Source organism: Pseudomonas sp. R4-39-08, from assembly GCF_003852275.1.
GTDB lineage: Bacteria > Pseudomonadota > Gammaproteobacteria > Pseudomonadales > Pseudomonadaceae > Aquipseudomonas.
Window position 1 is genome coordinate 3028168 of the sequence record NZ_CP027733.1, and the last position, 114510, is coordinate 3142677.

Below are 114510 nucleotides of genomic sequence, written 5' to 3' on the forward strand. Positions count from 1 at the left end.
ACGTGCGTTCGACCCCGAAGCCATGCAGGAGACCCAGCGCATCTATGGCGACGACCCACGACTGATGCTGATGGGCACGCCGGAGTCCACCCTGGGCGGCGCCGATGCGCTGATCGTCTGCACCGAGTGGCAGCAATTCAAGGCGCCGGATTTCGACCTGATCCACCAGCGCCTGAAAACCCCGGTGATCTTCGACGGTCGCAACCTGTACGACGGCGAGCGCCTGACGCGCAAAGGTTTCAAATACTTCCCGATTGGCCGTGGTGACTCGTGCGAGTTGCCGATCCCCCAGCAAAACTGGGTGCCACAGGCCAAGGCAGGCTGATCAGTGCACAAGGCTCAGCCGCCCCTGCTCACGCCAACGCTCCGCCGACAGTCACTGGGTTTGGGGCTGTTGGCGCTGCTGCTGTTCATCGCGGGCAGCTGGCACCAGGCGATTATCGGCTTCGACTCGCGCTTCGTGGTGTTTGCCCAGGAGATGCTGCGCCATGGGCCAAGCTTCTTTCCCACCACTTACGGCCAGCCGTATGCTGACTACCTGGCCACCTCGACCCTGCTGACCTGGTTGTTGTCCCTGCCTATCGGCCAGGTCACCAGCTTCACGGCCTGGCTGCCCAGCGCTGTGGCTTCGGCGTCCATCGTGGTGCTGGTCTATCGGCTCACCGCGCCGTATTCCGTGCGCTGGGGCCTGCTGAGCATTGCAATGTTGCTGCTCAGCAGCACCTTTATCAGCCAAACCCGCGCCGTCTCCCTGGACCAGATGCTCGCGGCCGTGACCCTGGCGGTGTTCTACCTGGGGTATGCCCATGAGCATTTCGCTGCGGCCAAGCGCCTGCATTGGGTGTTTGCGCTGCTGATGCTGGGTTTTGCGATTCGCGGGCCGATCGGCCTGGTGATTCCTACCGGGGTGCTGTGCAGCTATTACCTGATCAACCGTCAATGGCGTCAGTTGTTCAGCTTCGGGCTGTTGGCGCTGGCCTTGCTGGCGGCGTGCATCGGCCTGCTGTTGCTGCTGGCCAAGCTCAGCGGTGGCGAAGACTTCATGCGTGAGGTGATTCGCATGCAGTTTCTGGGGCGCATGGATGGCAGCGAAGGCTCTGGCGGCGTGCTGTATTACTTCACCAGTTCCCTCGGCAACTACGCCCTGGCCTATCCGGTGGCGCTGCTGGTGCTGCTGGCCGTGATGAGCGGCGGCCGCCGAGCGCCAGACCCGGCGTTGACGCTGGTGCTGTACTGCGCGGCGGCGGGTGTCTTGGTGATGCTTGGCTTGTCGGTGCCCCAGGCAAAAAAGGCGCGTTATATCCTGCCGATGCTGCCGATGGCGGCGATCATTGCCGCGTATCCGTTTCAGGTCGCCCAAGGCCGGCTGTTCAGCGGGTTGCGCGGCTTGATGCTGGTGCTGTGGACGTTGCTGCCGGCGCTGTTGGCGGTGGGCCTGACCGTTGCGCGACGGCGTTACCCGCAACTGCTGGCCGATCTCGGGCTGATGTTTGGCGTACTGGCGGTGCTGCAGGTATTGGCATTGCTGGCACTGTTCCAGGCTCGGCTGCGCCCGGTCGGTCCGGCATTCGCCGCAGTCATGGCACTCTGGACGACTTACATCATGGTGGTCGAACCCTTGGAGCGCAGCCTTTACGACACCCGCACGTTCACCTTGGCGGCCAAGGAGCAGATCCTGCAACAACCGGCGCCATTGGTCTTGCATGCGTTGGGCAAAGACGCAAAAGCCATCAAGTTCATGGTCAACTTCAATTGCGACAAGGTTCCGCTGTTTACCCAGTTGCCCATCGAGCTCCAGCCTGTTCAGGCGCCCGCCTGGCTGGTGATGAGCCAGGCCGACTTTAACAGCCTGACTGACCCACGCTTGCGTGCGCTCACGCCGACGCTCACCGGGGCGTTCGATATGACTCCCTATGTGTTGCTGCACCTGGAGAAAAAAGCACCTCTCTGAGTGTGTTTGCAGCCGTCAGGTAAGAAAAACGCCCGCTTATAAACCCCCTGGGCGTTTTTCATCATAATCACCGAGAAACCCCCTACAGTGCTTTGCGTAACGGCCGCTGAACTTCGCCTTCCGGAGCCCAACGGTAGACTCGTTTGCAAGGGCATTAACTATTTACCACCCGTATCAAGGGCTGCCTGTAACAGCCCTGGTCAGGGAACCTGCATAACGACATAACAACAAGGAGGGCAATGCCGTGCGAGAGGATCGGTTATCTGTAGCCGCGCCGAGACTGGATCGGTTGAGGGGCTTACGTGACGCGCTGGTAGCGTTGAAGGGGCCGCTGGCCGACGAACCAGGCCTGCAGGCGAACCTGCAAAAACGCTTGTTCAACGAAGAAGTCGACAGCCTTGTACTGGGCAAGATTTGCACGCCCGCCTCCCATGATGCTGGCCGGATCTTTTTTGACGAAGCCCCTTAAATACATAATTTTTGCATTCAACCCTCATTAATATGCATTGGCGCCGCTGCAACTCAGTTGGCACACTGTTTGGGTTCCTTCCCCCAATGTTGGAACTTTCAAGGGCTTTTCCGGGAAACCAGGCAGGCCTTTTTTTCGCCCTCAGTTTCAGGACCCCTCTTCAATGCTCGCTCGCTGGTTACCTGCTGCCATCAATACCCGTCCTTCCGAATGGAGTCGCGCCGCTATCGGCATGGCCTTGGGCACACTGCTCAGTGTCTGGGTGTGTGCCCAGGTGTTCGGCATGGAAGTCGCCCTGCACCTGCTCGGCCCGCTGGGGGCGTCGGCGGTGCTGCTGTTTGCCGTGTCGTCGGGGGCGCTGGCACAACCCTGGTCGATCATGGGCAGCTATCTGTGTGCTGGCGTGGTGGCGTTGCTCGTGGCGCGAGTGTTGGGACGCACCCTGGGCAGCGCTTGCCTGGCGGCGGGCATGACGGTCGTGCTGATCTGCTGGCTGCGCTGTTTGCATCCCCCGGCCGGTGGCCTGGCCATGACGCTGGTACTGGCCGACCCTGCCTCCATCGCCCTCGGCTGGCACGAGCTGGCACCGGTCATGCTCGGCGCCGCTGCCCTGCTGGCATGTGCGCTGGCCTACAATAATGCCACCCGCACGCGTTATCCCAAGAGGCAAGCCGAGCCGGTACCTGTCATGCTCGGCAGCGCGCCGGTGACCGACCCGGCCATCACCGCCGCCGACCTCAAGTTGGCATTGGCCGACATGGAGCAGTTCTTCGACGTCGAGCCCACGGAGCTGGAGCAATTGATTCATGCCGCCGAAGGCCATGCGCGACGGCGCAGTATCGGCGAAGTCCTGGCCAGTCGTGTGGTTTGACGCGGTGTGCATAAATGCAACAACGACCTGCAGGATTCCGGGTTGTAGGCGGCAAATTTGCGCTGGTACGATCACGCGATAGTTCGCCCGCGAACATCTTGATAAAGAACAATAAAAGCAGGGAGTTAGTGATGACTGCTCAGGTGTCCTCCGAAGCACGCCACACCGATATTCAGCAGGAAGAAGTACTGAGTGAGGTGCGTAACCATATCGGTTACCTCACCCTCAACCGCCCCGCCGGCTTGAATGCCATCACCCTGGACATGGTGCGTCTGCTGACGACGCAGCTGCAGGCCTGGGCCGATGATTTGCTTGTCTACGCCGTGGTGCTGCGCGGTGCCGGCGACAAGGCCTTCTGTGCCGGCGGCGATATCCGTTCCCTGTACGACAGTTTCAAGCGCGGCGACACTCTGCATGAAGACTTCTTCGTCGAGGAATACGCGCTCGACCTGGCCATCCACCATTACCCTAAGCCCGTGCTGGCCTTGATGGACGGCTTCGTGCTCGGCGGTGGTATGGGCCTGGTACAGGGCGCCGACCTGCGCGTCGTGACCGAGCGCAGCCGCCTGGCGATGCCGGAAGTGGCCATCGGCTATTTTCCGGACGTGGGTGGCAGCTACTTCCTGCCGCGTATCCCAGGCGAGCTGGGGATTTACCTCGGCGTCACCGGGGTGCAGATCCGTGCGGCGGACGCGCTGTACTGCGGCCTGGCCGATTGGTACCTCGACAGCGCCAAACTGACGGAGCTTGGGCACGCGCTCGACAGCCTGCAATGGCGCGATTCGCCCCTCAAGGACCTGCAAGGCGTGCTCGCCAGGCTCGCCGTACAACAACTGCCGGATGCGCCACTGGCGGCCTTGCGCCCGGCCATTGACCATTTCTTCGGCCTGCCGGACCTGCCGAGCATGGTCGAGCAGCTACAGCAAGTCACCGTCGCCGACAGCCACCACTGGGCGCTGACCACCGTCGCCCTGATGCAGACCCGCTCGCCCCTGGCCATGGCCGTCACCCTGCAGATGCTGCGCCGTGGGCGCCACCTGCCGCTGGAACAGTGCTTTGCCCTGGAGCTGCATCTGGACCGCCAGTGGTTCGCACGCGGCGATCTGATCGAAGGGGTTCGCGCGTTGATCATCGATAAAGACAAGAACCCGCAGTGGAACCCGCCCACCCTGCAAGGGCTGGACGCCGACCATGTCGACAGCTTCTTTCGCGACTTCACGCAGATTGAGAAATAAGCCATGCAAGATCTTGAATACACTGAAGAACAAGTGATGATCCGCGACATGGCGCGTAACTTTGCCCGTGGCGAAATCGCACCCCATGCCCAGGCCTGGGAAAAGGCCGGCTGGATCGACGACGCGCTGGTGGCCAAGATGGGCGAGCTGGGCCTGCTCGGCATGGTGGTGCCGGAAGAATGGGGCGGCACCTACGTGGATTACGTCGCCTATGCCCTGGCCGTGGAGGAAATTTCCGCCGGGGATGGCGCCACGGGCGCACTGATGAGTATCCATAATTCAGTGGGTTGCGGCCCACTCCTCAACTACGGCACAGAGGCGCAGAAACACACTTGGCTGGCCGCGCTCGCCAGCGGCCAGGCCATCGGTTGCTTCTGCCTGACCGAGCCCCAGGCCGGTTCTGAAGCCCATAACCTGCGCACCCGCGCCGAACTGCGCGACGGCCAGTGGGTGATCAACGGCGCCAAGCAGTTTGTCAGCAATGGCAAGCGCGCGAAGTTGGCCATTGTGTTTGCCGTGACCGACCCGGAGCTGGGCAAGAAAGGCCTTTCGGCGTTCCTGGTCCCCACGGATACGCCGGGCTTCGTGGTCGACCGCACCGAACACAAGATGGGCATTCGCGCGTCGGACACCTGCGCCGTCACCTTCAACCAATGCACGGTGCCCGAAGCCAACCTGCTGGGCGAGCGCGGCAAAGGCCTGGCCATCGCCCTGTCCAACCTGGAGGGCGGCCGTATCGGCATCGCCGCCCAGGCCTTGGGCATCGCACGTGCCGCCTTTGAAGCGGCGCTGGCCTATGCCCGTGACCGGGTGCAGTTCGACAAGGCGATCATCGAACACCAGAGCGTGGCCAACCTGCTGGCCGACATGCAAACCCAACTGAACGCAGCGCGCCTGCTGATCCTGCACGCCGCACGCCTGCGCAGCGCCGGTAAGCCATGCCTGTCGGAAGCGTCCCAGGCCAAGCTGTTCGCCTCGGAAATGGCCGAAAAAGTCTGCTCGAAGGCGATGCAGATTCACGGCGGGTATGGGTATCTGGAAGACTATCCGGTGGAGCGTTACTACCGGGATGCACGGATCACACAGATTTATGAGGGCACCAGCGAGATTCAGCGGATGGTGATTGCCAGGGAGTTGAAGAATTATCAGCTCTGACTGACACACCATAAGTAACTGATTGATCGTTCCCACGCTCTGCGTGGGAATGCCACCTGGGACGCTCCGCGTCCCGCTAATGATGGCCACGGGTGACGCAGAGCGTCACGGGCTGAGTTCCCACGCGGAGCGTGGGAACGATCTTGACTCTCCACAGCTACTTGTCTTTGAACTCCGGCGCGCGCTTGGCCACAAACGCCGCCATCCCTTCCTTCTGATCCTGGGTCGCAAACGCTGCATGAAACACGCGGCGCTCAAAACGCACGCCTTCGGACAGGCTCACTTCAAACGCGCGGTTCACGCTTTCCTTGACCATCATGCTGATCGGCACCGATTTGCCCGCGATCAGGGTGGCCACTTTCAAGGCTTCGTCCAGCAGCTCATCAGCAGGCACGATGCGCGCAACGATGCCGCAACGTTCGGCTTCTACCGCGTCGATAAAGCGCCCGGTCAGGCACATTTCCATGGCCTTCGCCTTGCCCACCGCACGGGTAAGCCGCTGAGTACCGCCCATGCCCGGCAGCACGCCCAGGTTGATCTCCGGCTGACCGAACTTGGCGCTGTCACCGGCCAGGATGAAGTCGCACATCAGCGCCAGCTCGCAGCCACCACCGAGGGCGAAGCCGTTCACGGCGGCTATGATCGGCTTGCGGCGGTTGGCCACGCGGTCGCTGTCGCTGAACAGGTCGTCCAGGTAGATCTGCGGGTAGGTCAGCTCAGCCATTTCCTTGATGTCGGCGCCGGCGGCGAAGGCTTTCTTCGAGCCGGTCAGCACGATGCAGCCGATTTCCGGATTGGCTTCCAGGCCATCCAGCGCCTGGTTCAACTCGCTGACCAATTGGGCGTTCAAGGCGTTCAGCGCCTGCGGGCGGTTAAGGGTAATCAGCCCGACGCGGCCTTGGACTTCGAGCAAAATGGTTTCATAACTCATGTATCGGCTCCTTAAAGATTGCGTGAGATGACCATGCGCTGGATATCGCTGGTGCCTTCGTAAATCTGGCAGACCCGCACATCGCGGTAGATCCGCTCCAGCGGGAAGTCGCTCAGGTAACCGTAACCGCCCAGGGTTTGCAAGGCGGCCGAACAGACTTTCTCGGCCATTTCCGAGGCGAACAGCTTGGCCATCGACGCCTCGACCAAGGCCGGTTTGCCGCTGTCACGCAGGGCTGCCGCGTAATGGACCATCTGCCGGGCGACGGCAATTTGCGTGGCCATGTCGGCCAGGCGAAAGGCCACGGCCTGGTGTTCGATCAGCGCCTTGCCGAAGGTCTCACGCTCGCGGGCGTAGTCGCGGGCCGCTTCAAAGGCGGCGCGGGCCATGCCCACCGATTGCGCGGCAATGCCCACGCGCCCGCCTTCGAGGTTGGCCAGGGCGATCCTGTAGCCCTCGCCCTCCTCGCCTAGGCGGTTGGCGACCGGCACCTTCACGTCTTCAAACAGGATCTGACAGGTATCCGATGCATGTTGCCCCAGCTTGTCCTCGACCCGCGCCACGGTATAGCCCGGCGAGTCGGTGGGAACGATAAACGCAGTGATGCCGCGCTTGCCCGCCGCCGGGTCAGTGACCGCAAACACAATCACCACACCGGCGTTTTGCCCGGAAGTGATGAATTGTTTGCAGCCGTTGAGCACGTAATGATCACCGTTAAGACGTGCGCGGGTTTTAAGGCTGCTGGCGTCGGAACCGGCCTGGGGTTCGGTCAATGCAAAGGCGCCAAGCATCGCCCCGCTGGCCAAGGGTTTGAGGAACTGGTCTTTCTGCTGGTCATTGCCAAATTTGAGGATCGGCACGCAACCCACCGAGTTGTGCACGCTCATGATGGTCGAGCAGGCCCCGTCGCCGGCGGCGATTTCTTCCAGGGCCATGGCGTAGGCCAGGTAACCCGTGTCGCAGCCGCCCCATTGTTCCGGTACCAGCATGCCGAAAAAGCCCAGTTCGGCCATTTCACCGATGGCCTCCCTGGGAAAGCGATGCTCGCGGTCCCATTCGGCGGCGAACGGTTTCAGACGCTCCTGGGCAAACTGCCGGGCCGCGTCGCTGATTTGCAGTTGTTCGTCATTAGGCAGCATGGTCAGTCCTTAATACAGGCATTCAACGGCCATGGCCGTGGCTTCACCACCGCCGATGCAGATGGCGGCGACCCCGCGCTTGAGGCCTTTCTGGCGCAGGGCCGAGAGCAAGGTCACCAGGATGCGCGCGCCCGAGGCGCCGATCGGGTGGCCCAGGGCGCAGGCGCCGCCGTGCACGTTGACCTTGCTGTGGGGAATCTCCAGTTTGCTCATGGTCACCAGGCTGACCACTGCGAACGCTTCGTTGATCTCGAACAGGTCGACATCCGCCACGTTCCAGCCGGTTTTGCTCATCAACTTACGGATCGCGCCGACAGGCGCCACCGGAAACAGCCCCGGCTCATCGGCGAACGCCGCATGCCCATGAATCACCGCCAACGGCTTGAGGCCGCGTTGCCGTGCATCGGACTCACGCATCAACAGCAGCGCCGCTGCCCCGTCGGAGATCGAGCTGGAATTAGCTGCGGTCACCGTGCCGCCGTCGCGGAAGGCCGGTTTCAGGCTGGCGATCTTGTCCAGCTTGGCCTTGGGCGGCTGTTCGTCGTGCAGGATGGTCTTTTGCTCTTTGCCGACGGTGACCTGGACCGGGACTATTTCGGCGGCAAAACTGCCGTGGGTGATGGCTTCCTGCGCACGCGTCAGGGAGGCAATCGCAAAGGCGTCCTGGGCTTGCCGGGTAAAACCGTTGTGCTCGGCGCAATCTTCAGCAAAGGTGCCCATCAGGCGCCCCTTGTCGTAGGCGTCTTCCAGGCCGTCGAGGAACATGTGGTCGAGCACCTTGCCGTGGCCCATGCGATAGCCGCTGCGGGCGCGGTCGAGCAGGTACGGTGCGTTGGACATGCTCTCCATGCCGCCGGCAATCACCACGTCGACGCTGCCGGCGCGCAACGCGTCGTGGGCCAGAATTGTCGCCTGCATGCCGGAACCGCACATCTTGTTGAGGGTGGTGCAGCGGGTGGCTTTGTCCAGCCCGGCACCCAGCGCTGCCTGGCGTGCCGGCGCCTGGCCGAGGCCGGCGGGCAGCACGCAGCCAAACAACACCTCATCGACGGCGTCGCTGGCGATACCCGCGCGCTCCACGGCCGCACGAATCGCGGCGGCGCCCAGTTGCGGTGCGGTCAGGCCCTTGAGGTCACCCTGGAACCCGCCCATGGGCGTGCGCACGGCGCTGACGATAACGATAGGATCGTTCATGAAGAGAGCTCCTTACTTGGCAGCCATACGCAAGGCACCGTCAAGACGGATCACCTCGCCATTGAGCATGCTGTTTTCAATGATATGCCGCACCAGGGCTGCATATTCGGCGGGTTTGCCCAGGCGCGGCGGGAACGGCACGCCGGCGGCAAGGGAATCGCGGACTTCCGGGGTCATGCCGGCCATCATCGGGGTTTCGAAAATGCCGGGAGCGATGGTCATCACCCGGATACCGAAACGGGCCAATTCCCGTGCGGCCGGCAAGGTGAGGCTGGCAATCGCGCCCTTGGAGGCGGCATACGCGGCCTGGCCGATCTGCCCGTCGAACGCCGCCACCGAAGCGGTATTGATGATCACACCGCGTTCGCCATCGGCATCCGCAGGTGTTTCAGCGATCGCCGCAGCAGCCAGGCGCAGCAGGTTGAAGCTGCCGAGCAGGTTGACGTTGATCACCTGGGCGAAGCTGGCCAGGGCGTGCGGGCCGTTTTTGCCGAGGATTTTCTCACCGCGCACCACACCGGCGCAGTTGATCAAACCATGCAACCCGCCAAAGGCGGCAACGGCGGCCTGCACAGCCGCTTCGGCAGCGGCTTCCTGGCTGATATCTGCCACGGCGCTGCGGGCGTTATCGCCAAGCTGCCGGGCCTTGGCGGCGACGGCATCGGCGTTGAGGTCTACCAGCATGACCTTGGCACCCGCTGCAACCAGCATGTCGGCAGTGGCCGCACCGAGGCCCGAAGCGCCGCCGCTGACCACAAATACCTTGTTTTCAATCTGCATCATGGTTTCCTTTTCAACGGATCACGCCACGGCCGCCTGGGCCTTGGCGATTTCCTGATTACGCAAAATAAAGCGTTGCAGCTTGCCGCTGGGGGTCTTGGGCAAGTCGCTGACGAATTCGATTTCTCGCGGGTACGCATGGGCCGCCAGGCGCTGGCGCACATGCAGGCGCAATTCTTCAGCGAGTTCCGGAGTCGCGCGGTACTGCTCATTGATCACCACGAAGGCTTTCACCAGTTCGGTGCGCTCCGGGCAGGGCTTGCCGACCACGGCGGCCTCGACCACGGCCGGGTGTTCGACCAGAGCGCTCTCTACGTCGAACGGCCCCACGCGGTAGCCGGAGGTGGTAATCACGTCATCACTGCGCCCGACAAAACTGATGCTGCCGTCCGGGTTGAGCTCCACGGTGTCGCCACTGAGGTAGTACTTGCCGACAAAGGCTTTGGTGTTGACCCCTTCATACCCGGCGAACCAGCACATCGGCGATTGCTCACGGTCGATGGCGAGAATGCCGGGCTGACCGGCAGGCAGTTCCTGGTGATTGTCATCCAGTACCACGATGCGATGCCCAGGCGAGGCGAACCCGGCCGAGCCGACGTGTACCGGATGCGCCAGGCCATGGTGATTGCACAGCACCATGCCCAATTCGGTCTGCCCGTAGTGATCGTGGATGGTCACGCCGAGGTTGTCGGCGAACCAGCGGATCACCTCGGGGTTCAGGGGCTCGCCGGCGCTGCTGACGATGCGCAGCTTGCCCTTGATCGAGCGAGCGAACGGCTCGCTGCCGGCAATCAACAGTCGATACGCGGTGGGCGAACCGGTGAGGTTGGTAATGCCGTATTTGTTGATGATCCGGCAGGTGCTTTCCACACTGAAAGGGCCATCGTAGAAGGTGATCGGATGCCCCAGGGACAGCGGCCCGGTCACGCCGAAGTAGATGCCATAGGCCCAGCCCGGATCGGCTACGTTCCAGAACGCGTCTTCTGGGCGCAGGTCCACCGCGTCGCGGGTGTAGCTCTGGAACGCGACAATCGCCTTGAGCGGCACCGACAGGGCTTTGGACGGGCCGGTGGTGCCCGAGGTGAACATCAGCAGGAAGGGCTCGTCGCCCCCCAGCAGCACGGGCTCGCAGACGTTCGAGTGGTTGGGCAGTTCGGCCCAGAAGCTGAAATCGCCGCGTACCAGGCCTTCGCCCTTGGCCCCGGTGACTGTCACGATGGTGGGGCAGCCGTCCACGTCGGTGAGCTTGGGCCGGTTCACGGCATCGGTGACAACCAGCGCGGCGCCGGAACTGTTCAGGCGATGCTCGATCGCCTTGGGCCCGAACGCCGTAAACAACGGTTGATAGACCGCGCCGATACGCCAGGTGGCGAACACCACCACCAGCAGTTCGGCCGTGCGCGGCAACAGGCCGGCGACTTTGTCGCCGCGCTTGACGCCCTGGGCCAGCAGGAAGTTGGCGAAGCGTGACGCCTGGTCCTGCAGCTCGCTAAAGGTGGCCGTGGCGCTGCGCCCGTCCCTGCCCTCCCAGAACAGCGCTATGCGCCCAGGCAATGCGTGACGGTCACAACATTCCACACAGGCGTTGAGCGCCTGCAGGTTGCCGGCCAGGGCGGCGTCGACGGTGTGCTGGTAATCGAACTCGGTGGTGGCGGCCAGGTAATCACGCATCGCTTCAGTTCCTTGTGTGTTTTTGTTTTAAGGACACTTTCCAGGCGGTCAATCGCCCTCAAATAGTCGCTCTGCAGCGGCGCTACGAGCAATGGTCAAAGCCTCCAACATGGCTGACCGGTTTGGCCAATCGGGTTTGACACTCGCCCTGCACTGGCCGAAGCTTGAGGCTTTGTACCCGTACCCTGCCTTCGGACACCTGCATGTCAAAGTCACGCCGTTACGCCATCGTCGGCCTGTGCGCCCTGTTGTCGATTTTGTTGATCACCTGGTTCTTCTCCCGCGCAACACCGGTGGCCGTGCCTCCGGCGATTGCCCATGGTTATGCCAAAGCCTTGAAGCAGGCGCGCAACGGTGAGCCGGGCGCGGCGCGGGTGTTGTATCAACAGCTGGGGCGGCCGGACCTTTCACCTGAGCGCCGCGCCGCGCTGCATGCCGAATTGCCCAACTACCCCAGCCCCCAGGCGTTGAAGCTGGCAGACAAAGACCTGGCCGATGAGTCGCCCCTGGTGCGTGAAGCCGCGATCCACAGCATTGTCGGCCTGGTGCCTTCCGGCCAGCGCACCTTGCTGCTCGGCCCGGTGCTGGATGACCCCGAGCAGCCGGTGCGCTTTGCCGCCGCCAACGCCCTGCTCGGCCTGTCGCCGGACACCCTGGGCCTGTACTTCGGCCCGCTGCAGCAAGTGCTCGACGAATTCGCCAACACCCTCAAGGCCCAGCCCGAAACCGCCGAAGGCTGGATCCAACTGGCGCGCCTGTATATCCACAGCGCCCTGCTGCCGGAGGCGCAAAACGCCCTGCAGCAGGCCATGCGCCTGCAACCGGACAACCTGCAAGCGGTGGTGGCGCAGATCGAGCTGCTGGATAAACAGGGCAAAACCGACGAATCGCGCCAGCTGCTCGCGCAGCAATTGGCGGCGCACCCGGAATCGGCTTACCTGCAACACGCCCTGGGCATGTGGCTGCTGCACCATGGCGAGCGCCCCTATGCCTTGCTCGGCCTGTCCAAGGCGGTGGAGCTTGAACCGGACAATCAGGACTACCGCTACGACCTGGCCACCACGCTGCACGACCAGGACGAACTCGAAGCCGCCCAGCGCCAGTTGGAAGACATCGTGCAGCGCCACCCGGCCAATCGAAAAGCGCGGGTGTTGCTGGTCAATTATTGGAAAGAGAGCGGCCAGTTGCAGAATGTCCAGGTGCTGCTGGCACAGCTTGAGCAACAGAACCCGGATGACCCTGCGCTGCAGCAAGGCCTGTGATCGCGCGCAAATAAAGGTGCAAAAGTGGCTGCGCTTCGCACAAATAATCCAAAACGTTGAACCGCCACAGGTCGACACGGTCAAGTGAATATGGCGCGCCACAGCGGCGCGCACCCAACTTGTACGTGACCTGAGGGCACTTCTTGTCTACATCTAATTCGCTTTTAAGTGAAAAGGCAGCCACTGGTATCGAAGGTCTTGATGACATTCTTTCCGGGGGGCTATCGCGCAGCCACTTGTTCCTGCTGGAAGGCGAGCCGGGCACGGGTAAAACCACCGTCGCCCTGCACTTCCTGCAGGCGGGAGCGAAAGACGGTGAAAAATCGCTGTATATCACCTTGTCCGAAACCGAACATGAGCTGCGCCAAGGCGCCAAGTCCCATGGTTGGGACCTGGACGACAACATCCATATCTTCGAATTGACCCCGCCGGAAAGCCTGCTCAACGCCGAGCATCAGCAGAGCCTGCTGTACTCCTCGGACCTTGAGCTGGGCGAAGCCACGCGGCAGATTTTCGAGGTGGTGGAACGGGTCAAGCCGACCCGCGTAGTGGTCGACAGCCTGTCGGAGATCCGCCTGTTGGCGCAGAGCTCCCTGCGCTATCGCCGGCAGATCCTGGCGATCAAGCATTACTTTGTGCGGTATGACGCCACGGTGCTGCTGCTCGATGACCTGACCACCGAATCCCTCGACAAAACCGTTCACAGTGTGGCCCACGGCGTGATTCGCCTGGAAGAACTGACACCCAGTTACGGCGCCGAACGCCGCCGGGTGCGGGTAGTGAAATACCGTGGCCAGAAATACCGTGGCGGCTTTCACGATTTCACCATCATGGGCGACGGTGTACACGTATTCCCTCGCCTTGTCGCCGCCGAACATCGCGGCGGCTACACACGCCAGACCATGAGCAGCGGCATCCCCGAACTCGATGCACTGATGGGCGGCGGCGTCGAAACAGGTTCCAGCAGCCTGATCCTGGGCCCGGCCGGCACCGGCAAATCGCTGATTTCAATGGTCTTCGCCGCCGCCGCCGTACAGCGTGGCGAAAAGGCCGCGCTGTTTATCTTTGACGAAGAGATGGGTTTGCTGTTCGAGCGCATGCATAACATGGGTATCGATCTGGCTGCGATGCAGGCCACCGGCAACTTGTTGATCGAACAGGTTGACGCGGCCGAGCTGTCTCCTGGGGAATTCTCCCACCGAGTACGGCGTTGCGTGGACGAAGGCGGCATCAAAACCGTGGTCATCGACAGTATCAACGGCTACCAGGCGGCCATGCCGGAAGAGAACGCGCTGATCCTGCACATGCACGAACTGCTGCTGTACCTGAACCGGCGTGGCGCCGCAACGTTCATGACCGTCGCCCAGCATGGCCTGGTCGGCGATATGCAGACCCCCGTGGATATCACCTACCTGGCCGACACGGTGATCCTGCTGCGTTACTTCGAGGCATTGGGCAAGGTTCGTCGGGCCATTTCGGTGATCAAGAAACGCACCGGTAGCCATGAGTCGACGATTCGCGAGTACCGCATCAGCGGTCGCGGCATGACCGTTGGCGAACCCCTGGATAATTTCCAGGGTGTGCTACGCGGCATTCCGATCTACATGGGCGCCGGCTCGCCTCTGCTCAAGGAAGAGTAAGTGTGACGCCCCTTTCCTCAGTCTTTGAACGGGCCATTATTCTTGCGCCTGTGGGCCGCGACAGCTCGTTGGCGCTGATGATGCTCAAAGAGGCCGGCTACCATGGCTTGGTTGCCGGCAGCCTGGCCGACTTGTGCGAAGCACTGCACGAGGGCGCCGGCGTGCTGATCATTGCCGCCGAAGCCTTGCGCGGCGTGGACATGGAGCCGCTGCTGGAGTACCTGCACCAGCAGCCGGCCTGGTCGGATCTGCCCATTGTGCTGATGACCCATCACGGCGGCAGCGAGCAAAATGGCTCGTCGCACCTGAGCGGGCTACTGGGCAATGTCACTTTCCTTGAGCGCCCCTTCCACCCGGTGACCCTGATCAGCCTAGTCAGTACCGCCCTGCGTGGGCGGCGCCGGCAATACGAAGCCCGGGACCGCTTGGTCGACCTGAGCGCCAGTGAACTGCGCCTGCAGCGCACCCTGGAAACCCTCGAACAGCAAGTGGAAGAACGTACCGCGCAATTGCGCAGCAATGAAGAAGCCCTGCGCCAGTCGCAGAAAATGGAAGCCGTCGGCCAATTGACCGGTGGCATCGCCCATGACTTCAACAACATGCTGACCGGCATCATCGGCAGCCTGGAACTGCTGCGCCGGCGTGTGGCGCGGGGCAAGCTGGACGATCTGGACAGCCTGATCGACCTGGGTGTCACCTCGGCCAACCGCGCCGCTGGCCTCACCCATCGCCTGCTGGCGTTTTCGCGCCGGCAGTCGCTGGACCCGAAACCGGTGGAAATCAACAAACTGGTGACCTCCATGGGTGAGCTGCTGGAACGCAGTATCAATGAAAGTATCTGCCTGCAAATGCGCCTGAGCGATACGCTATGGACGGCCGAAGCCGACCCGAATCAACTGGAAAGCGCCCTGCTCAACCTGGTGATCAATGCGCGTGACGCGATGCCCAGCGGCGGCAGCCTCACCGTGGAAACCACCAACCGTCACCTCGACAGTGTATTCACGGCCGCCTATGGCACCTTGAGCCCTGGTGACTACGTCGAGTTGAGTGTCAGTGACACCGGCTGCGGCATTCCAGAGAGTGTCATGGGCCGCGTGTTCGACCCCTTCTTCACCACCAAGCCGATCGGCCAGGGCACGGGCCTGGGGCTGTCGATGATCTATGGGTTTGCCCGTCAATCCCGGGGGCATGTCACGCTGCACAGCGAAGTGGACAAGGGCACGACCGTCAGTTTGTTCCTGCCGCGCTTTGTCGGGGAAATGGTTGAGGATGCCGCGGTGAATCCGGCCTTGTTGCCGTTCGCCAATGACGGAGAGACCGTCCTGATCGTCGAAGATGACCCGGCGGTACGGGTGCTGGTGAGCGCGGTGCTCAAAGAGTTGGGATACGCCTTTGTCGAAGCCGGTGACGCCAGCACGGCGGTACCGATCATCGAATCCGATCAGCGTATCGACCTGTTGATCAGCGACGTTGGCCTGCCTGGCATGAACGGCCGGCAATTGGCGGAAATCGGTCGACAAATCCGCCCTGACCTCAAAGTGCTGTTCATTACCGGTTATGCCGAACATGCGGCGGTGCGTGGCGGGTTTCTTGACCCCGGCATGCAGCTGATTACCAAGCCGTTCACGTTCGACCTGCTGACCGAGAAGGTGCGCGAGATGATCAGGGACTAGGGCTGCACGGCAGCCCTGGAGGGCGTCAGGCCAACAGGCGCTGGATATGCTCGTGCAGCGTATCCAGGTCAAACGGCTTGGCCAGGATCGGCGCGTTGCGCGTGATCGGGCTGTCGCAGTCGAGAATTTCCTGCGGATAACCGCTGATAAAGATCACTTTCAACTCCGGGCGCACCTTGAGCGCCGGTTCGGCGATCTGCACGCCGGAAATGCCGCCGGGCAGGCGGTAGTCGGTGACCATCAGGTCCAGGTGCGGTTTGGTCGCGAGGATTTCAAACGCCTCTTTTCCATTGACCGCCTTCAACACCCGATAACCCAGGCCCGCCAGGTATTCACCCAGCACAAACATAATGGATTCGTCGTCTTCGACGATCAGTACGACATCTTGCGCATCTTCACTCATGGGAAGCCTTTGTTCGGTCAATTGCTGGTGTTACGACCATGGGGTCACGTAGAGGTTGCGTCCAGGTGACGATTGATTTCATGCCGTCGCCTGGAGCGGCAGGCACACCCGGAACAGCGCGCCCTCGCCTATCTGGCTTTCGACCTCGATGGTCCCGCCGTGGGCCGCGACAATCTGTTCGGAAATGAACAGTCCCAGGCCCAGGCCGGCCGCCGCATGGTTGACGGAAACCCGCTCGAACTGCTGAAAAATGCGCTTCTGGTTCTCTTCACTGATACCAATGCCGTGGTCACGCACTTCCACGCGCGCTTCGCCGTGTTCGGTGTAAACCCGCACTTCCACCGGGCTCTTGGCGCCGTAGCGCAGGGCATTGGTCAGCAGGTTGGTGACCACCTGCTCGATGCGGAACTCATCCCAATGGCCTTCCACCGGCTCGTCGGCGACCAGCTGCATCGACGATTCGGCAGCCGCGACCTGTGGCTCGAAGTTATGCACCAGGTTGCGCACCAGTTGCGCCAGGTCAAAGCGCGCCGGGCGTATCGACAGTTTGCCGGTGCGGATGCGCGACACGTCGAGCATGTCCTCGATCAGGCGGATCAGGCTTTTGATCTGGCGCTCATCGCGGTCGACCATCGCATGCATCTTGTCCAGGGTGAACGCCGCGGCGTTGTCGCGGGCCAAGTGCATCTTGCGCAATTGGGTTTCCAGGATCAGCCCGTTGAGCGGCGTACGCACTTCATGGGCGACGATCGACATGAAGTCATCGCGCATGCGCACGGCCTGCTCCAGCTCGGCCTGGGTGGCCTGCAGGCGCGTGAGCAGCAGCTCCTGCTCGCGGCGGCTGCGCTCCAGGGCTTCGACCTGCAGCTTCATCGCTTTGCTCTGGCGGTACAGGTCAACGAATACATTGACCTTGCTCTTTACCGCGTGGATATCCAGCGGTTTGTGCAGGAAGTCCACCGCGCCGCTTTCATAGCCCTTGAAGGCGTAATTGAGTTCGCGGCCGGCGGCGCTGACGAACACGATCGGGATGTTCTTGGTCTTTTCGGTGCCGCGCATCAGTTCGGCCAGTTCGAAACCGTTCATGCCAGGCATCTGCACGTCGAGGATCGCCATGGCGAATTCATGCTCCAGCAACAGGGACAACGCTTCGTCGGCACTCAATGCCTTGAATACCTGGCGGTCTTCGCGCTTGATCAGCGCTTCGAGGGCCAGCAGGTTTTCCGGCAGATCGTCGACGATCAGCAGTTTGGCCTGGACAGTACTTAACATGGGGAAGGTTCCAGGGAAGCCAGCAAAGAGCCAATCTGGCTCAAGGAAAGAATATGGTCGGGTGTGTGCAACGCCAGGGCCGCCAGGGGCATCACGGCAATCCGGGCTTCAGCGGGGTCTTGTACAACAGTGATACCGCCCGATTGCTTGACGTGAGCCAGCCCGCGCGCGCCGTCCTGGTTGGCGCCGGTCAGCAGGATCGCCAGCAGGCCTCGCCCGTAGGCATCGGCGGCCGAGGCGAAGAGAAAATCGATGGCTGGCCGGGAATGGTGCACGCGGTCCTCCTGGCTCAGGGACAGGCTGCGGTCGTGTTCCACCGACAAATGATAGCCGGGGCCGGCGAAATACAAGGTGCCCGCCTCGATCGACTCTTTGTCCCGCGCCTCCTTGACCGGAATGCGCAAGCGCCGCGCAAAGACCTCCGCCAACTGGCTGCGACGTTCATCCGGCAGGTGCAGCACGGCAACGATCGGCAGGCCGAACGTATTCGGCAGCCGGCCAAAAATACTCAGCAACGCCTCCACGCCGCCGGCGGAGGCGCCGACGACGATGGCTTCAAGCCCGATAATCGGGGAGATTGCAGCGTCGCTCATAATTTGCGGTAGATCCGTTCCTGTTTGACCAAGGGTTCGAATTGCTTGCTGTAGGCGGAAAAATCCAGGGTTTCCTTGCTGCCCAGTACCAGGAAGCCGCGATGGCACAGCGACTCATGAAACAACCCAAACGCTCTGTCTTGCAACTTTTTATTGAAATAAATCAACACGTTGCGGCATGAAATTAATTGAGTTTCTGAGAATACGCTGTCGGTCGCCAGGCTATGGTCGGCGAACGTGACGTTCTCGCGCAGCGTCTTGTCGAAGATCGCGTTATCGTAAGCTGCGGTGTAGTAGTCGGCAAATGAGCGTTGGCCGCCGGCCTGCTGATAATTGGCCGTGTAGGCGCGCACGTTCTCCAGGGAGAAGATGCCTTGCTTGGCTTTGTCCAGCGAGGCCGGGTTGATGTCGGTGGCGTAGATGATAGTGCGCTCGAGCAAGCCTTCTTCGCGCAGCAGGATCGCCATGGAGTACACCTCCTCGCCGGTGCTGCAGCCGGCGATCCAGATCTTGATCGACGGGTAGGTCTTGAGCAGCGGCACCACTTCCCGGCGAATCGCGAGAAAGTGCGACGGGTCGCGAAACATCTCGCTCACGGGAATCGTCAGGAACTGCAGCAATTGCATAAACGCGGCCGGGTCGTGCAGCACCCGCTCCTGCAGCGCGGAAATGGTCGCACAGTCGAACTGGCGCAAGGCATGGGCCACCCGCCGCTTGACCGACGCACCGGAGTAGTCGCGAAAGTCGTAGCTGTACTTGAGGTAAATCGCCTCGATCAACAGGCGCAGCTCAATGTCGCTGCTTTTGTCCAAAAAACTTCGCTCCACTTAAATGCGTTCCATCTTTGGTAGCCATACGCGGATCAACGAGAACAGCCGGTCCAGATCAATCGGTTTGGCCAGGTAATCGTTGGAGCCTGCCGCCAGGCAACGCTCCTGGTCGTCCTTCATGGCCTTGGCCGTCACGGCGATGATCGGCAGCTTCTTCCAGCGCGGGTCCTGGCGGATCAGGGCGGTGGCTTCGTAACCGTCCATCTCCGGCATCATCACGTCCATCAATACCAGGTCGATATCCTCGACCTCATTGAGCTTGTCGATCGCTTCGCGGCCGTTGCGCCCGATCACCACCACGGCGCCTTTATGCTCCAGGGCGCTGGTCAGGGCAAAGATATTGCGCACGTCGTCGTCCACCAGCAGGATCTTGCGCCCTTCGAAGACCTTGTCGCGGCTGCGCGCGGTCTTGAGCATCTTCTGGCGGTCATGGGACAGCTGCGATTCGACTTTGTGCAGAAAGAGTGTGACTTCATCGAGCAGGCGCTCCGGAGAACGGGCGCCCTTGATGATGATCGAGCGCGAATACTTGCGCAGTTCGGCCTCTTCGTCGCGGGTCAGGTTGCGCCCGGTGTAGACGATCACCGGCGGAAACGAGCAGATATCCTCGGTGGCCATGCGCTTGAGCAACTCGTTGCCGAGCATGTCCGGCAGCTTGAGGTCGATGATCATGCAGTCGTAGACATTGGTGCGCAGCAGGTCCAGTGCAGCCTGGGCGTAGCCGACATCGGTGATTTCAATGTCATCGTCGCCGATCAAGCGGGCAATGCTGTCGCGCTGCAGGTCGTCATCCTCGACCAGCAGCACGCGCTTGACCTTTTGCGTCAGCTTGGCTTCCAGGCGCGCGAACACGTCCTTGAGCTCTTCACGGGTGGTGGGCTTCACCGCGTAACCGATGGCGCCCATGTGCATGGCGGCTTCGACGCGGTCTTCCACGGAAATCACATGCACCGGAATGTGCCGGGTATTGGCGTGCGCCTTGAGACGCTGCAGCACCGTCAGCCCGGAATGGTCCGGCAGGCGCATGTCGAGCAGGATCGCGTCGGGGATGAACTCCTCGGCCAGGCTGTAGCCTTCGTCAGCACCGTGGGCGACCAGGCAGTTGTAGCCCAGCTCATGGGCCAGATCGAAGAGGATGCGCGCAAAATTCGGCTCATCTTCTACCACCAGGATGCAACGGGTGGTGAATGGCCCTTTGTCACGGTCGTCGGCAAAGCGCGGGATCGGCTCGGCATCGGCTACCGGCAGCGTCGCAACCTTTACGGGTGGGGGGGCCGGTACCGCTACGGCCTGGCGCGGGGCCTCGATCGGCGCGGCGTCTTCAGCGCGTTCAACATACTGTTCCGGCAATACCAGCGTGAAAATGCTGCCCTTGCCCGGCTCGCTGGCCACGCTGATGTAGCCGCCCAGCAAGTTAGCCAGGTCACGGGAAATGGACAGGCCCAGGCCGGTACCGCCGTAACGGCGATTGGTGGTGCCATCGGCCTGGCGGAAGGCTTCGAAGATGCTTTCCTGCTGATCCTGGGCGATACCGATGCCCGAGTCGCGCACCGTAAAGGCAATGCCCTCCCCCGGCGCACGGGACACCGTCAGGCTGACATCGCCCTGCTCGGTGAACTTGATGGCGTTGGACAGCAGGTTCTTGAGGATCTGCTCCAGGCGTTGGCGATCGGTGAACAGCAAGGCCGGTGCGCCTTCCTGCAGGTCGATCTGGAAGCCCAGATTGCGATCCTTGGCCAGCGGCTCGAACATGCCGCGCAGGCCATCCACCAAGCGTTCGACGCTGGAGTTTTCCGGGCGCACTTCCAACTTGCCGGCTTCTACCTTGGAAATATCCAGGATGTCGTTGATCAGGTTGAGCAGGTCATTGCCGGCCGAATAGATCGACTCGGCAAACTTGACCTGTTCGGCACTGAGGTTTTCCTGGGGGTTCTCGGCCAGCAACTTGGCCAGGATCAACGAACTGTTCAGCGGCGTGCGCAGCTCGTGGGACATGTTGGCGAGGAACTCGGACTTGTACTTGCTGGAGCGTTGCAGCTCATCGGCGCGGTCTTCGAGTTCCAGCTGCACCCGGTTGAGTTCGATGTTCTTGCGGTCCATGGCATCGCGCTGGTCGGCCAGGGTCTGGGTCTGTTCGGCGAGTTGTTCGTTGGTCTGCTCAAGCTCCGCTTGCTGGGTTTCCAGGTGCGCCTGGGACTCCTTGAGGATGCGTGACTGTTCTTCCAGCTCCTCGTTGGCGGTCTTGAGTTCTTCCTGCTGCACTTGCAGCTCTTCGTTGAGCTGCTGGGTTTCAGCGAGTACTTCCTGCAAACGCTGGCGATAACGCGCGGCTTCGATGGACGTACCGATATTGCCCGCGATCAGCTCCAGCAATTCGACATCGCGTTCTTCCAGCGGACGCAGGAAGCCCAGCTCGATCACGCCGTTGACGCGGTCGTCATCGCTGGTCGGCACTACCAGTACGTTGCGGGCCGCGCCCTCGCCCAGCCCCGAGCTGACCTTGAAGTAGTCCACCGGCACGTCGTCCAGGCGGATCAGGCGATCGAGCTGGGCGGCCTGCCCCACAATGCCTTCGTCGCTGTAGATCGCTTGTTCCAGCTGCGCCTGTTCGCGGGAGAAGCCGTAGGTGGCCACGCGTTTGAGCCCGCCGTGTTCCTCGCGCACATACAACGCTCCAACGGCCGAGCCCATGTATTGGGCAAAGAACTGCAGGATATTGCGGCCCAACAGGTTCAGGGTCAGCTGGCCGAGCACCTGTTCGGCCAGTTCAGTTTGGCCGTTGCGCAGCCAGGCTTGCTGCTCCAGGCGCTTGGCGATCTTCTTTTGTGACGCGAGGCTTGCGCTGTAACTGTTTGAAAGTTCGAGCAAGTTTCTTCTGCCGATATACGCCAGAAACCCACTGAGCCCGAGTACGAACACCAGGTACAGGGTGACGCTGAGCACCGTGGTGCGGGTGACCTCTTCATTGCGGGTGATACGGAACTGCTGCTCCATCGCCACCGCGTCGTCATATTCCTTGCGAATTTCATCGGTCAGGCGCTTGCCCCGGCCCGCCTTCACCGCACCGCGGAAGTCGCCGCTGTCGCGCTGCAATTCAATCATCGACTGCGCGTAGTTGTTCCACTCTGCCTGCAACGCTTCAAGACGCTTGAGGCGGTCGACCTGCTGCGGGTTGTCAGCCACCAATTGCTGCAAATTGCGCAGGTCGGCAATGATTCGCGGCTTGGCCACCTCGTAAGGGTCGAGGAAATGCTCGTCACCGGTAATCAGGAAGCCGCGCATGCCGGTTTCCAGGTCGACCGTCAGTTTGGATGACTCATTGAGGTTGTTGATGACCCGGTCGGTGTGCTCCACCCACTGGATCACCGACAGCAAGTAAGTGATCAGGAAAACGAAAAATACCGCACTGAGCACACCCACGCCCAATGGCAGGGCCACGTTGCGGCTCAGGAGTTTACGGAAGCTCTTTTCATCAACTGACGACGCGGGAGTCATGGGCATGCCTTGGCCAAGTGCGGAAAAACCGGAAGTTTGCCCCAAAGTGACGATCAAGACCATTTTTCTGGAATGATTTGGTAAAGATTCCTACGATAGAACAGGCTATTCTGCCTGGTCTTTTCTATCGTTTTTACCGCCCGACGGAACTTGTCGATAACCTGCGCTTACTCAAGTAACAGGTCGGTCAGAACGGCCGCTGGTAAAAACCTCGTCTTTTTTGGGAACGCCTTACTATGTCTAGCTCCACCATCCTTGTTGTCGAAGATGACGCTATCGTGCGCATGCTGATCGTCGATGTGCTTGAGGAGTTGGAGTTCACGGTACTCGAGGCCGCCGATGCCGAAGAGGCGCTGAAGATTGTCGAAGGCAAAGACACGGTCATCGACCTGATGATGACCGACGTCGGCCTGCCGGATATGGACGGTAAGGAGCTGGCAGCCAAGGTGCGCGAACTGCGCCCCACCCTGCCCATCCTGTTCGCCAGCGGCTATGCCGAAACCATCGACGTGCCAGCCGGTATGCAAGTGATTGGCAAGCCATTCTCGATCGATCAACTGCGCGATAAAGTCAAATCGATGTTGCCCACGTGATCCCTTGTCCTTTTGCAGGTTTTAACGTGACGTCCGGGAAATAAAACAGGAAACTCATCGCCTTCATTTCCCCGTCAGTCAAACGAACTCTGGAAGGACGCAACAACATGATTGGACAACCCGCGCGCCTGGTGTTGGCGAGCCTCTCGATACTCCTGAGCACCAGCGCCTGGGCCGACTTCACGGCGACGCCGACCGAAGCACGGGCCATTGCCAAGGAAGCCTATTTGTACGGCTATCCTGTGGTGCAGATGTACAAGACGCTCTATACCCAGGCCGTTGATAAAGGCGGTGTCAACTACAAGGCCGCGTTCAATCACATCGGTAATACCGCGCAGGTTTTCACCCCCAAGGACACCGCGTTCGTGACCCCGAACTCGGACACGCCCTACTCCTTCGTCTGGATGGATTTGCGCAAGGAACCCTTGGTGCTGACCCTGCCCAAGGTTGAAGACAACCGTTACTACTCGGTGCAGTTGATCGACCTCTATACCCACAACATTGCCTACCTGGGCACGCGCAGCACCGGCAACAACGGCGGTCACTACATGATCGCGGGGCCCGACTGGAAGGGTCAGCAGCCAGTCGACATCGACCGCGTGGTCTACAGCGAAAGCAATATCGCCTACGCGCTGTATCGCACCCAGCTGTTCGATGAAAAAGACTTGAGCAAGGTCAAGCAAATCCAGAGCGGCTACAAAGTGCAGCCGCTGAGCAGCTACGTGAAACAAGTGGCCCCGGCCAAAGTGCCGAAGATCGAGTGGCCCAAGCCAATGGCGAACATGAGCGACAGCCCGCAGTTGTTCCGCTACTTGAACTTCATGCTGGCCTTTGCGGCGCCGCAGGACAGTGAGAAAGACCTGCTGGCGCGTTTTGCCACCATCGGCATCGCCCCCGGCGCGCCCTTCAAGCTGAACCAGCTGACCGCCGAACAGCGTAAAGCGCTGGAGGATGGGATTGCCGACGGCAAGGCCGAGTTCGCCGCCTTCAAGAAAGACAAGATCGACACTCACCAAGTCTCCAGCGGCGAGTTGTTCGGCAGCCGTGACCGCCTGAAAAACAATTACCTGTACCGTTACGCCGGCGCCAACCTGGGCATCTTCGGCAACTCTACCGACGAAGCTGTTTACTTCACCTACTTCGATGACAGCGAAGGCAAGCCGGCCAACGGCGCACGCCGCAGCTATACCGTGCACTTTGCCAAGGACCAGCTGCCGCCCGCCGATGCGTTCTGGTCGCTGACCATGTACGACGCCAAGACCAAGTTGCTGGTGCCCAACCACAAGAAACGTTACCTGATCAACTCACGCATGCTGCCTGAGCTGAAGCGGGACGCTGACGGCGGCCTGACCCTGGCGCTGCAGCATCATGAGCCACCGAAGGCCGAACAGAGCAACTGGCTGCCCGCCCCCACCGGGCCGTTCTTCGCGGTGCTGCGTATTTACCTGCCCAAGCCTGAAATCAGTCAATGGACATTGCCGCCGTTGACGCCGCTCAAGTAACACCACGCGCGGCGGGAGTTGACTCACAGTGGCCTCCCGTCGCGCGTTTATGCGTCAGTGCTGTTTGAGCTTCAGAAAAGACTGATGCAGGTCGGATGCCCATCCATCGATGACACTTTTTACATCACCGGCCTTCATCACTTGAGTGTCGTTTGCCAAGGGCTCCCCTGTGCCTTTGCGCACCACCTGGGCGATCACTTTTCCGCTGGCGCCATCAAGGAACTGCGCCTCGGTGCCCAAGGTGGTTTCCTGGTCGCGAATCCCCGTGCCGGTACTCACCGCCGCCGCGACAAACGCAACCGGAATGAACTCGTAAGGCTTGAGCCCTGCGGTTTTACTGCTGACGGCCGTAATCGCTGCGCGCACGACGATTACCCCGGGGCCTGGGCCATTTGCCAACGGCATTGAACGGGCCAGTTCACGCTTGAGGGCCTGGTTGTAATAGTCGTTGATGCCGCGCAGGGTGCTGTCTGGAATCCGGGGGGTGGCTTGAGGCTTGGGATAGAACTGCGTGGGTTCGATGTACACCGCGCTGTAGCGGTTCAGGTCCAGTGTGGGATCGACCCAGCGCATTACTTCGGCTCCGGAGGGCGACTTGGCTTCCTTGAGTCGGCTGTAGTCCGACAGAAACCCAGAATACTCGTCCGGTTGCGTGACCTTGCTGGCGCAGCCCGCCATGCCGATCGAGGCGATGCACAGTGCGCTGACCATTAGCCTGAGTTTCATCGTTGGAGCTCCCCATCGATAGTTTGAGCTCTAGGTATAGCCAATCTTGGGAAAACGGGCTGCTTATTTTAGCCACGGGCCATGGGGGACGAAGCCACAGGTTGTCGGTGACGGCTCGGGAGCTGAAGCCTCTTAAATGGCGCCCCGCGACCTAATGTGGGAGGGGCTTGCCCTAATGCCAGTCAGTTAAGCGTACACCACCGTCTGAAGGAGCGAGCTTGCTCGCGAAAAACGTCAACGATAACGCGCGCTTCCTGAATAAACGCGGTGCCTGTGAGTTCTTCGCGAGCAAGGGCTAGCCGCCCGCCTCGTTCCTACAAAAAGCCTTAACTGACTGGCATTAAGGCTTGCCCCCGATGGCCATAGGTATCTACACAACTTCGTAGCAGCCTAAGTAACCACGATGCGAAGCGAGCCGCTCTTGATCCTGCTCTTGATCTGAATATGTACTCGCTCTGATCCAGCATCCTGGTCGGCTGTCAGGCCGCCATCGGGGGCAAGCCCCCTCCCACATTTAGTTCGCGGGGCATCAGTTAGGCAGTCGTCGGCTGCCTCGCCCTTCATGATCAGTATTGCTCAGCCGCGTTCGCGGGGGATCAGGCTCTGCAACTGCGCAGCCAGGAAATTGGCGTCGAAGCCGAAGGTATCCGGGTCTTTCAGGCCATTGGTCTTCTTCCAGAGCCAATCATTTTTATCCGCCGGCAGCACCAGCGACACGCTGCCGTGGCGGGCGGCGGTCAGGCCCATTACCGCAACAGAAATAAACCCATCGGCGCCCATCACGTCCGGCACGAACTCCACGCTTTTACCCGTGATGAGCACATTCAACTTCTCGGTCTTGAAGGTCGATGCCTCCACTGGCACGCTCGGACTGCTAGCGACATAGACTTCCCGACGCACCTCCAGCAAACCGGCGCGTTTGACCGGTTCCAGCCACTGTTCGATCTGCTCGAACAACTCGCCAAGCTTCTGCGCCCAACGCGCCGACTGCAGTTCGAATTGCTGTTTTTTCTGCGCTTCGCTCTCGGCGTAATGACGAAGCATCTCGCCCAGTTGCTGTACATCGTCCATTGCGGATTTCCTTGGGTGAGTCAGGTTGCGAAGCCTGATCATCGCAGATGCGCGTGTCAGGCGTACGGGTAAAAGGTGATTGCGCCTGGTTCTGCAATCGGCGGCAAGCAGGTCATGCCTGAGGTAACGGTGTATCGAACGAAGGATGCTCCAGTAGAAGGCGACGCCACTGCATTCGAAACCAGGGCGTAAATGACGCGTGCGGCTCAGCAAGCCGGGCTGATATTTCGGCACGGGTCAGCCAGCTGATTTCGCTGATTTCGTCAGGAACGGGTGAAACCACAGCGTCCGATCGAGCCACCAGCACATGACACAGTTCGTGCTCGGCGCCGATCGAGCCAAAGCGGGCATGGTACTCAAAGCTGTATAGCGCCCCACAGGAAGCCCGGACGCCCAGCTCTTCGCGCAAGCGCCGAGACGCGGCATCCAGCACAGTCTCGCCAGGCGCCGGATGGCTGCAGCACGCATTCGACCAGAACCCAGACCAGAGCATTTTCCCTGGGGCACGACGCTGAAGCAGATGACGCCCGCGCCGGTCGATCAAATGTACCGAAAACGCACGGTGAAGCTGCCCCGCTCCCAGGTGCGCATCGCGTTTGCCACACACGCCGATCGGTACATCGTGTGCGTCTACTAACACCACATCATTGTTCATTCATAGTTCCTTCGCTGACCGGCTCGACGCCTTGCTCCTGTTAGACAACCTGTCCCCACGCGCTGACCAGGGTCAACGCTGCGGCAGTGAACGCGGGATCGGCCCGGAGCCGGGTCATGCCATCCAGGTCGTCCTGTTCGAGTAGCCCGCGTTTGAGCAACGCCGGGCCGGCCTGTGCCGTGGTTGCGGCCCAAAAAGTGTCGGCGGGACTGTTATCGCCAATACGGCCTTCAAGGGTGCGATGCCCTACATTGGCAAGCCCTCGATCACGCAACCGATCCGGGAGCGTAGTGGCCCAGAGCATGTCGGAGCCAACGGTCTGCTCCAGCAGGGTAATCCCGGCCTGGGCCACTTTTCGGAACAACGGGTTCGCGGCGCTCAGGCTCGGCTGCAGGCTCACGTCCTCGATCACCAACCAGCCTCCCGGGCGCAGCCAGGTGATGGCTCGCGTCAATAGGTCCTCACGCTCGCCGAGGTGACACAGCAGCGCCCTGGCATGTACCACGTCAAAGGAGGCAACAGGAAAATCATCGGTCGCGGCATTGTGGGTAAGCACCCGGATACCGGGGATATCGGTAAGGAACCGGGTGTCGATATCCGTGGCGGTGACGCTTGCTTGGGGATATCGCTGGCTCAGCCAGCCGGCGAGCGATCCGGCCCCGGCGCCTAGATCGAGGATGGCAGGCTGGTCGGGAAGCACCAATTGATTAAAAACCTCTTGGCTCAACGGGTCAAAGACATGCTCCAGGGTGCGCAGCCGTGCCAGTTGGCCAGCGTGCTGGTCTGCGAGATAGCTGCTGGTGTAGCCGGGCTCGTCGAGGTTGACGGTAAGGGTCACAGTACGACCTCCAGTCGATCAGGGCAGCGATTGAGGAAACCGCGCTCAATGGGCTTGAAACCCGGAGCCCAGCGCACGTTTGGAAAGGTCTGCAGCAGCAAGCGAGCGCCGAGCGTGATTTCCAACCGCGCCAGCATCGACCCCAGGCAGAAGTGGCGGCCTGCGCCGAAGGCGAAATGGCTGCTAGCCTGTTCGCTGCGCGACAGATCAAACGTGTCCGGGTCGCTGAAGTGGTCCGGATCACGGTTGGCCGAACCAATCAGGCAGGCCATTGTTGCGCCAGCCGGAATCGTGCCCGAAGGCAGTTGCAGCGGTTCACGGGCTTCCCGGAGCACGAGCTGCAAGGGCGGGTTGCGCCGCAGGGTTTCGGCGAGGGCGTTATCCATCAGCTCTGGGTCAGCGATCACCGCGTCTTTGACGCCCGGTTCGCTCAGCAGATTCACAATCAGGTTCGCCAGCGCGCCGTGGCTGGTTTCGCTACCCGCCGTCATCAGGATCGCGCAGTAAGCGCGCACGAACGTCTCGGACAATGGCTGGCCGTCAATCCGTGCCGCCAGGAGCTGCGAGATCAAGTCGTCCGTGGGTTCGGCGCGTCGAGCGTCAATGTGGGGCTGAATAAAGTCGTAGAAACTGTCTCGGTTGGATAATCCACCGGTCAGCAGCGCCGGGTCCTGTCGATAGTTGCCCATATACGCGAAGCCGATGGCGCACCACCGCTTCAGCCGCTCCACCTCTGCGCAGGTTTGCGCCGGCAGCCCCAGTGCATGCGCCATCACCCGTACCGGCAGCGCAGCGGTGAAATCGGCGATCAGGTCAACCTGAGGGCGACCGTGCATGTGCGCCAGCAAGTCTGTGGTCACCGCGATGATGGAAGCTTCAAGCGCCGCGAGGGCCTTGCCACGAAACGCAGGGCTGAGCAACGCGCGGTGCTGGGCGTGTTCACATCCGTCCATCGTGACGATGGTGTGGCCCAGCAGCGGTCCGATCTGCCAACTGTAGTTATTGTTGCTTGCACCCGGATGAGTCAGGGCGGCTTTGACGTCCACATGCCGGCTGACCAGCCACACATCGGTGGGCTCGTCGTAAGCGATCGGCAGCGTGGTACGCAATTGCTCATACAACGGGTATGGGTCGATTTCGAACTGCCGGGATTTGAGCGTCGGAGGAATAAGTTTCAGGTCCACTTGCTGATCGTTCCGGGCCGCAGTGTCGGCGGCATGCAGCAGATAACGAGAGACGCTGCGGTGCCAGTCGCCTGCCGCCCGCACAACCTGACGCAGCCGGTCCGGGTCGGTCGCCGCGCTCGGCGGGTGACTCGCAGGCTCGGCAGCGAGCGCCGTGAACTGCGCCACTGCCGTGTTTATCATCTGATGGGCGGATTCGATCGCGGCGGGCCAATCCATGCCAGCGCAGGCCGCGAGTATCGACACCAGGTTGAAGCGCTCACCACACACCACATCCTTGGCAATCGAGTGGATATCGTTGGTCCAGGCGATGATATCGGCAGCGTGCTCTCGCATCGTGCTCCACGCTTGAACATCCTCTGGGGACGCATACGGATCGAGGGTTTCGGCCCCATCGATGAGATCAAAGAAGAACAGTGCGCCGAACGAATCCCGGCGCAACGGCAGATAGGCGGCCAATGTGAGCGCCGTGTCGGTTTCCCGCACGCGCACCAGCGTTGCCTGCGCACGCAAATGCTGGATCAGATGTCGCACCAGCCGGGCCCGCCAACGGTCGCCGCCCCAGCTCCGGGTCCGCGGCCAGAGATCATCGACCAGAACGGCGAGCATCGGGTCCTCGAACCGGCTGCCTTGGCCTGAGGAAGCAGCGCCGCTGCTTTCGGTCAGCGCCTGCACCGAGGCGATGAAACCTTCCAATGCTCCGTTTTCCGCCCAGGGCCCATCATCGATACGGTCATCCAGCGTGAGCGCCCACAGGTACCAGCACACCAGGATCTCGGCTCGGTGCGTGGGCGCCCTGCCGCATAATGCCAGCCCCAGGTCGAGCAGCGCCGTGGTACTCAGTCGATGCGCACCACGGCGGCCGATCAAGCCGTATCGTTGCGCCCAGGCGAGGGCATGCGCGCGCAACTGCTCGCTGTCGGAGCGTGGCGGCGGACCGGCGAAAGGAAACTGAATCTCGGGGATGATGAGGGGCGGCGGTGGGTGATCTCTGTGGCTGGGGCCGGGGTCGTCCTCGCAGTGTGGCGGTGCCATGATGAACTCCTCTTGAATGACTTTCAGTAAGAACGACCTTACAGAAAACCAACCCCATCAGGGTGTGAGGACAGTCTGACTATTCACCTGGTAAAGGCAGCTCTGGAGCGTAGGAAAAGGTCTATCGCCATCGTGAGCAGTGACCGGTCATCAACATTGCATGAACTGCGCTGGTGGATTGGCCGGCAACTGCACATGACTAATGCGCCTTCGGTGAGTATGGTGGAATCCACATTCCCTGCCCGGAGCATCGCATGCGCACCATCGGCCTTATCGGCGGCATGAGCTGGGAGTCCAGCGCCGAGTATTACCGCATCATCAACCAGCAAGTACGCGACCGGCTCGGCCCGCTGCGTTCGGCGCAACTGTTGATGTACAGCGTGGACTTCGGCCCGGTGGAACAGGCCCAGCACGCCGGGCGCTGGGACGATACCGCGCTGATCCTGGAAGACGCCGCGCGCCGTTTGCAGGCCGGGGGCGCCGAGTGTGTGGTGCTGTGTACCAACACCATGCACCGGGTGGCGCCGCGTATCGAGGCGGCGGTGTCGATTCCCTTCCTGCATATCGCCGATGCGGCGGGCGCTGCCGCCGTACAGGCGGGTACCTTGACCGTGGGATTGCTCGGCACTGCATTCACCATGGAACAGGACTTCCTCAAGTCCCGCCTGGCCGCACAGGGCCTGACCGTGCTGGTGCCGGATGCGGACGAACGCAAGGCGGTGCATCGGATCATCTATGAAGAGTTGTGTGTGGGGATGATCAGCGCCGAATCACGCGCCGTCTACCAGCGGGTGATCGAATCCCTGGCCGTACGCGGCGCCCAGGCGGTGATTCTTGGCTGTACGGAAATCAGCCTGCTGATCAAGCCCGAGCACAGCGACCTGCCGCTGCTGGACACCACCGAGCTGCATGCGCGGGCTGCGGTGGCGTTTGCGCTGGAGGACTAAACCGGCGTGCGCAGGCGCGCCATGCTCAAGGTGTCGACGAACACACCGTCACGCAGGGCGTAATCGCGCAAACAGCCTTCGACCTCGAAGCCGAATTTGCGGTACAGGTTGTGCGCCGCTTCGTTGTCGGCGTACACCGTGAGTTCTACGCGATGCAGGTTCATCCAGTTGTCGGCCACATCCAGCGCGGCCTTCAGCAACTTCGAACCCACGCCCTTACCCTGCCAGGCCGTCGCCACCCCCATGCCGAGCGACCCAACATGCGCCTGGCGCACGCGCAGGTACTGTTCCAACCCCAATTGACCAATCACTTCGCCGCCGTGCACCGCCACTAGTTGCAAACGGCGTTCGTTATCCATTACCAGGCGCTTGCGCCACGCTTCCACTGACTGAAAAGGCATTTGCAGCACCTGACGGCATACCGCCGGTTCGTTATAGAGCGCAGCGACACCCTCAAGATGGGCCTCGGTGAAACGCTGGATCACGATATGGGGCTCAGGGGTGTGCATCGTATTTCATCCTTTGAAAGACAAGTGGCCGTCTAGTGTAGGGCATAGGCATCTACGCGACGTCGCAGCAGCCTACGGTAACCACGCTGGCCTGTAGGAGCGAGCTTGCTCGCGAAAAACCTCCAGGCAACGCGTTCATTCTGAATAAACGCGGAGGCCCGGGGTTCTTCGCGAGCAAGGGCTAGCCGCCCGCCTCGCTCCTACAAAAGGCATTTAAGCGACAGGCCGTGCCAAGCGCCACACCCGCGCAATATCCGAGGCCCGCTCACGCAACAAGCGCGGCGCCTCGCTGCATGCCTGGGCAAGACTCATCGGCCCCGAGGGCAACGCAAAGGCGGCATCCACGCCGTGGGCGTACATCTGCTCGTAGCCATCGCCCAGGGTTCCGGCGATCACGATCACCGGGACATTGTGTTGCCGGGCAATACGCGCCACGCCAAACGGGGTTTTCCCGCGCAGGGTCTGGGCATCGAAGCGGCCTTCGCCGGTGATGACCAGGTCGGCGCCACGCACCACGGCGTCGAGGCCAACCAGCTCGGCCACCACTTCAACGCCGGCGCGGAACTGCGCGCCGAGGAATGCCTTGGCGGCGAACCCCAAGCCGCCTGCCGCGCCGCTGCCGGGTTCGTCACGCACGTCCTGGGCCAGCACCCTGGCGCAGTGGTCGGCAAAATGACCAAGGGCGGCATCCAACTGCTGCACCTGTTCGGGGTTGGCGCCCTTTTGCGGGCCGAAAATCGCCGAGGCGCCGTGGGGACCGCACAGCGGGTTGTTCACATCCGCCGCGATTTCGAAGCAGACCCGCGCCAGGCGTGGGTCGAGGTTTTCCAGGTTAATACGCGCCAGGCCGCTCAACGCCAAGCCACCGGGTGCCAAGGGCTGGTTCTGGGCGTCGAGCAACTGCACGCCGAGCGCTTGCATCGCGCCTGTGCCGCCATCGTTGGTGGCACTGCCGCCGATCGCCAGGATAATGCGCCGGGCGCCCAGGTCGAGCGCGGCGCGGATCAGCTCGCCGGTGCCATACGTGCTGCTGGAGCAGGCGTCGCGCTGGCCCGGTGCGACCAACTGCAAGCCACTGGCCTCAGCCATTTCGATGATCGCGGTGTGGCTGTCGGCCAACCAGCCCCAATGCGCCTGCACCGTATCGCCCATTGGCCCGCGCACGGCCTGGCTGCGCAATTGGCCGTTACACGCGGCGAGCACTGCTTCGACCGTCCCCTCACCGCCGTCCGCCATCGGGCATTGCACCAGCTGTGCGTCAGGCCAGACCTGAGCCAACCCTTGCGCAATCGCCTGGGCGGCCCCTTCGGCACTCAGGCTGTCCTTGAACGAGTCGGGGGCGATGATGATTTTCATGGGCGTTCTCCGGTTTTTATAACGCCCATGCTGCCAGTTGGCACCGGGGATGACGCCAGTCCGATGCACAAGTGCAGCTGAGGTTTGTTGTTCATTTTCACAAAGCCTGGGGCAACAGCTGCACACCCAGGTACAGCGCCAGCATGCCATCCAGAGTCAGCGGGTCGACGCCGCTCAGTTCGGCAATCCGCTCCATGCGGTAGCGCAGGCTGTTGCGGTGAATCCCCAGGGCATCGGCACAGGCCTGGCTTTGCCCGTCGTGGTCGCACCATGCGCGCAGCGTGGCGAGCAGTTGGCCGTTGTTGTCCTTGGCGAGGACTTTGCGCAGCGGGTTGAGCAATTCATCCAAGGCATCGTCGTTGCGATGGCGCCAGAGCATGACCGGCAGACGATAGCGGTTGAGGATCAATAGGCGCGAATGCGGCAGGATATCGCGACCGTAGGCCAGCAAATCGCTGACACGGCGATAGCACCTGCGCAACCCGGCCAAACCTTGCGCCTGCCCGCCTACGGCGACCCGCAAGACAGTCCAGCCCAGGCCGTCGAGCTTTTCCAGCAGGCGCGGGTTATCGATCTGCACTGCCGCAGGGCGACACCACAAGAGGGACAAAGGCGCTGAACTCACGCACCAACTGTCCGGATAACGCGACGTCAGCCAGGCACTCAAGGCTTCGGCCGACTGCCCCGCGCCCAGTTCGAACAGGTAAGGCGTACGCGCCAGTTGCGGCTTGAGGCCCAGTTGTTGCGCTTCGTCGACCAGGCGCGGCGAGTCACCGGTATCGGCCAGCAGCAATGCCAGCAGGTCGTCACAGCGCTGGCGCCGCCACTGCTGCTCGGCCTGCTGGTGGCGGTGACTGACCAGCATCTCGGCGGTCATGCGCACCAGTTCGGCGTAGGTGCGCAGGCCTTGCGGTTCACCGGTGATACCCAGCACACCGATCAGGCGCTGATCATGCATCAGCGGCAAGTTGATGCCAGGCAGCACACCCTTGAGGTGCTTGGCGGTCTGCCCATCGATTTCCACCACGCGCCCGTTCGCCAGCACCAGTTGGGCGCCTTCGTGGCGGGTGTTGATGCGTTCCGGTTCGCCGCTGCCGAGGATCAGGCCCTGGTTGTCCATGACGTTGACGTTGTAGGGCAGGATCGCCATGGTGCGATCGACGATATCCTGTGCCAGCTCATGATCCAGCTCGAACATGGGGCTATTTTCCTTCCAAAGCGAATTGGTCACCGGCACAGCGCAAAGCGGGCCTGGCTGTGCGCAAGCACAAAGACAGCGGCCCATCGCGTCGCCGAGACTGTTTGGGCGATCAACGTTACCCTCGCATCGCTAAAAAACATAATAAAGAGAGACTCGCCATGTCACAGAGCGCCGCCGCAGCACTGGCTACCGATGACGATAAAAACGCCATCTACAAGCGCGTTACCCTGCGCCTGATCCCCTTCATCTTTATCTGCTACCTGTTCAACTACCTTGACCGGGTGAACGTTGGCTTTGCCAAGTTGCAGATGCTCGACGCGTTGAAGTTCAGTGAAACCATGTACGGCCTGGGTGCCGGGATCTTCTTTATCGGCTATGTGCTGTGTGGCGTGCCGAGCAACCTGGCGCTGACCCGGTTCGGGCCAAGGCGCTGGATAGCGCTGATGATGATCGTGTGGGGCACCTTGTCCACCTGCCTGTTGTTCGTGACCACGCCAACGCATTTCTACACCTTGCGCCTGTTCACCGGTGCCGCCGAGGCGGGGTTCTTTCCCGGTGTGGTGCTGTACCTCTCGCAGTGGTTTCCGACGTTTCGCCGGGGCCGGATCATGGCGCTGTTCATGTCCGCGATTCCGGTCTCCGGCCTGCTTGGCAGCCCGTTCTCCGGCTGGATTCTCAACCATTTTGCGGCAGGTCAAGGCGGCCTCGCCGGTTGGCAGTGGATGTTCCTGTTGCAAGGCATTCCCACGGTGATCCTCGGCGCCCTCGCCTACTTCCTGCTCAGTGACAGCTTCGCCCACGCCAAGTGGCTCAAGCCCCACGAACGCGCGGTACTGGAAGCCGACCAGGCCACCGATCTTGCGAACAAACCGAAGACCACCACCGACTCCCTGGCCGAGGTGTTCAAGAACCCGGCGATCTGGGCATTCGGCCTGATCTACTTCTGCATCCAGAGCGGCGTCTACGCGATCAACTTCTGGCTGCCGTCGATCATCAAGAACCTGGGGTTCAGCGATAACCTGGTGATCGGCTGGCTCAGTGCGATCCCGTACCTGCTGGCCGCAGTCTTCATGTTGCTGGTGGGCCGTTCCGCAGACTTGCGCAAGGAGCGCCGGTGGCACTTGGTGGTACCGATGCTGATGGGCGCGATTGGCCTGGTGATCGCGGTGAATTTCGCTACCACCCCGGCTATCGCCATTCTCGGCCTGACCATCGCCACCATGGGCGCCCTCACCGGCCTGCCGATGTTCTGGCCGGTGCCCACCGCCATGCTCAGCGCGGGCGCGGCGGCGGGTGGGCTGGCGTTGATCAACTCCATGGGCCAGATGGCCGGGTTTCTCAGCCCCTACATCGTCGGGTTCGTGAAGGATGCGACGGGGTCCACGGATGTGGCGCTGTACTTGCTGGCGGCGGTCATCGTCGCCGGCAGTGTGTTGGCGTTGCGTATGACACGCACCTTGAAGGCGTAAAGCGCCCCACACTGGACGCTGTTACAGCAAACCGCCGCCGTCGATATCGATCACGGCGCCGGTCATGAAGCCGTTCTCCATGGCCAGCACATACCCTGCCGCCACTTCCTGCGCCTGCCCGACGCGCCCAACCGGCAAGGCCCCACCCGCCTTGGCAAACATCGCCAGACGCTGCTCTTCGCCAAGCCCGGCGTACGCCGGCGTATCGATCACGCCGGGGCTGATCACGTTGACGCGGCGCGGCGCCAGTTCCTTGGCCAGCTGCTTGCCCAGCGCTTCGGTGGCGGCATTGATGCCGACCTTGATGAACTGTCCCGCAACCAATTTGCGCCCCAACTGGCCGGAGGTCAGGCTGATGCTGCCGTGCTCATGCAGAAACGGCAGTGCCTGTTGAATCGCACGCAACGCGCCCCAGAGTTTCACATTGAAGTTGGCCTGGGCTTCGTCCAGGTCGGTGTCGACCAGGGTTTTGGCCTTGACCGAAGGGCCCGAGGTGTAGACCAGATGATCGAAGCGCCCGACGCGTTCGAACAGGCGTTGCAATGACGCGCTGTCGCTGACATCCACCGGCTCGCTGCGCATGCCGTCGTGCTGCGCCGAGGTCAAGCGGCGCCCCGCCACCACTACCTGCGCACCCCGCTCGGCCGCCGCTTTGGCGACGGCTGCACCGATGCCGCTGCTGCCGCCGATCACGATAATGGTTTTGCCGCGAAGAGACGTTGTCATGGGAAATGTCCGGTTGAGGAAGTGAGCGTTCATCTTCCACGCTTGGTAATCGGAGAGAAATCCCGGTAAAACGACAAGATCTTTAAAGGAATTTTACAAATGAGTTCGATCCTGGACCTCGAAGTGTTCGTGCGCACCGCCGATGCGGGCAGCCTGTCTGCTGCGGCACGCGGGCTTGGCCTGACCCCGGCAGCGGCCAGTATCGCCCTCAAGCGCCTGGAGACGCGCCTGGGCCTGCGCTTGTTCGCCCGTTCTACCCGCAGCATGCGGCTGACCGAGGAAGGCCGGCGCTATCTGGACAGCGTACGCGTTGCGCTGGCGGCATTGAGCGAGGGTGAACAGGCGCTCAAGCAGCAAAGCCAGGGCCTGACCGGTTTGCTGCAAGTGGCGGCACCCTCGGATTTCGGGCGCAATGTGGTGCTGGGTTGGCTGGACGCCTTCAAGGCCGAACATCCGAACATCCGCCTGCAATTGATGCTCAACGACAGCAACGCCGATCTGTTTCGCGATACGGTCGACATCGCCCTGCGTTTTGGCGTGCCGCAGGATTCCAGCCTGGTCGCGTTGCCCATTGTCTGCGACCACCATCGCGTCGCCTGCGCCAGCCCCGCCTACCTGGCGCGCCACGGCATGCCGCAGCATCCCGCGCAGCTGTCAGGGCACAGCGCGTTGCGCTACATGCGCCAAGGCCAAGTGAGCAATACCTGGCGCTTTCGCCAGGGCACGCAGGTGGAAGAGGTCGAGGTCAGCGGCGACTTTCTCAGCGACGACGGCGAGGTCGTGCGCCGTTGGGCGCTGGCCGGCCACGGCATCGCCTATAAAGCCCAGCTGGATGTAGTGGGCGACCTTGCCGCCGGCCGGCTGGTGGCATTGTTTGATGGATGGCAAGGCGAACCTGCGCCATTCAACCTGATGTGCCCCCATCGTCTGCAGGTATCGGAACGGGTGAAGGTGCTGCAGCGTTTTTTACAGGAGCGCTGCCAGACGTTGCTGAGCGCGTGAAGAAATACGCACAGGGCTTGTTCCAGAGCGTTGGTGTCTGGTATTGCATGAGCCACGTTTGCCTGCCATGAGGAGCTTTGCATGATTTACCGCACGTTGGGCCAGTCCGGGTTGAAGGTCAGCGCACTGACACTGGGCACTATGATGTTTGGCGAACAGACCAGCACCGAAGACTCGTTGCGCATCATCGATAAGGCCTGGGATCAAGGCATCAACTTTATCGACACCGCCGACGTCTACACCGGCGGGCGCTCCGAGGAGATCGTCGGCGAGGCCATCGCGCGCAACCGCCAGGACTGGGTGGTGGCGTCGAAGGTCGGTTTCGGCCCGGCGGATGGTGTGCCCAACCGCAATGGGCTGAGCCGCAAACGCCTGTTCAACGCGTTGGAGGCCAGCCTGGCGCGCTTGGACATCGATTACCTGGACATCTACTACCTGCACCGCGAGGACCAGGACACGCCGCTGGAAGTCACGGTATCGGCGATCGGCGACCTGATTCGCCAAGGCAAAGTGCGCTACTGGGGGTTATCCAACTACCGTGGCTGGCGTATTGCCGAGGTCATCCGCGTGGCCGAACGCCTGGGCGTTGACAGGCCCATCATCAGTCAGCCGTTGTACAACATCGTCAATCGCCAGGCCGAAGTCGAGCAGATCACCGCCGCGGCCGCCTATGGACTGGGCGTGGTGCCGTACAGCCCATTGGCGCGTGGCGTGCTCAGCGGTAAGTACGCCCCCGACCTGGCGCCTGAACCGGGCAGCCGCGCGGCACGCCAGGACAAACGCATCCTGGAAACCGAATGGCGCGTGGAATCGCTGCGCATCGCCCAGCAGATCCAGCAATACACCCAGGGCCGTGGCGTGGGCATGGTCGAGTTCGCGATCGCCTGGGTGCTGAACAACGCGGCAGTGAGTTCGGCGATTGTCGGCCCGCGCACCGAGGCACAATGGGATGCGTACACCGGGGCATTGGCGGTAGAGATCACGGCGCAGGATGAGGCGTTCGTCGACTCACTGGTGACGCCGGGGCATTCGTCCACGCCGGGCTTCAATGACGTCGGGCATTTCGTGTCGGGCCGAGTGACGCGTTAGTTGCGATGACGCGTTCTCGCTGACCACGAAAACGCGTTCGAACCGCGCATTACACGAAAATTTACGCAAGCCCGCCCCGAAACAGCGCAGCGCTTTGACGCTAAAGGCACCATAATCCTCTGCTGGAATTGGATCTGAATCGGCTTTCGCGAGGACAGCGTGTCTAAAGGTGTTGCGTTATCGGTATTGGCCTCGGTGTTGTTCGCCGTGATGTATTACTTCACGTCCCTGCTCACACCGTTGAGTGGCCTGGAAATTTTCGGCTGGCGCATGTTGCTGACCGTGCCCTGCATGACCGTATTCATGGTAGTCAGCGGCGAATGGCGGCGGGTGTGGGAGTTGCTGCGTCTGCTCGCGGCCAGGCCGCGCTTGATCGGCGGCGTGCTGGTGTCGTCCGCGTTGCTCGGCGTGCAGTTATGGCTGTTCATGTGGGCACCGCTTAATGGCCGCAGCCTGGATGTGTCGGTGGGGTATTTTCTGTTACCGCTGACCATGGTGTTGACCGGGCGCCTGGTCTACGGCGAACAGTTGTCGCGCTTGCAGCAGATCGCCGTGGTATTTGCCGCATTGGGTGTGCTCAACGAGCTGTACCAGGCCGGCGGTTTTTCCTGGGCGACCCTGGTAGTGATCATCGGTTACCCCGTGTATTTCGTGGTGCGTAAATACCTGACCACCGACCATCTGGGCGGCCTGTGGCTGGACATGGCGTTGATGCTGCCGGTGGCCTGGTGGTTCGTGCAAAGCGGCGAACAAGGCTTTGCGGTACTGGATGCGCAGCCCAAGCTCTACGCGTTGATCCCCATGCTCGGCGTGATCAGTGCTTCGGCGCTGGTGAGCTATATCATCGCCAGCCGTTTGCTGGCCTTCAGCCTGTTCGGCCTGCTCAGTTATGTGGAACCGGTGTTGTTGCTGGCAGTCGCGCTACTGCTGGGTGAAGGCATCAAGGGCGGGCAATGGCTGACTTATATCCCGATCTGGCTGGCGGTGATGGTGCTGGTGTATGAAGGATTCAAGCACTTGGTGCGTCAGCGCAAAGCCTGAATCGCAAACAAAAAGAAGCCCGGCCGAAGCCGGGCTTTCTTTTGCCTGGTTGCTTAGTCAGCGGTCAACACACCGCGACGTACCTGATCACGCTCGATGGACTCGAACAACGCCTTGAAGTTGCCCTCGCCGAAGCCATCGTCGCCCTTACGCTGGATGAATTCGAAGAACACCGGGCCCATCAGGGTTTCCGAGAAGATCTGCAGCAGCAGGCGCTTGTCGCCCTCGATCGAGGAGCCATCGAGCAAAATGCCGCGCGCCTGCAGTTGGTCCACCGGTTCGCCGTGGTTCGGCAGGCGGCCTTCGAGCATCTCGTAGTAGGTGTCCGGCGGCGCGGTCATGAAGCGCATGCCGATCTTCTTCAGCGCGTCCCAGGTCTTGACCAGGTCGTCCGTGAGGAACGCCACATGCTGGATGCCCTCGCCGTTGAACTGCATCAGGAACTCTTCGATCTGGCCGGCGCCCTTGGAGGACTCTTCGTTCAACGGGATGCGGATCATGCCATCCGGCGCGCTCATGGCCTTGGAGGTCAGGCCAGTGTATTCGCCCTTGATATCGAAGTAGCGCGCTTCACGGAAGTTGAACAGCTTCTCGTAGAAGTTGGCCCAGTAAGCCATGCGGCCGCGGTACACGTTGTGGGTCAGGTGATCGATGACCTTCAGGCCGGCGCCCTGCGGGTTGCGGTCTACGCCTTCGAGGTAGACGAAGTCGATGTCATAGATAGAGCTGCCTTCGCCGAAACGGTCGATCAGGTACAGCGGCGCCCCGCCGATACCTTTGATCGCTGGCAGGTTCAATTCCATCGGGCCGGTGTCGATATGAATCGGCTGGGCCCCGAGTTCCAGGGCGCGCTTGTAGGCTTCCTGCGAGTTCTTCACGCGAAACGCCATGCCGCACACCGACGGCCCATGCTCGGCGGCGAAGTACGAGGCAAGGCTGTTGGGCTCATTATTGAGGATCAGGTTGATCTCGCCCTGGCGGTACAGGTGCACGTTCTTGGAACGGTGCGTCGCCACCTTGGTGAAGCCCATGATCTCGAAGATCGGCTCCAGGGTGCCCGGGGTCGGCGAGGCGAATTCAATGAACTCAAAGCCCATCAGGCCCATCGGGTTTTCGTATTGGTCGGTCATGTTCGGTGCCTCATCATGCTTGGGGTAACAGCTAGTTATTTACTAGCTATATGGTTATTTGCGGGCAAGGATGAGGTCAGCGGGTGGCGCACAGGAAAGGCCTCGCACGCTGCGGGCGAGGAAGTCACCAAAGATGAGGGGCGAACCGAGTTGCTTCATGGTGTCATCAGTCTCTGACGGCGAGGCTTGCGTGAGCGCAAGTCCATATTCTTGTATGCGTAAATCGATTCTACACAGCGTAACAGTGTTTGTCCGTACTCTTATCAAATCTCCATTGCCCTGCTGTGCGCAAGGAGTTTATTGCGCAGATAAGGCGTTACGTTTTGCCGAGCACCTTGTGGCAATGCCATCTATCATCGGCATAGTCTCCCCTTTTCTGCATGGCTGCCTCTGTATGCCCCTGACCTCCCAAGGCCCACGAAACCGAGTCGCCCGCTATGTGTTCAGCGCAGTCTGCGGCCTGCTTCCCGTTTTGCTTGGGGTGGTGATTCTTTATTGGCAGGCCGAGCGCACGCTTGAGCAAAGCACCGCTCAAACGGCGCAGGAAGCCGTGCGCCAGTTCGACTTGATGCTCGACAACACTGCCGCCGCCGCCCAAGCGCTGTTACCACTGGCCGGCTTGCCGTGTGATAAGGCCGCGAAGCTGGCACTGCGTGAGCAGGTCACTCGTCGGCCGTTCGTGCGCGCCACCACCCTGTCCTGGCAGCGAAACATTTATTGCAGTTCGTTGTTTGGCAGCGGTTATGAGTCGCCGGTCAACCCGGATGACTACGTTGACGGCAGTTTGTGGTTGATGAACGGCAACCCCGTCACGCCGGATACCGCGCTGCTGGTTTACCGGTTGGTCGACGGTGATCGAGCCGCGTTCGCCTCGATTGACGGCTATCACCTCACCAATGCCCTGCGCCTGATCAGCCGCTATGCCTTCCTGGTGCTGAAAGCAGGCCCCCATTGGCTGGACGCCGAGGGCAAGGTGCATACCAGCACACCGCCGAGGTTTGCCGTGGCCCAGCACTTTTTGGCCTCCAACCGCTATCCGTACAGCGTTGACGTGGGCATGCCCGAGGGCGAGGTGTGGCGTTATATGCAGGCGCGTTACCCGGCGGTGTTCAGTCTGGTGGTGTTTTTTGGGGTGCTGGCCGGCGTCCTGGCCCATTGGCTGCAGAAGCGCTCTTCGGCGCCTACCCACGAGTTGCAACGGGCCCTGGGCGCCAACGAGTTCATTCCCTATTTCCAGCCGGTGGTGCGCGGCGACACTCGCCAATGGGCCGGCTGCGAAGTGCTGATGCGCTGGAAGCATCCTAAAGAGGGGCTGGTGCGGCCGGACCTGTTTATCCCCCTGGCCGAACACTGCGGACTGATCGTGCCCATGACCCGCGCCCTGCTCCGCCAGACCGCCGCGCAATTGGCGCCGCATGCCGAGCACTTCAGCCCGGGTTTCCATATCGGCGTGAACATCACCGCACGCCATTGCCACGATCTGGATCTGGTGGATGATTGCCGGGAGTTCCTCGCGGCCTTTCCGCCCGGCCAGGTCACCCTGGTCCTGGAATTGACCGAGCGCGAGCTGATCGAACCCACCGACATCACGCGCCGCCTGTTCGACGCTCTGCACCAGTTGGGCGTGATGATCGCAATCGACGACTTCGGCACCGGGCATTCAAGCCTGGGTTACTTGCGCAACTTCAATGTGGATTACTTGAAGATCGATCAAAGCTTCGTCGCCATGATCGGAGCGGATGCGCTCTCCCGGCATATTCTCGACAGCATCATAGAACTGTCCGCCAAGCTGGACCTGGGTATAGTGGCCGAGGGTGTGGAAACAGCGCAGCAGTGTGATTACCTTGTTGCAAAAGGCGTGGACTTTTTGCAAGGTTACCTGTTCGGCCGCCCGGTACCTTGCGATGAATTCATTAAGGCGTTGACCCGCCATTGAATAGCCATCGACTTTAGATGAAACAATCTTATTTAGACAAAGACATGATTTACTCGAAGTGAATTAACCACTACAATTTTTCGTGCCGGCGATACACTCACGCAGGTGTTTTCGTTGAGTTAGCTTAATCCTCTTGGCTTAAGGCTTTCTTCGCAGTAGCTATCAGCTAACTACACTATTGGAGTACAGATTTTGTCCAGACTAGCCGAATTTCGCGCAGCAGAAAAAGCCCTTCAAGAGCAGCTCGCCCAGCTGGAATCGCTGAAGAACGACGCCGGGCTGAAGAAAGAAATCGAATTCGAAGAAAAACTTACAAAGCTGATGAGCAGTTATGACAAGAGCCTGCGCGATGTGATCGCCATCCTTGATCCAAACCCGGGCAAATCGACTGCAGCAGCCGTTCGTGCGCCGAAACAGCGCCGCGCACGTGTGGTCAAGGTTTACCAGAACCCGCATACCGGCGAGCTGATCGAGACCAAAGGCGGCAACCATCGCGGCCTTAAAGCCTGGAAAGAAGAGCACGGCGCAGCCACTGTAGACTCTTGGCTTCGCGGTTGATTAACATGCACTAACAGAAAGCCCCGCTTACGCGGGGCTTTTCGTTTATAGGTTCACAAACGAAACTAACTTAAGTTCACATTCGTTCGCCTGGAACCATTCAAAGTTTGAGGCTATCACGCACCGAACTGACCTCATCTTTGTTGGCCTCGTACGCTTGCGCCTGGCCCGCATATGAAAATACGTAGGCTTTATCGGCATCCACTGCCCCCACTAGTGTTTGCGACAGCACATGTCGACCGTTCTCGGTAATCACACAGGTAGTTTCCAGCGCCTCAAGACGGCTCAATGTAGCGGGGTGCATTTTGGTGCACACGCTTTGATAACCGCCCTGGGCAAAATCTTTCTGGATGGATTTACGCATTTCCAGCAAAACGCCTTGAAGATTGACGTTATGCCCAACCTCGATCGGCGTACCGGTCAACTCCATCACCATCAAGGTCTTGCCATTTTCATCATTTTTGATCGCGCGCTGTCGCGACACGGCCTGGGTCCCCCCGGCTGCGTTGCCGTCGGGCTCAACTTCCTCGACCTGCCAGCCGCTGGGCCAATGAATTTCCGGCTCGGCCGCCAGTACGAACGGGCTGCCCAACACTAAGCACAACGTAGCCAATAACGGTTTACGAAACTCGATCATTGCCAAAAGCATCCAAGGTTCCAGCACCAAAGTTTGCGGCCCGAGCCCCGCCCCTCGCAAGGGCCGCGTGAGCTTTTTCATTTGGCGCGTTCGGCAGGCCTTGCGTATCATGGCTCGGCTGCACGGATGCTTGCCGCAAGCCAAGGGACCGCTTTGCCCCATTTTTTCTGGAGGGCCCATGAGCCTGCACGAACTGAACACCTTTCCCGGCGTCACTGCCCAACCGGATACCGCCACCACGAACTTCGTGTTCAACCACACAATGTTGCGGGTCAAGGACATCACCAAGTCGCTGGATTTCTACACCCGCGTCCTGGGGTTTTCCCTGGTTGAAAAACGCGATTTCCCGGAGGCCGAATTCAGCCTGTATTTCCTGGCCCTGGTGGACAAGGCACAGATCCCGGCTGACGCTGCCGAGCGCACCCAGTGGATGAAGTCGATCCCAGGCATTCTGGAACTGACCCACAACCACGGCACCGAAAACGACGCCGACTTCGCCTACCATAACGGCAACACCGACCCGCGTGGCTTTGGCCATATTTGCATCTCGGTGCCGGATATCGTCGCGGCCTGCGAACGCTTCGAAGCCCTGGGCTGCGATTTCCAGAAGCGCCTGAGCGATGGCCGCATGAAAAGCCTGGCCTTCATCAAAGACCCGGACGCCTACTGGGTTGAGATCATTCAGCCAGCACCGCTGTAAAACAAAAACCCCATGATCGCTCATGGGGTTTTTTATTTGCGCGCTGTTTTTACGCCGGCGCGGACGTGCGGATCAGATGGTCGAACGCGCTAAGGGAAGCCTTGGCGCCCTCACCTACCGCGATGACGATCTGCTTATACGGCACGGTCGTCACATCACCGGCGGCGAATACGCCCGGCAATGAGGTCTCGCCACGCGCATCGACGATGATCTCGCCGCGTGGCGTCAGTTCCACGGTGCCTTTGAGCCAGTCGGTGTTAGGCAACAGACCGATCTGCACGAAAATGCCTTCCAGGTCGATGGTCTTGAACTCGCCACTGTCGCGGTCCTTGTAGGCAAGACCGGTGACTTTCTGGCCATCGCCTTTGACTTCACTGGTCAATGCGCTGGTGATCACATCTACGTTCGGCAGGCTGTGCAGCTTGCGTTGCAATACCGCATCGGCGCGCAGCTTGTTGTCGAACTCCAGCAGCGTGACGTGGCTGACAATGCCGGCCAGGTCGATGGCCGCTTCGACGCCGGAGTTACCGCCACCGATCACCGCCACGCGCTTGCCCTTGAACAGCGGGCCATCGCAGTGCGGGCAGAAGCACACGCCCTTGGCCTTGTATTCCTGCTCGCCCGGCACACCCATTTCACGCCAGCGCGCACCGGTGGCCAGGATCACGGTCTTGGACTTGAGCGTCGCGCCGCTTTCGAAGCGAATTTCGTGCAACTCACCGGCATTCTTCGCGGGTACCAGGCTGCTGGCACGCTGCAGGTTCATGATGTCGACGTCGTACTGACGCACGTGGGCTTCCAAGGCACTGGCCAGCTTCGGGCCTTCGGTTTCCTGGACCGAGATAAAGTTCTCGATGGACATGGTGTCCAGCACCTGGCCACCAAAACGCTCGGCGGCCACGCCGGTACGGATGCCTTTGCGTGCAGCGTAGATCGCGGCCGACGAGCCCGCCGGGCCACCGCCGACGACCAGTACATCAAAAGCATCCTTGGCACTGATTTTCTCGGCCGCTTTTTCAATACCGCTGGTGTCGAGCTTGGCGAGGATTTCTTCCAGGCCCATACGGCCCTGGCCGAAGTTCACACCGTTGAGGTAGACACTGGGCACTGCCATGATCTGACGCTCATCGACTTCGGCCTGGAACAGCGCGCCGTCGATGGCCACGTGGCGGATGTTGGGATTAAGCACGGCCATCAGGTTCAGCGCCTGGACCACGTCCGGGCAGTTCTGGCACGACAGCGAGAAGTACGTCTCGAAGCTGAACTCGCCTTTCAGCGCGCGGATCTGTTCGATCACCTCGACACTGGCCTTCGACGGGTGGCTACCGACTTGCAACAGGGCCAACACCAAGGACGTGAATTCATGGCCCATGGGGATGCCGGCGAAACGCAGGCTGATATCGGCACCCGGGCGGTTGATGGAAAACGACGGCTTGCGCGCATCGTTGCCATCGGTGTTCAGGGTAATCAGCGTAGTGAGGCTGGCTACGTCCTGCAAAAGAGCGAGCATTTCCTGGGATTTCGCACCGTCGTCGAGGGAGGCGACGATCTCGATCGGCTGGGTGACCCGCTCCAGGTAAGATTTCAACTGAGCTTTAAGATTGGCGTCCAACATACGGGCGATTTCCTATAATTGCGGGTATAAAAAAACGCCCGAGCGAATCTCGCCCGGGCGTTTTTGAGGGCGGTTGCAGCTTACTGGGTAGGTGCGGATACCCGCCCTTGGGACTTCACAGACTTAGATCTTGCCGACCAGGTCCAGGGACGGAGCCAGGGTGGCCTCGCCTTCTTTCCACTTGGCTGGGCACACTTCGCCTGGGTGGGCAGCGACATACTGAGCGGCCTTGATCTTGCGCAGCAGCTCGGAAGCGTCACGGCCAACACCGCCGTCGTTCAGTTCAACGATCTTGATCTGGCCTTCCGGGTTGATCACGAAGGTACCGCGGTCTGCCAGGCCAGCTTCTTCGATCAGCACGTCGAAGTTGCGGGAGATGGTCAGGGTTGGGTCGCCGATCATGGTGTACTGGATCTTGCCGATGGCTGGCGAGGTGTTGTGCCAGGCAGCGTGGGCAAAGTGGGTGTCGGTGGACACGCTGTAGATTTCCACGCCCAGTTTCTGGAATTCGGCGTAGTTGTCAGCCAGGTCTTCCAGTTCAGTCGGGCAAACGAAGGTGAAGTCGGCTGGGTAGAAGAACACTACGGACCACTTGCCTTTCAGGTCAGCGTCGGTCACATCGACGAAGCTGCCGTTTTTGAAAGCGGTGGCTTTAAACGGTTTTACTTGGCTGTTGATGATAGGCATCGTTGACTCTCCGTCAGGGGCTAAGAAGTTGATGAGGTGAATCCTACCCACTCCGGCCGACGATGGCTCATTGGCAAACCTGATGCTGACGATTGGTTTTTCCTATCAGGCGGCTGTATTAATAGAAGAAATCTCACAGCAGCGGTTGAGTCGCCAGGGTCATGCCGAGAAAGGGCGTCGCTTCAACATAGCGCATGGCCGATTTCATGTCGCTCCAGCCGACGTAACTCATCAATGACTTCAAATCCCAGCCGCTGCGATGGGCCCAGGTAGCGAAGCCACGTCGCAGGGAGTGGCTGGTGTACTGCTCGGCGGGGATGCCTGCGCGCTCCAGGGCTTGACGCAATAAGGGGATCACGCTGTTGGGGTGCAGCCCCTCCTCCCCCAGATTGCCCCAGCGATCGATCCCGCGAAACACCGGGCCACGTACCAATGCCGAGGCACTGAGCCATTCGCTATAGGCCTGTACCGGGCACAAGCGCAACAGCGCGGGGGTGTGGTAGGTCTTGCCGAGGTTATCGCGGTCACTTTTGCTGCGCGGCAAGTACAGGCTGATGCCGGCCCCAGGCACTGCCTGGACATGCTCGATGCTCAAGCGACACAACTCATCGCTGCGAAAGCCGCGCCAGAACCCCAACAGGATCAGCGCCGTGTCGCGCTTGGCGCGCAGTAATCCGGGCTGATCCTGGTTTTCAGCGGATTGCCTGGCCTCATTTTCAAGCGATGCAACCACCTGCTCCAGATGCGTGAGCTGCAATGGCTGCGCTTGCCGCTCCTGCGCCGGGTGCACGGCGCGGATGCCCTTGAGCACCTTGCGCACCACTGGCGCTTTGGTCGGGTCGGCAAACCCCTGGCTGGTATGCCATTGCGCCAAAGCCGAGAGCCGCAACTTCAAGGTGTTCACGGCCAGCACGCCCGCATGCGCCACCAGATAGCGCGCCACGCTGTCGCTGGTGGCCGGCAGGAACCCACCCCAACTGACTTCGAAATGCTCGATGGCCGCGCGGTAGCTACGGCGGGTGTTATCGCGGGTAGCGGCATTGAGGTAACGGTCGAGATCACTCATGGCAGGGCCCATTCGTACTGCGAACGCCTGGATCGACGCTGGAGACGCTAATGACACGGGATAATACGCCAATATCCCATCTGTTAAATAATGAATTTAAAGAGTTTTTCAGTCGTGATACAGTATGTATATACATGTCATGTACCACAGTACGAAATCGACGGAGACCCCATGGCACGCGGCGGCATAAACAAAGCAGTAGTTCAAACGGCACGCCTGGCAATCCTCGCCCGCGGTGAAAACCCCAGCATCGATGCTGTACGCATCGAGATGGGCAATACCGGCTCGAAAACCACGATCCATCGCTATTTAAAGGAGCTGGACGAAAGCGAAACCCGGCAAACCATCACCGAAGCGCCTATCGACGATGAGCTGGGTGAATTGGTCGCACGGCTCGCACAGCGTCTGAAAGAGAAAGCCCAGGAGCCCATCGACCTCGCCTTGGCGCAGTTCGAGCAGCAGAAAAGCGCCCTCCTCACTCAGCTTGAAGCGCTGCAGGAGGCGCATCACCAGTTGCAACAGCAGTTTGATATCCAGGCCGCCGCCCTCGCCGAGGAAAGCGCCGCCCTGCACACCGCCAGCACCAGCCTGCAAACCGAGCAAACGCGTAACGCCGGGCTAAGCCAGGCATGCAGCGATTACGAACTGAGGATCAACGACAAGGACGAGCAGATTCGCTCCCTGGAAGACAAGCACCTCCACGCCCGCGATGCGCTTGAGCACTACCGCAATGCCGTCAAGGAGCAGCGTGAGCAGGAGCAGCGTCGCCATGAAGGCCAGTTGCAGCAGATACAGGCCGAACTGCGCCAGGCCCAGCAGAGTGCCCTGGTACGTCAGGATGAAATCACCCAGTTGCATCGAGACAACGAGCGCTTGTTGATCGAGCATCGGGTGACTGCCAAGGAGCTGAGCGCACTGCAGGAGCAGGTGCGCAAAGACCAGGCGTTGCGGCTCGAATTGAACGAGAGGATTAGCCAGGTCGACAGCGAGCGCACGCTGCTTCAAGAGCGCCTGCGGGTTGCGCTGCTGGAAAGTCAGTCACGAAAGGACGCGCTGACTGAACATCAACAGGCCAACAAGGCGCTGGAACTGGACCTGATCAAGGCCCAGGCCAGCATTGAAGCGTTGCGCCTGGCCGCCGTCGTTGCAACGACGCCAGAGGCAACGCCCGAGCCCTGATCAGCCTGCCACAGGCGTGCGCATGGTGACGAACTCTTCCGCCGCCGTCGGATGCACGCCAATGGTCTCGTCGAAATGCTGTTTGGTCGCGCCGGCCTTGAGCGCGATCGCCAGGCCCTGGACGATTTCGCCGGCGTCGGGCCCCACCATGTGGCAGCCCAGCACTTTGTCGGTGTCGGCGTCGACCACCAGCTTCATCAGGGTCTTTTCCTGACAGTCCGTCAGGGTCAGCTTCATGGGCCGGAAACGGCTTTCGAAGATCTGCACCTTGTGGCCGTTCTTCTTCGCCTCCTCTTCCGTGAGGCCCACCGTACCGATATTCGGCAGGCTGAACACGGCCGTCGGGATCATTGCGTAATCCACCGCGCGGTATTGCTCGGGCTTGAACAGGCGACGCGCCACCGCCATGCCTTCGGCCAGGGCGACCGGGGTCAACTGCACGCGGCCGATCACATCACCGATGGCCAGGATCGACGGCTCGGCGGTCTGATACAGATCGTCCACACTGACAAAGCCACGCTCATCGAGTGTGACACCGGTGTTCTCCAGGCCCAGGTTGTCCAGCATCGGCCGGCGGCCGGTGGCGTAGAACACGCAATCGGCTTCAAGCACGCGACCGTCTTTCAAGGTGGCCTTGAGACTGCCATCGGCTTGCTTGTCGATGCGCTCGATATCGGCATTGAATTGCAGGTCCAGACCGCGCTTGGTCAGCTCTTCCTGCAAATGCTTGCGCACCGCGCCATCGAACCCGCGCAGGAACAGGTCGCCGCGGTACAACAACGAGGTCCGTGCGCCCAGACCATGGAAAATGCCTGCGAACTCAACGGCGATATAACCACCACCCACCACCAGTACGCGCTTTGGCAGCTCTTTAAGAAAGAACGCCTCGTTGGAGCCAATGGCATGCTCGCGCCCTGGTATCTCGGGGATCTGCGGCCAGCCGCCCGTGGCGATCAGGATATGCTTGGCGGTGAAGCGCTCGCCGTTGATTTCCACCTGATGGGGATCAACCAGGCGCGCATGCCCTTCGTGCAGGGTTACACCGCTGTTGACCAGCAAATTGCGGTAGATGCCGTTGAGACGGTTGATCTCGCGATCTTTGTTGGCGATCAGGGTCGCCCAGTCAAAGTTCGCTTCACCCAACGACCAGCCAAAACCGCTGGCCTGTTCGAAGTCTTCGGCAAAGTGTGCGCCGTACACCAACAACTTCTTTGGCACACAACCCACATTCACACAGGTACCGCCCAGGTAGCGGCTTTCCGCCACGGCCACCTTGGCGCCGAAGCCGGCGGCAAAGCGCGCCGCGCGAACACCGCCGGAACCGGCGCCAATTACATACAGGTCAAAATCGTAGGCCATTTCATTCTCCTCGGCAGGCCATCAGCATACCGACTTACATGGGGCTGAAAAACGAAAAAGCCACCCGGAGGTGGCTTTCACTTGAAACAGAGGGGCAAGGCTAAATCAGTAAGCCTTGCCGGTCTTGTAGAAGTGCTCGTAGCAGAAGTTGGTGGCTTCGATGTAGCCTTCAGCGCCGCCGCAGTCGAAACGCTGGCCTTTGAACTTGTAGGCAATCACGCAACCGTCTTTGGCTTGCTTGAGCAGGGCGTCAGTGATCTGGATCTCGCCGCCTTTGCCTGGCTCGGTTTCTTCGATCAGCTTGAAGATGTCCGGGGTCAGGATGTAACGGCCGATGATCGCCAGGTTCGACGGTGCATCTTCCGGCGCAGGTTTTTCGACCATGTCACGCACGCGGATCAGGCCATCACCAATGTCGTCACCGGCGATCACGCCGTACTTGTTGGTTTCTGTCGGGTTGACTTCCATCACCGCGACGATGGTGCAGCGGTATTTCTGGTAGAGCTTGACCATTTGGGTCAGCACACCGTCGCCTTCCAGGTTCACGCACAGGTCATCGGCCAGTACCACGGCGAACGGTTCATCACCGATCAGCGGGCGACCGGTGAGGATGGCGTGGCCGAGGCCTTTCATCTGGGTCTGACGGGTGTAGGAGAACGAGCATTCGTCGAGCAGCTTGCGGATACCGACCAGGTATTTTTCCTTGTCGGTGCCCTTGATCTGGTTTTCCAGCTCATAGCTGATGTCGAAGTGGTCTTCCAGCGCGCGCTTGCCACGGCCGGTCACGATGGAGATTTCATTCAAGCCGGCATCCAGTGCCTCTTCGACGCCGTACTGAATCAGTGGCTTGTTCACCACCGGCAGCATCTCTTTGGGCATGGCTTTGGTCGCTGGCAGGAAGCGAGTGCCGTAACCGGCTGCTGGGAACAAGCATTTCTTGATCATATGAGTCCTTACAGAGGGCTGTGCGTACGGAATTCGGCGCAGTCTAATCAGGCCGCAGTCACCTTACAATGGGTCCTGCTGGCGCCGCGATGTCATCATAGAGAAAATATGTCGGCGTAAGTTCCGCTGATCTTTCAACAGGCAGACGGACCGGCGCCTGGGTGTTGATGTTTCCAGAGGCTGCACCCTTTGTAGCACGCTTTTCGGCACCGGGCACCGGGCTTGAATTACTTGGGCAAACCCCGCGTATTTGCGGCTATCATTGCACCCTTGAATCAGCTTACGAGATTGCTAATTAGATGTCAGAACCAAAAGGCGTAAACGGCTACCTGATCACCCAACGTGCGGACGGCTGGCACCTGATCAACTTCCATGGCGACAGCGTCGCAGGCGTTTTCGAGACCGAAAGCATGGCGATTGCGGTTGCCGAAGTGTTCGTCGATGAAGCAGGTCATGCGTCGAGCAAGCGGCCAAAAGGCAAATAAGCCGCGCTGCCTTGCATCAAAAGCCCTGCCAAGCGGGGCTTTTTTGTGTTTGGCTGTACCTAGATGGCAGTTCGCTATAATCTTCCGCCAACGCCCCACAATAGTGTCAGCGCTCCCCTCAACACCTTCGAAGACGATTCTCTATGAACAAAATCCTGGCACTCACTGCGGTATTGGCGCTGGCCGGCTGCACCACCACGTCGGACACTTATCTGAAAAATGGTGAACAAGGCTTGACCATCGACTGCTCGGGCGAAGCCAACTCATGGGCCAGTTGCTATGAGAAAGCTGACGCCTCGTGCGCAGGCACCGGCTACCGTATCGTCGGCACGGACGGCACCCCGTCACTCAAGGAAAGCGAACAGACCCTGGGCAAGGACGTGGGCAATTTCAAAAGTCGCAGCGTAGTGGTGGTGTGCAAGTAAGCCGTAGCGCTACAGGTGAACCTCGGCGAACTTGATCCCCAGGCTGCGCAAGATGTCGATCAAGTCATCCAGGCGCGGAAATGACTCGACCTCATCCTGATCGTCCACCAGGAAGTAACTGCGGCCGTCATTCTTCTTGAAAAAGACGATCCACTCGCCCAGGTCGGCGGGGTTCTGGATGACGTGGGTCGCCGTGATCTGACCTTCAGCATGGCGGGCTTTGACGTGTTCTCGCTTCATAATGGGCGTTCCAGGCAGGCATGCCGCTCAGACCCAGGGTTTGAGCGGCATTTTTGTAGGCGGTAACCGACAGTTTACCGGATGCCTTGCCCGATCAACACGCCGTCTACCGTCTGGCCATAGAGATTGACGCCATCATTGGCGTGAAACTTGATGCGAGTCTTCTCTATCGATCCCTCGACCAGCCTCGGATCCTGGGGGCGCTCGTGGCTGTTGATGTACGCCGCGACATCCCATGCCTGCTGATCGCTCAAGCTGCCGATCTTGCCCAGCGGCATGTTGTGCTTGATGAAGGACGCTGCCGTGTTGATCCGGTGCATGCCGGCGCCCCAATTGTAGGAATCCTTACCCCATAACGGCGGCATGACATAACCCTCGCCCACCTTCTGCCCCTGCCCTTCAGCGCCATGGCACACCGCGCATTGCCCGTTGTACACCTGCGCGCCCTGGGCCAGGTCGTAGCCTTTAGCCGGTTGCGCCACCTCGGGATAGCCGCGCCCGGGTAATTCAACCCCCAAGGGCGCTTTGCTGGAGAGCCAGTAGGCATACACCGACAGCGCTGTGATTTCGGGACTGTCCGCCGCCGGCGGAGTACCGCCGTTCATGCTGAACTGGAAGCAGCCCTGCAAGCGTTCGGCAAAGGTATTGACCTTGTCATTCTTCTTGCGATAAGCCGGGTACATCGGGTACGCACCCCACAATGGCGCCGAGTTGGCCATGCGGCCTTGATCCAGATGGCAGTTGCTGCAGTTGAGCCCGTTGCCTACAAACTGTGGTGCCAGGCGCTTGGTGTCGACGAACAAACCATACCCCTGCCTGACCAGCTTGCCGTAGGCATTGTCCGGCAGTTCGCTTTCCTGAGGGGGTAGAAAGGCAGGGGCATTGGGGTGCGCAGCGGCCTGCAATTGAGATTGGTCTTCCATGGCGATCGGCGTGGCATGGGCGGGCACTGCCATCAACATCCCCATCAACATGAGCGCCTTCATGGCTTGGCCTCCAGCGGTAATGAGGCGAAGTACTGGGCCACGCCCTGCACCTCATCCGGGGTCAGGGATTTAGCGATGTGCCCCATCAAATCATTGGGATCGTCGCGCCGTGTACCGTTCTGCCAGGCGCTCAATTGCGCGGCCAGGTACGCCGCCGGCTGGCCGGCCAACGGCGGGAATGCGTCCCCCACACCGACACCGGAAGGGCCGTGACAACTGACGCACGCGGGAATCTGCCGCTCCCACGCTCCTTGCAGGGCCAGTTTCTGTATCGGGTTGGCAGGCATTTCGCTGCGGGGCATCCTGGCGGTCAAAGGGGCTGGCATCGCGGCCACAGCCTCGCTTAGCGCGGCGATTTCGGCGTCAGTGAGCGCCTTTGCCAACGGCTGCATCACCGGATTACTTCGCGCCCCACTGGCAAAGTCCGACAATTGCCTGCGCACGTATTGTGCGGGCAATCCCGCCAACCTGGGGAAACCTGCCGCCGCAAGCCCCAACCCATCGGCGCCATGACACGCCACACAGGGCATCGCGCCGGGCTGCGAACCGCCCTCGGTATAAATTGTGTTGCCGTCGAGCCCGTAGGCATTACCCAACAGCAGCCATAACGCGCTTCCCACCAGTGCTCGTTCCAGAGACATCATCACAGCTCCATCTTTATGGTTATAAGCTTAGGCATAAACTTCATAACCATACAGATGGTATGGGAATTGATCCGGAGTCACAACACCCTGAAACAGCCAAAAAAAAGCCCCACCCTGTAGGAGCGAAGGTGCTCGTGCCTACAGGGTGGGGCTTTTATCGGGTTCAGTGCGTGGGGATACGCCTTGGCTTAACCGGAAATGCAATCTTCCCCGGCTTTCTTCACATCGCCCGGCCGAATCGGCACGTTGGACATGCTTTCGTAGAGTTTAATGCTGCTGCCGCTGGAGCGGTCTTCGATTTCGAAGATCGCCGATGGATCGGCCGAGAACTTCTGCGGCACGATCACTTGAAAACCATCTTTATGGGGCTCGATCTGCGGTGGACGACGTGTCGCCTCCAATTTGCGCACTACACACGCAGCATATTCCTGCGGCTTTTTCCCGGAAATCACCACCAACGTAGGTGGGGTCTGCTTGATATCTGCAACCGAAGCACAGCCACCTATCGCCAAGGCCAGCACCAACACACTCCACTTCATACTAAAAACCTCCGATAAAGACCCTACGACAGCGGGCGCAGGAGATTTCTCCCGCCGATGTAGGATTTATCTCTGAAAACTCGGTAAATAACTGTTTTAAATTGTCGAAGTCGTCGACGACGACCCGATAATAAACGCGCTGGGGCTGATAAACTCCATCTTATCCTACGTATCGTTCTGATTTTTCAGAAAAAGCCCTTCTGGAGACACCCCATGAAATTTATCCATCAGCGTGAGCACCTCAACGAGGGAGACATTGTCGTCATCGAATGCTCGCAGACCTGTAATATTCGTCTCATGAGCGACGCGAATTTTCGCAGCTTCAAGAACGGCGGCCGCCATACCTACCACGGTGGGGCATTCGACACATTCCCGGCAAAAATCACTGCGCCCAGCACCGGTTTCTGGAACATTACCCTTGATGTGGTGACGCGCCGCGCCATCAGCGTTACCCGCAAGCCCGCGTTATCCCACAAGATTCGCATCGTTCGTCGCACCGGCACCAAGCTGAGCTGACCCGAACACCGCAAGGAAAAAAGCTGTGACCACCACGACCAAATACGTCATCAAGTACAAGCTCAACGGCGAACGTCGCTTCGAATTTGCCCAATTGACCAGCAATAGCGTTGGGGAAGCCAAACAAGCCCTGGCGAAAATCCACGAGGCAAGCGACGAAATTACTGACATAAACGTGAGCAAGGCGCTGTAAGCCATGCCGGGCCCTACTGCTGACCTGTTCGCCGATGACGCCTTGCAACAACCCGCAAGGCGCGAACAGATTGGCGAAGCGTCTTACGTTCTGGGGGGCTACGCCCTGCCCTGGATTGAGCGTTTACTGCCTGAGCTGCGGCGTGTCCTGGCCCAATCGCCGTTTCGGCAAATGGTCACGCCCGGCGGCTTTACCATGTCGGCCGCGCTGAGCAGTTGCGGCGAGCTGGGCTGGACCACCGACACGTCCGGCTATCGCTACAGCCCGCTCGATCCGCGTAGCCAGCAACCTTGGCCGGCGATGCCCGACGCATTGCGCGAACTGGCGATATCGGCGGCAAACGCGGCGGGCTTCGCCGATTTCTCACCGGATGCCTGCCTGATCAACCGTTATGTGCCCGGCGCAAAAATGTCCCTGCACCAGGACAAGAACGAGCGGCGCTACGATGCACCGGTGGTCTCGGTGTCCCTCGGTCTGCCAGCGATTTTTCTGTTCGGTGGTCACCAGCGCAGCGACAAGGCGCAAAAGATTTCGCTGTTCCACGGTGATGTGGTGGTCTGGGGCGGCGTGGATCGCCTGCGCTACCACGGGGTGATGCCGGTCCGAGAAGGCGTGCACCCGATCATGGGGTCGCAACGCATCAACCTGACCTTTCGCACCGCCGGCTGATTTGACCGCAAGCTTCGCCCGTTAACCCGCTGCACAACGCACCGCCCCCGTCCAGTGAATAAAACAGACTGGCCGGGCGCCAGGGGGCCTGCTAAAACAGCGCAACGCCTTACTGAAGCTGGAGACGCACCCCATGAGCACCTGGCCAGACACGCGCATTATCGATCTGCTGGGCATCGAGTTGCCCATCATCCAGGCCCCGATGGCGGGAGCGACCACTACCGCCATGGTGATCGCCGCCTGTCAGGCCGGTGCGCTGGGGTCCATGCCTGCGGCGGCACTGAGCATCGAGCAACTGCGCGAAGCATTGACCGTCATTCGCCAGGCCGGCACCCGCCCTCTCAATGTCAACTTTTTCTGCCATCAGGCGCCTGAGGCGGACGAAGCGCGCGACCAACGCTGGAAAGCGTTGCTGGAACCCTACTACCGCGAACTGGGCGCCGATTTTGATGCGCCGACTCCGGTATCCAATCGTGCGCCCTTCAACGAAGCGGCATGTGAAGTGATTGAAACCTTCCGCCCTGAAGTCGTCAGTTTTCATTTTGGTCTGCCGGAAAAATCCTTGCTGGCCCGGGTAAAAGCCACCGGCGCCAAGGTGTTGTCATCGGCTACAACGATGGAGGAAGCGGTCTGGCTGGAAGAAAACGGTTGTGACGCAGTGATTGCAATGGGCATTGAAGCCGGTGGGCACCGTGGGATGTTTCTCAGCGACGACCTCAACAGCCAGATCGGCTTGATGGCGCTGCTGCCGCAAATCGTCGACGCCGTCAGCGTGCCGGTGATCGCGGCCGGTGGTATCGCCGACTCGCGCGGGATAGTCGCGGCCTTTGCCTTGGGCGCCTCGGCGGTGCAGGTCGGCACGGCGTATCTGTTCACCCCGGAAGCCAGCGTCAGCGCTGCCCATCACCATGCGTTGCGACACGCCCAGGCCAGCGAAACAGCCCTCACCAATCTGTTCACCGGGCGTCCGGCGCGGGGCATTGTCAATCGGGTGATGCGTGAGCTGGGTGCGATCAACCCCGCTGCGCCGGCGTTTCCACGGGCCGGTGGCGCGTTGATGCCGCTCAAGGCCAAGGACGAAGCCGGCTTCAGCAACCTGTGGGCAGGCCAGGCCTTGCGTCTGGGTAATGAGCGCTCCACCTATGACCTGACCCGCCATCTGGCAGAGCACACCTTGGCCAAACTGCAATAGCAACCTTGGCGCCTTGAGCAACGCGGCACTGTACCGGCAGCAGGCAACCGCTATATATTCCCCTACATAGCGTTAATCGCCCGTATCCCTCAAGGAGTTGCTTCATGATGTTCCGCGCCTCACGCCTGGCCCCCCTGCTTGCCGCCTTTGCCTTGGGCTCGGCCCATGCCGATGAGGTCCAAGTCGCCGTGGCCGCGAACTTTACCGCGCCGATCCAGGCCATTGCCGCCGACTTCGAAAAAGACACCGGTCACACGCTGATCGCGGCCTACGGGGCGACCGGGCAGTTCTATACCCAGATTAAGAACGGCGCGCCGTTCGAAGTGTTCCTCAGTGCCGACGACGCTACTCCGCAAAAACTCGAGGCCGAAGGCGATACCGTCAAGGGTTCGCGCTTTACCTACGCGGTCGGCACCTTGGCCCTGTGGTCGGCCAAAGAAGGCTACGTGGATGCCAATGGCGACGTGCTCAAACAGAATGCATTCAAGCACCTGTCCATTGCCAACCCTAAAGCCGCGCCCTACGGCCTGGCAGCCACCCAGGTGCTGGCCAGGGAAGGCTTGACCGACAAGGTCAAGGACAAGCTCGTCGAAGGCCAGAACATCACCCAGGCCTATCAATTCGTCTCCACGGGTAACGCCGAGTTGGGCTTTGTGGCGTTGTCGCAGATCTATAAGGACGGCAAGGTGTCCAGCGGCTCGGCTTGGATCGTGCCGTCGTCCTTGCATGACCCGATCAAACAAGACGCCGTAATCCTCAATAAAGGCAAGGACAGTGCTGCCGCCAAGGCACTGGTTGACTACCTGAAAGGGCCGAAGGCCGCTGCGGTGATCAAGTCCTACGGTTACGCACTGTAAATGCCGCTGACGAGCGCCGATTTTTCCGCGATCTGGTTGACGGTCAAACTGGCGTCGCTGACCACTGTGATCCTGTTGGTGATCGGTACGCCGATTGCCCTGTGGCTGTCGCGCACCCGTTCCTGGTGGCGCGGCCCGGTGGGGGCCGTGGTTGCGTTGCCATTGGTGTTGCCGCCGACGGTCATCGGCTTTTACCTGCTGTTGTCCATGGGGCCCCATGGCTACTTCGGCCAGTTCACCCAGTGGCTCGGCCTGGGCACCCTGACTTTCAGCTTTGCCGGGCTGGTGATAGGGTCGGTGATCTACTCCATGCCCTTCGTCGTGCAACCGTTGCAGAACGCGTTCTCAGCCATCGGCACGCGCCCGCTGGAAGTGGCCGCGACCTTGCGCGCCGGTCCTTGGGACACTTTTTTCACAGTCATCCTGCCGCTGGCACGCCCGGGCTTCATTACGGCGTCGATTCTCGGCTTCGCCCACACCGTCGGCGAGTTCGGCGTGGTGCTGATGATCGGCGGCAATATTCCGGACAAGACCCGGGTGGTTTCGGTGCAGATCTACGACCACGTCGAAGCCATGGAATATGCCCAGGCCCATTGGCTGGCCGGCGCGATGGTGGTGTTCGCATTCCTCGTGCTGCTGGCGCTCTACTCCAGCCGTAAAACCAACATGGGCTGGAGTTGAGCGCGATGATTGAAGTACGTCTGCACTTGAAATACTCCGGCTTCGCACTGGACGTGGAGCTGCAACTGCCCGGCCGTGGCGTGACCGCCCTGTACGGCCCATCGGGCTCCGGCAAAACCACCTGCCTGCGCTGTATCGCTGGCCTGGAGCGCGCCGAAGACGGATTTGTGCAGATCAACGATGAGGTCTGGCAAGACAGCCGTAACGGCCGGTTCATGGCGCCGCATAAACGCGCCTTGGGTTATGTCTTCCAGGAGGCGAGCCTGTTCCCTCATCTGTCGGTACGGGCCAACCTGGCGTTCGGCCTCAAGCGCATCCCGCGTTTGCAGCGGCGTGTGGAGATGGCCCACGCCACTGAGTTGCTGGGCATCGCGCACCTGCTTGAGCGCAATCCGCAGCATCTGTCCGGCGGTGAGCGCCAGCGCGTCGGCATCGCCCGTGCGTTGCTCACCAGCCCCCGATTGCTGCTGATGGATGAGCCCCTGGCGGCCCTCGACAGCCAGCGCAAAAATGAAATCCTGCCCTATCTCGAACGCCTGCACGACGAACTGGATATCCCGGTGCTGTACGTCAGCCATGCCCAGGACGAAGTGGCGCGGCTGGCCGACCACCTTGTCCTGCTCGGCGACGGCAAGGTCCTGGCCAGCGGGGCCATCGGCGAAACCCTGGCGCGGCTCGATCTGCCCCTGGCACGGGGCGACGATGCCGGTGTGGTGGTCACGGGCAGCGTGATTGCCTACGACGATCACTATCAGTTGCTCACCCTGCAATTGCCCGATTGCCCGCTGCAGATACGCGTGGCCCACACGCCGATGGCCGTGGGTAAACAGCTGCGGGTAAAAATTCAGGCGCGGGACGTCAGCCTCAGCCACCAGGCGCAGGCACACAGCAGCATCCTCAATCGCCTGCCGGTGACGGTCATCCAGGACGTCGCCGCGGATAACAGCGCCCATGTACTGGTACGCCTGGATGCCGGTGGCACGCCGTTGCTGGCGCGCATCACGCGGTTCTCGCGGGATCAGCTACAAGTGCAGCAGGGCCAGGCGCTGTGGGCGCAAATCAAGGCGGTGGCGGTGCTGGCCTAAACCATTTGGCACGACCGCAGGGCGACGCGGTCAATCAGACATACCGGCCTGATCCATTGCCAAGGAACCTGCACCATGCCCGACTCTTCGCCGCCCGTCGCTCTGCCCCGCGACCTGCATTACGTTGACGACACCCAACCCGGCATCCGCCGCAAAAAACTGCGTGGCAAGTTTCAGTATTTCGGCCCCGACGGCGAGCGCATCACCGATGCCGATGAGATCAAGCGCCTGAATGCCCTGGCGGTACCGCCCGCCTACACCGATGTGTGGATCTGCGCCGACCCGCAGGGGCACCTGCAAGCCACCGGCCGCGACGCCCGTGGCCGCAAGCAGTACCGTTACCACACGCGTTGGCGCGAAGTGCGCGACAGCGACAAGTACGCGCGGCTGCAGGCATTCGGCAACGCCCTGCCCAAGTTGCGCAAACAGTTGGAAGCCCAGATCGCCGAACCCGGTTTCACCCGCGAAAAGGTGCTGGCCACGGTGGTGATGCTGCTCGATGCCACGCTGATCCGTGTCGGCAATACCCAGTACGCCCGTGACAATAAATCCTACGGCCTGACCACCCTGCGCAACCGCCATGTGGACATCAAGGGCAGCGAGATAAAATTCCAGTTTCGCGGCAAAAGCGGCGTGGAGCATCAGATCAGCGTCAAGGACCGGCGCCTGGCCAGCGTGGTCAAGCGGTGCATGGAGTTGCCGGGGCAGAACCTGTTCCAATACCTGGACGAGGACGGTCAGCGCCATACCGTCAGCTCCCAGGACGTCAATGCTTACCTGCATAGCCTGACCGGCGAAGATTTCACCGCCAAGGACTACCGCACCTGGGCCGGCACGGCCATGGCGCTGGCGGTGTTGCGCGAGTTGGCGTGGCAACCGGAGTCCGATGCCAAACGGCACGTGGTGACCATGGTCAAGGACGTCGCCCGGCAGTTGGGGAATACGCCGGCGGTGTGTCGCAAGTGCTATATCCACCCGGCGGTGCTGGAGCATTTCAGCCTGGGTGAGTTGTCGAAACTGCCCAAGCCACGGGTGCGCAAGGGGCTGAAAGCCGAAGAAGTCGCCCTGGCCATGTTCCTTGAGCAACTGGCCGCCGACTTGCCCGGGCAAGCCAAGGCGGGTTAGCCTCTGCCTCCCTTCTGACTCGCGGGACGATCGCCGACGTGAACAACTAAGCCTTCCAAAATGTATCTGCAACAAGCCCGCCTGGCGCGCTTGTTGGCCTGTTCGACATTTTCCTGGAGGTGCTGATGACTCACGTCAACCGGCTGCCCGTACTGGTTTCCCTGCAACATCTGTCTTTCCAGTTCGCCAATGGCGAAACCTTGCTGGAAGACCTCACCTTGTCCATCGACCACACGCCGACCGGCATTGTCGGCCGCAACGGGCGCGGTAAAAGTATCCTCGCGCAACTGATCGCCGGCATCCTGCAACCCTCCTCCGGTACGCTGAACGCACCGGCCCAGGTGGCTTACGTGCCCCAGACCGTGGTGGTGCGACCGGGTGCGACCGTCGCCGATATCACCGGCACCGCCCAGTGCCTGGCCGCCCTTGCACGCATGGCCCAGGGCACAGGCGTGGCCGGTGATCTTGAACGGATCGATGATCGCTGGGACCTCGCCGAACGCCTGCGCGTGGCCCTGGATACGGCGGGGCTGCCCTCGCTCAGCGCGACTTCCCGGGCCGACCGGCTCAGTGGTGGCCAATTGGCCAAGGTGGCGCTGATCGGCGCATTGTTAGCGGCGCCGCCGTTACTGATCCTCGACGAACCCAGCAACCACCTCGACAGCCTTGGGCGCGTTTGGCTGCTGCAGCAATTAGCGCAATGGCGCGGTGGCCTGGTGGTGGTCAGCCATGATCACCAACTGCTCAACACCATGGGCCGGATCATCGAACTGTCGCCCCTGGGTGCGCAGGTGTATGGCGGCAACTACGATGCCTATCTTCAGCAACGCGACACACAACGGCAGGCGGCTAACGCGGCGTGGGAACACGCCCGCGAACAGCGCAGCCGCGAACGCCGACGCTTGCAAAAAGACCATGACAACCTGCAGCGCAATGCGGCGCGTGCACGCCAATATGCAGTGACCGCCAACGTCGACCGGTTTACCAAGGCGCGATGGAAAAGCGCGGCCACGCAAATCGTCAGCACCCTGGGCGGCGCCCATCATGATCACAAACACACCCTCGACGCGCAGGTGCGCCACGCCTATGAGCGCGTGGTGGATGAGACGCCGACCTTACTGGCCTTGCCGGGTGCGGCGGTGCCCAACGGCCGCCAGGTTCTGAGCCTGCAACAGGCACAGTTGCCTTGGCTGGATCCGCAGGCTCCTTCCACCTTTCTGACGCTTGACCTGACCGGCCCCATGCGGGTGGCCGTGCGCGGACCGAACGGTTGCGGCAAATCCACCCTGCTCAAGCTGCTTGCCGGGCAATGGCAAGCGCTCAGTGGGACGTGCACGGTGGCGCTGCCCTGCGCGTATATCGACCAGCACCTGACGCTGCTGGATGACCAGCGCACTGTCGTCGAACAGCTCAACCTGCTCGACACGCCGCTGGTCGAAGCCGAACTGCGCACGCGCCTGGCCTTGCTGCAACTGGATGCCTCGCGGGTGACCCAGCCGGCAGGCCAACTCAGCGGTGGCGAGCGGTTGAAAGCGGCGATGGCGATCGCTTTGTGGCGCGGCGTGCCGGCGCAACTGTTGCTGTTGGATGAGCCGACCAACCACCTCGACCTGGAGACGGTGATTGCCTTTGAACAGGCCTTGAAAGGTTTTACCGGGGCATTGCTGGTGGTGTCCCACGATGAAGCCTTCCTGCAGGCGACCGAGCCCAGCCATTACTTGAGCTGGCATAGCACGGGCTGGCGCCTGGAGCCGGTGTGAGGTGATTGCGCGCACACGCAAAGCGCCCTAGGGTAGTGGCCGAATAACTTCACTGGAAAGCCCTATGCTGCCTTCGCCCGCCAAGCCTTACACCAACGCCGCGCTCGCCCATCGACAGCGCTGGCGTGGGCGTGTGGGCTTGATGCTGGTGGCCGGTCTGTCGGTACTGGCAGGCATGACCGATGCCATTGGTTTCATGGCCAGCGGCGACTTTGTCTCGTTCATGAGCGGCAACACCACGCGCCTGGCGGTTGCGATCAGTGCGGGTGACCTTGGCCTTACCGGGCGGTTGCTGTTGCTGGTTGCCACCTTCATCGTCGGCAATGCCTTGGGCGTGGTTGTCAGCCGCGTAAGCAAGCGTCGCGCGCTGCCCTTGTTGCTGAACATCGGCGCGCTGCTCTGCGGCGCGGCGCTGCTGCCATGGGCCGAGACCCTGCCCGCCCTGTTAGCGGCGATCATCGCCATGGGCATGCTCAACGCGGCCGTCGAGCAGGTGAACGGGGTGCCGGTAGGGCTCACCTATGTCACGGGGGCGCTGTCGCGTTTCGGTCGCGGGCTGGGCCGCTGGTTGTTGGGCGAGCGCCGCAATGGCTGGCGCATGCAGCTGATACCTTGGGCGGGGATGTTTATCGGCGCCGTGATCGGCGCGCTGCTGGAGCAGCAGATCGGCCTGCGCGCCCTGTGGGTCAGCGGTGCGTTGGCGGGGCTATTGGGCCTGGCGACCCTGGCGATTCCGCGACGCTGGCAGTTGGGCTTCATGCCACGCTGAACAGTGGCCCCGAAAGGAGGTGCCCGCCCGACGTTTAAGCCTCGACATCCGTGTACCGGTAAAGAGCCATTACGTCGGGCGAGCGGGTGAATAATAGGCCAAATATGACCAAGGCAAGGTATTAAAGACAAGTGGCGAGTGCGGCCAAACGGCGTTTGGCGGGCATCGTGTCTTCTGCGGCGTAATACTTGACGGTAGAACCTGCGCCCGTGCTCAGCACATCCACAAAATAGTCTCCGCCGGTGGTGTACACCGTGAACCCCCCGGCCTCGGTGGCTTCCTTGAAACCGCCGGCGTCGACGCCAAACACGCTTTCGTCCTGCCAGCCGTACTGGATGCATTGGGCGACCACCAGGGTGGCCTTGTCCGAGGCCATGGTCTTGTAAGGGCTGCCCGCGCGCGCCTCTTTCATCTTCGAACCCGCGCAACCGGCCAGTGCTGCCAGTACCAATGCGCCTATCACCGCTTTATGCATGCTCGTGCTTCCCTGGAAAAACCGTGACTCTACCATTGCGCCGCCGCCAACTGACGCGCCCATGAATTTTGTTTCACTGTGCAGGCAAAACCGGGCGCTTATAGTGGCCAGGCTCATTTTCAAGAAGTCCTCCTTCTGCCCGCCCTCCCGCGGGCTTTTTTTCGCCTGCGGCTCACAACCACCAGCGCAACAGATAGAACAACACCATGCTCGACAACACCGTGATCAGCACGCTGCGCGTCCAAATCATCAGCGCCACGGCGCAGATCCCAGCCAGCAAATAGGGGTTGCTCGGGCTCAGGTTGAGCTGGTGGTCTTTGATGAAAATAATCGGCCCGCAAATCGCGGTGAGCATGCCCGGCACGGCGAACCCGAGGAACTCACGCGCCCCCCGGTTCAGCCGCACCGGCAGGCGCGGTTCGATAAACAGGTAGCGATTGAAAAACACCACCAACCCCATCGCCACAATCATCAGGTAGATCATCGCTGGCCGACTCCCAGGCGCTTGCAGGCGAACCCGGCGCTCATTCCCAACACCCCCGAGACCACCACCGCTGATTCCCAGTGCAGGTAACTCAGCCACACCGAGCACAACAGCGAGACGGCAACGCAGACCACCGTCGGCACGTCGCGCACGACCGGCGTGATCAGGGCGATAAAGGTTGCGGCAATCGAAAACTCCAGCCCCAACTGGTCCAGCCCGGGAATGCTTTTGCCCAGGACGATGCCGGCCAAAGTGAACAGGTTCCAGATGATATAGAACGTCAGGCCGACACCCAGGGCATGCCAGCGATTGAAGGTCTGGCGGTCATAGTGGTTGACCAGGGCAAAGAACTCGTCGGTCAACAGAAAGCCCAGGCTCATGCGCCAGCGGGTGTTGAGCGAGGACAGCGTCGGGCGCATGTGCATGCCGTAGAGCAAGTGCTGGGAGGTCAGCAGCAAGGTGGTCAGCACGATGGAGATCAGGCTCGCGCCGCTTTTGACCATGCCGATCGCCACCAACTGAGCGGCACCGGCGAACACGATGGCGGACAACCCTTGGGCTTGCAGCGGGGTGAACTGCGCATCGATTGCCATTGAGCCGGCGAGCAAGCCCCAGGGGGCACAGGCCAGGGATAACGGAATAACAGCGATTGCGCCACGCGTGAACGCGTCATGAGGGAGGGCAGTAGGCATGGGAGGGGCTCATCGACAAACAGTCGGCAAGCATGCCAGCGCGCCCAGGCACTTGTCTTGAACGATCTTGCTCAGGCGAGCTTTACCGACACCAGCTCCACCGAGTCGCGCGCTTCGCGCAGTTCGTAGGCATCCTGGTTCAACCGGTGAATGGTGTTGAGCAGGCGCTGGCGCAGCACCTCATCGCCGAGTTTTTCGACGGCACGCATCAGGTCGAACGCGGCGGTTTCGTTATTTTCCGCAACGGAATCCAGGGTCTTGCGCAGGTTACGAGTGGCTCGGGTCACGCGGTCTCTTCCTTCATCAGCAATGGGCGGCACTTTAGGACATTCGTGTTTCAGTTTAATTTCAATCACTTGTGGCTGATTAGGAGGCAGTTGATCCACGTCAAACGAAATCAGGATTTGGCTTACATTGAGGCTTATCCTCCTGAGCACGGATATCTACATAACTTTGGCGTGACCCTGAACGCGTGGCCAGGGAGCTTGCTCCCGTGACGTCTCGGCAGGCGACGAATGCCTAAACTGACGCCCCGCGACCAAAATGTGGGAGGGGCGGTGCGACGATTCGACTTGCCCCCGATGGCGGCCTGACAGCCGACCGAGATGCTGGATCAGAGCGAGTACATATCCGTTGCTGCGGTAACGGCGGCTTAGGGTTCCGCCCTGACGGCGGGTCACTTTGGAAAAGAGCCCCAAAGTAACCAAAGGGCTCTTGCCCCACCACTCGGCACCTCGCTTAGGCTCGGTGTGCCCGTAATCCGACAGTGATTTGGGGGGCCGCCGCCACGCGCCATCCATGGCGCGGGGCGGCTAAACCGGCATCCCTGCCGGTTTACCCCCCAAATCACTATCGGATTCCGGCCAGCGTGGTTTAACGGGGCGCCTCAGATCAAGAGCAGGATCAAGAGCAAGATCAAGAACGGCTCGCTTCGCATCGTGGTAACGGTTGGCTGCTACAACGTTGTGTAGATACCTACGCCGCCTGTGCGAAGCCGCAGATATGCAAACGCCATGGATAGATCGGCCCCGACCCTGTTTAAATGCCTGGCCAACGCCACCCGAGCACAGCTGATGCGATTGATCCTGCGCAAACGCGAACTTTACGTGGACGAACTGATCCATGCCTTGGATGACAGCCCGCCAGGGTTGCAAAACGACGCGCGGCGTCTGGATGCAATGGGCGACAGACCACAACAGGCCAGCACTTGCTGAGCCATCGGAGCGTTTATTCATGCTTGTCGCAATTGCTATTTTCATCTTCACCATCGTGCTGGTCATCTGGCAGCCCAGGGGCCTGGGCGTCGGCTGGAGCGCCTCCCTGGGCGCGATCCTGGCCCTGGCCTGCGGGGTGATCAGCCTGGCGGATATTCCGGTGGTGTGGCACATCATCTGGAATGCCACCGGCACCTTTGTCGCGTTGATCATCATCAGCCTGTTGCTGGATGAAGCCGGGTTCTTTGCCTGGACCGCGCTGCATGTGGCGCGCTGGGGGCGTGGCCGGGGCCGGCGATTGTTTGCCTATATGGTGCTGCTGGGCGCACTGGTGTCGGCATTGTTCGCCAATGACGGCGCTGCGTTGATCCTCACCCCGATTGTGATGTCGATGCTGTTGGCCCTGCGTTTTTCGCCAGCGGCGACGCTGGCATTCGTCATGGGTGCGGGCTTTATCGCCGACACGGCAAGCCTGCCGCTGGTGGTGTCGAACCTGGTGAATATCGTCTCGGCGGACTATTTCAAGATCGGCTTCAACGAATATGCTGCCGTGATGGTGCCGGTGAACCTGGTCAGCGTCGCCGCGACCCTGGCGGTGCTGCTATGGTTTTTCCGTCGCGATATTCCGCAGTCTTACGACCCCGCCGACCTGGAACAACCCGCCAGTGCCATTCACGACCGTGCGACCTTTCGCGCCGGCTGGTGGGTGCTGGGTATTTTGCTGGTGGGCTGCTTCGCGCTGGAACCGCTGGGCATTCCCATCAGCGCGATTTCTGCGGTGTGCGCCGTGCTGTTGCTGGTGATTGCTGCCAAGGGCCACAGGATCTCTACACGCAAGGTGCTGAAAGACGCACCGTGGCAGATCGTGGTCTTTTCCCTGGGGATGTACCTGGTGGTCTATGGCTTGCGTAACGCCGGCCTGACCGACTACCTGGCCACCTGGCTCGACACCTTCGCCAGCTACGGCGTGTGGGGCGCGGCCATGGGCACCGGCGTGCTCACCGCACTGTTGTCCTCGGCAATGAACAACCTGCCAACGGTGTTGATCGGCGCGCTGTCCATCGAGTCGAGCCATGCCGTGGGCGTGGTCAAGGACGCGATGATCTACGCCAACGTGATCGGCAGCGACCTGGGCCCGAAAATCACTCCTATCGGCAGCCTGGCGACCTTGCTGTGGCTGCATATCCTGGCACGCAAGGGCATCACCATCACCTGGGGTTACTACTTCAAGGTCGGGATTGTGCTGACCGTGCCGGTGCTTTTGATCACCCTTGCCGCCCTGGCCTTGCGCCTGAGTTTGTAAAGGGACGCGGTGTTCATTCATCTCGACACTGACGTATGCTCTCGCACTTTCTCGAAAGGACGCGGGCATGCTGACGATCTTTTTCTATGCGCTGGTTTTCGGTTTTGTGTTTTGTCTGTCTCCCGGCGCGGTGCTCGCTGAAACCCTGCGCCGTGGCTTGCTCTACGGTTTCACACCGGCCCTGTTGGTGCAGATTGGCTCGTTGGTGGGCGATGCGGTCTGGGCGGTGATCGGGCTGACCGGCATCGCGCTGCTGATCCAGCATGACGCGGTGCGCGTGCCGCTGACGGTGGTCTGCGCGCTCTACCTGGCCTGGCTGGGCATTCGCAGCCTGATGGATGCGTGGCAGTTACCGCACGTCGAGGGTGCACCCGCCAGCTCCGGGAAAAACGCCCTGGCAGTGGGCGCAGCGATCTCCCTGGCCAATCCGAAGAACATCGTTTACTGGGGCGCCCTGGGCAGCGCGTTGTCGGGCATCGTCGGCACCACCCCGAGCCATGGGCAAACGCTGATGTTTTTTGCCGGCTTCATGCTGGCGTCGGTGCTGTCATGCTTTCTGACTGCCGCGCTGGTCAACGTGCTGCGCAAGAATGCTTCGCCAACTTGGCAACGCATCAGCTATGGCGCCTGTGGCCTGGTATTGATTTATCTGGCCATTCTCGCGGCGCAGGGTATTTAACAGGCCGGGGCGCGACGGTGAGGTTTCAGGCCTTGGTCTGCCGCTCCAGCTGCACTTGCAACTGCGCATCGATTTGCAACTGAGCGGCTAAATCGTCGAGGTAATTGCGCTCCGCGTCCTGCTGGTAATCCACCAACATGACGCTGGCCAGATACACCTCGGCCGCAAGCGCCGGGTCGCTGGCGAACTCGGCGAAATCCGCCGCATCCAGAGGCTTGGCGACTTCAGCGTCGAACCACTCCTGCAATTGCGGGTCATCGGTATGCTTGCCCAGCTCATCGGAGATCAACTGCTGCTCTTTCGCATCGATCCGGCCATCGGCCTTTGCGGCAGCGATCAGTGCGCGCAACACGGCGTGGCTGTGCGCTTCGATTTGCGCGCCCGACAGCTGATCGGCCGTCTGAAAGGCCTGCTGCGGCTGGCTCGCCTGTTGGCTCTGCCAGGCCTGATACGCCTTGTAGGCCATCATCCCGAGAGAAGCCAACGCGGCATAGTTCATACCACCGGCGCGCCCTTGCGCCGGGCGCGTTGCCGCGCCACCGCCCAACATGCCTCCCAGCCCACCCAATAGTCCACCCAGGCCGCCGCCGGCCGAAGCATTGCCGGCGCTGGTGCCTTTGAGCAGACCGCCAAGCAGACCGCCCAACCCGCCGCCCGAAGAAGCCCCGCCCTGCCCTGCGCCGCGCAACAGTTGTTCCAGTAGATCGCTGGTATTCATGGTGTCGCCCTCCAGGGCGCATAGTGGCGTTAAATCAACCTTAGTCCGCCCCCGATGGAACACCATGACCGCCGGGCGGGCAAGCTTTATGATGGCGCCACTCCGCCATTCGAGAGGACGCATCGGTGAACCGCATTGAGCACACCAGGTTGATGGCCAGCTACAACCAATGGATGAATCGCAAGGTCTACGAAGCCGCCGGCAAGCTGACAGACGCGGCGTTGGTTGCGGACCGACAAGCGTTTTTCGGCTCGATCCTCGGCACCCTGAATCACCTGGTGCTGGGCGATACGGTCTGGCTCAAGCGCTTTGCCGAGCACCCGGCAGGCTTTTCCGCGTTGCTACCCCTGAGCGCCATCGCCACACCCGTCGACCTGAGGCAGCTGGCGTTCGCAGACATAAGCGAACTCTCGGCCCAGCGTGCCTGGCTGGATCAACTGATCCTCAATTGGGCCGACAGCCTGCAGGAAACCGACCTGGACCAGCGTTTGCGCTACCACACCATGCGCGGTGCAGCGGCTGAGAAACCGTTCTTCGGCCTGCTGATGCATTTTTTCAACCACCAGACCCACCATCGCGGCCAGGTGACCACGCTGTTGAGTCAGGCCGGGGTGGATGTGGGCGATACTGATCTACTGGCGTTGTTCGACTGAGAGCGGCATTGATCTTGCCCATCGTGTTTTTCTTGTAGATCACTGATCTGGCAGGTTTTTTCGGATAACTGTTTGTGCAGGAAAGCGTGCATCGAGGTTGCGTCGAAGCCGCTGGATCTATATATTCGCAACCCTGCTGCACCGCGCTACCGCCCGAATGGCGAAACTGGTAGACGCATGGGACTTAAAATCCCCCGCTCGTAAGGGCGTCCCGGTTCGATTCCGGGTTCGGGCACCATAGATATCAAGGGCTTGCCGGGGAAACCTGGGCAGGTCCTTATCTTTTCTGCTGCGCAATTACCCTTCTCCGGCGTTCTGCCGATCAATTGACTCCTACCAAAAATCAACCGAACTACGCACGCATCCCAAGGTTCTATCAGGAGACGCCTGGACATTTCCAGGCCAACCCGCATGGAGCTGAACATGTCTGACGATCTGAAAAACCGTGGCCCGCAAGACCGTGCTCGAGTGAACACCTCCGAAGCCTGGGAGTTGAAACATTGGACGAAAGAGTTTGGCGTGACTGAGCAACAGCTCAAGGAGGCAGTGAAAGCTGTTGGTCCAATGGTCGAGGACGTGCGTAAAAAACTCGGCAAGTGAGAGTGGTGACGCCCCTGCTGCATCAATTGAAGCCGCACCTGTTGCGGCTTCAATCATTGACCAGATAGCCGTGAGAATGCTCTCTACGTCAACGAAGAAAAACCTTGTGGGCTTCTGATTTTCTTAATAAAGACGTACAGAACCAGCCCAACCACGCTAACCACTAGACAGCTAAACCAGATCGCCCAGAGGGTCTTTTTAGCAGCCTCATGAAACGACATCGTGCCGGTATAATCCCGCTGGCTAAGGATGACATTGGACAACAGGTTGGTTGCAAGGCCTGCACTGAAAAAAGGGATCAAATACAGCACGACCTGATATTGATTTCGAAGATCCCTTTCTTCGGCGGTCGAGTCTGGCAAGAGTCCAAATATGCTTTGAACCATCCCCAGAAAAAGTGCTGCCCATACGAGCAATAGTATCGATGCCGCCACATCCATCCATTTGGGGGTCTTGGGGTCGCGTATGGCAATCAACATTGCTGCGGCACCTAGACCGCCTAGAAGGGTAGCACCGATGTGAAAATTTTTAATTAAGTCGAACAACTGCGCAATCTCCTGTCCACGCTGAGATATTTGTCTTACAAAGAACCAAGACAAAAAAAGACAACCGTTTTAGTCTATTCCCATGCCCCTCCGAGGCACTGAATGAATAGAATCACTTCATTCTCAATAATCAAAATCGCGGCCCTACAAGCACCTCCACCTGAATACTCAATTAATTCATCCTGAACGGGTCAAATAGAACACTTTGTCCTAGAAGTTTTACTTTACGTATAAATCCCAACGCTAATTTGACTACTTCGGAAATCTGTGGATTTAAGCTGGCGACTGCCAATAATTCGTCTACAAGTGAGTCAATCTGCGAACCAGAAAACATATCGTAGTCATCAAAACTCAAGCTGGAAAGCATTGGAAACTGCTTGCTATCCAGCGTGAAGAAAAAACTCGCAGCACTTAAAGGGATTTCAATTTTATCAAGACAACCCTCTTGCCCAGTGGCTGCTAGATCTTTATCCCACATCATTAAGCAATACATAATTTATAAAGTCTTTCCAGGAAATGTGTTCACCAAATTGCCTTGAGTCAGTAATCACTAGTAATAGGCGGGCAGTTTTGTGATTAAAAATTCTGAAAGTCCGGAACTTAATAAAATAAACCTGTCAGTTTTTTTCGGTTTCAAACCAGTTCGAGCCACAGCTTAGCGCTCAGGAAACTCTCTTATGGCTTTTTCAACAGAGCGAATCAAATTAACCAAGCCTTTATCATCAACCTTGAAACACACTGAAAACTCTCTATCACTTGAATAATCATACGCTGCGCCTTTAGGGTGAAGATTGAAGCCAAGTATCACTGCAAGCTGCATATCATCCGAATACGAAAATGCCAACTCCCCTTCCGTGAACACAATTTTTGAAGGCAAGACTCCAGCTTCTAAATTTCTCAACCACTCCAACAGCCTTAATAACTCATTAGTGCGCAGATAGGGCCCACATGCTTTCCATGCCTCCCCACCCTTATGCTCTACGTCTATACTAATAACCAACCAATTAGCATCCAGCTCATCCCGCGCACTAGGGAATTCGTATGCTTTCACTCTGAGTGAAAACTTATTACCCTTATCAAATAAGTCAATCATATTTTACTCCCTATTTTTCGCCGGCCTAAAGGTAACAATTTTATTAGTTGCTGGATTAATAATCACCTCAAGACCTTTGTACCCATATCCTTTGGCGAGGTACCGGTCGGTGATCACCTTCAACACTTCGTTGAGCTGCGGCACACCGAGGCATTGGCCGATGTAGGGTTTGATCAGACGCGTGCGCTCAGCCTCGGTCAGCGCTTCGGCACCGCCCAGCTCGATGGTTCTGATCGGGAAGCAGCGGGTGTCGACGGGGGTGGCCGGTGCTGCTGTCGCAGCGGACTTGCCCGGCAGGTCTTTGAGTTCGTCGATGCGCCGTTGCTGCTGTTCGAGCAAACGGTCTTGGCGGTCGCGAATCAGGTCGGTGATGCCCGGCGTGTTCTGCGCCGTGGCGGCTTGCACCCACCCGGTGGTGCTCAAGCAAACGATAACGGACAGGCCGCCCAGACGTATCAAACGCCACATGTCTAGATCCTTCTATGTGGCTCAATGCCACCAACGGGCGCGGATCTTAAAGTGGCATTTTGATGGCGTCAATTAAATGTAGAAATTTGTTTCGCTGGGCAGCCCTGCGCGATTCACACAAAAAAGGCGCTCCGTAGAGCGCCTTTTTACCGCCAATTGCGTTACTGCAAACTGACCTGACGCAACTCAGGCTTTGCCTCGCTACCAATCGTGATGCGTTTGGGCTTGGCCTCTTCAGGCACCTCGCGCAGCAGGTCGATGCTCAGCAAGCCGTTGTTCAGGGATGCGCCACGCACTTCGATGTGGTCCGCCAGGCGGAACGACAGCCGGAACGCACGTTGGGCGATGCCCTGGTGCAGGTAAGCGACCTTCTCGTCGGTTTCGCGTTTTCCGCCGGAAACCGTCAGAACGCCTCGTTCGACCTGGATATCCAGATCCTCCTCGGTCAGGCCAGCCACTGCGATGACAATCCGGTAGGCGTCATCACCGTGCTTTTCCACGTTATGAGGTGGATAGGAATTCGGAGCCTCGCTACGCAGCGCCGACTCGAACAGGTCATTGAAGCGGTCAAAGCCCACCGATTGACGGAACAGTGGGGCCAACGAAAGGGTAGTAGCCATTTTAAAATCTCCTGAGTTTCTCCAAGTGATTTAGTACGCGACCCGTCTTCGGCATCGCGTGATCAAAAATTTATGGACGCGCAGAAAGAATTCAAGGGGGCTGAAAAAAAATTTTTATCTGGTGGATACCTCTATCGCGAGAACTGCGACGTCACCGCTTGTGCTCTAATCTTAAGCCCAGGCGTGCTTTAACCCGTGAGCGCCTGAGACAGCCCTTGAGGTATAAAAAAATGAAAATGACTCTCCCTGCCCTCGCATTGGGCATCCTGATTTCCCACGGCGCCATGGCCGCCGGGGATGGCACAGCCGCCCTGGGCGGCGGTGTCGGCGGCGTGCTGGGCAATGTGGTGGGCCAGCAGCTCGGTGGTTCGACCGGCGCGGCCATCGGCGCCGGTGTAGGTGGCGCAGCCGGCGGTGCGGTGGGCGCGCAGAAAGGCAATCGCACGGAAGCAGCGCTTGGCGGCGGGGTCGGGGCTGCAGGGGGTTCGGTTATCGGTAACCACCTGGGCGGCAGTACCGGTTCGACCATCGGCGCAGGCCTGGGCGGCGCCGCCGGTGGCGCGGTGGGCAACAACCTGGCAGATGACGAGAGCAGCCATCGCTCCGACGGCCGCAAGCACAACGGCAACAAGCATAAACACAAGAATAAGCACCGTTGATCTGACGCTGCCCGGGCTGAACGACGTTAAGCGCCGTTCAGCCCGACCTGCCAGCCTTACATCGGCGTACTGCTCACCACGCGCAACGCCAGCCCTTCATACGCATCCAGCGTAATCGTGAACGTCCCCTCTTCCGTCAGGTCCCCTTCCACACGCTCATTGATGATGTCCACCACCGGCCCCGGTGCGATGTTGGGCAGGTGCAGGGATTCGGTGATCGGCGTGGCGCCGAAGTTCAGCGCGGTGATCTGCGTGCCCTTACCCGCCGGCAATTCGTGAACCATGATCAGCAGGCCTGGGTGCTCCACATCCGGGATCAGGATCTGGCGACTGGCGGCGATGTCGTAGGCGCGGCGCACGCCGAGGATTTTCTGCAGTTGCGAGGCGAATGAGTCCGGGTCCTGCAACTGGCTGTTCAAGCTGCCATACAGGCTTCTGGAACGCGGCATCTGTCCGGCCGACAGCTCGGCGTCGGGGTTGAGGTCGACCAGGTCGTAGGCGCCACGATGAATCCAGCGCGTATCGCCATCGGCCATCAGGTGCGCGACTTCTTCGGCGGCCAACGGCAGCGCGCCCACCAGGTCCCAACCCGATAGCGCAAACACCCCAGGCTGCATGGCGTTGTACATCACCAGCAGCAAATGGATCTGGCGAATCTGCTGGATATCGGCTGCGGTGATGGCCTCCAGGTCACGAATGCCGAGGGCGGCGGTAATGATGCTGGCGGTGGTGCAGGACACGCCGTTGGTGACGAATTTGAGGTTATACGGCGCGTGTTCACCGGTCAGGCGTTCGTACATCTGCTCGCGGATATGCTCGCGCAGGATGTTGCCGGGGAACGTCTGGCCTTGGAACATAAAGCTGTCATGGGCATGCAACGTCCAGAAGTGCACCAGCTCCAGGGTCAGTTCATCGTGGTTTTGCAGCGCGTGGATCAGCGAGCCAGGGTCGATGCCGAGGCTGTGCATCTGGCGCAGCATCAGGCGCAGGAATTCAGTGTCGCCCATCAGCAACGCGTGCTGGTAGGCCGGACGGGTGATGAAGTCATAGGACAGGTCGGCTCCGCCATGGGACATGGAAGCGATGTCGTCCACGGTGAGGTTGAGTTCCTGGAAACTGAAACCGCCGGCCTTGCGGATCGCCCCGCCGAGTAACTGGTTGCCGGTGATCGACAGCGGATGGCTCTCCGACCAAGCGCTGCCGTCGAGCTTGCGTTCCACGCCGAGGAAGCCGTTGGCGTCCAGGCGCAGGATCTTCGCGCCCATCACGTCGATGGCGTGCAGCGCGTCGCCGATGATCATCTGTTGGGCGGCGAAGGAGGGATCGAGCCAGTTCAGCGACGGCTGCCCTTCCTTGAAGTAATGCAGGTACACCCAGCGCCGCGGTTTGCCGTCGACGCCCAGCACCACCGGCGTGGCGCTCCAGTCGGTTTCCTTGACGCCGGGCTCGAAGAAGATCACCCGCTGCAATTGGCCGACGATGTAGTGCTTGTCGCGCAGCGCATCCACCTGCGGTGGGCTTAGGTTCTGCGCGTCGCGGCCCTCGGCGACGTCCGGCAGCAACGGCCAGTCTTCTTCGCGGATTTCGACCATGTGATACAGGCCGGGGTAGTCTTCATAGGCCATTTCCGCCAGGCGAAAATCCGCGCCCTTGCCAGTGTGCGAGGGGATCACGTCGTCGATGATCACCGCGTTGTGCGCGGCGGCCATGCGTGTCAGCGCCTGCAACTGCGCCTCGGTGCCCAGTTGCGGGTCGATGTCGAAGCTGATGCGGTCGAAATTGCCGTCGATGGTCGGCGTATGTTCGGTACCGGACAAACCGCCGGATTTCTTCAGCGGCCCGTTGTGAATGCCCTGGATGCCGATCTTCGACAGCACATGCCACAGGGTTTCGTCGCCCAGCGCTTCCAGCACCGTGCCGTCTTCGCGGGTCACGATCGATGCCGGATACGCCGTGAACCACACCGAGGACAGGGCCGACGCATCACGCGGCCGGGTTTGCGCAAAGGGCTGCTGCCACATCCGCCCCTGCCCCGAATAGAGTTTGGCCCGCTGGCGCGCCGCGTGCAGCATGGAGCCTTGCACCAGCCAATTCACATGATCGTTGTCCGCCGCCGTCATAAGCCTGATACCTGTGGTCGTGAAAGGTTACTCGTACGCATAGGAGCGACGCGCGGGGCGATTCGTTGCATTGAGATGCAGATTCAACTGTGGGAGGGGGCTTGCTGATCGTCCCCACGCTCTGCGTGGGAATGCCTCCTGGGACGCTCCGCGTCCCGCCGACCGCTGCACCTGGGAGCGACTGCGCATAGGTGACGCAGAGCGTCACGGGCTGCATCCCCACGCGGGAGCGTGGGAACGATCGTCATCGGGAGCAAGCCCCCTCCCACACTGGATGCGCCGCCTGGCGGTACTGCCTCGGCGTGAACCCCGTCGAGGCCTTGAACTGCCGGGTAAACGCGCTGTGGTCGGTGTACCCGCACTGCAACGCCACGTCGGTGATTGGCAGCGTGGTATGCAGCAATCGGTGGGCATGCTCCAGCCGCACCTTCTGGATCATCTGCCGGGGCGTGAGGTGGAACACGCGCTTGCAGTAGCGCTCCAGCTGAGCCACGGAAATGCCCGCAATGCGCGTCAGCTCGCCGAGGGTGACACGGCGGTTGAAGTGCGCGCGGATATGCGCGTCCACTGCCGCCAGGCGCTGGTAGGCCGGGTGGGTTTCGCTGGCCGATTGCAGGTCGACCGAGATACCGGCCAGGCCGATGATGGTGCCGCTATCGCTATACAGCGGCCATTTGTGCGTGAGGCACCAGCCGGGTTCGCGGCTGCCGTACAGGTGCAGCTCAAGCTGGTCTTGCAGGACGAACCCCTGTTGCAGCACCCGTCGGTCCTGCTCGGTATAGCCAGGCCCCAGTTGCGCGGGGAACACTTCGGCGCTGGTCTTGCCCAGCAGCGGTTGCAGCTGCCGCAGGCCGCAGCGCTGCACCAGGGTGCGGTTGGCGAGCACGTAGCGGGCGTCGATGTCCTTGATGAAAATCGCCGCGTTGGGGATCACGTCCAGCAATGGCAACAGCTGCGCGGCACCCGTCAGCAGTTGCTCGATGCTGTGGGGGCGGCTGCCCTGCAAGAGACTCGCAAGCACGTTCTGCACCATGACATTCATCGCCCGTTTCTGACCCCGACGCCGAGCAGAGTGCCCCATGCCCGGCACGCTGTCGAGCGCCGGCGATTGTGCTGAATTCGTCATCCATCCCCACAAAAAACATCAATCGCCGTGGGTTTATCGGGCTCACGATAGGGCCCCTGCATGCCTATCCAATAACTCACAAGAAGGCGCCGCTATGTCAGGCCAAGGCAAGTTCAAGAAACAGCTGTCATTGATGGACCTCACCTTTATCGGGTTGGGTGCCATCTTCGGTTCGGGTTGGTTATTCGCCGCCAGTCATGTGTCTGCAATCGCCGGTCCCGCCGGGATTATTTCCTGGCTCATCGGCGGCTTCGCCGTGCTGCTGCTGGGCATTGTCTACTGCGAACTCGGCGCCGCCCTGCCCCGTGCCGGTGGCGTGGTGCGTTACCCGGTGTATTCCCATGGCCCGCTGTTGGGTTACCTGATGGGGTTTATCACGCTGATCGCGTTTTCCAGCCTGGTGGCGATCGAGGTGGTCGCCTCGCGCCAATACGCTGGGGCGTGGTTTCCCGAGCTGACCAAGGCCGGCTCCAGCGACCCGACCACCCTCGGCTGGCTGGTGCAATTCGCCTTACTGTGCCTGTTCTTCGTCCTCAACTACCGCAGCGTGAAGACCTTCGCCATCGCCAATAACCTGGTGAGCGTGTTCAAGTTCATCGTGCCGCTGCTGGTGATCGGCGTGTTGTTCACCTTTTTCAAGCCGGCGAATTTCCAGGTGCAGGGCTTTGCGCCGTTCGGGCTGTCGGGCATCGAGATGGCGGTGTCGGCCGGCGGGGTGATCTTCGCTTACCTGGGGCTGACGCCGATCATTTCGGTGGCCAGTGAAGTGAAGAACCCGCAACGTACGATTCCGATTGCATTGATCCTTTCGGTACTGCTGTCGACGGCAATCTACGTGCTGCTGCAAACCGCGTTCCTGGGTGGCGTGCCCACCGAGATGCTTGCCAACGGCTGGGCCGGGATCAGCAAGGAATTGGCGCTGCCCTACCGCGACATCGCCCTGGCGCTCGGCGTGGGCTGGCTGGCTTACCTGGTGGTGGCCGATGCAGTGATCTCCCCCAGCGGCTGCGGCAATATCTACATGAACGCCACCCCGCGCGTGGTGTATGGCTGGGCGCAGACCGGCACGTTTTTCAATATTTTCACCCGCATCGATGAAAAATCCGGCATCCCGCGCCCGGCCCTGTGGCTGACCTTCGGCCTGTCGGTGTTCTGGACCCTGCCCTTCCCGTCCTGGGAGGCGCTGATCAACGTGGTCTCCGCCGCGCTGATCCTGAGTTACGCCGTAGCCCCGGTCACCGTTGCCGCGTTGCGCCGCAATGCACCGCAGTTGGCGCGCCCGTTCCGGGTCAAGGGCATGGCGGTATTGGGCCCGCTGTCGTTCATCATCGCCGCGCTGATCGTGTACTGGTCGGGCTGGAGCACGGTGTCGTGGTTGCTCGGCCTGCAGATCCTGATGTTCGTGGTGTACCTGCTGTGTGCACGCTGGGTGCCCACCGCGCACCTGAACCTCAAGCAACAGGTGCGCTCGTCGGCCTGGCTGATCGGTTTCTATGCGGTGACTATCCTGCTCTCCAAGCTCGGCAGTTTCGGCGGCATCGGCCTTATCAGCCACCCGTTCGACACCGTTGTCGTAGCGGTCTGCGCCCTGGGCATTTACTACTGGGGCGCCGCCACCGGCGTACCGGCCCACCTGGTGCGCCTGGAAAGCGAAGACGATGAAAGCGAAGCCGTCAGTGACGATCGCTACAGCTCACCCCTCTCTGCAGCCACTCACTGATGGAGCCTTGCATGAAACGCCTGCACGTCATCGACTCCCACACCGGCGGCGAACCTACGCGCCTGATCATGAACGGCTTCCCGGCGCTGGCGGGGGCCACTGTCGCCGAGCAACTCGACGACCTGCGCACTCACCACGACCAATGGCGCCGCGCCTGTCTGCTGGAACCGCGCGGCAACGACGTGTTGGTGGGTGCGCTGTATTGCGCGCCGGTCACCCCAGGCGCCACCTGCGGCGTGATCTTTTTCAACAACGCCGGCTACCTCGGCATGTGCGGCCACGGCACCATCGGCCTGGTTGCCTCGCTGCACTACCTGGGGCTGATCGAGCCAGGCGTACACACCCTCGACACCCCGGTTGGCCCGGTGGCGGCTACGCTGCACGAGGACGGCACGGTGACTCTGCGCAACGTGCCCGCCTATCGCTATCGCCGGCACGTCGCGGTGGACGTGCCCGGCCATGGCGCGGTGGTAGGGGACATTGCCTGGGGCGGCAACTGGTTCTTCCTGGTGTCCGACCACGGCCAGGCGTTGCAGATGGGCAACGTCGACGCCCTCACCGACTACACCTGGGCCATGCTCAAGGCCCTGGAAGCCCAGGGTATCCATGGCGCAGACGGCGCGCTGATCGACCACATCGAACTGTTCGCCGATGACGCCCATGCCGACAGCTGCAACTTTGTGATGTGCCCCGGCAAGGCCTATGACCGCTCGCCTTGCGGCACCGGCACCAGCGCGAAGCTCGCCTGCCTGGCCGCCGACGGCACACTCGGCCCCGGCGAGCCGTGGGTTCAGGCCAGCATCACCGGCAGCCAGTTCCAGGCCCGCTATGAATGGGACGGCGAACGCATACGCCCGTTCATCACCGGCCGCGCCCACATGACCGCCGACAGCACCTTGCTGATCGACGAGCAAGACCCTTTTGCCTGGGGCATCTGAGCCCCTCTTCCTACTCGAGTACCAAGGAGTCAGCACTATGAGCGACAACATCTTCACCGGCTGCATGCCCGCCCTGATGACGCCCTGCACCCCGGCGCGCACACCCGACTTCGATGCCCTGGTGGCCAAGGGTCGCGAGCTGATCGATATCGGCATGAGCGCCGTGGTGTATTGCGGCTCCATGGGCGACTGGCCGCTGCTCACCGAAGCCGAGCGCCAGGAAGGCGTGGCGCGCCTGGTGGCCGCCGGCGTACCGACCATCGTCGGCACCGGTGCGGTCAACAGCCGCGAGGCCGTGGCCCACGCCGCGCATGCCGCCAAGGTCGGCGCGCATGGCTTGATGGTGATTCCGCGCGTGCTGTCCCGTGGCGCTTCCGCCACCGCACAAAAGGCTCACTTCGCGGCGATTCTCAACGCAGCGCCGAACCTGCCGGCGGTGATCTACAACAGCCCGTATTACGGTTTCGCCACCCGCGCCGAGCTGTTCTTCGAACTGCGCCGCGAGCACCCGAACCTGATCGGTTTCAAGGAATTCGGCGGCGCTGCTGACCTGCGCTACGCAGCGGAAAACATCACTTCCCAGGACGATAACGTGACCCTGATGGTGGGCGTCGATACCCAGGTGGTGCACGGCTTCGTCAATTGCAACGCCACCGGCGCGATCACCGGCATCGGCAATGCATTGCCACGGGAAGTGCTGCAACTGGTGGCACTGAGCAAAAAGGCCGCCAAGGGCGATGCCAAGGCCCGTCGCCAGGCGCGGGAGCTGGAAGCGGCGCTGGCGGTGCTGTCGTCTTTCGACGAAGGCTGCGACCTGGTGCTGTATTACAAGCACTTGATGGTGCTCAACGGTGACCAGGGCTATGCCCTGCACTTCAACGAGACCGACGTGCTCAGCGATGCTCAACGCCGGTATGCCGAGCAGCAGTTCGCGCTGTTCCGCCAGTGGTACGCCAACTGGTCGACCGAGCAGAACGTTGACTGATCCGTGTGGCGAGGGAGCTTGCTCCCGTTGGCTGCATAGCAGCCTCCGGCCTTTATTGGGGGGCGCTGCGCACCCCAGCGCAAGCAAGCTTGCTCGCCACAAATGTCTCGCGCCTACTTACTCTTTGTGTTCTACAGGATGACCCCATGACTCTGACGGGCAACATGCTGATCGGTCAGCAATTCCTTTCCGGCACGCGCGACGCGATCCGGGCCATTGACCCCGCCACCGACACGCCCCTGGAGCCCGCCTATGCCGGTGGCGACAGCCAGCATGTCGAACAGGCTTGCGCGCTGGCGTGGTCCGCTGCTGACGCTTACCGCGAAACTTCCCTGGCCGCCCGTGCCACGTTTCTCGAGACCATCGCCGACAACATCGAAGCCCTGGGCGATGCCCTGATCGACCGCGCCATCGCCGAAACCGGCCTGCCCCGTGCCCGAATCCTGGGCGAACGCGGCCGCACCTGCGGGCAGTTGCGCACCTTTGCCCGCACCGTGCGCCTGGGCGAATGGCTCGACGTGCGGGTGGACCCCGCGCAACCCGAGCGCCAGCCCCTGCCCCGCGCAGACCTGCGCCAACGCCACATTCCCCTGGGCCCAGTGGCGGTGTTTGGCGCCAGCAACTTTCCCCTGGCTTTCTCGGTGGCCGGCGGCGATACCGCGTCGGCGCTCGCTGCCGGTTGCCCGGTGATCGTCAAGGTCCACCCGGCCCACCCTGGCACCAGTGAGCTGGTGGGCCGCGCCATCGCCCAGGCGGTGCAACACTGCGACTTGCCACACGGGGTGTTTTCACTGCTCTACGACGCCGGGCATGAGGTGGGTACCGCGCTGGTGACCGACCCGCGTATCAAGGCGGTGGGCTTTACCGGTTCGCGCAGCGGCGGCATCGCCTTGTGCCGGGTCGCCCAGGCACGCCCCGAGCCGATCCCGGTGTATGCGGAAATGAGTTCGATCAACCCGGTGTACCTGTTTCCAGCCGCGCTGCAAGCCCGGGGCGCGGCGCTGGCCGAAGCGTTTGTCGCCTCACTGACCCAGGGCGCCGGCCAGTTCTGCACCAACCCAGGCCTGGTGATCGCCGTGCGGGGCGCCGCCCTGGAGCGCTTCATCCACAGCGCCAGCGACGCGCTCCAGCGCTGCCCGGCGCAGACCATGCTCACCCCCGGCATTTTCCACGCCTACGAACGCGGCGTAGCCAGTCTGACCCAGCATGCACGAACCGCCGCACAGGGCTTAGCGGCGAGCGGACCGAACCAGTGCCAGGCCCAGTTGTTCGTGACCCAGGCCGAGGCATTCCTGAGCAATCCACACTTGCAAGCCGAAGTCTTCGGCGCGGCCTCGCTGGTGGTGGAATGCCGCGATGCCGAGCAGGTGCGCCAGCTATCCGAACGCCTGGAAGGCCAACTCACCGCCACCCTGCATCTGGATGAACCTGACCTGCCACAGGCACGGGCGTTGTTGCCGGTGTTGGAGCGCAAGGCCGGTCGCCTGCTGGTCAACGGCTGGCCGACAGGCGTGGAAGTGTGCGACGCCATGGTGCATGGCGGGCCGTTTCCGGCCACCTCGGATGCGCGCAGCACCTCGGTGGGTACGGCGGCGATCCTGCGGTTCCTGCGCCCGGTGTGCTACCAGGACTTCCCGGACGCTTTGCTGCCCGCCGCACTGCAGCAGGGCAACCCGTTGCGGTTGCGCCGCTTGCTCGACGGCCAGAGAGAGGCGTAGACGATGGCCACGCCCAACTCAGCGGATATCGTCGTGGTCGGCGCCGGCATCATCGGCCTCGCCTGTGCCGTGCAATTGGCACGACAAGGACGCCAGGTGCGGGTGATCGACGCGCAGGCGCCCGGGCTGGGCGCCTCCTATGGCAATGCCGGGCACCTGGCGACCGAGCAGGTGTTTCCCATCGCCGACCTGTCAATCCTCAAGCGCCTGCCGGCCATGCTGCTGGACCCCATGGGCCCGCTGCGTCTGGACTGGACCTACCTGCCCCGCGCCCTGCCCTGGTTTATCCGCTTGCTGCTGAACCTGCGGCCGGCGCCCTACCGGCGCAGCGTGGCCGGCATTCGTGTATTGAACGAAGCCAGCCTCGGCGCGTGGCAGCGCTTGTTGCAGTCCATCGGGCAACCTCAGTTATTACGCGAAGACGGTTCGCTGCTGGTGTATGAGCGCGCCGAATCTCGCGCAGCGCTGGATGCCTTGCAGCAACGCATGATGGCGCAAGGCGTGCCGGTGGCGTTCTGGTCGGCTGAAGCGGTGCACGCGGCGGCGCCGCAGTTGAGCGAGGCGATACAGGGCGGTCTGTTTTTCCCCGGTACGGGGCATTTTCTCGACCCCTACACGGTGGTTGGCGCCCTGGTCGACGCGGCCAAGGCCCTGGGCGTGGACTTCCTGCAGCAGCGCGTGCTGGACGCCCGCGTGGACGGCAGCGGCGTGTCACTGTTCACCGACCAAGGCCCAGTCACGGCGCGCCAGGTCCTGATCGCCTGCGGCGCCCACTCGGCGGCGCTGACCGCCGCACTCACCGGCAAACGCGTGCCGCTGGACACCGAGCGCGGCTATCACCTGATGCTGCCCCACGAACACGCGCGCCTGCCCTTCGCCGTCACCTCGCTGGAGCGCAAATTCATCATGACCCCCATGCCCGGCGGCCTGCGCCTGGCCGGCACCGTCGAATTCGCCGGCCTGCAACGCCCGGCGAACATGCAGCGGGCGTGGCAGTTGCATCGCTTGGCCAACGGGCTGTTCCGCCAGCCCTTGAATGCCGACGAAGCCACGCCATGGATGGGTTTCCGGCCGTCGCTGCCCGACTCATTGCCGATCATTGATCGGGTGTGCGATGGCAAGGTGTTGCTTGCGTTCGGTCATCAGCATTTGGGGTTGACCCAGGCGGCGGTGACGGCAGAGCTGGTTGGGCGGTTGGCAGCATCTGAGGTGGAACAGCCCGACACAGCCTTTATTGCGCCCTATCGCCTCGGGCGATTTTGATACGGCAGCAACTTACGAAAAACCAGGAGAATCCCTACACAGCCCCGTTGAAGTCTCCGCTGCAGCTTAAAAACAAGGCTTAGCGGGCAGATGAGGGTCACACGCGCTCTGGCGTTGGCCCCCTAAACGGCACGTTTAAACATCAAGCAATAATTCAACCCGTGCGCTGGAAACGTTGCTGATAAAACCATAGGCGGGCCCCTCTCCACGAGAACAACGCCGTGAAAACCCCGTCCTCTAACGACTCGATCAGCGCCTGGTGCTGGGTGGGCAAACTGACGCCGCCCCTGACGTTACTGACAACCTTGCCACGCACAGCCTTACTCGACACTTTGCGTATGCGCACCAAAGGCACGTTGGTGTTGGTGGTCGCACCGGCCGGATACGGCAAGACGACACTCTTGATGCAATGGCGACAAGCGTTGCTGGCGAGCACTCCACCGGCATCCGTAGCCTGGTTGTCATTGGACGAAGCCGACGCGGACCCTAATCGTTTCCTGTCTTATCTGATCCTTACCCTGGACCGCGCCGGGTTCGATCTGGGTCACTTGCCACGCCTGGCGCACAACCAGTCACTGGATGCACAGCCCAAGCGCACGCTGACCGCCCTGCTTCACGCACTGGCCAGGGCGAACCGCCAGATCACATTGTTTGTCGATGACTATCACGCCGCTGCAAATCGTGATCTTGACCCCCTTGTGCAGGCCCTGCTCGAACAGGCCGCACCTTGGCTGGAATGGGTAGTGTCCGCGCGGATACGTCCGGATTGGCCCTTGGCACAGTGGAAGGCCCATGGCTGGGTGCATGAGGTGTCCGCCCAGGCACTGAAACTCACAATGGCCGAGACCGGCGAAATCCTGGGAGCCGAGGTTGCGCCTCGCGAACTTCAACATGTTCATGAAATAACCGAAGGGTGGCCGGTGGCTGTGCAACTGGCCCGTCTGTGGCGCGCCGAGGGTGATACATCCATGTATGGCCTGGCGGATTTTAACGGGCGCATTACCGACATGACCGACTACCTGACAGGGCAAGTGGTACAACGACTGTCGCCTGAATGTCAGGACCTCCTGCGTGACATGGCACTGCTGGAACGCTTCAATGCCGAACTGGCCAACGCTGTGCGCGGGCGCAGTGACAGCGCACGGTTATTGATGCAGATGGCCCATCTGGACGCCCTCCTCGTGCCACTGGACGCCAAGCGCCAGTGGTTTCGTCACCATCGCCTGCTGCGGGACTTTCTCAAGCAAAGCATCGATGCCGAGGCGGCGCGCACTATCCATTATGCGGCGGCGCAATGGTTCGCTGAAGAACGACACTGGGCAGCTGCAATCGCCCACGCATTGGGCGCATGCGACACGCGGCTGGCGGTCGACTTGCTGGTGCGTGCAGGGGGCTGGGAGGTGGTGCTGTACCACGGCATTCGCTACGCCCAAAGCCTGCTGCACTTGTTCGAAGAACATACCCGCAGGACAGAACCCGATCTGCTCCTGCTCCAGGCCTACTTGCACGCCAAACTCGGCGACTACGCCCTCGCTGCTCAATGGCTTGATGAAGCCCAACGTCGGATCAAGGACGCTCCGCGCCTGGCACGCGACTTTCACGTAATCCAGACACTGGCCAACGCCTACGTGGATCAATTTGAGCGCCATCCCTGCACAGACATCGTAGGCGACGGCTCGCTGGCACAGGCCACGCTCGCCTGTGTGCACGCGCTGCAAGCGTTAGTGGAGGGGCAGTTGCCGCAGGCGTTGGAGACCATCCGCGCGGCGCACCTGAAGATGCGCCTGGTCGCCAGCTTGCGCGGCGAACACTATTGCAGGGTGCATGAAGCACAGGTGCTGGCCATCGCGGGCGATGTGCGTGTGTCAGCCAGGACGGTCGATGAAACGTTGGCAATGGCCGACAGAGAGTTCGGCAGCGAAAGTTCTGTACGAGCGCTAGTGGGCTGCCTCAAGGCACAGCATCTGTACTGGCAGGGCTTATGGACCGAGGCAACGCCCTGGTTTCGCGATGGCTGGGTGTCGCTGGAGCACACGGATGGCTGGCTGGATATCGCAGCCGTCACTGCGGAAGTAGCATGGCGTATAGCGTTGAGAAACCTGGGCTTGCAACCGGCCTTGCTGGAGCTTGAGCACGCCAGTCAACTGGCGGCCTCGCGCAACTGGCAACGCCTGGCCCGGTTGGTGCGTACCTGGCGAGTCGATGCGCTGGTACAGAGTGGTTCATTGACCCAGGCGCGCCAAGAGGCGCTGGCGGCCCAATTGGAAAAGGCGGCAGCGAGCCCGGACGACTGGCGCAACCAGGAGGCCGCCACGCTGGCGTTGGCCAGGCTTAACTTCGCGACAGGCGCATCCGGCGTCGCGCTCAATGGTTTACGAGCCGGGGCCAAGGCTCTGCAGGACAAAGGCTTGCAATTGCCCGCCTGGCGCCTGCAACTACTGACCCTCGCAGGCTACGCAAAGGGCCACGCCGTCAGCCAGGATGCGGTCCTGGCGTCCATTCCAGCGTATGTGTTGCCAGGGCTGCTGCTGGAGGCCGGCCCATGCTTACTCACTGCACTGGAAGCGAGCCCCACCACCCGCGCCAACCAGCAGGCAGTTATCACACGCATAAGGGGATGGCGCGCGCACCCTATTCGCCCACGCTCCTCATTCAGCGCCAAGGAAACCCGGATTCTGATCCTGCTTGCCGAAGGGCAATCGAACAAGGCGATCGCCCAGGCCATGGCTATTTCCGAGAACACCGTGAAGTTCCATCTCAAACACGTATTCACCAAGCTCAATGTAGAAAGCCGCACAGCGGCTGTGGCTGCAGCGTTGCGCCTGGGCCTCGTTGCCGCACTTGATTGACCCACCAACCTACCCGGACGGGTAGTCGACCTGCCCTGTTCATCACGCCCTACCCGCCACCCGTGTAGCCGTCTCCCCAGCCGCGCCCCTAGTCTTTTATCAACACCAGCGAGAGGCGTTCTCCTGGCTGCAAAAACAATAAAGACAACAGGAGGTTCCCTATGGGTATGAACGGCAAAACAGTGCGTGTGGCCACCGATGTCGGTGGAACCTTTACTGACCTTGTGTATTTCGAAAGCGATTCGATCACTGGCGAACAGACAATCCGCACCGCCAAGGTCGATACCACCGCGCCGAACTTCGCCGACGGGGTGCTCAACGTGATTCGCAAAGCCAACGTCGACCTCGACACCGTGGATTTCCTGGCACACGGCACCACGGTTGTCATCAATGCCCTCACCGAGCGCCGGGGTGTCAAGACAGCCCTGATCACGACCCAGGGTTTCCGTGACGTACTGGAGATCGCCCGGGCCAATCGCCCCGACTATTTCAACCTCAAATGGGTCAAGCCGGCGCCTTTCGTGCCGCGCTATTTGCGTCGCGAGGTTGCCGGCCGCCTCGGCACCTCGGGCCGGGAACGCGAGCCGCTCGACCTCTCGCAACTGCCTGAAATCCTTGAAGCGTTTCGTGCCGACAAGGTGCAAGCCATTGCGATCTGCCTGCTGCACGCTTACGCCAACCCGGCGCATGAGCAGGCACTGTTGCGCGAAGTCCGCAGGCTTTGGCCGACCGTATCGGTCGTAGCGTCCCATCAGATCACCCGCGAATGGCGGGAATATGAGCGCTCAAGTACCACCGCGCTCTGTGCGTACATACAACCTATCGCTGCGCGTTATCTCGATGACCTCGCCGACGGATTGCGCGAGGGCGGATATAAAGCACCCTTGTACATCATGCAGTCCAACTGCGGCGTCGATAGCGTGGAGCATGCACGGGAAACGCCGATCACCATGGTCGAGTCGGGCCCTGCAAGTGGTTTTTGGGCTGCGGCCGAACTGGGAAAATTAATCGACGAGCCCAATATATTGGGCCTCGATATTGGCGGCACTACCGCTAAATGTGCGTTGATTCGCAACGGCCAGGTATCGATAAAAACCGACTACTGGATCGAGCGCAATCGAATCAATGCGGGCTATCCCATCATGGTGCCAGTGGTCGACCTGGTCGAGATCGGCAACGGTGGCGGTTCAATTGCCTGGGTCGACGATTTCGACAAGCTGCACGTCGGCCCCCTGTCTGCAGGCGCCGTACCGGGCCCGGCCGCTTATGGCAACGGTGGCACCATGATCACCACCACCGACGCCAACCTGGTGCTCGGGCGCATCAACCCGGATTACTTTTGTGGCGGCAGCATAGTTGCCGACCTGCCGGCTGTAACCCGCGGCCTGAATGACCTTGGGCAACGCTTGCAACTGCCGACCGCTGAAGTGGCCCGGGGCATCGTGCGCCTGGCCAACGATAATATGGTCAACGCCTTGAAGCTCGTGTCCTTGAGCCGTGGACATGACCCACGAGAATTGACGCTGATGGCGTTCGGCGGCGGCGGTGCCATGCACGCTGTCGCGCTTGCGCAAGAACTGGGCGTGGAGAAAGTGATCGTTCCACGCAGCGCGTCGGTCTTCTCCGCCTGGGGCATGACGCTCTCGGACCTGCGGCGGGACCTGTTTATCAACCGCTTCGTGGATACCACACAAGACGGCAGTCTTGCGCAGACACAGCAGTTCCTCGATGAGCTGACAGGCCGCGCCCGCGAGCAGTTCGTCACTGAAGCGATCCATCCGCAACAGGTCGAACTCCAGGTTCTGTGCAAGCTGCGCTATCAGAACCAGGAACATTCCGTCGAGGTCCCCCTCAACTCGCTTGAGTCCCTGCACATCGATTGGGCGGCGATCGAGCAACGCTTCCATGACCTTTACGAACAGCACTACACCTATCGTCTGCAGGCACCTTTGGAAATCATCGGTTTTCACATCGTCGCCGTTGGCCAGATTGACAAGTTGACGCCCCATGCACTGCCGATTACCGGCCGCCGGGTCAGCGAAGCCTGCAAAGGCCAGCGCCTGGTGGATTACGCCCAGGAAGGCATTCATGAGGCCAGCCTTTACGACTACAGCCTGCTCGAACCCCTGATGACATTTTTCGGGCCGGCCATCGTCGAGGACGCGGGCACCACCGTAGTGGTTCACCCCGGCAACCGCGTGCACGTAGACCGCCTCGGCAACCTGCACATCATGATCAACGGCTAAGGGAGCACTGCCATGAGTAGTCTCGATATTTTCACTCGCGACATCATTCAAAACTCACTCCAGGCGATCGCGGACGAAATGTTCACCGTCATGCGCAAAGCCGCAATGAGCCCGGTGATCTACGAAGTGTTGGACATGGGCACCGGGATTACCGACGCCCAGGGCGAAATCGCCAGCTCCGGCGCGGGTATCCCGGCGTTTGTCGGTGTGCTGGACAAAGCAGTCAAGAAAATCCTGCTGCATCACCCTTTGCCTCAAGACATCGAAGATGGTGACGTTTTCATCAGCAACGACCCACATGACGGCGCGGTCACCCACCTCAATGATGTGGTGCTGGCGATGCCTGTGTTCGCAGACGGTCAACTGGTCGCCTGGACCGCCAACATCGCGCACTGGAATGATGTCGGCGGCCGAGTCCCCGGATCACTGTCCACGGATGCCACGGATATTTTCCAGGAGGGCTTGCGCCTGGCATCGGTCAAATTGATCAGCCGAGGGCAACCGATTCGCTCGGTGTTGCAGATCCTGCACGCCAACACGCGAATGCCGGACTTCATGGAAGGCGACCTATGGGCGGGAGTGGCTGCGGTGCGCGGCGGGGCCACGCGATTGCGGGAGTTGGTGAACAAGTACGGCAGCGCGCTGTTTCTACTGGCCATGCAAGACTTCATGGACCTTGGCGAAAAAGTTTCGCTCAGAGCCCTTGCCGCGTTGCCCGCCGGGCAATTGAACCTGGAAGAACTGCAAGACGACGGCAGTCTGTTCAAGGTGCGTATCGATATACGCAACACCGAATTGGTGATTGACCTTCGGGATAATCCCGACCAATGCCTGGGCCCGACCAACCTCAGCCGTGACGGTACTGTGGTCGCGGCACAGATGGCCTTCAAGGCGTTGACCGCCCCGCAAGGCATCACCAATGGCGGCACGTTTCGCCCGCTCCGGGTATTGACCCGCCCCGGGTCGCTGTTCGACGCATTGCCGCCTGCCGCTGAAGGCTTCTATTTCGAAAACCTGATTCGCGTGCATGACTTGATCCTGTGTTGCCTGGCGCAACACTTCCCCGACCGGCTGCCCGCCGGAAACTTTGCCTCGGTGTGCGCCACGATCATTGGCGGCGTGCACCCGGACTCCGGCCGCACGTTCACCCTTGTCGAACCGGAAATCGGCGGGTGGGGCGCCGAACCAGGGCGCGACGGCAATAACGCTGTTTACTCCGGATTACATGGCGAAACTTACAACTGCCCAGTTGAAGTCTGTGAGGCCCGCTACGGGCTGTATGTCGAACGTATGACACTCAATGATGAACCCGGCGGGCATGGGCAGTTTCGCGGCGGGCGCGGTGTGTGCATTGACTACCGCATTCGTGCCGACGGCAGCTTCCTGACTTGCGGCTATACGCGCTCGGTCATTCCGCCCTGGGGCCTGGAACAGGGGGCCGAAGGCACGCCCAATTACGTCGAAGTCGTCCGTACCAACGGCGACAGCGAACGCTATTGCATGGCCAGTGGTATCGCCCTGAGCGCCGGGGACCTGGTCAGAGTGCGCACTGGAGCCGGTGGTGGATACGGCCCTGCCAGCCAACGTGATCCGGACGCCGTACGCGACGACCTTAAAAACGGCTATGTCGACGCCGCCACGGCGCGGCAGGTGTACGGCCTGGTGACTTGATCCCTGGGAGAGACTGACCTCCCGCACAGACCTCAAGAACAACAACAAAAAAGAGAGCAGCACTATGAAACCGCAATACTCATCGCGTTTATGGGTAGGGCCTACCCTTGCCTTGGTTTTAGCAATCAGCCCAGCAGCTCGGGGCGATCAGTTCATTGGATTTGCTCAACCAGGCTTACCCGGGACGTGGGCCCTGGAATCGTTTCCAGTGTTCAACCGCACCGCAAAAGGCGACGTTCGCGCCGGCAGCAATACCGTTCTGGCGTACTTTTCGGAAACCGGCGTTACGGGAACGCAGCGTGACCAATTGCAATTCTGGGTGGGCGCCGATACGGGCTATACCAGCACCAATGGCACCCGCAACGATGATCCATGGAGCGTCGCATCACCGAACCTGGGCCTGGCTTATTACTACAACGTGCTTGAGCCCACCAGCGCTTATGGTTCGGATGACTACACCACCTTCTGGGTCAATCCGACGCTCTCCCTTGAGTTTCCCAACGGCAATGATCAAGGAACGGGTTATGGCGCTTTTGCCAACCGTTACGGCGCCAGCTTCAGCCTACCCTTCTACGTTCGCATGGGCCGCTTTGCCGCCACGGTCACCCCCGCCGGCATCCACTACGCGGCACGCAATCGACACGCCACCGACCTAGGCGACGGCAACCCGAGCCAACTGCGCGGTGGCGTCAGTTACTGGCTGGCCAATATCGCCGCCGGGTATGCGGTGACGGACGACCTCTGGCTCGGGGTGCATCACGCCTACCACATCAACAACCGCTCGGCATCGGACTTCAAGGAGTCCCGGCAAGGCAAGATCGGTCCGGCGATGACCTACACAGGTTTCAGCAAACAGAAGTTCTACCTGTCCGCCAACCTGAATTTTGACTACTACCACAGCGATAACCTGCCCTATTCCAATAGTTTGACCATGGCTCTGGTGAAGTTTTTCTAGTGCCATCAGCCCACCGAGAGAGGAATACCCTATGGACAATTCAAGTTCGAACAACCCCGCGCAAGACGTACCCGTGACCGTACGCTGGCTCAACCCGATTGGCTGCTCGACGTTCGACACACCCATTGCGCAACTGCTGCATAGCATCAAACAACCCTCCACGCGGATCGAGGTGGTGTCGTTTGACATGAATCCCAGCCCGACACACCTGGAATATCGTGCCTATGAGGCACTCACCTATGAGCGCATCGTGCGCATTGCCCGTGACTGCGAGCCGTCGGGCGTGGATGCGCTGGTACTGGGCTGCTTCTACGATCCGGCACTGGAAGATGCCCGTGAAATATCAGGTGAAACCCTGGTAGTCGGGCCGTGCCAGGCGAGCCTGCAAGTCATGGAGCATCTGGCCAATCGGTTTTCGGTGATTGTCGGCCGGACCAAATGGATCGAACAGATGCGTACGCGAGTGAGCGGCTACGGCGCAGGCAATCGACTGGCGTCAATGCGATCGTTGGACATGGGTGTGGATGAATTCCAGCGTGACCCTGCCCTGACGCGACGCAAGATTATCGAGCAAGCCCATCGCGCGGTACAGGAAGACGGCGCCGAGGCCGTCATCCTCGGTTGCACCATCGAGTTCGGTTTTTTCGAGCAGGTACAACGGGAAGTGGGCGTACCGGTGATAGACCCCGTCGTCGCTGCCTTCAAGGTCGCGGAATCCATGGCAGGAATGAAGCGCCGGTTTGGATGGCGGCCCAGTCGGGTGGGCAGTTGTGAACCGCCGCCTGAAGCCGAAATCGCACGGTTCGGACTCTTTCAGGGCCCTGCCCCCATCGGCAACCGCGTTGAAGCCTGACACTAAAGAGGATCGTCACCATGAGTGAGATACCGTCGACGCTCGCCCCCAACGTGGGTGATGTGTTCAAAGACGTCCCCCTGACACGCACGCATCTGCGATGCTGCCTTGTCCTGTTCCTGGTATTTGCGATCGAAGCCTGGGAGATGATGATCATCGTCTACACCGCGCCGCTGATTGCAGAAGAGTTTTCCCTGGATGCGCTTGCCGTAGGCAACCTGATCGGCGCGATGTTCATCGGCATGCTGCTCGGCGCGCTGGCGTGGGGCAGGCTCGCTGAACGCATTGGCCGTAAACGCGCAATTATCTGGAGCCTGGCCTCGTATGGGGTGGTTTCGCTGGCCAGCGCATTTTCGCCAGACTACACGACGCTATACGCCTTGCGCCTGCTGTCGGGCGTTGCAGCGGTGGGGATGATGGTGGTGACCTTTGCGCATTTCCAGGAGCTGTTGCCGATACGCCACCGAGGTGCACTGACCGTGTATCTCGCGTCCGGCTGGCCCATCGGCATGCTGCTGGCCCTCGGCGCGACGGTCTGGTTGCTGCCCCAAGGATGGCGAGCGATCATCATCTTGAGCTCGCTCGGTGGGCTCTGGGCCATCGCGGTCGAGCGCTGGGTTCCGGAGTCGCCTTACTGGCTGGCCTCGGTGGGTCGACAACAGGATGCCCGGGCATCGATCAATGCCTTGAGCCGGGGCGCAGTGAAGCTCGATGATGAATGTGTATTGCAGGTTGACCGCAGTACCTCGGGCCTGCACCGGGAATTGTTCAAGGGCGGCTTGCTCGGCATCAGCCTGCTGCAGATCACCGTCAACTTCACCTTCTCCTGGGGCTACTGGGGCTTACAGACGTGGCTCCCGACGTTGCTGCAACAACGTGGCCTCAACCTGCCGCAAAGCTACGGTTTCATTGCGCTGTCGGCGCTCTGCATGATCCCCGGCTACATGACCGCGTCGTACCTGACAGGACGTTTCGGGCGCAAGAAAATCATCGTGGGTTTTATCAGCGCCTCCGTGCTGGCCGGCTACGGTTTTGCCAATTCCACCAGCCTGGAAATGCTCTACCTGAGCAACTTCGCCTTGGCATTCTTCAGCCTGGGGGCATGGGGCGTATGGGGCGCGTGGATCGGTGAGCTGTACCCGACAGCGTTGCGCACAGTGGGCTATGGCTGGGCGATTTTCGCGCAACGTATGGCGAACGTACTGGCGCCCTCGCTGATTGGTGCGCTGATCGCATACGGTTCGTCGTTCAACCAAACGACGACGATCATCAACGCGTTCCTGGTGGTCACGGTGGTTCTCACCGCGTTCATGCCCGAAACCGAGGGCAAGGCATTACGTTGAAGTCACCTGTTCAGCGCAGAATCCGACGCGTCGCAGGACTCTGCGCTGACTGTGCCCCACTTCAAAACCAGGCTGAATGACAGCCGCCACACCCAACAATCCTTCTCCCCTTGGAAATGGAGTTCCCATGGACAATCAACACCCCCCAACCCGCCTGGTAGTGCCCATGCAGCGCGGGGCTTATCAAAACAACGGCGCTTCACCCTGGTTCTGCACCCTGAAACTTGGCACCCCGGCTCAACCGCTCAGGTTCGCGATTGACACGGGTACGAATATGAATTGGATTACCTCGACACTGTGCCCTGCCGACCAGTGCGTGCACTTTTCCGGTGGCCGTTTCGATTTCGCGGCGTCCAGCACCTTCGCCTTTACCGATTGCCTGCGACGCCCCTACAGCTTCGGACCTTGGGGCACGATGCAGGTCGAGGCCGCCTGCGACGTATTGGACGTTCCCGGCGACGACCTCGTGGATATCCAGTTGTTCTTAACAGCCGCTTACGAGGGAGAGCAATTCAAACAGCTGGACTGGGACGGCGGCCTGGGCCTGCCGTGCAGCAGTGCCTACCTGGAAAACCGCAGTTCGTTTGTGCTTCAGTCATTAATGCGTGAGGGTCAACTGGCCCCTACCTGTCCCTACGTGACGTTTGATTGGAATAGCCGGTCGCGCAACGGCACTTGCCAAATGGGCGCTGTCGATCCGTCAAAAACCCAAGGGCCCCATCTGTTTTTACCTTGGTCCGTCTATAACAAGTTGCCCGGAGTGGAATACATCTGGTCAACAGCGCTGGAATCCTATTCGGTCGGCTCGCACTTATTGGCGAGGGACATTCAATTCGCACTCGATTCCGGCTCTTCACAATTCAAGGGCGACGATTCACTTATGCGTCAAACATTGGCGCTTATTGCACAGGGGGAGCACCCAGATATCGTGCTCGGGTTCACCGATGGAGAAATAACCTTAGGCGCAGACCTTTATGACTGCCTGATCGAGGAAGGCCCGCAAAAAGGCCAAAGGCTGCCTCAGTTCGCACCGTTGGGCATGACTGACCTGGTGTTGGTCGGGTCGCTGGTGATGGAGCACTGCTACACCGTGTATGAGTATCAGGTGGTCAAATGTGATCGCGAGGTCTATTCGTTGGCGCCCGTAGGCGTTTGGTTGTTCAATCGGCCCGACGGCCCGCAAATCATTACGCGATCCTCTTCGAAACGCTTCGTACCTGGAGCGCGAGCGGTACTCAACCATAAAGTCACCCTCCCAGGCACTATGGCTAAAACGACTTCGGTGGCGGGCATCTGGAAAAACGACTATGGATCAGTCATGAGCCTGGCGGTATCGGGACACAACATCCACGGGTCGTATCGTTCCTCGACCGGTTCGACGGGCGAGTACCGGATCACCGGATATTCAGCGGGGCCAGGCGCAACCCGTACCAAGAGTCAGCCAGTCGCATTAGCCATTGAATGGCACGATCTAGGTAATGAAAAGCCCGATCCCAGCTGGAACTGGACCTCGGGACTCAGTGGCCAATTGAGCGTCTCGCCCGAGGGTGATGTGCTGACCCTTTCCCACCTGTTGGTTGCCAGTGGCGATTTCCCTGAGTTTGCGAGCTGTGGTACCTATGTCGACAAGCTGATTTATCATCGCGCTGAACCGTCACTGCGTCATGCGCCGGTTGCCCCCTCAGAATGGCTGCCGGTTGAAAACGCCCTGGCAGGCAGATGGAACGCCGCTGATGGCACATCGTTGGTACTGAGTGTGCGCAGTGATAGCCAGCAGCGCTTTGGAAGCGTTCACGGCCATTTCACCAGCGTCCACTCAAGCATAGCCACTGAAATTTCCGGCTTTACCGACATCCATGCGCTGGCCAGCAAACTTACCTTGCAGTCAGTCAGCATCACCGTCGCCACTACGCAAGACTCAACAGTTTCCAGCCTGAGCGGGATTCTGGATTTAAAGAGCGACACGTTGCATCTGCAGGTTTTGGCCAGTTCATCAATCGCTCCCGACCATGCGTACCTGGCCACCAAACTCTCAGCCATGCAGTTCACTCGCGCTACTTGACTAACCTTTTTTCTTTCGATGGCCTGTAGCCGAAATACGCGCTGTAACACTTGCTGAAATGACTCGGCGACACGAACCCGCACGCCACCAGCACATCGACTTGCGACAGCTCGGTGTGTTGCAACAGGCGCCGCGCTTCGGTGACGCGCAATTCCATGTAATAGCGTTGCGGCGTGGTGCCCAGTTGTTCCTTGAACAGGCGCTCCAGCTGGCGGCGCGAGCGGCCGGCGTAGACGGCGAGCTGGTCGAGTTCCAGGGGTTCTTCGAGGTTGGCGTCCATCAACTTGACCACTTCGCGCAGCGGTGCGCTGACGCAGACGTTTTCGGTCGGCTTGATACGCCGGTAGCGCGACTCCTCGAAGGCGAGGATGTCTTCGATGCCTTCGACCAGCGCCTTGCCGTGCAGGCTCTTGATCCAGTCCAGGGCCATATGGAAAGCGCCCGACGGGCTGGAAGCGGTCAGGCGGTCGCGGTCGATCACATAGGGCTCGCTGGTCACCTGCGCCGCCTTGGACACCTCCGCCAGTGCAGGGCGATGCTCCGGGTGGATGGCGCAGCGGTAGCCCTGCAACAACCCGGCGCGGCCGAGGAACCACGAGCCATTCCACAAACCGGCAAGCCCGATACCGTGTTCGGCGGCGGCGCGCAGGATCTGAATGAAGTCTTCACTGGCCTTGAGTTCGGTGCGAAATCCACCACAGATCACCAGCAGGTCCAACTCCGCCAGCACGGCCAGTTCCAGGCGCGCATCGGGGCGGATGACCAGCCCAAGGTCGCTGATGACTTCACGCTCGTCCCAACCGAACGTGCGCGTCGCAAACAGCTCGGGGCGCAGCAGGTTGGCGGTGACCAGGGTGTCGAGGGTTTGGGTGAAGGCAGGCAGGGAGAAGTGTTCGAGCAACAAAAAGCCGATGCGGGTGACCGCAGCCGGCTGCCGGGGGTTGTCATTGAGGTAGCGCAGGTTCTTGCCCTTCATGCCACCGCTGAACTGGCGTCTTTCCATCGAGGGTTGGCCCACTCTTCTTGTTGATGCAATGGGCGCTATCTTAGGGGCAAATGGGGTACCTGTCTCAATCCATGCCGCTGATCTTTAAAAACCGTGGGGCTTTTTAACCCCCCCGGTTCAGCCGCTGCGGCGCAATCTGATACGGTTTTTTGCGCGCTATCTGCGTCTGTATCAAAAACCGCCCGAAGCGGACAATGGCGCCACCCGACATTCCTGTCGTCCCCCCTTCCCTTCGGAGGCCTTATGACCAAGATGGCTATTTTCCTGTTCGGTTTTCTGGTGCTGACCATCGGCATCGGCTTGCTGGCGACCATCTCGCCGGTCTAGTGAACTGTCACCCGACAACGAGCATCGGATACAACGACAGCACCAACAGACCCGCCATCGTCCAGTTGAACATCTTCAACCAGCGCGGTTCGCGCAATACGCTGCGCAAGCCGCTGCCGCAGCCGACCCACACGCACACACTGGGCAAGTTGACCACGGCAAACACCAGCGCGATCACCAGCACATTGGTCACATACCCCTCGGCCGGCGTGTAGGTCGTGATCGCGCCCAGCGCCATGATCCACGCCTTGGGGTTGACCCACTGGAAGGCCGCCGCGCCGAGAAAAGTCATCGGCTTGCCCTGTTCGTCGGTGCTGTCCGCCATGCCGCCAGCGTTGGCGATCTTCCAGGCCAGGTACAGCAGATAAGCAGCACCGACATAGCGCAACAGCGTGTACGCCCAGGGGAACAGCTTGAACACTTCGCCCAGGCCCAACCCCACGCAAATCACCAGCACCATGAAGCCAATACTGATACCCAGTGCATGAGGCATCGAACGCCGAAAGCCGAAATTCACGCCAGAGGCCAGCAACATGGTGTTGTTGGGGCCCGGCGTGATCGAAGAGACGAAGGCGAACAGCACAAAGGCTGACAGAAGGCTGGTGGACATGAACATGGCGCGGCATCCAAGCGGGTTGTGTCCTGCGACAGTAGAGGGTTACGCAGTTTATCGCCCCATACAGCTGGTGTTGGATCGAGGAATACACTTTGATGACGTGGGTTTCACAAAGCTTTCACAGACGCAGGCCTAAGGTTAACCCAGCTCCTACATGAACACCCTTTTAGCCCGCTCCCCCATCGCGGGCTTTTCTTTGCCTACGAATAACGCGGTGGACACGGTGATAGAGAATCTGGACGGCCCCAGGACCGCGCAGCAGGAATTGTTCTACGACCTTGAAGATGCCAGCGCTGTCATCGGCTGGTCGGTGGTTGAGCTGACGGCCCTGGCAGCCGCCGACAACGCTTGTGATCAGGCGCCGCTGTTGCTGAAGGTATGCGCGCTGTTAGCCGTCCAGCAGCAACGTATTGAAGCCTACGCGCAGGAAGTCAAAGCGCAGCGGATCAGCAGAGCCGAAGCGGCTGGTTGAGGCCAGCCGCCAAGCCGGGTTCAGAAACTCAAATCAACCACTAGTTGTCCGGATGTTCACTCGCCACCGAATCGGCCGCATCCACATCGGACATATCCTCCTCCAGAGGCGCCTCGTCGTCCGGCGGCAACGGAATGCCATCTTCGTCGCGCTTGGGATCGTGCCCGGTTTCGTTGTCCGTGCTGCGGGTCACTGCCTGCTGGGAAAGGTTTCCTGGGGCATTTTCATTGATGTGCATGCTGGCTCTCCGTTCAAACGCTCGGGATATCCGCGCTTGATATTCAGAGACGGCATGGCAGGCAGAGTGCCGGCTGTTAGACGAATGGTGGTCGGCTCAGCGTTTCCGGAGTCGGCGCAAACACGTCCTTAGTTGCATGCGACCTGCCTGAGCTGCCGGTAGGCAACCACCAGCTGCTCCAGGCTGAACGCCAGGTTTCGCCCACTGGGATGGGCAAGACCCACACGGCGGCATTGCCGAACGTCCTGCTCTGCAGCCCCCACTCCACGTGGCGCTGCCCGGATAACGCCGCATACGCCGCCTTGCCGAGAAACGCCACATAGCGCGGTGCATAACGAGCGATCTTCTGTTCGAAAGCCACGGCCGCTGCGATGAACTCCTGCCTGGACAATTGATCGGCCCGTGCCGTTGGCCGTTCGACCACGGCGGTCAGTCCGCACTGGTACTGAAGCAGGGTGCGATCACTTTGCGCAGGCACTTGCCCAGGCGTAAACCCGGCCAGATGCAGCGTGCGCCAGAAACGATTGCCTCGGCCCGCAAAGTGATGCCCTTGAGCGGCAGCGGTCATGCCGGGGTTGATTCCGCAAAACACCACCGCCAACTGCTCGGCCAGTATGTCTTCTAGGCCTTCATTCACCGCAGATCACGCTTACCGCCTTGCGTACCAACTCGGTCAGCTCATTGCGGGGTTTACCCGCCCGTGCACGGATAGAGATGCTGTGCAGCAACGATGACGCCAGTACCGCCAGCGCTGCGGCGTCAACATCGCCTCTCAACTCTCCGGACTCAATGGCCGCTCGCAGGCGCACTTCCAGGTCGGCATCGAGGCGGCCGAGGCGGTCCGACAGCACCGCGCGAATTTCCGGGTCCTCGACCGCTTCAGTGGTCGCCGTGCCAATCGCGAAGCAGCCACGCGGCTGACCTTCGCCCGAAAAGTAGATCGACAACTGCCCCTCATAGAAACGCAGCAACGCCTCACGCAATGTCAGGCTGCTATCCGTCAGCGCCGCCTGCATCTCGGCGCAGGCAACGTCCCAATATTGCTCCAGCGCCCTGATGTACAGCGAATGCTTGCCACCGAAGGCCGCGTAAAGGCTCGGGCGATTCATGCCTGCCGCTGTGGCGATGCTGTCCAGGGACGCGCCGGAGTAGCCGGTACTCCAGAACACATCGAGCGCTTGTTGCAGCGCTGTCTGCGGGTCATATGCACGGGGTCGGCCGCGGCCTTTACCCTCTGTCGGTTTATTTTGTGCCATACCGTACAAAATCCTTGCAGGAAGGTGAATGCGGGGATATTTTTACACCATCGCACAAAAACAAGGAATCACAAATTCCTTGATCCATGTTTGTTCACGCGAAGCTCAAACCGGGTGTTGCAACGACGAAACAGAGGTGGCGGAGCAACCCTCCCAACCACCTGCGGGTTTGCTTTCCAACAGCAGTTATTCCTGTCGGTGCCAGGCGACGACGCCAGGCCCGGCTTCCCGGTTAAAGGTGCACTCGATAATGACTACGCAAATCGACCTCCCGGCTTCGCAGGCCTTTGAAACCCCATCGCCCATCAACACCTCCTTGAAGGAAAAGGTGCGGCCCTGGCTGATGGTCGGCGTGCCCGCGCTCTTCGCCGTCGTTGGCTACGCGTACTACGTGGCCGGCGTGCCTTTCATCACGACCAATAACGCCTACGCCCGGGTAGCCAAGGCCACGATCAACGCGCGTATTTCCGGGCAGGTGGTGGAAATCATGGTTGACGACAATCAAAAGGTGGACCAAGGCCAAGCGTTGTTTCGCATCGACCCCAAGCCGTTGCAGATCGCGATCGATCGTGCCGAAGCGCAACTGGGTGTCGCACGGCTGCGCATCGATGGCCTCAAGGCCAGCTATCGCCAGCAACAGGCGCAACTGCAGTCGGCGAAAGCGTCGGCGGGCTTCGACCGCAAGGAATTTGCCCGCAAGAAAGCATTGGTGGCAACCGAGTTCGTGTCCCGTTCCCTTTATGAACGCTCGGAAACCGACCTCAAGGTGGCGCTGCAGCGCATCGCGTCCATCGAACAACAGATCGCCGCCACCGTTTCAGCGTTGAACGGCAACCCGAACATCGAAGCCGACACTCACCCCAGCGTCCGAGAGGCCAGGGCCATTCTGGACGAGGCGCAGCTCTACCTGTCGTATGCCACGGTTTACGCGCCGGCTGACGGTATCGTTGCCAAGGTCGATGACGTTCAGGTGGGCAACCACCTCGACAGCGGCGCGCCGGCCTTTGCGTTGATTGACGACCGCCAAACCTGGGTTGAGGCCAACTTCCGCGAAACCCAGCTGACGCACATGCGCCCCGGCCAGGAAGCGACCATCCGCATCGACACCTACCCGGACCGCGTGTTCAAGGCCCACGTCACCAGCATGAGCCCCGGCGCCGGTTCGGACTTCGCCCTGCTGCCGCCGGAAAATGCCACCGGCAACTGGGTGAAAGTGGTCCAGCGCGTCCCGGTTCGCCTTGAACTGGATGACGCAGACCCTGCCCTGCCGCTGTTTTCAGGCACCAGCGCTACGGTCACGGTGGATACCGGACATCGCACGCCATGGTGGCACCCGCTCAAATCGTTACTGTCGGCAGGTCACTTGCAATGAACGCCCATGCTCAGACAACCCCGCATGCAAGCAGTGCGCGCTCGCTCAGGTTGGCCGTTCTGCTCGCGACCTACATGCAGTCGGCGAACCTGCCGTTGCCGAACGCGGTACTGCGGTTGATTCAAGGCAGCCTGTCGATGACCGACGACCAGGCGGGCTGGATCTTCACCGCGTACCTGGCGGCGAGCGCGATCACCCTGCCGGTCGCGCAATGGCTTACCGCACGTTTTGGCTTGAAGCGGGTGTATCAAGCCGCGCTGGCCTTCTTTGTGCTCGGCTTGCTGCTGGCTACGGTTTCCAGCACTGCGCTGGCGTTCATCGGCGCACGAGTCATCCAGGGCCTGGCCAGTGGCGTGTTGGCGCCCCTGTCGATGGCAATTGCCATGGAGACGTTGGCCCCCGAAAAACGCCTGAAGTTCGGCGCAACCTGGACGGCCATCGTGCTGGTGGGCATCGTCAGCGGCCCGGCCATCGGTGGCTGGATTGCCGAGCATTACGACTGGCGCCCGATTTTCTACGTCAGCCTGCCGTTGTCGGCCTACATCTTCCTGGTCGTGGCATTGCTGCTGGCCGAGAAAAAAGCCACGAAGGCCCCGGCGTTCGACTTCTTTGGTTTTGGTACCTTCACCCTGGCATTGATCAGCCTGCAAATGCTGCTCGACCGTGGCGAGCGCATGGACTGGTTCGACTCGCCGGAAATCTGGGCCGAGGCGCTGGCCAGTGCGCTCGGCCTGTATGGGTTCCTGGCGCATGTATTGACCAGAAAGGCTCATTTCCTCAACAAGCGTCTACTGGGTGATCGCAATTTCGTGCTGTCGACGATCATTTTTTTCGCCGTGGGTTTTGTGCTGCTGTCGACCATGGCCCTGACGTCGCCGATGCTCAATGAGATTCTCGGCTACCCGCCTGACACCACCGGTGCGCTGACCCTGCCACGGGGCATCGCCCTGGTCGGCGGGTTCCTGTTGATGGGGCGTGTGCCTGAGCGCTTCGACCGTCGACTGTTCGTGGCGGCAGGCGCGGGAGCGGTGATTTATGCCAACTGGCTGATGCTCGGCTATTCGCCGTTGATGGACGGCTGGCCCGTTGCGGTAACCGGTGCGATACAGGGAATCGGCATCGGCATCCTGATGCCGGCGCTGACCAAGGTTGCGTTCAGCACCCTCGACCCCGCGTTGCGTGCCGAAGGCACCGGCCTGTTCAATCTGTCGCGGGTATACGGCAGCACTCTCGGCGTGGCGATCGTGCAGATTTTCTTCTTCAACACCACCCAGGCGATGCACTCGGCGCTGGCCAGCAACGTGACGGCCTATCGCGCTGCTGCCCATTTCGGCAGCGCGCCGCTGTCGCTGCAGGCGCTTGAAGGGCTCAACCACCTGATCACCCACCAGGCGGCGTTCATCGCTGTGGTCAACCAATTCAAGATCCTGATGGTGGCCATGCTGGTGGTGTGCCCGCTGATGCTCTTTCTTCGCAAACCTGCTGCGGCCAACTAGCTTCGTGGAGTGTGCCCAATGAAATCCATCCACCTGTTCCAACCGAAACTCGCGGCACTGTCGGCACTGGCTTTTCTCTCGGCCTGCAGCGTTGGCCCTGACTTCAAAGCACCTGAACCGAGCCCTTCGCAGCATTACGACCCGCAGGCCGAACAACGTCTGGGCGCTCAGCAACGCATTGCGCTCGGTCAAAAAGTCAGCGGGCAATGGTGGTCTGCCTTGCGCTCAGCCAAGCTGGACCAGGTAATGCGCCGTGCCATTGATGGCAACCTTGAACTGGTTGCTGCCGACGCAACCCTTCGCCAGGCGTCTCAAGCCGTGGCAGCGGCACAAGGTGCGCTGTACCCGCAAGCCGACTTCGGCGCCACGGCGGGTCGCCAGCGCGTGCACAACGCCCAGGCACCTTCGACCGCCAATATCTACGCGGTCGGGCCTAGGGTCGGTTTTGATCTGGATGTGTTCGGCGGCAATCAACGGCTGGTCGAACAGCGGCAAGCGTTTACCGAGCTGCAACGGCATCGTTTCGAAGCGGCGTACCTGACCCTGACCGGCGAAGTCGCCAGTCAGGCCTTGCGGGTGGCCTCGGCCAATGCGCAAATCCTGGCCGTGGAAAAACTGCTGGCCAATGACAGCAAAAACCTCGAACTGGTGCGCGCGGCCCGTCTCAACGGCAGTGCCACGCGAATCGACGTGTCGTTGGCCGAAACGCGTCTGGCCCAGGACCGCACCCTGCTGCCACCGCTGGCCCAGCAACGGCAGGCGGCCGGCCATGCGCTGTCGATCCTGGCCGGCAAGGGACCGGCTGACTGGATCGCGCCGGACTTCCATCTCGATGAATTCACCTTGCCATCAAACGTGCCGGTGAGCCTGCCCTCGGAAATGGCGCACAACCGCCCGGACGTACGCCAGGCCGAGGCCGGGCTGCACATTGCCAGCGCCGCTGTCGGCGTGGCCACCGCCAATTTGTATCCACGGGTGACGTTGTCCGCCTCGTTCGCCCAGGCGGCGTCAGGCAATGGCGCTGCTGCGCTCTGGGGTTTCGCGGCGGGCGTCGCCGGGCCGATCTTCAATGGCGGCAGCCTCAAGGCCGAGCAGCAGGCAGCGATTGAAGGCTACAACGCGGCGCTGGCCGGCTATCAGCAGACCGTCATCAGCTCGTTCGGCCAGGTCGCGGACACGCTGCAAGCGATCAACCATGACGCCGAAGAGTTGCGCGCCCAAGAAGAGGCCCTGCAAGCGGCGCAAACCAGCCTGGGGCTGAACCAGCAAGCCTACGCCCTGGGTGAAACCAGCATCCTCCAGGTATTGGAAGCCGAGCGCGCCTATCAACAGTCGTTGCTGGGCCATGTCCGCGCGAAGACCGCGCAGTACCTCGACATCGTGCAGCTGTTTGTCGCCCTCGGCGGCAACACCGTCGGCGTCGGTGAGCAACGGATTGCTCGCCACCAAGCCCCACAACGTGCCTATCAGTAGAGGCTGCGGCCTCGATATTGGAGTAATGACATGTCCTACGAAGCGTTTCACGATGAACTGCGCGCTACAACATTTGCGCTGAATCACGGCACGGGCAAAATGCCCGCCGTCGGTTTCGGCACCCTGTTCAAAGACCTCAGCGTCACCACCGAGGCGGTCACCCACGCGCTGGAAACCGGGTTCCGCCATTTTGATTGCGCCGAGCGGTATCGCAACGAAGAACGTGTAGGCGTTGCCTTCAAAGCCTTCATGGACACGGGCAAGGCGCGGCGCGAAGACCTGTTCATCACCACCAAGCTGTGGAACACCAACCACCGTCCCGAGCGCGTATTGCCTGCGTTCGAGGCCAGTTGCCGTCGGCTTCAGGTGGACTACATCGATTGCTATCTGATCCACACGCCCTTCGCATTCAAGGCAGGTGACGATCAGGACCCACGCGATGCGTTCGGTCATGTCCTCTACGACAATGACGTGAAGCTGATCGACACCTGGCGGGCGCTCGAGCAACTGGTGGATGAAGGCCGTTGCGGATCTATCGGCCTGTCCGATATCACGCTCCAAGCGCTGAAGGAGCTTGTCGCCCAGGCGCGGATCAAGCCTGCCGTGGTGCAGGTCGAATCCCACCCTTACCTGCCGGAATGGGAACTGCTGGAATTCTGCAAACAGCATGGAATCGTCGTCCTCGCCTTTGCCCCACTCGGGCATGGCATGGAGCCGAACGTGTTGGAAGACGAGGTGATTACCAGTATCGCCCGGCATTTGCATCGCACGCCGGCCCAAGTATTGCTGGCTTGGGCGGTACAGCGCGGCGCCGCGTTCCTGACCACCTCGGCGACACCGAGCCATATCCGCGAAAACTTCAACATCACCACCCTGCCCCATAGGGCCATGCAGGAAATTCGCGAAGAGATCACCACGCGCATACGCTTCAACTCGGTGGTCGAGACGGGGGTTCCGGGTTTCATCCCGCGCAAACACTAGTACGCGACAGGGACGGCGCTGGCCGTTCCTTTTTCCCTTGAGGTGATAATGATGGATGTTTTCCAGACCATGCGCTGTTTCCTGGCGGTCGCCCAAAGCGGCAGTTTTACTGCGGCGGCCCAGTTGCTGGACACCACCACGAACCACGTTTCCAAAGCGGTCACCCACCTCGAGGCCCGCCTGCAAACCCGCCTGATCAACCGCACGACCCGGCGCCTGGCGCTGACCGAGGCCGGCACACGTTACCTGCAACGCTGCGAGAAGATTCTGGACGAGCTGCGGGAGGCCGACGAGGAAGCCGGCACCGCACAGGTCACGCCCGTGGGCCGCTTGAAAATCCACGCCATGGCGGCCGTCGGCAATCACTACGTGATCGACGCCATCGCAAAATACCGAGAGACCTATCCCTCGGTACTGTTTGATTTGACGCTGAACAATCGGCTGCCGGATCTGCTGGAGGAAGGCTACGACATGTCGATCGTGCTGGCGCGGGACCTGCCGGATTCGGGCTTCGTTGCGCAGCGGCTGGGCACCACCTACAGCATCCTGTGCGCTTCGCCTGACTACCTGAACAAACGCGGAATGCCCGACACCCCGGGTTCGCTGGGTGAGCGTGATTGCTTGAGAATCGTCAACACGGTCATGCCGGCTGAACACTGGATTTTCGAAGGGCCTGAAGGCGTGGAAACCGTGACCACGCCGCTGTCGCCGTTCCACGTCAACACCGCCGATGCCATGACCGTCGCCATCACGCTTGGCATGGGCATTGGCATCCAGCCGATCGCGTCCGCCGTGGCCGGCCTCAAGGCAGGCACCCTGGTGCGGGTGCTGCCGAAATATCGTTTCGAAGAGTTGAACCTGTTTGCGATCTACCCTTCACGAAAATTCGTCGATGCCAAAATCAAAACCTGGGTGGCGTTCCTTCAAGACTACATGCCGGGATTGCTGGCGAACGATGACAAAGTTGCGCGCTCGTCAGAACGGGCCTGAAGGCCGCGCATCCTCGGATGCGCGGCGGGATGTCGTCTTCACAACACAAACGTAGCCCCACGCGTATTCACAAACAGCGCGTAGATCGAATGACTACTGGCCATGAACAGCCGATTCCCTTCACGCCCCCCAAAGCACACATTCGGGCAGCGCTCTGGCAGCGAAATGTGCCCGATGGCCTTGCCCTGCGGATTGAACACGCGCACGCCATCGAGTTTTTCCAGGTCAGCCTTGGGATCCCCATTGCCGCCCCAGCCGCACCACAGGTTGCCCGCTTCGTCGCATTTGATGCCGTCGATTGCGGCATAGTCCAGCCCCTCGATGTGCTTGCGCCGTTCGCCCAGTGTGCCGTCGTCCTTCATGGCAATCGCCCAGATCAGACGATTGGGCTTGGCGCGACCTTCGACGACGTACAGGGTTTTCTCATCGGGAGAAAAGCACAGGCCGTTGGGGCCATTGAGGTCGTCGATTACCCGCGTGACTGCTTGGCTCTCGCCGTCGATGCGGTACACGGCGTGGGGCTGGGCCGGGGTGATTTTGTGCCCTTCGTAGTTGTTGCCGGTCTGGAATGGCGGGTCAGTGAACCAGATCGAGCCGTCACTCTTGCAGACGATGTCGTTGGGCGAATTGAAGCGCTTGCCGTCGAAGCTGTCGGCCAGCACCGTGATCGTGCCATTGTATTCGGTGCGCGTGATGCGACGGCCTTCGCTGGTGGTGGTCGAGCCTTCGCAGACGATCAGACGCCCCTGGCGATCCCGGCACATGCCGTTGGAGAAATTCGAGTGTTCGCGGTAAACGCTGAAGGTGTCGCTGATTTCGTCCCAGCGCATGATGCGATTATTGGGAATGTCGCTGACCAACAAATAGCGGCCATCACCGACCCACACCGGCCCTTCGGCCCAGCGCATACCGGTGGCGAGTTTTTCAACGCTGGCGTTGAATACGCGTAGCTCGAGAAAACTGCCGTCGAGGATGTGGACCAGGGGATCAGGGTAACGCTGGCTCAAGGGTTCGGCGGCCTCGGAGAGCCGGGTCAGTGTGGTGCTGCCGACGGTGGCGAGCGTAGCGGAAACAGCGAGGGATTTTTTCAGGAAGCTGCGGCGGGTGTTGCCCTTTGCGGGGTCAAGGCTTTGAGGTTGGGCGGACAGGGATGAGTCCATATAGCGGTCTCCGTGATTTTATTTTTGTGGGGAAGACGTAGTAATACCGTGTGATAGGACATCGTACAAGCGAGGGCGTAAGATATCGCGTACTTGCTGCACCGGAGGGGCACGCCTGAGGGATTATTGCCGCTATCCGGTGAAAAATGTATCTCTTAAATATTGCCTGCATCCCACAGATCAGAAGGCCTTCGAACTGAATGAACCCCCCATCAGCAGATATGGATGGACCGGTTGAGTCGTTGAAAACCCAATCGACCTTCCTCATTGCCTCCTCCCAGATGGAGGCCTCCGGATCGGCTGATCCGCGTGACACCTTTGTTCGTCAGCAGTTGAAGCGTGCGGCAGATCTGGTGAGTGGAGCAGCGGCGTTAGGCGCCGCTCGCAATGCGGCCTGCTTGGGAATCTTGAGCCGTAGCTTGCTTGAACAGTTGATCACGGTCTCCTGGGCCATCAGATCGGTTGAAAGTGCGGAACTTCAGATCGGTGCAGGTCCAGCGGAAATGGCGAAAGCCCTCAGGATCAATTTGAAAGCAGGCACCGCCAAGATCCGTGACCGCCATACAGGAGAGGACGTGACAGCTGATTACTTGGCCAATGAGCAGGCAAAGCCGAGCCGCAAACGCAGAAGCGTCGAGGAGCAAGCAAAAGAAGCTGGCATTCTGGATTTGTATACGGTGTTTTACCGACTGTTATCGCTTGAAACGCACGGCCACAATGAGACCCCGTCAGAGAAATCTGAAAAGGACAAGCTGTGCACCGTCCACCTTCAAGGCATAGGAGCCATTAGTCGGGCCATTGGCCAAGCATGCGTTTGGTGGTTAATGCATCGGCAATGGCCGGATAACGAATCCTTACGAGATGTGTTGGGTCTGAATGTAAAGGCTGAAGCAGCTCGGTTTAAATGACCTGATCCGCGATCGTGGTTCAGGTGATATTTAGCTGCGCGTTATTGAAGGCAGATTTAAATTGGCGAGCTTTCTCAGACTTCGATGTTGGCACGTCGGATTTCAGGTTCACAATAATACGCCTTGTCATGATCAGGCAGGGCCGATGCGGCAGGCGGCTATCGGCCAAAAGCGGACGACCGACTCGGTTCTGGTTTCGCCCAGCTTGCCTCCTCCGCAAGTGCAAGCTGGCTCACTTCTCTGCCTCTTGGATACGCCTGGTATGTCAAGTCGGCTAAAGGCCACGCCCCCGATGCGCATTGATTCGGCTCACGTTTAGGTTTGAACTATCCGCAATGTCCGGATAGCCACCTATCGCTGGAATTCTGAATACGCTAAGCTAAAAGGCATCCAATGCTCTACACAGCCCTGCCTTCTCAACAGGCTCGTTTTCAGGTTTTCCAGCTGGGTTTAAGCGCTGCAACGCGACCAGGCACTGGCCACCGTCCAGCAGGATCAGTTCGTAATCTTGCCCGGCCTTGGGGGTGAAGTGAAAGCTCTGCCTGCAGCTATAGGAATTGCCGCCAGAAACATAGCCCTCACTCTGGAAGTTCATGGCAAAAGGCTTGTTCGCCGGCACCTTCAGTTCGCTACGCGCCGAGCCTTGCGCCTCCACCCGGCGGTTGCTCTCGGGCATGCCCAGGCTGCGGCCATTATTCTGACCCGCAAAGCCGGATTCGGACACGGCCATCACCCCGGCGCCAGGCACACGCCAGTCGATGCAGTCACGGCCCGGCACACCGCGCGCCACGCCATTGGTGATCACGCGCAAGCGTGCGGTATCCCCTGCTGTGGGTTCAACATAGGGCGTGTTGTAAGCACGGATATTGGAAATATTGCCGCAGCCACTCACGGCCACGGCCAGGCCGGCTATCAGAAACGCTCTCATGGAAGTCCTTTTTTGAGGCTTAACGGCAGTGATAAGGGCTTTCGCTGCTCAGTTCCTCGCCGGTCCGGGCATTGCGAATGATGACCGTCGCCCCCGGCGCATTGAGGCAGAACGCATTGCGTATGGGGTAAATGTTATGGCCCTCGGCGGTGAACGTGCCGAGCTTGGTTAACGGGGCGCCGGAGGCATCCTGAGCCGTCACGGTGTACTCACCCGACATGGTCAGACAGCCGCTCAGTAACAGCAGCAAGGTGGCGCAGATTGCATATTTCACAGGTGATGTCCCTATCGTGTTGAGTGACGAACCCTCGAAAAGAGGGCGGTTTTTTTGTGGTTTCATTGCGCCGACTCACAGGCCTTCAACGGTTCTTGGGTGCGCAACGCACAGACGTCAAAACCATCACGCCGGGTGTAGCCCGAGCGCTTCATACACACAAAGCGCTGCGCCCGCTCCTGGAAGCTGGCATTGGGATCGATGCCGGAGCCATTCTTCTCACCGCAAGCCAACATGGAGGCCAAGACATCCTTGCTGCTCGCGCCGGGTTTCTCCCATAAATCCGCATCAGCCGCCGGGGGCTGAAAGGGCTCGCTTAAACAGGCGGTGACGAGGGGAGCAAGCAGCAGCGCCAATGCCATAGGTTTAAGCCACATGATCAATCTCCTTATTTTCTCGGGCTGACAGGCACCAGCACCGGCTTGCCTTGCGGCCAATATCTTGCGCAGGCTTGCGCACCACTGCCATAACAGCTGTGCATGGTCGTATCACCGGTGAAGACATTGCCCAACTCCTTGAGCAAGCTGCTGCCCTCAGGTATTACGCCGCCAGTACCCGGGTTATTGCCCATGAAGAACCACCTGCCCACCGGGTCGTTGTTATGAACTTCGTATTTAAGAACCATCTTCGCCTGTTCGACTGGGTCGGTGACGGCCGAACGGTTTTGCAAATAGGCCAACTGTTCATCGGCGGTGTAAACATTGAACGCTCCACCGAAGTTATACACCGTAGTCTTGCTGAGTAACCCGGCAGCATCTGGCATGTTGTAAATGGATTGTCGGGAGTTGCCGCCGGTCATAGTGCCGCGACTGTGTTCAGTCAGGTGCAAGCCAGTGGCGCCATAGTCGAGCTGCAGCTGGCGCGAGGCCGCGGTGTAGTTGGTCAAGCCGAAAAAGTCGTTATCCATCGCCTTCTGATACCCGGCAATCAACAGCTCCGACAGGGTATTGCCCGCCTTGGGAAACCACATGAAATACTGTGGCCCGGTCGCGCCAGGGTCGCGATGCTGAGCCGCGTATTTAGCCGCGGCTTTGTCGTCGTTGAAAATGCCATTGAGGGCTACGTTGACCACGTTGCTTTCATCCGCCCGCAGGTGTTGCCTTTCTGCATCACCCACTACACGGAACAACGGCTTGTGGTCCGCGCCTTCCTTCACATTGCCCTGTTCATCCAGCTCCAGCGCCAACATCTGTGGCGGCGTTTTGAACATGGTGCGATACGCCTCATCGGTAAACTGCACCCCTTGGCGATAGGCCTCATTCTTGATCGACTGCTCCGCCTCGGCGGTACGCTGCAGTTTGTCCAGGTCCTGACGCTCGGCGCCAACATGGGAATGGGCGGTGTCACGGTTAAGGCTGGCCACGGTTTGACTAGCATCACGGCCGGTCAATTGCTGCTGGCGGTAGGCATCAGTAATGAGGATATTGCCGGAACTCACCGCGCTCAGCGTGTTGCCCTCGGAAGAGTCCGAAGCCTTCCCTGCATCCAGGTAGTTGCTGAACAAGGCCTTGCTGGCGCCGTACATGCCCTGGCCGACAAAGTCGCTGCTGAGGGTGAGCCCACTGCTGTCGGCGCTGGCCTTGGCGCTGTTGTGCAGGTCAGCGGTGGTCAATGAGCCGGTACTCAAGCTGTTCTTGCCATCGGCAATTGCCTTGTCGTTGCTGGCGATCACGCCGCCCACCAAGTGGGTGTTGCCCTTGACCCGGATATCAAAACCACCGTCGCCGGCCCGAATGCCGCTCTGCTCAGTGACACTTTCAAAGTTGGATTTCTGAATGCCTTTGTTCTGACTCAACGTGAAGCTCGATGAGCCGATGCAGAATGGCGGCACGCAAATACTCACGCCCACGCCCAGGCTAGTCTGTTTGGCCTTGTAGGTACTGGTGTCCTGCAGGCTTTCGACACTGAAATCACCGCCCACATCGGCCGTGACTTGCTTGCCGCTCACCACTGCGCCCTTGAGTCGGGTATCGCCACCGGAATCGAGCGAGACCTTATTACCGGCGTCCACATGGGTATTGCTCCAGACCACATCATCGCCATCGGCCTTGCCACGGTTCTGGGACGCTCCGGCGTTAAAGCTGATGCCGTTGGTTTGGCCGCCGATGGCAATGCCAATCCCAAGGCTGGCGTTGCTGCCCTTTTCGGTCGTGCGCTGTTGCACCGTGTTTTGCGCGGCCAGCAAGGCAATAGCGCCGTCGGCCTTGAGGTTAACGTCATGGCCGGCGGTGATCTGGCTGCCTTGTACGGTCAGGTTGCTGTTCTTGCCGGCGCCGGCCGCGGTAATGTTGACATCACCACCGGCCAACACCGACGAGCTGGCGGCCGAATTGGAGGTCTGCTCGGTTTTACTCTCCTTCTTGCTGGTGCCGGCCGAAATGCTGATATTGATGCCGCCGGCCATTGACGGGTCCTTGTCATACTGGATATAGCCGTTGCCCGCCCCCATCAGGGTATTGACCAGCGCCAGGGTTTTGAGCCGGCCATCATCGGTGCGGTCGGACGCGGTTTTCATGCGCTGGGCGGTCTGCACGGCTTCGATTACCGGGTTGGTTACGGTAATCGTGAGGCCGCCTTGCTTGAACTTGGTCTCCTGGGTGATGTGTTGCTGGTCACGGGCCTCAAGGATATCGACCAACCGCGCGGCAATGTTCACATCGCCCTTGGGCGCCGTCACTTGGCTGCCGACCTGGCGGTAGGCATTGCCGGCCAGGATACTCACGTTGCCATCGGTGGCGCCGATGGTGCTGGCCGCCGCCGTTTCACTGTCGGTGCGGTTTTTGTCGCTGCGCTGCTGGCTGCCGATGGTCACCGCGATGGCGCCACCGCTGAACAGCCCGCTTTGCTTGACCTCCTTGAAGTGCTGTTCGCTGAGCTGGTCGGTGGCGGCCACCACATTCACATCGTGCCCGGCCACCAGGGTGGTGCCACTGGTGGAGACCACGTTACTGCCGCGCACATTCAAGTCATTGTCGGCCTTGACCCACGCGGTCTCGCCACTGAGGGTGGTGGCCTGGGCGCGGGTTTCACTCACGGTGTCGCGGGTTGTAGTGGTCTTGCTGGAGAACAAGCTGTTACTGCCGGTGACCCTATGGGCCTCGTCGACAAAGTTGTAGCTCTGGCTGGTGCTTAAATTGACGTCGCGGCCTGTCGAAACGGTGACCCCGCCCTGCTCGCTGACAACCTTGGCGCCTCGGGCATTAAGGTCATTGTCCGCGATCAGGCGTACCTCGCCCTCACCCTGGATAACACTGCCGACATCGGTGCGGCTCGCGTCCTTGCGCCAGTTGCTGGCGTTCCATTGCACGCTTTGTTCACGGCTCTGGGTCACCGTGCCCAGGTTGATATCGTGGCCAGCAACCACCGTGGTCTTGCCGTCCTTGCCGGAACTGACGATCTGCGCCGCACTCAGGTTGATATCGCGCGCCGCGTTCACCACCAGTTCACCCTTGGCATCGGAGACAAACAACCCGGCAACCCGCGAAATACCCGTGGCGGTGCCCTGGGCACTTTCGGTGTTGCGCGTGGTGGACACCATGTTGATATCGCGACCGGCAACCGTATTCAAGCGCGTGGAGGCATCGATCAACCCGCCGAGGTTGTTCAAGTCGGTGCGGGCTTTTACCTCCACCTCGCCACCGGACAGGCGCCCGCCCAGGTTCTGCAGGTTGTCGGCGGAAATCGCCAGCACACTGCGCCCGGCGATCGTGCCGCGGTTAACCAGGTCGCCTTGTAGCTTGAGGTCGACCACGTTGCCCGCCATCAGTGCACCGGAGCCATCCAGGTCGCCGTCGCGCACCCGCACATACACCTGCGGCACCAACGCCTGCGTCACGCTGCCGTCGGCAAGGGTCACGTCCTTCTTCACCAGCCAGACGATGTCGCTGGTCAACTGGGCCATTTGCTCAGGGCTGAGCGCCACACCCGGCACCAGCTTCCACTTGCCGGCGTAGGTCAGCGCACTGTCGAGCAACGCGCGGTACTGGGTCTCATCATTGGCGTAGCCATCGAGGAAGCGTCTGCCGGTGAGTTGGGCGATCTGTTCGCGGATCAGTTTTTGCTCATAGAAACCATCGCCCAGCCGCGTAAGGGTCAGGCCCGGATCCAGTTGCAGCCGATCCAGCATGTAGTTGGAAGACAGCCAGGAACGATAACTGGTGAAACGCGGGTCGCTCTCCACCAGATAGTTCGGGTTGGCCTGGGGATTGAGGTGGAACAGGCTGTTGTCCGGCACCTGCACATTAAGCCCGCCGGTACGGATTGACTCACCTACGCCTCCCGCCGCCGTCGCTTGCAGCGCCGCCACTTCCAGCACCGGGCCAGGCGCTCGGCCATTGCCCACATTGACCTTGGCCGCACTGGCACCGCCGGCAGCCTGATCGACGCTACTGGTCAGGCGAGTGCCGAGTTGCAGGCCACTGCCAGTATGGGCGGTGTTTTGCAGGTACTGGGTTGGCCGCAGGAAAATATCCGTGACGCTGGCGGCCGGGTTGTAGGCGGCTGTCGAACGGCCCTGACGGTCACGGCCCTTGCGATGGATGCGATACAAATGGCTGAACGTGCCACTGTCCGTCACCGTCTGCTGCCCGGTGACTTCGGTGTTGTTGAGCTGTCCGATAGTGCCCACCAACGTGCCGCCAGCGATGATCCGGCTCTTGTCGTTCAACACCGAATTGGCGGTCAGCAGCATTGAGCCGCCGGAAAGGATTTCACTCGGGTCCGAGGTGAGGATCTGGGTCTGGGTAGTGGTACGAGTGTAGTCGTAGCGGTTGTAGTTATCGGCCACGCCCTCGGGGCTGACCAAGTGGCTGACTTCGTCGTTGTAGAGTGAGATCTGATCCGGGCGATAGCGATTGGCAGAGCCGGTGTGCTGGAACTCCTGGACGCCTTCGCGGCTGACCTCAACCACTTGGGTGCTGAAGTGTTCGTTGGTATTTCGCAACTCGGCACTGTTAAGGCTCAGCCCGCCGAGTGCTTCGATACTTGCGCTGGCGTTATGCACCAGCCTGGCCTGGCCGGTGGCCTGGCCTTGGGCATCCAGCGCGCCGCCGATCAACAAGTCACCGGCACTGAAAAGCATGGCGTGCTCACGGTTGACCAGCGTCCCGACGCCAATGTCCAGGCGTTCGCGCGCGGCGATCACGGCCGCTCGGGCATCTTCCACATCATTGGTCAGTTGCCCCGCCGCAATGGATACGTGATCACCATAAATACGGCCGCTGCCAAGGTTGTTGAGCACCTGGGTATTGATTCGGGTGATCTGGGCATCGATCAAGCCACGGTTATTCAGGGTATCCCCCACATCGAGGGTCAATTGCGCCGCACTGATCTCACCGTTGGCGCGGTTTTCAACCCCACCGCTCGATACCCGCAATTGCTTGCCGGCCTGAACCCCACCCTGGTTGTCGAGCGTGCCTTGCAGGGTCACCTCTAGATTACCGTTGGCTTGCAGTTTGCCGGTATTGACCAACCCCG

Annotated in this window: 107 protein-coding genes, 1 tRNA gene and 2 pseudogenes (2 of these 110 cut by a window edge); 58 read left to right on the forward strand and 52 right to left on the reverse strand. The window is 60.8% G+C overall.

Going from position 1 to position 114510, the window contains the following annotated elements:
- From C4J88_RS13780 to C4J88_RS13805, 6 genes are all read left to right on the forward strand, one after another.
- On the forward strand, nucleotides 1-325 hold the end of the coding sequence (locus tag C4J88_RS13780) for a UDP-glucose/GDP-mannose dehydrogenase family protein (RefSeq protein WP_124407243.1). The gene continues 1055 nt to the left of window position 1, outside the view; the window shows 325 of its 1380 coding nt (coding positions 1056-1380); its start codon lies beyond the left edge, outside the window; its stop codon occupies nucleotides 323-325.
- Between the two features lie 3 nt (nucleotides 326-328).
- Entirely contained in the window at nucleotides 329-1951 is a 1623-nt protein-coding gene (locus C4J88_RS13785; RefSeq protein WP_124407244.1) for a glycosyltransferase family 39 protein, read from the forward strand.
- A gap of 289 nt (nucleotides 1952-2240) precedes the next feature.
- Complete coding sequence (locus C4J88_RS13790; protein WP_124367101.1) at nucleotides 2241-2420, forward strand: hypothetical protein; 180 nt, start codon at nucleotides 2241-2243, stop codon at nucleotides 2418-2420.
- Between the two features lie 163 nt (nucleotides 2421-2583).
- A complete protein-coding gene (locus C4J88_RS13795) occupies nucleotides 2584-3291 on the forward strand; it encodes an HPP family protein (protein ID WP_124407245.1) in 708 nt (235 codons plus the stop codon).
- A gap of 131 nt (nucleotides 3292-3422) precedes the next feature.
- The gene (locus C4J88_RS13800; protein WP_124407246.1) at nucleotides 3423-4526 is read left to right on the forward strand and encodes an enoyl-CoA hydratase/isomerase family protein; all 1104 of its coding nucleotides are present in this window, start codon (nucleotides 3423-3425) and stop codon (nucleotides 4524-4526) included.
- Between the two features lie 3 nt (nucleotides 4527-4529).
- Nucleotides 4530-5681: an acyl-CoA dehydrogenase family protein gene (locus C4J88_RS13805; RefSeq protein WP_124407247.1), complete on the forward strand. Its 1152-nt coding sequence runs from the start codon at nucleotides 4530-4532 to the stop codon at nucleotides 5679-5681.
- 157 nt (nucleotides 5682-5838) lie between these two features.
- Here C4J88_RS13805 and C4J88_RS13810 read toward each other — a convergent pair whose 3' ends face one another.
- From C4J88_RS13810 to C4J88_RS13830, 5 genes are read right to left on the reverse strand one after another with little or no spacing between them, the layout of a single operon-like run.
- Nucleotides 5839-6612 carry an enoyl-CoA hydratase gene (locus tag C4J88_RS13810; RefSeq protein ID WP_092243611.1) on the reverse strand — a complete coding sequence of 258 codons (774 nt, stop codon included), beginning with the start codon at nucleotides 6610-6612 and terminating at the stop codon, nucleotides 5839-5841.
- A gap of 11 nt (nucleotides 6613-6623) precedes the next feature.
- Nucleotides 6624-7751, reverse strand: coding sequence for an acyl-CoA dehydrogenase (locus C4J88_RS13815; RefSeq protein ID WP_124407248.1), 1128 nt, complete (start codon nucleotides 7749-7751; stop codon nucleotides 6624-6626).
- A gap of 9 nt (nucleotides 7752-7760) precedes the next feature.
- Complete coding sequence (locus C4J88_RS13820; protein WP_124407249.1) at nucleotides 7761-8945, reverse strand: acetyl-CoA C-acyltransferase; 1185 nt, start codon at nucleotides 8943-8945, stop codon at nucleotides 7761-7763.
- A 12-nt stretch (nucleotides 8946-8957) separates the two neighbouring features.
- Nucleotides 8958-9725, reverse strand: coding sequence for an SDR family NAD(P)-dependent oxidoreductase (locus tag C4J88_RS13825; RefSeq protein WP_124407250.1), 768 nt, complete (start codon nucleotides 9723-9725; stop codon nucleotides 8958-8960).
- A gap of 21 nt (nucleotides 9726-9746) precedes the next feature.
- Nucleotides 9747-11396, reverse strand: coding sequence for an AMP-binding protein (locus C4J88_RS13830; protein ID WP_124407251.1), 1650 nt, complete (start codon nucleotides 11394-11396; stop codon nucleotides 9747-9749).
- Nucleotides 11397-11599: 203 nt separating this feature from the next.
- Here C4J88_RS13830 and C4J88_RS13835 point away from each other — a divergent pair, with 203 nt between their 5' ends.
- The 3 genes from C4J88_RS13835 (at nucleotide 11600) to C4J88_RS13845 (ending at nucleotide 15971) form a co-directional block, all read left to right on the forward strand.
- Complete coding sequence (locus tag C4J88_RS13835) at nucleotides 11600-12658, forward strand: HEAT repeat domain-containing protein (RefSeq protein WP_124367109.1); 1059 nt, start codon at nucleotides 11600-11602, stop codon at nucleotides 12656-12658.
- 143 nt (nucleotides 12659-12801) lie between these two features.
- Nucleotides 12802-14298: an ATPase domain-containing protein gene (locus C4J88_RS13840; protein ID WP_124404230.1), complete on the forward strand. Its 1497-nt coding sequence runs from the start codon at nucleotides 12802-12804 to the stop codon at nucleotides 14296-14298.
- Between the two features lie 2 nt (nucleotides 14299-14300).
- The gene (locus tag C4J88_RS13845; RefSeq protein WP_124370773.1) at nucleotides 14301-15971 is read left to right on the forward strand and encodes an ATP-binding protein; all 1671 of its coding nucleotides are present in this window, start codon (nucleotides 14301-14303) and stop codon (nucleotides 15969-15971) included.
- A 25-nt stretch (nucleotides 15972-15996) separates the two neighbouring features.
- Here C4J88_RS13845 and C4J88_RS13850 read toward each other — a convergent pair whose 3' ends face one another.
- The 5 genes from C4J88_RS13850 to C4J88_RS13870 form a co-directional block, all read right to left on the reverse strand.
- Complete coding sequence (locus C4J88_RS13850) at nucleotides 15997-16374, reverse strand: response regulator (protein WP_124367112.1); 378 nt, start codon at nucleotides 16372-16374, stop codon at nucleotides 15997-15999.
- A 78-nt stretch (nucleotides 16375-16452) separates the two neighbouring features.
- Nucleotides 16453-17646: a hybrid sensor histidine kinase/response regulator gene (locus C4J88_RS13855; RefSeq protein WP_124370774.1), complete on the reverse strand. Its 1194-nt coding sequence runs from the start codon at nucleotides 17644-17646 to the stop codon at nucleotides 16453-16455.
- Entirely contained in the window at nucleotides 17640-18239 is a 600-nt protein-coding gene (locus tag C4J88_RS13860) for a chemotaxis protein CheB (protein ID WP_124407252.1), read from the reverse strand. The genes C4J88_RS13855 and C4J88_RS13860 overlap by 7 nt, the downstream gene beginning before the upstream one ends.
- Entirely contained in the window at nucleotides 18236-19066 is an 831-nt protein-coding gene (locus C4J88_RS13865; protein ID WP_372237478.1) for a protein-glutamate O-methyltransferase CheR, read from the reverse strand. The genes C4J88_RS13860 and C4J88_RS13865 overlap by 4 nt, the downstream gene beginning before the upstream one ends.
- Nucleotides 19067-22564: a response regulator gene (locus C4J88_RS13870; protein ID WP_124407253.1), complete on the reverse strand. Its 3498-nt coding sequence runs from the start codon at nucleotides 22562-22564 to the stop codon at nucleotides 19067-19069.
- Between the two features lie 236 nt (nucleotides 22565-22800).
- On the opposite strand from C4J88_RS13870, the gene C4J88_RS13875 reads away from it, so the two are divergent.
- Together C4J88_RS13875 and C4J88_RS13880 are read left to right on the forward strand one after the other, a co-directional pair.
- A complete protein-coding gene (locus C4J88_RS13875) occupies nucleotides 22801-23157 on the forward strand; it encodes a response regulator (protein ID WP_124407254.1) in 357 nt (118 codons plus the stop codon).
- 107 nt (nucleotides 23158-23264) lie between these two features.
- Nucleotides 23265-24659 (forward strand): DUF1254 domain-containing protein, encoded by a 1395-nt coding sequence (locus C4J88_RS13880; protein WP_124407255.1) that lies wholly within the window; start codon nucleotides 23265-23267, stop codon nucleotides 24657-24659.
- A gap of 54 nt (nucleotides 24660-24713) precedes the next feature.
- On the opposite strand, the gene C4J88_RS13885 is transcribed toward C4J88_RS13880, so the two are convergent.
- The 5 genes from C4J88_RS13885 to C4J88_RS13905 form a co-directional block, all read right to left on the reverse strand.
- Nucleotides 24714-25385 (reverse strand): DUF3313 domain-containing protein, encoded by a 672-nt coding sequence (locus C4J88_RS13885; protein ID WP_124407256.1) that lies wholly within the window; start codon nucleotides 25383-25385, stop codon nucleotides 24714-24716.
- A 576-nt stretch (nucleotides 25386-25961) separates the two neighbouring features.
- Nucleotides 25962-26456, reverse strand: a complete 495-nt coding sequence (locus C4J88_RS13890) for a hypothetical protein (RefSeq protein ID WP_124407257.1) — start codon at nucleotides 26454-26456, stop codon at nucleotides 25962-25964.
- 112 nt (nucleotides 26457-26568) lie between these two features.
- Nucleotides 26569-27111 (reverse strand): isopentenyl-diphosphate Delta-isomerase, encoded by a 543-nt coding sequence (idi, locus tag C4J88_RS13895; protein ID WP_124370781.1) that lies wholly within the window; start codon nucleotides 27109-27111, stop codon nucleotides 26569-26571.
- Between the two features lie 40 nt (nucleotides 27112-27151).
- Nucleotides 27152-27949 (reverse strand): trans-aconitate 2-methyltransferase, encoded by a 798-nt coding sequence (locus tag C4J88_RS13900; protein WP_124407258.1) that lies wholly within the window; start codon nucleotides 27947-27949, stop codon nucleotides 27152-27154.
- The gene (locus tag C4J88_RS13905; protein WP_124407259.1) at nucleotides 27946-30168 is read right to left on the reverse strand and encodes a cytochrome P450; all 2223 of its coding nucleotides are present in this window, start codon (nucleotides 30166-30168) and stop codon (nucleotides 27946-27948) included. The genes C4J88_RS13900 and C4J88_RS13905 overlap by 4 nt, the downstream gene beginning before the upstream one ends.
- Before the next feature lie 254 nt (nucleotides 30169-30422).
- Here C4J88_RS13905 and C4J88_RS13910 point away from each other — a divergent pair, with 254 nt between their 5' ends.
- On the forward strand, nucleotides 30423-31115 hold the full coding sequence (locus C4J88_RS13910) for an aspartate/glutamate racemase family protein (protein ID WP_124407260.1): 693 nt from the start codon (nucleotides 30423-30425) through the stop codon (nucleotides 31113-31115).
- On the opposite strand, the gene C4J88_RS13915 is transcribed toward C4J88_RS13910, so the two are convergent.
- The 3 genes from C4J88_RS13915 to C4J88_RS13925 all read right to left on the reverse strand — a co-directional run bounded on the left by C4J88_RS13915 (nucleotide 31112) and on the right by C4J88_RS13925 (nucleotide 34178).
- The gene (locus C4J88_RS13915) at nucleotides 31112-31624 is read right to left on the reverse strand and encodes a GNAT family N-acetyltransferase (protein ID WP_124407261.1); all 513 of its coding nucleotides are present in this window, start codon (nucleotides 31622-31624) and stop codon (nucleotides 31112-31114) included. The genes C4J88_RS13910 and C4J88_RS13915 overlap by 4 nt on opposite strands.
- A gap of 213 nt (nucleotides 31625-31837) precedes the next feature.
- Entirely contained in the window at nucleotides 31838-32980 is a 1143-nt protein-coding gene (locus C4J88_RS13920; protein WP_124407262.1) for a glycerate kinase, read from the reverse strand.
- Between the two features lie 97 nt (nucleotides 32981-33077).
- Complete coding sequence (locus tag C4J88_RS13925; RefSeq protein ID WP_124407263.1) at nucleotides 33078-34178, reverse strand: sugar diacid recognition domain-containing protein; 1101 nt, start codon at nucleotides 34176-34178, stop codon at nucleotides 33078-33080.
- A 161-nt stretch (nucleotides 34179-34339) separates the two neighbouring features.
- Between C4J88_RS13925 and C4J88_RS13930 the strand changes: the two genes are divergently transcribed.
- Nucleotides 34340-35650 carry an MFS transporter gene (locus tag C4J88_RS13930; RefSeq protein ID WP_124407264.1) on the forward strand — a complete coding sequence of 437 codons (1311 nt, stop codon included), beginning with the start codon at nucleotides 34340-34342 and terminating at the stop codon, nucleotides 35648-35650.
- 21 nt (nucleotides 35651-35671) lie between these two features.
- On the opposite strand, the gene C4J88_RS13935 is transcribed toward C4J88_RS13930, so the two are convergent.
- Nucleotides 35672-36376, reverse strand: a complete 705-nt coding sequence (locus tag C4J88_RS13935; protein ID WP_124407265.1) for an SDR family oxidoreductase — start codon at nucleotides 36374-36376, stop codon at nucleotides 35672-35674.
- A gap of 99 nt (nucleotides 36377-36475) precedes the next feature.
- On the opposite strand from C4J88_RS13935, the gene C4J88_RS13940 reads away from it, so the two are divergent.
- The 3 genes from C4J88_RS13940 (at nucleotide 36476) to rarD (ending at nucleotide 39508) form a co-directional block, all read left to right on the forward strand.
- Complete coding sequence (locus C4J88_RS13940; RefSeq protein WP_124407266.1) at nucleotides 36476-37378, forward strand: LysR family transcriptional regulator; 903 nt, start codon at nucleotides 36476-36478, stop codon at nucleotides 37376-37378.
- An 81-nt stretch (nucleotides 37379-37459) separates the two neighbouring features.
- Entirely contained in the window at nucleotides 37460-38467 is a 1008-nt protein-coding gene (locus C4J88_RS13945; protein ID WP_124367129.1) for an aldo/keto reductase, read from the forward strand.
- 159 nt (nucleotides 38468-38626) lie between these two features.
- A complete protein-coding gene (gene rarD, locus C4J88_RS13950) occupies nucleotides 38627-39508 on the forward strand; it encodes an EamA family transporter RarD (RefSeq protein ID WP_124362960.1) in 882 nt (293 codons plus the stop codon).
- A 53-nt stretch (nucleotides 39509-39561) separates the two neighbouring features.
- Here the strand turns inward: rarD and hppD are convergent, their stop codons facing one another.
- Entirely contained in the window at nucleotides 39562-40638 is a 1077-nt protein-coding gene (gene hppD / locus C4J88_RS13955; protein WP_124367131.1) for a 4-hydroxyphenylpyruvate dioxygenase, read from the reverse strand.
- Nucleotides 40639-41032: 394 nt separating this feature from the next.
- On the opposite strand from hppD, the gene C4J88_RS13960 reads away from it, so the two are divergent.
- Both C4J88_RS13960 and C4J88_RS13965 read left to right on the forward strand, forming a co-directional pair.
- Nucleotides 41033-42574 carry an EAL domain-containing protein gene (locus C4J88_RS13960; RefSeq protein ID WP_124407267.1) on the forward strand — a complete coding sequence of 514 codons (1542 nt, stop codon included), beginning with the start codon at nucleotides 41033-41035 and terminating at the stop codon, nucleotides 42572-42574.
- A gap of 192 nt (nucleotides 42575-42766) precedes the next feature.
- The gene (locus tag C4J88_RS13965; protein WP_124367133.1) at nucleotides 42767-43132 is read left to right on the forward strand and encodes a histone-like nucleoid-structuring protein, MvaT/MvaU family; all 366 of its coding nucleotides are present in this window, start codon (nucleotides 42767-42769) and stop codon (nucleotides 43130-43132) included.
- A gap of 100 nt (nucleotides 43133-43232) precedes the next feature.
- Here C4J88_RS13965 and C4J88_RS13970 read toward each other — a convergent pair whose 3' ends face one another.
- Nucleotides 43233-43769, reverse strand: a complete 537-nt coding sequence (locus tag C4J88_RS13970) for a DUF4946 domain-containing protein (protein ID WP_124408621.1) — start codon at nucleotides 43767-43769, stop codon at nucleotides 43233-43235.
- Nucleotides 43770-43947: 178 nt separating this feature from the next.
- On the opposite strand from C4J88_RS13970, the gene gloA reads away from it, so the two are divergent.
- The gene (gene gloA / locus C4J88_RS13975; RefSeq protein ID WP_124362964.1) at nucleotides 43948-44469 is read left to right on the forward strand and encodes a lactoylglutathione lyase; all 522 of its coding nucleotides are present in this window, start codon (nucleotides 43948-43950) and stop codon (nucleotides 44467-44469) included.
- A gap of 49 nt (nucleotides 44470-44518) precedes the next feature.
- Here gloA and ahpF read toward each other — a convergent pair whose 3' ends face one another.
- From ahpF to C4J88_RS13990, 3 genes are all read right to left on the reverse strand, one after another.
- Nucleotides 44519-46084 carry an alkyl hydroperoxide reductase subunit F gene (gene ahpF, locus C4J88_RS13980; protein ID WP_124407268.1) on the reverse strand — a complete coding sequence of 522 codons (1566 nt, stop codon included), beginning with the start codon at nucleotides 46082-46084 and terminating at the stop codon, nucleotides 44519-44521.
- A 123-nt stretch (nucleotides 46085-46207) separates the two neighbouring features.
- Nucleotides 46208-46771 (reverse strand): alkyl hydroperoxide reductase subunit C, encoded by a 564-nt coding sequence (gene ahpC / locus C4J88_RS13985; RefSeq protein ID WP_003191303.1) that lies wholly within the window; start codon nucleotides 46769-46771, stop codon nucleotides 46208-46210.
- A 133-nt stretch (nucleotides 46772-46904) separates the two neighbouring features.
- Nucleotides 46905-47837, reverse strand: coding sequence for a site-specific integrase (locus C4J88_RS13990; RefSeq protein WP_124367135.1), 933 nt, complete (start codon nucleotides 47835-47837; stop codon nucleotides 46905-46907).
- A 171-nt stretch (nucleotides 47838-48008) separates the two neighbouring features.
- On the opposite strand from C4J88_RS13990, the gene C4J88_RS13995 reads away from it, so the two are divergent.
- Nucleotides 48009-49016, forward strand: a complete 1008-nt coding sequence (locus C4J88_RS13995; RefSeq protein ID WP_124407269.1) for a DNA-binding protein — start codon at nucleotides 48009-48011, stop codon at nucleotides 49014-49016.
- Here C4J88_RS13995 and gorA read toward each other — a convergent pair whose 3' ends face one another.
- Together gorA and galU are read right to left on the reverse strand one after the other, a co-directional pair.
- On the reverse strand, nucleotides 49017-50375 hold the full coding sequence (gorA, locus tag C4J88_RS14000; protein WP_124407270.1) for a glutathione-disulfide reductase: 1359 nt from the start codon (nucleotides 50373-50375) through the stop codon (nucleotides 49017-49019).
- 105 nt (nucleotides 50376-50480) lie between these two features.
- Nucleotides 50481-51320: a UTP--glucose-1-phosphate uridylyltransferase GalU gene (galU, locus tag C4J88_RS14005; protein WP_003173830.1), complete on the reverse strand. Its 840-nt coding sequence runs from the start codon at nucleotides 51318-51320 to the stop codon at nucleotides 50481-50483.
- Between the two features lie 299 nt (nucleotides 51321-51619).
- Here galU and C4J88_RS14010 point away from each other — a divergent pair, with 299 nt between their 5' ends.
- Nucleotides 51620-51805 (forward strand): hypothetical protein, encoded by a 186-nt coding sequence (locus C4J88_RS14010; protein WP_003173828.1) that lies wholly within the window; start codon nucleotides 51620-51622, stop codon nucleotides 51803-51805.
- Nucleotides 51806-51948: 143 nt separating this feature from the next.
- Nucleotides 51949-52230, forward strand: a complete 282-nt coding sequence (locus tag C4J88_RS14015; protein WP_124362970.1) for a hypothetical protein — start codon at nucleotides 51949-51951, stop codon at nucleotides 52228-52230.
- Nucleotides 52231-52239: 9 nt separating this feature from the next.
- Here C4J88_RS14015 and C4J88_RS14020 read toward each other — a convergent pair whose 3' ends face one another.
- The 4 genes from C4J88_RS14020 to C4J88_RS14035 form a co-directional block, all read right to left on the reverse strand.
- Nucleotides 52240-52470 carry a hypothetical protein gene (locus C4J88_RS14020; protein ID WP_124367139.1) on the reverse strand — a complete coding sequence of 77 codons (231 nt, stop codon included), beginning with the start codon at nucleotides 52468-52470 and terminating at the stop codon, nucleotides 52240-52242.
- 74 nt (nucleotides 52471-52544) lie between these two features.
- Nucleotides 52545-53456, reverse strand: coding sequence for a c-type cytochrome (locus C4J88_RS14025; protein ID WP_124407271.1), 912 nt, complete (start codon nucleotides 53454-53456; stop codon nucleotides 52545-52547).
- Nucleotides 53453-54100, reverse strand: coding sequence for a c-type cytochrome (locus C4J88_RS14030; RefSeq protein ID WP_124407272.1), 648 nt, complete (start codon nucleotides 54098-54100; stop codon nucleotides 53453-53455). The genes C4J88_RS14025 and C4J88_RS14030 overlap by 4 nt, the downstream gene beginning before the upstream one ends.
- A gap of 188 nt (nucleotides 54101-54288) precedes the next feature.
- Nucleotides 54289-54639 carry a hypothetical protein gene (locus C4J88_RS14035; RefSeq protein WP_034119649.1) on the reverse strand — a complete coding sequence of 117 codons (351 nt, stop codon included), beginning with the start codon at nucleotides 54637-54639 and terminating at the stop codon, nucleotides 54289-54291.
- Between the two features lie 213 nt (nucleotides 54640-54852).
- Between C4J88_RS14035 and C4J88_RS14040 the strand changes: the two genes are divergently transcribed.
- From C4J88_RS14040 to C4J88_RS14080, 10 genes are all read left to right on the forward strand, one after another.
- Nucleotides 54853-55155, forward strand: a complete 303-nt coding sequence (locus C4J88_RS14040) for a DUF1883 domain-containing protein (protein ID WP_124362975.1) — start codon at nucleotides 54853-54855, stop codon at nucleotides 55153-55155.
- A gap of 25 nt (nucleotides 55156-55180) precedes the next feature.
- The gene (locus tag C4J88_RS27415) at nucleotides 55181-55348 is read left to right on the forward strand and encodes a hypothetical protein (RefSeq protein WP_164487660.1); all 168 of its coding nucleotides are present in this window, start codon (nucleotides 55181-55183) and stop codon (nucleotides 55346-55348) included.
- 3 nt (nucleotides 55349-55351) lie between these two features.
- Entirely contained in the window at nucleotides 55352-56017 is a 666-nt protein-coding gene (alkB, locus tag C4J88_RS14045; protein WP_124407273.1) for a DNA oxidative demethylase AlkB, read from the forward strand.
- A 133-nt stretch (nucleotides 56018-56150) separates the two neighbouring features.
- Nucleotides 56151-57209: a nitronate monooxygenase family protein gene (locus C4J88_RS14050; protein ID WP_124407274.1), complete on the forward strand. Its 1059-nt coding sequence runs from the start codon at nucleotides 56151-56153 to the stop codon at nucleotides 57207-57209.
- 104 nt (nucleotides 57210-57313) lie between these two features.
- The gene (modA, locus tag C4J88_RS14055) at nucleotides 57314-58066 is read left to right on the forward strand and encodes a molybdate ABC transporter substrate-binding protein (protein ID WP_124407275.1); all 753 of its coding nucleotides are present in this window, start codon (nucleotides 57314-57316) and stop codon (nucleotides 58064-58066) included.
- Complete coding sequence (gene modB, locus C4J88_RS14060) at nucleotides 58067-58747, forward strand: molybdate ABC transporter permease subunit (protein ID WP_124370801.1); 681 nt, start codon at nucleotides 58067-58069, stop codon at nucleotides 58745-58747. It abuts the gene before it with no gap.
- 5 nt (nucleotides 58748-58752) lie between these two features.
- Nucleotides 58753-59832 carry a molybdenum ABC transporter ATP-binding protein gene (modC, locus tag C4J88_RS14065; RefSeq protein ID WP_124407276.1) on the forward strand — a complete coding sequence of 360 codons (1080 nt, stop codon included), beginning with the start codon at nucleotides 58753-58755 and terminating at the stop codon, nucleotides 59830-59832.
- 75 nt (nucleotides 59833-59907) lie between these two features.
- Complete coding sequence (locus tag C4J88_RS14070; RefSeq protein WP_124367146.1) at nucleotides 59908-60957, forward strand: DNA topoisomerase IB; 1050 nt, start codon at nucleotides 59908-59910, stop codon at nucleotides 60955-60957.
- 125 nt (nucleotides 60958-61082) lie between these two features.
- Nucleotides 61083-62717 carry an ATP-binding cassette domain-containing protein gene (locus tag C4J88_RS14075; protein ID WP_124407277.1) on the forward strand — a complete coding sequence of 545 codons (1635 nt, stop codon included), beginning with the start codon at nucleotides 61083-61085 and terminating at the stop codon, nucleotides 62715-62717.
- Between the two features lie 64 nt (nucleotides 62718-62781).
- Entirely contained in the window at nucleotides 62782-63486 is a 705-nt protein-coding gene (locus C4J88_RS14080; protein ID WP_124407278.1) for a YoaK family protein, read from the forward strand.
- A gap of 121 nt (nucleotides 63487-63607) precedes the next feature.
- Here C4J88_RS14080 and C4J88_RS14085 read toward each other — a convergent pair whose 3' ends face one another.
- The 4 genes from C4J88_RS14085 to C4J88_RS14100 form a co-directional block, all read right to left on the reverse strand.
- Nucleotides 63608-63961 carry a hypothetical protein gene (locus tag C4J88_RS14085; RefSeq protein ID WP_124362984.1) on the reverse strand — a complete coding sequence of 118 codons (354 nt, stop codon included), beginning with the start codon at nucleotides 63959-63961 and terminating at the stop codon, nucleotides 63608-63610.
- 172 nt (nucleotides 63962-64133) lie between these two features.
- Nucleotides 64134-64445, reverse strand: a complete 312-nt coding sequence (locus C4J88_RS14090) for an AzlD domain-containing protein (protein ID WP_124362985.1) — start codon at nucleotides 64443-64445, stop codon at nucleotides 64134-64136.
- On the reverse strand, nucleotides 64442-65137 hold the full coding sequence (locus C4J88_RS14095; protein ID WP_124407279.1) for an AzlC family ABC transporter permease: 696 nt from the start codon (nucleotides 65135-65137) through the stop codon (nucleotides 64442-64444). The genes C4J88_RS14090 and C4J88_RS14095 overlap by 4 nt, the downstream gene beginning before the upstream one ends.
- A gap of 71 nt (nucleotides 65138-65208) precedes the next feature.
- Complete coding sequence (locus C4J88_RS14100) at nucleotides 65209-65424, reverse strand: hypothetical protein (protein ID WP_046068240.1); 216 nt, start codon at nucleotides 65422-65424, stop codon at nucleotides 65209-65211.
- Between the two features lie 726 nt (nucleotides 65425-66150).
- Here C4J88_RS14100 and C4J88_RS14110 point away from each other — a divergent pair.
- The 3 genes from C4J88_RS14110 (at nucleotide 66151) to C4J88_RS14120 (ending at nucleotide 68333) form a co-directional block, all read left to right on the forward strand.
- Complete coding sequence (locus C4J88_RS14110) at nucleotides 66151-66351, forward strand: helix-turn-helix transcriptional regulator (RefSeq protein WP_124407281.1); 201 nt, start codon at nucleotides 66151-66153, stop codon at nucleotides 66349-66351.
- A gap of 19 nt (nucleotides 66352-66370) precedes the next feature.
- Complete coding sequence (locus C4J88_RS14115) at nucleotides 66371-67654, forward strand: arsenic transporter (RefSeq protein WP_124407282.1); 1284 nt, start codon at nucleotides 66371-66373, stop codon at nucleotides 67652-67654.
- A 67-nt stretch (nucleotides 67655-67721) separates the two neighbouring features.
- Nucleotides 67722-68333, forward strand: coding sequence for a LysE family transporter (locus C4J88_RS14120; protein WP_124370808.1), 612 nt, complete (start codon nucleotides 67722-67724; stop codon nucleotides 68331-68333).
- 25 nt (nucleotides 68334-68358) lie between these two features.
- Here C4J88_RS14120 and C4J88_RS14125 read toward each other — a convergent pair whose 3' ends face one another.
- On the reverse strand, nucleotides 68359-69051 hold the full coding sequence (locus C4J88_RS14125; RefSeq protein ID WP_124407283.1) for a tellurite resistance TerB family protein: 693 nt from the start codon (nucleotides 69049-69051) through the stop codon (nucleotides 68359-68361).
- Between the two features lie 125 nt (nucleotides 69052-69176).
- Here C4J88_RS14125 and C4J88_RS14130 point away from each other — a divergent pair, with 125 nt between their 5' ends.
- The 3 genes from C4J88_RS14130 to C4J88_RS14140 all read left to right on the forward strand — a co-directional run bounded on the left by C4J88_RS14130 (nucleotide 69177) and on the right by C4J88_RS14140 (nucleotide 70304).
- Nucleotides 69177-69704 carry a DinB family protein gene (locus tag C4J88_RS14130; RefSeq protein WP_124407284.1) on the forward strand — a complete coding sequence of 176 codons (528 nt, stop codon included), beginning with the start codon at nucleotides 69177-69179 and terminating at the stop codon, nucleotides 69702-69704.
- 151 nt (nucleotides 69705-69855) lie between these two features.
- Nucleotides 69856-69942, forward strand: a tRNA-Leu gene (locus tag C4J88_RS14135).
- 185 nt (nucleotides 69943-70127) lie between these two features.
- Entirely contained in the window at nucleotides 70128-70304 is a 177-nt protein-coding gene (locus C4J88_RS14140; RefSeq protein WP_124367159.1) for a DUF3606 domain-containing protein, read from the forward strand.
- Nucleotides 70305-70387: 83 nt separating this feature from the next.
- Here C4J88_RS14140 and C4J88_RS14145 read toward each other — a convergent pair whose 3' ends face one another.
- From C4J88_RS14145 to C4J88_RS14165, 5 genes and pseudogenes are all read right to left on the reverse strand, one after another.
- Nucleotides 70388-70849, reverse strand: a complete 462-nt coding sequence (locus C4J88_RS14145) for a hypothetical protein (protein WP_124407285.1) — start codon at nucleotides 70847-70849, stop codon at nucleotides 70388-70390.
- Between the two features lie 172 nt (nucleotides 70850-71021).
- Nucleotides 71022-71330 carry a hypothetical protein gene (locus C4J88_RS14150; protein WP_177412909.1) on the reverse strand — a complete coding sequence of 103 codons (309 nt, stop codon included), beginning with the start codon at nucleotides 71328-71330 and terminating at the stop codon, nucleotides 71022-71024.
- Between the two features lie 174 nt (nucleotides 71331-71504).
- Complete coding sequence (locus C4J88_RS14155) at nucleotides 71505-71942, reverse strand: hypothetical protein (RefSeq protein WP_124407287.1); 438 nt, start codon at nucleotides 71940-71942, stop codon at nucleotides 71505-71507.
- Between the two features lie 87 nt (nucleotides 71943-72029).
- Nucleotides 72030-72410, reverse strand: a pseudogene (locus C4J88_RS14160) (POTRA domain-containing protein); the annotation flags it as partial.
- Nucleotides 72411-72571: 161 nt separating this feature from the next.
- A complete protein-coding gene (locus tag C4J88_RS14165) occupies nucleotides 72572-73030 on the reverse strand; it encodes an Hsp20 family protein (protein WP_124363001.1) in 459 nt (152 codons plus the stop codon).
- Nucleotides 73031-73314: 284 nt separating this feature from the next.
- Between C4J88_RS14165 and C4J88_RS14170 the strand changes: the two genes are divergently transcribed.
- A complete protein-coding gene (locus C4J88_RS14170; RefSeq protein ID WP_372238020.1) occupies nucleotides 73315-73689 on the forward strand; it encodes a hypothetical protein in 375 nt (124 codons plus the stop codon).
- Nucleotides 73690-73745: 56 nt separating this feature from the next.
- On the opposite strand, the gene treS is transcribed toward C4J88_RS14170, so the two are convergent.
- Nucleotides 73746-75809, reverse strand: coding sequence for a maltose alpha-D-glucosyltransferase (gene treS / locus C4J88_RS14175; RefSeq protein ID WP_124407289.1), 2064 nt, complete (start codon nucleotides 75807-75809; stop codon nucleotides 73746-73748).
- A gap of 244 nt (nucleotides 75810-76053) precedes the next feature.
- Nucleotides 76054-76842: an AraC family transcriptional regulator gene (locus C4J88_RS14180; RefSeq protein WP_124408622.1), complete on the reverse strand. Its 789-nt coding sequence runs from the start codon at nucleotides 76840-76842 to the stop codon at nucleotides 76054-76056.
- A 187-nt stretch (nucleotides 76843-77029) separates the two neighbouring features.
- On the opposite strand from C4J88_RS14180, the gene C4J88_RS14185 reads away from it, so the two are divergent.
- From C4J88_RS14185 to C4J88_RS14240, 12 genes are all read left to right on the forward strand, one after another.
- A complete protein-coding gene (locus C4J88_RS14185) occupies nucleotides 77030-78655 on the forward strand; it encodes an APC family permease (protein WP_124407290.1) in 1626 nt (541 codons plus the stop codon).
- A gap of 11 nt (nucleotides 78656-78666) precedes the next feature.
- Nucleotides 78667-79593, forward strand: coding sequence for a 4-hydroxyproline epimerase (locus tag C4J88_RS14190; protein ID WP_124407291.1), 927 nt, complete (start codon nucleotides 78667-78669; stop codon nucleotides 79591-79593).
- Nucleotides 79594-79630: 37 nt separating this feature from the next.
- Nucleotides 79631-80578: a dihydrodipicolinate synthase family protein gene (locus C4J88_RS14195; RefSeq protein ID WP_124407292.1), complete on the forward strand. Its 948-nt coding sequence runs from the start codon at nucleotides 79631-79633 to the stop codon at nucleotides 80576-80578.
- A 146-nt stretch (nucleotides 80579-80724) separates the two neighbouring features.
- A complete protein-coding gene (locus C4J88_RS14200; RefSeq protein WP_124407293.1) occupies nucleotides 80725-82296 on the forward strand; it encodes an aldehyde dehydrogenase (NADP(+)) in 1572 nt (523 codons plus the stop codon).
- A 3-nt stretch (nucleotides 82297-82299) separates the two neighbouring features.
- Nucleotides 82300-83559 (forward strand): FAD-binding oxidoreductase, encoded by a 1260-nt coding sequence (locus C4J88_RS14205; RefSeq protein WP_124407294.1) that lies wholly within the window; start codon nucleotides 82300-82302, stop codon nucleotides 83557-83559.
- Nucleotides 83560-83780: 221 nt separating this feature from the next.
- Nucleotides 83781-86408, forward strand: a complete 2628-nt coding sequence (locus tag C4J88_RS14210) for a LuxR C-terminal-related transcriptional regulator (RefSeq protein ID WP_256659024.1) — start codon at nucleotides 83781-83783, stop codon at nucleotides 86406-86408.
- Nucleotides 86409-86575: 167 nt separating this feature from the next.
- Nucleotides 86576-88654, forward strand: a complete 2079-nt coding sequence (locus C4J88_RS14215) for a hydantoinase/oxoprolinase family protein (protein ID WP_256659025.1) — start codon at nucleotides 86576-86578, stop codon at nucleotides 88652-88654.
- Between the two features lie 12 nt (nucleotides 88655-88666).
- The gene (locus C4J88_RS14220) at nucleotides 88667-90325 is read left to right on the forward strand and encodes a hydantoinase B/oxoprolinase family protein (protein ID WP_124407296.1); all 1659 of its coding nucleotides are present in this window, start codon (nucleotides 88667-88669) and stop codon (nucleotides 90323-90325) included.
- A gap of 208 nt (nucleotides 90326-90533) precedes the next feature.
- Entirely contained in the window at nucleotides 90534-91280 is a 747-nt protein-coding gene (locus C4J88_RS14225; protein WP_256659026.1) for a hypothetical protein, read from the forward strand.
- A 31-nt stretch (nucleotides 91281-91311) separates the two neighbouring features.
- Nucleotides 91312-92133, forward strand: coding sequence for an aspartate/glutamate racemase family protein (locus tag C4J88_RS14230; RefSeq protein WP_124367175.1), 822 nt, complete (start codon nucleotides 91312-91314; stop codon nucleotides 92131-92133).
- Between the two features lie 20 nt (nucleotides 92134-92153).
- Entirely contained in the window at nucleotides 92154-93476 is a 1323-nt protein-coding gene (locus C4J88_RS14235) for an MFS transporter (RefSeq protein WP_124407298.1), read from the forward strand.
- 127 nt (nucleotides 93477-93603) lie between these two features.
- Nucleotides 93604-95538, forward strand: coding sequence for an avidin/streptavidin family protein (locus tag C4J88_RS14240; protein ID WP_124407299.1), 1935 nt, complete (start codon nucleotides 93604-93606; stop codon nucleotides 95536-95538).
- On the opposite strand, the gene C4J88_RS14245 is transcribed toward C4J88_RS14240, so the two are convergent.
- Complete coding sequence (locus tag C4J88_RS14245; RefSeq protein ID WP_124368974.1) at nucleotides 95531-96514, reverse strand: GlxA family transcriptional regulator; 984 nt, start codon at nucleotides 96512-96514, stop codon at nucleotides 95531-95533. The genes C4J88_RS14240 and C4J88_RS14245 overlap by 8 nt on opposite strands.
- Before the next feature lie 364 nt (nucleotides 96515-96878).
- Complete coding sequence (locus C4J88_RS14255; protein ID WP_124407301.1) at nucleotides 96879-97487, reverse strand: LysE family translocator; 609 nt, start codon at nucleotides 97485-97487, stop codon at nucleotides 96879-96881.
- Nucleotides 97488-97641: 154 nt separating this feature from the next.
- Between C4J88_RS14255 and C4J88_RS14260 the strand changes: the two genes are divergently transcribed.
- Nucleotides 97642-97959 (forward strand): hypothetical protein, encoded by a 318-nt coding sequence (locus C4J88_RS14260; protein WP_372237989.1) that lies wholly within the window; start codon nucleotides 97642-97644, stop codon nucleotides 97957-97959.
- A 40-nt stretch (nucleotides 97960-97999) separates the two neighbouring features.
- On the opposite strand, the gene C4J88_RS14265 is transcribed toward C4J88_RS14260, so the two are convergent.
- The 3 genes and pseudogenes from C4J88_RS14265 to C4J88_RS14275 all read right to left on the reverse strand — a co-directional run bounded on the left by C4J88_RS14265 (nucleotide 98000) and on the right by C4J88_RS14275 (nucleotide 99453).
- The gene (locus C4J88_RS14265) at nucleotides 98000-98197 is read right to left on the reverse strand and encodes a hypothetical protein (protein WP_124363016.1); all 198 of its coding nucleotides are present in this window, start codon (nucleotides 98195-98197) and stop codon (nucleotides 98000-98002) included.
- Between the two features lie 128 nt (nucleotides 98198-98325).
- Nucleotides 98326-98834 (reverse strand): annotated as a pseudogene (gene mug / locus C4J88_RS14270) (G/U mismatch-specific DNA glycosylase).
- Nucleotides 98827-99453, reverse strand: coding sequence for a TetR/AcrR family transcriptional regulator (locus tag C4J88_RS14275; RefSeq protein ID WP_124407302.1), 627 nt, complete (start codon nucleotides 99451-99453; stop codon nucleotides 98827-98829). Before C4J88_RS14275 ends, mug begins: the two are co-directional and overlap by 8 nt.
- Nucleotides 99454-99703: 250 nt before the next feature.
- Here C4J88_RS14275 and C4J88_RS14280 point away from each other — a divergent pair, with 250 nt between their 5' ends.
- The 5 genes from C4J88_RS14280 to C4J88_RS14300 are packed head-to-tail and all read left to right on the forward strand — an operon-like array spanning nucleotide 99704 to nucleotide 105765.
- Nucleotides 99704-100825, forward strand: a complete 1122-nt coding sequence (locus C4J88_RS14280; RefSeq protein ID WP_124407303.1) for an HlyD family secretion protein — start codon at nucleotides 99704-99706, stop codon at nucleotides 100823-100825.
- Nucleotides 100822-102321: a DHA2 family efflux MFS transporter permease subunit gene (locus C4J88_RS14285; protein ID WP_124370836.1), complete on the forward strand. Its 1500-nt coding sequence runs from the start codon at nucleotides 100822-100824 to the stop codon at nucleotides 102319-102321. Before C4J88_RS14280 ends, C4J88_RS14285 begins: the two co-directional genes overlap by 4 nt.
- Nucleotides 102322-102339: 18 nt before the next feature.
- On the forward strand, nucleotides 102340-103794 hold the full coding sequence (locus tag C4J88_RS14290; RefSeq protein WP_124367183.1) for an efflux transporter outer membrane subunit: 1455 nt from the start codon (nucleotides 102340-102342) through the stop codon (nucleotides 103792-103794).
- Nucleotides 103795-103824: 30 nt separating this feature from the next.
- Nucleotides 103825-104775 carry an aldo/keto reductase gene (locus tag C4J88_RS14295; RefSeq protein ID WP_124367184.1) on the forward strand — a complete coding sequence of 317 codons (951 nt, stop codon included), beginning with the start codon at nucleotides 103825-103827 and terminating at the stop codon, nucleotides 104773-104775.
- Between the two features lie 51 nt (nucleotides 104776-104826).
- Nucleotides 104827-105765 (forward strand): LysR family transcriptional regulator, encoded by a 939-nt coding sequence (locus C4J88_RS14300; RefSeq protein ID WP_124408625.1) that lies wholly within the window; start codon nucleotides 104827-104829, stop codon nucleotides 105763-105765.
- A 38-nt stretch (nucleotides 105766-105803) separates the two neighbouring features.
- On the opposite strand, the gene C4J88_RS14305 is transcribed toward C4J88_RS14300, so the two are convergent.
- Nucleotides 105804-106925, reverse strand: coding sequence for an SMP-30/gluconolactonase/LRE family protein (locus C4J88_RS14305; RefSeq protein ID WP_124407304.1), 1122 nt, complete (start codon nucleotides 106923-106925; stop codon nucleotides 105804-105806).
- A 200-nt stretch (nucleotides 106926-107125) separates the two neighbouring features.
- Here C4J88_RS14305 and C4J88_RS14310 point away from each other — a divergent pair, with 200 nt between their 5' ends.
- Nucleotides 107126-107833 (forward strand): DUF5677 domain-containing protein, encoded by a 708-nt coding sequence (locus C4J88_RS14310; RefSeq protein WP_256659027.1) that lies wholly within the window; start codon nucleotides 107126-107128, stop codon nucleotides 107831-107833.
- A gap of 379 nt (nucleotides 107834-108212) precedes the next feature.
- Here C4J88_RS14310 and C4J88_RS14315 read toward each other — a convergent pair whose 3' ends face one another.
- From C4J88_RS14315 to C4J88_RS14330, 4 genes are all read right to left on the reverse strand, one after another.
- Complete coding sequence (locus C4J88_RS14315; RefSeq protein ID WP_057960145.1) at nucleotides 108213-108761, reverse strand: hypothetical protein; 549 nt, start codon at nucleotides 108759-108761, stop codon at nucleotides 108213-108215.
- Nucleotides 108762-108780: 19 nt separating this feature from the next.
- Complete coding sequence (locus C4J88_RS14320) at nucleotides 108781-109035, reverse strand: hypothetical protein (RefSeq protein WP_124407305.1); 255 nt, start codon at nucleotides 109033-109035, stop codon at nucleotides 108781-108783.
- Nucleotides 109036-109097: 62 nt separating this feature from the next.
- Entirely contained in the window at nucleotides 109098-109412 is a 315-nt protein-coding gene (locus C4J88_RS14325) for a hypothetical protein (protein ID WP_124407306.1), read from the reverse strand.
- Between the two features lie 11 nt (nucleotides 109413-109423).
- Nucleotides 109424-114510 carry the 3' portion of a hemagglutinin repeat-containing protein gene (locus C4J88_RS14330; protein ID WP_124407307.1) on the reverse strand. Its footprint extends 3148 nt past the window's final position, so only the last 5087 of its 8235 coding nucleotides appear in the window; the start codon falls outside the window, past its right edge — the gene reads right to left on this strand; its stop codon occupies nucleotides 109424-109426.

Bases quoted from the DNA above. Each gene is read 5' to 3' on its own strand.
- C4J88_RS14025 (WP_124407271.1), bottom strand. From the start codon at position 53,456: ATGAAGGCGCTCATGTTGATGGGGATGTTGATGGCAGTGCCCGCCCAT.
- galU (WP_003173830.1), bottom strand. From the start codon at position 51,320: ATGATCAAGAAATGCTTGTTCCCAGCAGCCGGTTACGGCACTCGCTTC.
- C4J88_RS13805 (WP_124407247.1), top strand. From the start codon at position 4,530: ATGCAAGATCTTGAATACACTGAAGAACAAGTGATGATCCGCGACATG.
- C4J88_RS14230 (WP_124367175.1), top strand. From the start codon at position 91,312: ATGGACAATTCAAGTTCGAACAACCCCGCGCAAGACGTACCCGTGACC.
- C4J88_RS14285 (WP_124370836.1), top strand. From the start codon at position 100,822: ATGAACGCCCATGCTCAGACAACCCCGCATGCAAGCAGTGCGCGCTCG.
- C4J88_RS14240 (WP_124407299.1), top strand. From the start codon at position 93,604: ATGGACAATCAACACCCCCCAACCCGCCTGGTAGTGCCCATGCAGCGC.
- C4J88_RS14070 (WP_124367146.1), top strand. From the start codon at position 59,908: ATGCCCGACTCTTCGCCGCCCGTCGCTCTGCCCCGCGACCTGCATTAC.
- C4J88_RS14080 (WP_124407278.1), top strand. From the start codon at position 62,782: ATGCTGCCTTCGCCCGCCAAGCCTTACACCAACGCCGCGCTCGCCCAT.
- C4J88_RS14015 (WP_124362970.1), top strand. From the start codon at position 51,949: ATGAACAAAATCCTGGCACTCACTGCGGTATTGGCGCTGGCCGGCTGC.
- C4J88_RS13885 (WP_124407256.1), bottom strand. From the start codon at position 25,385: ATGAAACTCAGGCTAATGGTCAGCGCACTGTGCATCGCCTCGATCGGC.
- C4J88_RS13925 (WP_124407263.1), bottom strand. From the start codon at position 34,178: ATGTTCGAGCTGGATCATGAGCTGGCACAGGATATCGTCGATCGCACC.
- ahpF (WP_124407268.1), bottom strand. From the start codon at position 46,084: ATGTTGGACGCCAATCTTAAAGCTCAGTTGAAATCTTACCTGGAGCGG.
- C4J88_RS13810 (WP_092243611.1), bottom strand. From the start codon at position 6,612: ATGAGTTATGAAACCATTTTGCTCGAAGTCCAAGGCCGCGTCGGGCTG.
- C4J88_RS14190 (WP_124407291.1), top strand. From the start codon at position 78,667: ATGAAACGCCTGCACGTCATCGACTCCCACACCGGCGGCGAACCTACG.
- C4J88_RS14290 (WP_124367183.1), top strand. From the start codon at position 102,340: ATGAAATCCATCCACCTGTTCCAACCGAAACTCGCGGCACTGTCGGCA.
- idi (WP_124370781.1), bottom strand. From the start codon at position 27,111: ATGAACAATGATGTGGTGTTAGTAGACGCACACGATGTACCGATCGGC.
- C4J88_RS14155 (WP_124407287.1), bottom strand. From the start codon at position 71,942: ATGATTGACTTATTTGATAAGGGTAATAAGTTTTCACTCAGAGTGAAA.
- modB (WP_124370801.1), top strand. From the start codon at position 58,067: ATGCCGCTGACGAGCGCCGATTTTTCCGCGATCTGGTTGACGGTCAAA.
- C4J88_RS14300 (WP_124408625.1), top strand. From the start codon at position 104,827: ATGGATGTTTTCCAGACCATGCGCTGTTTCCTGGCGGTCGCCCAAAGC.
- C4J88_RS14085 (WP_124362984.1), bottom strand. From the start codon at position 63,961: ATGCATAAAGCGGTGATAGGCGCATTGGTACTGGCAGCACTGGCCGGT.
- C4J88_RS13960 (WP_124407267.1), top strand. From the start codon at position 41,033: ATGCCCCTGACCTCCCAAGGCCCACGAAACCGAGTCGCCCGCTATGTG.
- C4J88_RS14180 (WP_124408622.1), bottom strand. From the start codon at position 76,842: ATGGTGCAGAACGTGCTTGCGAGTCTCTTGCAGGGCAGCCGCCCCCAC.
- C4J88_RS13990 (WP_124367135.1), bottom strand. From the start codon at position 47,837: ATGAGTGATCTCGACCGTTACCTCAATGCCGCTACCCGCGATAACACC.
- gloA (WP_124362964.1), top strand. From the start codon at position 43,948: ATGAGCCTGCACGAACTGAACACCTTTCCCGGCGTCACTGCCCAACCG.
- C4J88_RS14125 (WP_124407283.1), bottom strand. From the start codon at position 69,051: ATGAATACCAGCGATCTACTGGAACAACTGTTGCGCGGCGCAGGGCAG.
- C4J88_RS13930 (WP_124407264.1), top strand. From the start codon at position 34,340: ATGTCACAGAGCGCCGCCGCAGCACTGGCTACCGATGACGATAAAAAC.
- C4J88_RS14255 (WP_124407301.1), bottom strand. From the start codon at position 97,487: ATGTTCATGTCCACCAGCCTTCTGTCAGCCTTTGTGCTGTTCGCCTTC.
- C4J88_RS14200 (WP_124407293.1), top strand. From the start codon at position 80,725: ATGACTCTGACGGGCAACATGCTGATCGGTCAGCAATTCCTTTCCGGC.
- C4J88_RS13870 (WP_124407253.1), bottom strand. From the start codon at position 22,564: ATGACTCCCGCGTCGTCAGTTGATGAAAAGAGCTTCCGTAAACTCCTG.
- C4J88_RS14140 (WP_124367159.1), top strand. From the start codon at position 70,128: ATGTCTGACGATCTGAAAAACCGTGGCCCGCAAGACCGTGCTCGAGTG.
- alkB (WP_124407273.1), top strand. From the start codon at position 55,352: ATGCCGGGCCCTACTGCTGACCTGTTCGCCGATGACGCCTTGCAACAA.
- C4J88_RS14075 (WP_124407277.1), top strand. From the start codon at position 61,083: ATGACTCACGTCAACCGGCTGCCCGTACTGGTTTCCCTGCAACATCTG.
- C4J88_RS14185 (WP_124407290.1), top strand. From the start codon at position 77,030: ATGTCAGGCCAAGGCAAGTTCAAGAAACAGCTGTCATTGATGGACCTC.
- C4J88_RS14170 (WP_372238020.1), top strand. From the start codon at position 73,315: ATGGCCGCCGGGGATGGCACAGCCGCCCTGGGCGGCGGTGTCGGCGGC.
- C4J88_RS14115 (WP_124407282.1), top strand. From the start codon at position 66,371: ATGCTTGTCGCAATTGCTATTTTCATCTTCACCATCGTGCTGGTCATC.
- C4J88_RS14310 (WP_256659027.1), top strand. From the start codon at position 107,126: ATGAACCCCCCATCAGCAGATATGGATGGACCGGTTGAGTCGTTGAAA.
- C4J88_RS14035 (WP_034119649.1), bottom strand. From the start codon at position 54,639: ATGAAGTGGAGTGTGTTGGTGCTGGCCTTGGCGATAGGTGGCTGTGCT.
- C4J88_RS14295 (WP_124367184.1), top strand. From the start codon at position 103,825: ATGTCCTACGAAGCGTTTCACGATGAACTGCGCGCTACAACATTTGCG.
- C4J88_RS14050 (WP_124407274.1), top strand. From the start codon at position 56,151: ATGAGCACCTGGCCAGACACGCGCATTATCGATCTGCTGGGCATCGAG.
- treS (WP_124407289.1), bottom strand. From the start codon at position 75,809: ATGACGGCGGCGGACAACGATCATGTGAATTGGCTGGTGCAAGGCTCC.
- C4J88_RS14205 (WP_124407294.1), top strand. From the start codon at position 82,300: ATGGCCACGCCCAACTCAGCGGATATCGTCGTGGTCGGCGCCGGCATC.
- C4J88_RS14095 (WP_124407279.1), bottom strand. From the start codon at position 65,137: ATGCCTACTGCCCTCCCTCATGACGCGTTCACGCGTGGCGCAATCGCT.
- C4J88_RS14040 (WP_124362975.1), top strand. From the start codon at position 54,853: ATGAAATTTATCCATCAGCGTGAGCACCTCAACGAGGGAGACATTGTC.
- C4J88_RS14305 (WP_124407304.1), bottom strand. From the start codon at position 106,925: ATGGACTCATCCCTGTCCGCCCAACCTCAAAGCCTTGACCCCGCAAAG.
- C4J88_RS13905 (WP_124407259.1), bottom strand. From the start codon at position 30,168: ATGGCACCGCCACACTGCGAGGACGACCCCGGCCCCAGCCACAGAGAT.
- C4J88_RS14090 (WP_124362985.1), bottom strand. From the start codon at position 64,445: ATGATCTACCTGATGATTGTGGCGATGGGGTTGGTGGTGTTTTTCAAT.
- gorA (WP_124407270.1), bottom strand. From the start codon at position 50,375: ATGGCCTACGATTTTGACCTGTATGTAATTGGCGCCGGTTCCGGCGGT.
- C4J88_RS13830 (WP_124407251.1), bottom strand. From the start codon at position 11,396: ATGCGTGATTACCTGGCCGCCACCACCGAGTTCGATTACCAGCACACC.
- C4J88_RS13995 (WP_124407269.1), top strand. From the start codon at position 48,009: ATGGCACGCGGCGGCATAAACAAAGCAGTAGTTCAAACGGCACGCCTG.
- ahpC (WP_003191303.1), bottom strand. From the start codon at position 46,771: ATGCCTATCATCAACAGCCAAGTAAAACCGTTTAAAGCCACCGCTTTC.
- C4J88_RS13800 (WP_124407246.1), top strand. From the start codon at position 3,423: ATGACTGCTCAGGTGTCCTCCGAAGCACGCCACACCGATATTCAGCAG.
- C4J88_RS13920 (WP_124407262.1), bottom strand. From the start codon at position 32,980: ATGAAAATCATCATCGCCCCCGACTCGTTCAAGGACAGCCTGAGTGCC.
- C4J88_RS13835 (WP_124367109.1), top strand. From the start codon at position 11,600: ATGTCAAAGTCACGCCGTTACGCCATCGTCGGCCTGTGCGCCCTGTTG.
- C4J88_RS14215 (WP_256659025.1), top strand. From the start codon at position 86,576: ATGAACGGCAAAACAGTGCGTGTGGCCACCGATGTCGGTGGAACCTTT.
- C4J88_RS14275 (WP_124407302.1), bottom strand. From the start codon at position 99,453: ATGGCACAAAATAAACCGACAGAGGGTAAAGGCCGCGGCCGACCCCGT.
- C4J88_RS14220 (WP_124407296.1), top strand. From the start codon at position 88,667: ATGAGTAGTCTCGATATTTTCACTCGCGACATCATTCAAAACTCACTC.
- C4J88_RS14245 (WP_124368974.1), bottom strand. From the start codon at position 96,514: ATGAAGGGCAAGAACCTGCGCTACCTCAATGACAACCCCCGGCAGCCG.
- C4J88_RS13875 (WP_124407254.1), top strand. From the start codon at position 22,801: ATGTCTAGCTCCACCATCCTTGTTGTCGAAGATGACGCTATCGTGCGC.
- modC (WP_124407276.1), top strand. From the start codon at position 58,753: ATGATTGAAGTACGTCTGCACTTGAAATACTCCGGCTTCGCACTGGAC.
- C4J88_RS14110 (WP_124407281.1), top strand. From the start codon at position 66,151: ATGGATAGATCGGCCCCGACCCTGTTTAAATGCCTGGCCAACGCCACC.
- C4J88_RS13825 (WP_124407250.1), bottom strand. From the start codon at position 9,725: ATGCAGATTGAAAACAAGGTATTTGTGGTCAGCGGCGGCGCTTCGGGC.
- C4J88_RS14260 (WP_372237989.1), top strand. From the start codon at position 97,642: ATGAACACCCTTTTAGCCCGCTCCCCCATCGCGGGCTTTTCTTTGCCT.
- C4J88_RS13940 (WP_124407266.1), top strand. From the start codon at position 36,476: ATGAGTTCGATCCTGGACCTCGAAGTGTTCGTGCGCACCGCCGATGCG.
- C4J88_RS14315 (WP_057960145.1), bottom strand. From the start codon at position 108,761: ATGAGAGCGTTTCTGATAGCCGGCCTGGCCGTGGCCGTGAGTGGCTGC.
- C4J88_RS14150 (WP_177412909.1), bottom strand. From the start codon at position 71,330: ATGATGTGGGATAAAGATCTAGCAGCCACTGGGCAAGAGGGTTGTCTT.
- C4J88_RS13860 (WP_124407252.1), bottom strand. From the start codon at position 18,239: ATGAGCGACGCTGCAATCTCCCCGATTATCGGGCTTGAAGCCATCGTC.
- C4J88_RS14195 (WP_124407292.1), top strand. From the start codon at position 79,631: ATGAGCGACAACATCTTCACCGGCTGCATGCCCGCCCTGATGACGCCC.
- C4J88_RS13880 (WP_124407255.1), top strand. From the start codon at position 23,265: ATGATTGGACAACCCGCGCGCCTGGTGTTGGCGAGCCTCTCGATACTC.
- C4J88_RS14325 (WP_124407306.1), bottom strand. From the start codon at position 109,412: ATGTGGCTTAAACCTATGGCATTGGCGCTGCTGCTTGCTCCCCTCGTC.
- C4J88_RS13915 (WP_124407261.1), bottom strand. From the start codon at position 31,624: ATGCACACCCCTGAGCCCCATATCGTGATCCAGCGTTTCACCGAGGCC.
- C4J88_RS13855 (WP_124370774.1), bottom strand. From the start codon at position 17,646: ATGTTAAGTACTGTCCAGGCCAAACTGCTGATCGTCGACGATCTGCCG.
- C4J88_RS13890 (WP_124407257.1), bottom strand. From the start codon at position 26,456: ATGGACGATGTACAGCAACTGGGCGAGATGCTTCGTCATTACGCCGAG.
- C4J88_RS13945 (WP_124367129.1), top strand. From the start codon at position 37,460: ATGATTTACCGCACGTTGGGCCAGTCCGGGTTGAAGGTCAGCGCACTG.
- modA (WP_124407275.1), top strand. From the start codon at position 57,314: ATGATGTTCCGCGCCTCACGCCTGGCCCCCCTGCTTGCCGCCTTTGCC.
- C4J88_RS13815 (WP_124407248.1), bottom strand. From the start codon at position 7,751: ATGCTGCCTAATGACGAACAACTGCAAATCAGCGACGCGGCCCGGCAG.
- C4J88_RS14030 (WP_124407272.1), bottom strand. From the start codon at position 54,100: ATGATGTCTCTGGAACGAGCACTGGTGGGAAGCGCGTTATGGCTGCTG.
- C4J88_RS14280 (WP_124407303.1), top strand. From the start codon at position 99,704: ATGACTACGCAAATCGACCTCCCGGCTTCGCAGGCCTTTGAAACCCCA.
- C4J88_RS13910 (WP_124407260.1), top strand. From the start codon at position 30,423: ATGCGCACCATCGGCCTTATCGGCGGCATGAGCTGGGAGTCCAGCGCC.
- C4J88_RS14120 (WP_124370808.1), top strand. From the start codon at position 67,722: ATGCTGACGATCTTTTTCTATGCGCTGGTTTTCGGTTTTGTGTTTTGT.
- C4J88_RS14165 (WP_124363001.1), bottom strand. From the start codon at position 73,030: ATGGCTACTACCCTTTCGTTGGCCCCACTGTTCCGTCAATCGGTGGGC.
- C4J88_RS13795 (WP_124407245.1), top strand. From the start codon at position 2,584: ATGCTCGCTCGCTGGTTACCTGCTGCCATCAATACCCGTCCTTCCGAA.
- hppD (WP_124367131.1), bottom strand. From the start codon at position 40,638: ATGACCGACCAATACGAAAACCCGATGGGCCTGATGGGCTTTGAGTTC.
- C4J88_RS14020 (WP_124367139.1), bottom strand. From the start codon at position 52,470: ATGAAGCGAGAACACGTCAAAGCCCGCCATGCTGAAGGTCAGATCACG.
- C4J88_RS14235 (WP_124407298.1), top strand. From the start codon at position 92,154: ATGAGTGAGATACCGTCGACGCTCGCCCCCAACGTGGGTGATGTGTTC.
- C4J88_RS13935 (WP_124407265.1), bottom strand. From the start codon at position 36,376: ATGACAACGTCTCTTCGCGGCAAAACCATTATCGTGATCGGCGGCAGC.
- C4J88_RS14265 (WP_124363016.1), bottom strand. From the start codon at position 98,197: ATGCACATCAATGAAAATGCCCCAGGAAACCTTTCCCAGCAGGCAGTG.
- C4J88_RS13970 (WP_124408621.1), bottom strand. From the start codon at position 43,769: ATGATCGAGTTTCGTAAACCGTTATTGGCTACGTTGTGCTTAGTGTTG.
- C4J88_RS13850 (WP_124367112.1), bottom strand. From the start codon at position 16,374: ATGAGTGAAGATGCGCAAGATGTCGTACTGATCGTCGAAGACGACGAA.
- C4J88_RS13820 (WP_124407249.1), bottom strand. From the start codon at position 8,945: ATGAACGATCCTATCGTTATCGTCAGCGCCGTGCGCACGCCCATGGGC.
- C4J88_RS14010 (WP_003173828.1), top strand. From the start codon at position 51,620: ATGTCAGAACCAAAAGGCGTAAACGGCTACCTGATCACCCAACGTGCG.